This is a genomic window from Pseudoflavonifractor phocaeensis (assembly GCF_021531815.1).
Classification (GTDB): Bacteria; Bacillota; Clostridia; order Oscillospirales; family Oscillospiraceae; genus Lawsonibacter; species Lawsonibacter phocaeensis_A.
In genome coordinates this window covers 1-113,034 of record NZ_JADYUM010000008.1, presented here as the reverse complement: position 1 = coordinate 113,034, position 113,034 = coordinate 1, and the positions used below count along the sequence as shown (strand labels likewise).

113 protein-coding genes, 8 tRNA genes, 1 pseudogene and 1 riboswitch (1 of these 123 only partly in view) are annotated in these 113,034 nt (G+C 57.1%); of the genes and pseudogenes, 63 read left to right on the top strand and 59 right to left on the bottom strand.

The features are described from left to right. Positions 1-239 carry the 3' portion of a flavodoxin family protein gene (locus I6E42_RS07015; protein WP_235371204.1) on the top strand. Its footprint begins 205 nt before the window's first position, so 239 of the gene's 444 nt are visible here — the last part of the coding sequence; the start codon falls outside the window, past its left edge; its stop codon occupies positions 237-239. Positions 240-302: 63 nt separating this feature from the next. Here the strand turns inward: I6E42_RS07015 and purF are convergent, their stop codons facing one another. Beyond that, a complete protein-coding gene (purF, locus tag I6E42_RS07010) occupies positions 303-1,706 on the bottom strand; it encodes an amidophosphoribosyltransferase (RefSeq protein ID WP_235371203.1) in 1,404 nt (467 codons plus the stop codon). A gap of 319 nt (positions 1,707-2,025) precedes the next feature. On the opposite strand from purF, the gene nrdR reads away from it, so the two are divergent. The 3 genes from nrdR (at position 2,026) to I6E42_RS06995 (ending at position 4,663) form a co-directional block, all read left to right on the top strand. Then, positions 2,026-2,481, top strand: a complete 456-nt coding sequence (gene nrdR, locus I6E42_RS07005) for a transcriptional regulator NrdR (RefSeq protein ID WP_235371202.1) — start codon at positions 2,026-2,028, stop codon at positions 2,479-2,481. Between the two features lie 127 nt (positions 2,482-2,608). After that, positions 2,609-3,967 carry an alanine/glycine:cation symporter family protein gene (locus I6E42_RS07000; RefSeq protein ID WP_235371201.1) on the top strand — a complete coding sequence of 453 codons (1,359 nt, stop codon included), beginning with the start codon at positions 2,609-2,611 and terminating at the stop codon, positions 3,965-3,967. Between the two features lie 72 nt (positions 3,968-4,039). Beyond that, on the top strand, positions 4,040-4,663 hold the full coding sequence (locus I6E42_RS06995; protein WP_235371200.1) for a flavodoxin family protein: 624 nt from the start codon (positions 4,040-4,042) through the stop codon (positions 4,661-4,663). Positions 4,664-4,769: 106 nt separating this feature from the next. Here the strand turns inward: I6E42_RS06995 and alaS are convergent, their stop codons facing one another. Both alaS and I6E42_RS06985 read right to left on the bottom strand, forming a co-directional pair. Then, entirely contained in the window at positions 4,770-7,445 is a 2,676-nt protein-coding gene (gene alaS / locus I6E42_RS06990) for an alanine--tRNA ligase (protein WP_235371199.1), read from the bottom strand. A 38-nt stretch (positions 7,446-7,483) separates the two neighbouring features. Then, positions 7,484-7,891, bottom strand: a complete 408-nt coding sequence (locus tag I6E42_RS06985) for a DUF3887 domain-containing protein (RefSeq protein WP_235371198.1) — start codon at positions 7,889-7,891, stop codon at positions 7,484-7,486. Positions 7,892-8,457: 566 nt separating this feature from the next. On the opposite strand from I6E42_RS06985, the gene I6E42_RS06980 reads away from it, so the two are divergent. The 7 genes from I6E42_RS06980 (at position 8,458) to I6E42_RS06950 (ending at position 11,717) form a co-directional block, all read left to right on the top strand. Continuing rightward, positions 8,458-8,841 carry a DUF5655 domain-containing protein gene (locus tag I6E42_RS06980; protein WP_235371197.1) on the top strand — a complete coding sequence of 128 codons (384 nt, stop codon included), beginning with the start codon at positions 8,458-8,460 and terminating at the stop codon, positions 8,839-8,841. Between the two features lie 68 nt (positions 8,842-8,909). Beyond that, on the top strand, positions 8,910-9,137 hold the full coding sequence (locus I6E42_RS06975) for a hypothetical protein (protein ID WP_235371196.1): 228 nt from the start codon (positions 8,910-8,912) through the stop codon (positions 9,135-9,137). A gap of 7 nt (positions 9,138-9,144) precedes the next feature. Continuing rightward, complete coding sequence (locus tag I6E42_RS06970) at positions 9,145-9,606, top strand: metallophosphoesterase family protein (protein WP_235371195.1); 462 nt, start codon at positions 9,145-9,147, stop codon at positions 9,604-9,606. Continuing rightward, positions 9,606-10,124: a DUF6933 domain-containing protein gene (locus tag I6E42_RS06965; RefSeq protein ID WP_235371194.1), complete on the top strand. Its 519-nt coding sequence runs from the start codon at positions 9,606-9,608 to the stop codon at positions 10,122-10,124. Before I6E42_RS06970 ends, I6E42_RS06965 begins: the two co-directional genes overlap by 1 nt. A gap of 224 nt (positions 10,125-10,348) precedes the next feature. Beyond that, positions 10,349-10,528: a PH domain-containing protein gene (locus I6E42_RS06960; protein WP_235371193.1), complete on the top strand. Its 180-nt coding sequence runs from the start codon at positions 10,349-10,351 to the stop codon at positions 10,526-10,528. 12 nt (positions 10,529-10,540) lie between these two features. Beyond that, entirely contained in the window at positions 10,541-10,714 is a 174-nt protein-coding gene (locus tag I6E42_RS06955) for a hypothetical protein (RefSeq protein WP_235371192.1), read from the top strand. Between the two features lie 109 nt (positions 10,715-10,823). After that, positions 10,824-11,717, top strand: a complete 894-nt coding sequence (locus I6E42_RS06950) for a DUF2935 domain-containing protein (RefSeq protein WP_235371191.1) — start codon at positions 10,824-10,826, stop codon at positions 11,715-11,717. Positions 11,718-11,806: 89 nt separating this feature from the next. Here the strand turns inward: I6E42_RS06950 and folK are convergent, their stop codons facing one another. From folK to I6E42_RS06920, 6 genes are all read right to left on the bottom strand, one after another. Next, positions 11,807-12,640 carry a 2-amino-4-hydroxy-6-hydroxymethyldihydropteridine diphosphokinase gene (gene folK / locus I6E42_RS06945; RefSeq protein ID WP_235371190.1) on the bottom strand — a complete coding sequence of 278 codons (834 nt, stop codon included), beginning with the start codon at positions 12,638-12,640 and terminating at the stop codon, positions 11,807-11,809. Between the two features lie 6 nt (positions 12,641-12,646). Continuing rightward, complete coding sequence (gene folP / locus I6E42_RS06940; RefSeq protein ID WP_235371232.1) at positions 12,647-13,459, bottom strand: dihydropteroate synthase; 813 nt, start codon at positions 13,457-13,459, stop codon at positions 12,647-12,649. 20 nt (positions 13,460-13,479) lie between these two features. Further along, complete coding sequence (locus I6E42_RS06935; RefSeq protein WP_235371189.1) at positions 13,480-13,998, bottom strand: HD domain-containing protein; 519 nt, start codon at positions 13,996-13,998, stop codon at positions 13,480-13,482. Then, entirely contained in the window at positions 13,967-14,524 is a 558-nt protein-coding gene (gene folE, locus I6E42_RS06930) for a GTP cyclohydrolase I FolE (protein WP_235371188.1), read from the bottom strand. Before folE ends, I6E42_RS06935 begins: the two co-directional genes overlap by 32 nt. Continuing rightward, the gene (locus I6E42_RS06925) at positions 14,517-15,815 is read right to left on the bottom strand and encodes a bifunctional folylpolyglutamate synthase/dihydrofolate synthase (RefSeq protein ID WP_235371187.1); all 1,299 of its coding nucleotides are present in this window, start codon (positions 15,813-15,815) and stop codon (positions 14,517-14,519) included. The genes folE and I6E42_RS06925 overlap by 8 nt, the downstream gene beginning before the upstream one ends. A 225-nt stretch (positions 15,816-16,040) precedes the next feature. Continuing rightward, the gene (locus I6E42_RS06920) at positions 16,041-16,715 is read right to left on the bottom strand and encodes an RsiV family protein (RefSeq protein WP_235371186.1); all 675 of its coding nucleotides are present in this window, start codon (positions 16,713-16,715) and stop codon (positions 16,041-16,043) included. 197 nt (positions 16,716-16,912) lie between these two features. Between I6E42_RS06920 and I6E42_RS06915 the strand changes: the two genes are divergently transcribed. From I6E42_RS06915 to I6E42_RS06900, 4 genes are all read left to right on the top strand, one after another. Further along, positions 16,913-17,215 carry a YerC/YecD family TrpR-related protein gene (locus I6E42_RS06915; RefSeq protein WP_235371185.1) on the top strand — a complete coding sequence of 101 codons (303 nt, stop codon included), beginning with the start codon at positions 16,913-16,915 and terminating at the stop codon, positions 17,213-17,215. Next, positions 17,212-17,964, top strand: coding sequence for a class I SAM-dependent DNA methyltransferase (locus tag I6E42_RS06910; RefSeq protein ID WP_235371184.1), 753 nt, complete (start codon positions 17,212-17,214; stop codon positions 17,962-17,964). The genes I6E42_RS06915 and I6E42_RS06910 overlap by 4 nt, the downstream gene beginning before the upstream one ends. A gap of 3 nt (positions 17,965-17,967) precedes the next feature. Continuing rightward, positions 17,968-18,846 carry an Hsp33 family molecular chaperone HslO gene (gene hslO, locus I6E42_RS06905; RefSeq protein WP_235371183.1) on the top strand — a complete coding sequence of 293 codons (879 nt, stop codon included), beginning with the start codon at positions 17,968-17,970 and terminating at the stop codon, positions 18,844-18,846. Positions 18,847-18,983: 137 nt separating this feature from the next. Continuing rightward, positions 18,984-19,334, top strand: coding sequence for a cupin domain-containing protein (locus I6E42_RS06900; protein WP_235371182.1), 351 nt, complete (start codon positions 18,984-18,986; stop codon positions 19,332-19,334). Positions 19,335-19,387: 53 nt separating this feature from the next. Here I6E42_RS06900 and pfkA read toward each other — a convergent pair whose 3' ends face one another. Then, a complete protein-coding gene (gene pfkA, locus I6E42_RS06895; RefSeq protein WP_235371181.1) occupies positions 19,388-20,389 on the bottom strand; it encodes a 6-phosphofructokinase in 1,002 nt (333 codons plus the stop codon). A 258-nt stretch (positions 20,390-20,647) separates the two neighbouring features. Here pfkA and I6E42_RS06890 point away from each other — a divergent pair. The 7 genes from I6E42_RS06890 to I6E42_RS12900 all read left to right on the top strand — a co-directional run bounded on the left by I6E42_RS06890 (position 20,648) and on the right by I6E42_RS12900 (position 22,221). Then, positions 20,648-20,723: transfer RNA gene (locus I6E42_RS06890), tRNA-Val, on the top strand. Between the two features lie 29 nt (positions 20,724-20,752). Further along, a tRNA-Asp gene (locus I6E42_RS06885) sits at positions 20,753-20,829 on the top strand. Between the two features lie 35 nt (positions 20,830-20,864). Further along, positions 20,865-20,940: transfer RNA gene (locus I6E42_RS06880), tRNA-Phe, on the top strand. A 32-nt stretch (positions 20,941-20,972) separates the two neighbouring features. Further along, positions 20,973-21,048 (top strand) — tRNA-Gly (locus I6E42_RS06875). Between the two features lie 29 nt (positions 21,049-21,077). Continuing rightward, positions 21,078-21,152, top strand: a tRNA-Cys gene (locus I6E42_RS06870). A 377-nt stretch (positions 21,153-21,529) separates the two neighbouring features. Then, positions 21,530-21,802 carry a toprim domain-containing protein gene (locus I6E42_RS06865; protein ID WP_235371180.1) on the top strand — a complete coding sequence of 91 codons (273 nt, stop codon included), beginning with the start codon at positions 21,530-21,532 and terminating at the stop codon, positions 21,800-21,802. Further along, a complete protein-coding gene (locus tag I6E42_RS12900) occupies positions 21,799-22,221 on the top strand; it encodes an anthrax toxin lethal factor-related metalloendopeptidase (protein ID WP_412761289.1) in 423 nt (140 codons plus the stop codon). The genes I6E42_RS06865 and I6E42_RS12900 overlap by 4 nt, the downstream gene beginning before the upstream one ends. Before the next feature lie 128 nt (positions 22,222-22,349). Here I6E42_RS12900 and I6E42_RS06855 read toward each other — a convergent pair whose 3' ends face one another. After that, positions 22,350-23,105, bottom strand: a complete 756-nt coding sequence (locus I6E42_RS06855) for a 4Fe-4S binding protein (protein WP_235371179.1) — start codon at positions 23,103-23,105, stop codon at positions 22,350-22,352. A gap of 128 nt (positions 23,106-23,233) precedes the next feature. Between I6E42_RS06855 and I6E42_RS06850 the strand changes: the two genes are divergently transcribed. Continuing rightward, the gene (locus I6E42_RS06850; protein ID WP_235371178.1) at positions 23,234-23,674 is read left to right on the top strand and encodes an Rrf2 family transcriptional regulator; all 441 of its coding nucleotides are present in this window, start codon (positions 23,234-23,236) and stop codon (positions 23,672-23,674) included. A 500-nt stretch (positions 23,675-24,174) separates the two neighbouring features. Here I6E42_RS06850 and I6E42_RS06845 read toward each other — a convergent pair whose 3' ends face one another. From I6E42_RS06845 to I6E42_RS06835, 3 genes are read right to left on the bottom strand one after another with little or no spacing between them, the layout of a single operon-like run. After that, entirely contained in the window at positions 24,175-24,912 is a 738-nt protein-coding gene (locus I6E42_RS06845) for a response regulator (RefSeq protein ID WP_235371177.1), read from the bottom strand. Further along, positions 24,905-27,598 carry a sensor histidine kinase gene (locus I6E42_RS06840; RefSeq protein WP_235371176.1) on the bottom strand — a complete coding sequence of 898 codons (2,694 nt, stop codon included), beginning with the start codon at positions 27,596-27,598 and terminating at the stop codon, positions 24,905-24,907. The genes I6E42_RS06845 and I6E42_RS06840 overlap by 8 nt, the downstream gene beginning before the upstream one ends. A gap of 54 nt (positions 27,599-27,652) precedes the next feature. Beyond that, on the bottom strand, positions 27,653-27,835 hold the full coding sequence (locus I6E42_RS06835; RefSeq protein WP_235371175.1) for a hypothetical protein: 183 nt from the start codon (positions 27,833-27,835) through the stop codon (positions 27,653-27,655). 379 nt (positions 27,836-28,214) lie between these two features. On the opposite strand from I6E42_RS06835, the gene I6E42_RS12830 reads away from it, so the two are divergent. The 4 genes from I6E42_RS12830 to I6E42_RS06815 all read left to right on the top strand — a co-directional run bounded on the left by I6E42_RS12830 (position 28,215) and on the right by I6E42_RS06815 (position 32,027). Next, on the top strand, positions 28,215-28,634 hold the full coding sequence (locus tag I6E42_RS12830; RefSeq protein WP_328284087.1) for a potassium-transporting ATPase subunit C: 420 nt from the start codon (positions 28,215-28,217) through the stop codon (positions 28,632-28,634). A 239-nt stretch (positions 28,635-28,873) separates the two neighbouring features. Further along, the gene (locus I6E42_RS06825; protein ID WP_235371173.1) at positions 28,874-30,130 is read left to right on the top strand and encodes a TrkH family potassium uptake protein; all 1,257 of its coding nucleotides are present in this window, start codon (positions 28,874-28,876) and stop codon (positions 30,128-30,130) included. Positions 30,131-30,143: 13 nt separating this feature from the next. Further along, entirely contained in the window at positions 30,144-30,791 is a 648-nt protein-coding gene (locus I6E42_RS06820; RefSeq protein WP_235371172.1) for a potassium channel family protein, read from the top strand. A gap of 318 nt (positions 30,792-31,109) precedes the next feature. After that, a complete protein-coding gene (locus I6E42_RS06815) occupies positions 31,110-32,027 on the top strand; it encodes a magnesium transporter CorA family protein (protein ID WP_235371171.1) in 918 nt (305 codons plus the stop codon). A 123-nt stretch (positions 32,028-32,150) separates the two neighbouring features. Here the strand turns inward: I6E42_RS06815 and I6E42_RS06810 are convergent, their stop codons facing one another. The 16 genes from I6E42_RS06810 to I6E42_RS06735 all read right to left on the bottom strand — a co-directional run bounded on the left by I6E42_RS06810 (position 32,151) and on the right by I6E42_RS06735 (position 47,694). Beyond that, on the bottom strand, positions 32,151-33,437 hold the full coding sequence (locus I6E42_RS06810; RefSeq protein ID WP_412761290.1) for a cation:proton antiporter: 1,287 nt from the start codon (positions 33,435-33,437) through the stop codon (positions 32,151-32,153). A 189-nt stretch (positions 33,438-33,626) separates the two neighbouring features. Then, complete coding sequence (locus I6E42_RS06805; RefSeq protein ID WP_235371169.1) at positions 33,627-35,348, bottom strand: carbon starvation CstA family protein; 1,722 nt, start codon at positions 35,346-35,348, stop codon at positions 33,627-33,629. A gap of 623 nt (positions 35,349-35,971) precedes the next feature. Beyond that, the gene (locus I6E42_RS06800) at positions 35,972-36,517 is read right to left on the bottom strand and encodes a sugar O-acetyltransferase (RefSeq protein ID WP_235371168.1); all 546 of its coding nucleotides are present in this window, start codon (positions 36,515-36,517) and stop codon (positions 35,972-35,974) included. A 106-nt stretch (positions 36,518-36,623) separates the two neighbouring features. After that, positions 36,624-37,172 (bottom strand): flavodoxin family protein, encoded by a 549-nt coding sequence (locus tag I6E42_RS06795; protein ID WP_235371167.1) that lies wholly within the window; start codon positions 37,170-37,172, stop codon positions 36,624-36,626. 33 nt (positions 37,173-37,205) lie between these two features. Then, complete coding sequence (locus I6E42_RS06790) at positions 37,206-38,033, bottom strand: Cof-type HAD-IIB family hydrolase (RefSeq protein WP_235371166.1); 828 nt, start codon at positions 38,031-38,033, stop codon at positions 37,206-37,208. Positions 38,034-38,037: 4 nt separating this feature from the next. Next, complete coding sequence (gene ptsP, locus I6E42_RS06785; protein ID WP_235371165.1) at positions 38,038-39,690, bottom strand: phosphoenolpyruvate--protein phosphotransferase; 1,653 nt, start codon at positions 39,688-39,690, stop codon at positions 38,038-38,040. An 82-nt stretch (positions 39,691-39,772) separates the two neighbouring features. Next, complete coding sequence (locus tag I6E42_RS06780) at positions 39,773-40,033, bottom strand: HPr family phosphocarrier protein (protein ID WP_235371164.1); 261 nt, start codon at positions 40,031-40,033, stop codon at positions 39,773-39,775. Between the two features lie 53 nt (positions 40,034-40,086). Next, the gene (locus I6E42_RS06775) at positions 40,087-40,359 is read right to left on the bottom strand and encodes a hypothetical protein (protein ID WP_235371163.1); all 273 of its coding nucleotides are present in this window, start codon (positions 40,357-40,359) and stop codon (positions 40,087-40,089) included. Between the two features lie 161 nt (positions 40,360-40,520). Next, on the bottom strand, positions 40,521-41,348 hold the full coding sequence (locus I6E42_RS06770; RefSeq protein WP_235371162.1) for a PTS system mannose/fructose/sorbose family transporter subunit IID: 828 nt from the start codon (positions 41,346-41,348) through the stop codon (positions 40,521-40,523). Between the two features lies 1 nt (position 41,349). After that, complete coding sequence (locus tag I6E42_RS06765) at positions 41,350-42,195, bottom strand: PTS mannose/fructose/sorbose/N-acetylgalactosamine transporter subunit IIC (RefSeq protein WP_235371161.1); 846 nt, start codon at positions 42,193-42,195, stop codon at positions 41,350-41,352. Positions 42,196-42,231: 36 nt separating this feature from the next. Then, entirely contained in the window at positions 42,232-42,723 is a 492-nt protein-coding gene (locus tag I6E42_RS06760; RefSeq protein WP_235371160.1) for a PTS system mannose/fructose/N-acetylgalactosamine-transporter subunit IIB, read from the bottom strand. Between the two features lie 33 nt (positions 42,724-42,756). After that, complete coding sequence (locus I6E42_RS06755) at positions 42,757-43,185, bottom strand: PTS sugar transporter subunit IIA (protein ID WP_235371159.1); 429 nt, start codon at positions 43,183-43,185, stop codon at positions 42,757-42,759. Between the two features lie 240 nt (positions 43,186-43,425). Beyond that, a complete protein-coding gene (locus I6E42_RS06750) occupies positions 43,426-44,721 on the bottom strand; it encodes an ABC transporter substrate-binding protein (RefSeq protein WP_235371158.1) in 1,296 nt (431 codons plus the stop codon). Further along, positions 44,721-45,389 (bottom strand): response regulator transcription factor, encoded by a 669-nt coding sequence (locus I6E42_RS06745; RefSeq protein WP_235371157.1) that lies wholly within the window; start codon positions 45,387-45,389, stop codon positions 44,721-44,723. Before I6E42_RS06745 ends, I6E42_RS06750 begins: the two co-directional genes overlap by 1 nt. Beyond that, the gene (locus I6E42_RS06740) at positions 45,386-46,720 is read right to left on the bottom strand and encodes a sensor histidine kinase (protein WP_235371156.1); all 1,335 of its coding nucleotides are present in this window, start codon (positions 46,718-46,720) and stop codon (positions 45,386-45,388) included. The genes I6E42_RS06745 and I6E42_RS06740 overlap by 4 nt, the downstream gene beginning before the upstream one ends. Next, entirely contained in the window at positions 46,720-47,694 is a 975-nt protein-coding gene (locus I6E42_RS06735) for a sugar ABC transporter substrate-binding protein (protein ID WP_235371155.1), read from the bottom strand. The genes I6E42_RS06740 and I6E42_RS06735 overlap by 1 nt, the downstream gene beginning before the upstream one ends. Before the next feature lie 772 nt (positions 47,695-48,466). Here I6E42_RS06735 and I6E42_RS06730 point away from each other — a divergent pair. Next, positions 48,467-48,553 (top strand) — tRNA-Leu (locus I6E42_RS06730). 105 nt (positions 48,554-48,658) lie between these two features. Here I6E42_RS06730 and I6E42_RS06725 read toward each other — a convergent pair. From I6E42_RS06725 to I6E42_RS06710, 4 genes and pseudogenes are all read right to left on the bottom strand, one after another. Further along, positions 48,659-48,826 carry a hypothetical protein gene (locus I6E42_RS06725; protein WP_226812126.1) on the bottom strand — a complete coding sequence of 56 codons (168 nt, stop codon included), beginning with the start codon at positions 48,824-48,826 and terminating at the stop codon, positions 48,659-48,661. Between the two features lie 74 nt (positions 48,827-48,900). After that, the gene (gene mobV, locus I6E42_RS06720) at positions 48,901-49,842 is read right to left on the bottom strand and encodes a MobV family relaxase (protein ID WP_193484030.1); all 942 of its coding nucleotides are present in this window, start codon (positions 49,840-49,842) and stop codon (positions 48,901-48,903) included. A 187-nt stretch (positions 49,843-50,029) separates the two neighbouring features. Next, a pseudogene (locus tag I6E42_RS06715) lies at positions 50,030-50,426 on the bottom strand (replication initiator protein A). Positions 50,427-50,535: 109 nt separating this feature from the next. Then, positions 50,536-50,946: a cysteine-rich VLP domain-containing protein gene (locus I6E42_RS06710; protein WP_193484029.1), complete on the bottom strand. Its 411-nt coding sequence runs from the start codon at positions 50,944-50,946 to the stop codon at positions 50,536-50,538. A 298-nt stretch (positions 50,947-51,244) separates the two neighbouring features. On the opposite strand from I6E42_RS06710, the gene I6E42_RS06705 reads away from it, so the two are divergent. The 6 genes from I6E42_RS06705 to I6E42_RS06680 all read left to right on the top strand — a co-directional run bounded on the left by I6E42_RS06705 (position 51,245) and on the right by I6E42_RS06680 (position 57,368). Beyond that, on the top strand, positions 51,245-52,099 hold the full coding sequence (locus tag I6E42_RS06705; protein ID WP_193484028.1) for a helix-turn-helix domain-containing protein: 855 nt from the start codon (positions 51,245-51,247) through the stop codon (positions 52,097-52,099). Beyond that, positions 52,056-52,427: a nuclear transport factor 2 family protein gene (locus I6E42_RS06700; protein ID WP_459559319.1), complete on the top strand. Its 372-nt coding sequence runs from the start codon at positions 52,056-52,058 to the stop codon at positions 52,425-52,427. Before I6E42_RS06705 ends, I6E42_RS06700 begins: the two co-directional genes overlap by 44 nt. 29 nt (positions 52,428-52,456) lie before the next feature. Further along, positions 52,457-53,182 carry a class I SAM-dependent DNA methyltransferase gene (locus I6E42_RS06695; protein WP_193484027.1) on the top strand — a complete coding sequence of 242 codons (726 nt, stop codon included), beginning with the start codon at positions 52,457-52,459 and terminating at the stop codon, positions 53,180-53,182. A 343-nt stretch (positions 53,183-53,525) separates the two neighbouring features. Further along, on the top strand, positions 53,526-54,776 hold the full coding sequence (locus I6E42_RS06690) for an MFS transporter (RefSeq protein ID WP_235371154.1): 1,251 nt from the start codon (positions 53,526-53,528) through the stop codon (positions 54,774-54,776). A 688-nt stretch (positions 54,777-55,464) separates the two neighbouring features. After that, positions 55,465-55,818 carry a helix-turn-helix domain-containing protein gene (locus I6E42_RS06685; RefSeq protein WP_193484026.1) on the top strand — a complete coding sequence of 118 codons (354 nt, stop codon included), beginning with the start codon at positions 55,465-55,467 and terminating at the stop codon, positions 55,816-55,818. After that, entirely contained in the window at positions 55,815-57,368 is a 1,554-nt protein-coding gene (locus I6E42_RS06680) for a recombinase family protein (RefSeq protein ID WP_235371153.1), read from the top strand. The genes I6E42_RS06685 and I6E42_RS06680 overlap by 4 nt, the downstream gene beginning before the upstream one ends. A 327-nt stretch (positions 57,369-57,695) precedes the next feature. Here I6E42_RS06680 and I6E42_RS06675 read toward each other — a convergent pair whose 3' ends face one another. After that, positions 57,696-58,442, bottom strand: a complete 747-nt coding sequence (locus I6E42_RS06675; protein WP_235371152.1) for a GNAT family N-acetyltransferase — start codon at positions 58,440-58,442, stop codon at positions 57,696-57,698. A gap of 610 nt (positions 58,443-59,052) precedes the next feature. Between I6E42_RS06675 and I6E42_RS06665 the strand changes: the two genes are divergently transcribed. Genes I6E42_RS06665 through I6E42_RS06655 form a run of 3 tightly spaced genes read left to right on the top strand, consistent with a single transcriptional unit; the run spans position 59,053 to position 61,375 of the window. After that, on the top strand, positions 59,053-59,622 hold the full coding sequence (locus I6E42_RS06665) for a TetR/AcrR family transcriptional regulator (RefSeq protein ID WP_235371151.1): 570 nt from the start codon (positions 59,053-59,055) through the stop codon (positions 59,620-59,622). Then, positions 59,619-60,653, top strand: a complete 1,035-nt coding sequence (rsgA, locus tag I6E42_RS06660) for a ribosome small subunit-dependent GTPase A (protein ID WP_235371150.1) — start codon at positions 59,619-59,621, stop codon at positions 60,651-60,653. Before I6E42_RS06665 ends, rsgA begins: the two co-directional genes overlap by 4 nt. A 5-nt stretch (positions 60,654-60,658) precedes the next feature. Next, positions 60,659-61,375, top strand: a complete 717-nt coding sequence (locus I6E42_RS06655; RefSeq protein WP_235371149.1) for an SAM-dependent methyltransferase — start codon at positions 60,659-60,661, stop codon at positions 61,373-61,375. Between the two features lie 498 nt (positions 61,376-61,873). Here I6E42_RS06655 and I6E42_RS06650 read toward each other — a convergent pair whose 3' ends face one another. The 4 genes from I6E42_RS06650 to I6E42_RS06635 are packed head-to-tail and all read right to left on the bottom strand — an operon-like array spanning position 61,874 to position 64,096. Next, complete coding sequence (locus I6E42_RS06650) at positions 61,874-62,623, bottom strand: EFR1 family ferrodoxin (protein WP_235371148.1); 750 nt, start codon at positions 62,621-62,623, stop codon at positions 61,874-61,876. 11 nt (positions 62,624-62,634) lie between these two features. Next, a complete protein-coding gene (locus I6E42_RS06645) occupies positions 62,635-63,363 on the bottom strand; it encodes an alpha/beta hydrolase (RefSeq protein WP_235371147.1) in 729 nt (242 codons plus the stop codon). Then, positions 63,360-63,770 carry a peptide deformylase gene (locus I6E42_RS06640; protein WP_235371146.1) on the bottom strand — a complete coding sequence of 137 codons (411 nt, stop codon included), beginning with the start codon at positions 63,768-63,770 and terminating at the stop codon, positions 63,360-63,362. The genes I6E42_RS06645 and I6E42_RS06640 overlap by 4 nt, the downstream gene beginning before the upstream one ends. Before the next feature lie 11 nt (positions 63,771-63,781). Next, positions 63,782-64,096 (bottom strand): winged helix-turn-helix transcriptional regulator, encoded by a 315-nt coding sequence (locus I6E42_RS06635; RefSeq protein WP_235371231.1) that lies wholly within the window; start codon positions 64,094-64,096, stop codon positions 63,782-63,784. 134 nt (positions 64,097-64,230) lie between these two features. On the opposite strand from I6E42_RS06635, the gene I6E42_RS06630 reads away from it, so the two are divergent. The 4 genes from I6E42_RS06630 (at position 64,231) to I6E42_RS12960 (ending at position 66,751) form a co-directional block, all read left to right on the top strand. Further along, the gene (locus I6E42_RS06630; RefSeq protein ID WP_235371145.1) at positions 64,231-64,623 is read left to right on the top strand and encodes a pyridoxamine 5'-phosphate oxidase family protein; all 393 of its coding nucleotides are present in this window, start codon (positions 64,231-64,233) and stop codon (positions 64,621-64,623) included. Between the two features lie 54 nt (positions 64,624-64,677). Continuing rightward, positions 64,678-65,457 (top strand): protein-ADP-ribose hydrolase, encoded by a 780-nt coding sequence (locus I6E42_RS06625; RefSeq protein ID WP_235371144.1) that lies wholly within the window; start codon positions 64,678-64,680, stop codon positions 65,455-65,457. Then, positions 65,402-66,271, top strand: coding sequence for an SIR2 family NAD-dependent protein deacylase (locus I6E42_RS06620; RefSeq protein WP_235371143.1), 870 nt, complete (start codon positions 65,402-65,404; stop codon positions 66,269-66,271). The genes I6E42_RS06625 and I6E42_RS06620 overlap by 56 nt, the downstream gene beginning before the upstream one ends. A 348-nt stretch (positions 66,272-66,619) precedes the next feature. Continuing rightward, positions 66,620-66,751: an IS1/IS1595 family N-terminal zinc-binding domain-containing protein gene (locus I6E42_RS12960; RefSeq protein WP_459559320.1), complete on the top strand. Its 132-nt coding sequence runs from the start codon at positions 66,620-66,622 to the stop codon at positions 66,749-66,751. Positions 66,752-66,762: 11 nt separating this feature from the next. Here I6E42_RS12960 and I6E42_RS06615 read toward each other — a convergent pair whose 3' ends face one another. After that, complete coding sequence (locus tag I6E42_RS06615) at positions 66,763-67,149, bottom strand: DUF6602 domain-containing protein (protein ID WP_235371142.1); 387 nt, start codon at positions 67,147-67,149, stop codon at positions 66,763-66,765. 181 nt (positions 67,150-67,330) lie between these two features. Then, a tRNA-Pro gene (locus tag I6E42_RS06610) sits at positions 67,331-67,406 on the bottom strand. Positions 67,407-67,886: 480 nt separating this feature from the next. Between I6E42_RS06610 and trmB the strand changes: the two genes are divergently transcribed. Both trmB and I6E42_RS06600 read left to right on the top strand, forming a co-directional pair. Then, a complete protein-coding gene (trmB, locus tag I6E42_RS06605) occupies positions 67,887-68,609 on the top strand; it encodes a tRNA (guanosine(46)-N7)-methyltransferase TrmB (RefSeq protein WP_235371141.1) in 723 nt (240 codons plus the stop codon). A gap of 256 nt (positions 68,610-68,865) precedes the next feature. Continuing rightward, positions 68,866-68,950, top strand: a tRNA-Leu gene (locus I6E42_RS06600). A 204-nt stretch (positions 68,951-69,154) separates the two neighbouring features. On the opposite strand, the gene I6E42_RS06595 is transcribed toward I6E42_RS06600, so the two are convergent. From I6E42_RS06595 to I6E42_RS06570, 6 genes are all read right to left on the bottom strand, one after another. Then, on the bottom strand, positions 69,155-71,620 hold the full coding sequence (locus I6E42_RS06595) for an nSTAND3 domain-containing NTPase (protein WP_235371140.1): 2,466 nt from the start codon (positions 71,618-71,620) through the stop codon (positions 69,155-69,157). Between the two features lie 230 nt (positions 71,621-71,850). After that, a complete protein-coding gene (rbr, locus tag I6E42_RS06590) occupies positions 71,851-73,899 on the bottom strand; it encodes a rubrerythrin (RefSeq protein ID WP_235371230.1) in 2,049 nt (682 codons plus the stop codon). Between the two features lie 153 nt (positions 73,900-74,052). Beyond that, the gene (locus I6E42_RS06585; protein WP_235371139.1) at positions 74,053-75,273 is read right to left on the bottom strand and encodes a sensor histidine kinase; all 1,221 of its coding nucleotides are present in this window, start codon (positions 75,271-75,273) and stop codon (positions 74,053-74,055) included. After that, complete coding sequence (locus I6E42_RS06580; protein ID WP_235371138.1) at positions 75,263-75,943, bottom strand: response regulator transcription factor; 681 nt, start codon at positions 75,941-75,943, stop codon at positions 75,263-75,265. Before I6E42_RS06580 ends, I6E42_RS06585 begins: the two co-directional genes overlap by 11 nt. A gap of 70 nt (positions 75,944-76,013) precedes the next feature. Next, positions 76,014-76,676 carry a DUF4956 domain-containing protein gene (locus I6E42_RS06575; protein ID WP_235371137.1) on the bottom strand — a complete coding sequence of 221 codons (663 nt, stop codon included), beginning with the start codon at positions 76,674-76,676 and terminating at the stop codon, positions 76,014-76,016. Then, entirely contained in the window at positions 76,669-77,451 is a 783-nt protein-coding gene (locus tag I6E42_RS06570) for a polyphosphate polymerase domain-containing protein (RefSeq protein WP_235371136.1), read from the bottom strand. Before I6E42_RS06570 ends, I6E42_RS06575 begins: the two co-directional genes overlap by 8 nt. A 275-nt stretch (positions 77,452-77,726) precedes the next feature. On the opposite strand from I6E42_RS06570, the gene I6E42_RS06565 reads away from it, so the two are divergent. Both I6E42_RS06565 and safA read left to right on the top strand, forming a co-directional pair. Next, positions 77,727-79,673, top strand: coding sequence for a carbohydrate-binding domain-containing protein (locus I6E42_RS06565; protein WP_235371135.1), 1,947 nt, complete (start codon positions 77,727-77,729; stop codon positions 79,671-79,673). Positions 79,674-79,810: 137 nt separating this feature from the next. Beyond that, positions 79,811-80,419: a SafA/ExsA family spore coat assembly protein gene (gene safA, locus I6E42_RS06560; RefSeq protein ID WP_235371134.1), complete on the top strand. Its 609-nt coding sequence runs from the start codon at positions 79,811-79,813 to the stop codon at positions 80,417-80,419. A gap of 201 nt (positions 80,420-80,620) precedes the next feature. On the opposite strand, the gene I6E42_RS06555 is transcribed toward safA, so the two are convergent. From I6E42_RS06555 to I6E42_RS06525, 7 genes are all read right to left on the bottom strand, one after another. After that, positions 80,621-81,199, bottom strand: a complete 579-nt coding sequence (locus I6E42_RS06555) for a peptidoglycan-binding domain-containing protein (protein ID WP_235371133.1) — start codon at positions 81,197-81,199, stop codon at positions 80,621-80,623. Further along, positions 81,196-82,428, bottom strand: coding sequence for a peptidoglycan-binding domain-containing protein (locus I6E42_RS06550; protein WP_235371132.1), 1,233 nt, complete (start codon positions 82,426-82,428; stop codon positions 81,196-81,198). Before I6E42_RS06550 ends, I6E42_RS06555 begins: the two co-directional genes overlap by 4 nt. 8 nt (positions 82,429-82,436) lie before the next feature. Continuing rightward, entirely contained in the window at positions 82,437-82,835 is a 399-nt protein-coding gene (locus I6E42_RS06545; RefSeq protein WP_235371131.1) for a spore cortex-lytic protein, read from the bottom strand. A gap of 126 nt (positions 82,836-82,961) precedes the next feature. Continuing rightward, positions 82,962-83,963: an NAD(P)H-dependent glycerol-3-phosphate dehydrogenase gene (locus tag I6E42_RS06540; protein WP_235371130.1), complete on the bottom strand. Its 1,002-nt coding sequence runs from the start codon at positions 83,961-83,963 to the stop codon at positions 82,962-82,964. Between the two features lie 72 nt (positions 83,964-84,035). Continuing rightward, on the bottom strand, positions 84,036-84,698 hold the full coding sequence (locus I6E42_RS06535; RefSeq protein WP_235371129.1) for a glycerol-3-phosphate acyltransferase: 663 nt from the start codon (positions 84,696-84,698) through the stop codon (positions 84,036-84,038). 2 nt (positions 84,699-84,700) lie between these two features. Beyond that, positions 84,701-86,026, bottom strand: coding sequence for a ribosome biogenesis GTPase Der (der, locus tag I6E42_RS06530; protein WP_235371128.1), 1,326 nt, complete (start codon positions 86,024-86,026; stop codon positions 84,701-84,703). A gap of 205 nt (positions 86,027-86,231) precedes the next feature. Beyond that, positions 86,232-87,617 (bottom strand): DUF512 domain-containing protein, encoded by a 1,386-nt coding sequence (locus I6E42_RS06525; RefSeq protein ID WP_235371127.1) that lies wholly within the window; start codon positions 87,615-87,617, stop codon positions 86,232-86,234. Positions 87,618-87,823: 206 nt separating this feature from the next. Between I6E42_RS06525 and I6E42_RS06520 the strand changes: the two genes are divergently transcribed. Then, the gene (locus I6E42_RS06520) at positions 87,824-89,152 is read left to right on the top strand and encodes a sodium-dependent transporter (RefSeq protein WP_235371126.1); all 1,329 of its coding nucleotides are present in this window, start codon (positions 87,824-87,826) and stop codon (positions 89,150-89,152) included. Between the two features lie 39 nt (positions 89,153-89,191). Here the strand turns inward: I6E42_RS06520 and I6E42_RS06515 are convergent, their stop codons facing one another. Further along, complete coding sequence (locus I6E42_RS06515) at positions 89,192-89,413, bottom strand: helix-turn-helix domain-containing protein (RefSeq protein ID WP_235371125.1); 222 nt, start codon at positions 89,411-89,413, stop codon at positions 89,192-89,194. An 87-nt stretch (positions 89,414-89,500) separates the two neighbouring features. Here I6E42_RS06515 and I6E42_RS06510 point away from each other — a divergent pair, with 87 nt between their 5' ends. The 5 genes from I6E42_RS06510 to I6E42_RS06490 all read left to right on the top strand — a co-directional run bounded on the left by I6E42_RS06510 (position 89,501) and on the right by I6E42_RS06490 (position 93,239). Then, a complete protein-coding gene (locus I6E42_RS06510; RefSeq protein ID WP_235371124.1) occupies positions 89,501-89,752 on the top strand; it encodes a hypothetical protein in 252 nt (83 codons plus the stop codon). A 103-nt stretch (positions 89,753-89,855) separates the two neighbouring features. Beyond that, entirely contained in the window at positions 89,856-91,001 is a 1,146-nt protein-coding gene (locus I6E42_RS06505) for an alanyl-tRNA editing protein (RefSeq protein ID WP_235371123.1), read from the top strand. A 120-nt stretch (positions 91,002-91,121) separates the two neighbouring features. Beyond that, entirely contained in the window at positions 91,122-92,366 is a 1,245-nt protein-coding gene (locus tag I6E42_RS06500) for a helix-turn-helix domain-containing protein (protein WP_235371122.1), read from the top strand. 28 nt (positions 92,367-92,394) lie between these two features. Further along, on the top strand, positions 92,395-92,967 hold the full coding sequence (locus I6E42_RS06495) for a ribonuclease domain-containing protein (protein WP_235371121.1): 573 nt from the start codon (positions 92,395-92,397) through the stop codon (positions 92,965-92,967). Next, positions 92,967-93,239: a barstar family protein gene (locus I6E42_RS06490; RefSeq protein WP_235371120.1), complete on the top strand. Its 273-nt coding sequence runs from the start codon at positions 92,967-92,969 to the stop codon at positions 93,237-93,239. Before I6E42_RS06495 ends, I6E42_RS06490 begins: the two co-directional genes overlap by 1 nt. A 152-nt stretch (positions 93,240-93,391) precedes the next feature. Here I6E42_RS06490 and I6E42_RS06485 read toward each other — a convergent pair whose 3' ends face one another. Further along, a complete protein-coding gene (locus tag I6E42_RS06485) occupies positions 93,392-94,501 on the bottom strand; it encodes a tetratricopeptide repeat-containing glycosyltransferase (protein WP_235371119.1) in 1,110 nt (369 codons plus the stop codon). 57 nt (positions 94,502-94,558) lie between these two features. After that, positions 94,559-95,485 (bottom strand): hypothetical protein, encoded by a 927-nt coding sequence (locus I6E42_RS06480; protein ID WP_235371118.1) that lies wholly within the window; start codon positions 95,483-95,485, stop codon positions 94,559-94,561. A 164-nt stretch (positions 95,486-95,649) separates the two neighbouring features. Between I6E42_RS06480 and glpK the strand changes: the two genes are divergently transcribed. After that, entirely contained in the window at positions 95,650-97,146 is a 1,497-nt protein-coding gene (gene glpK / locus I6E42_RS06475) for a glycerol kinase GlpK (protein WP_235371117.1), read from the top strand. Between the two features lie 42 nt (positions 97,147-97,188). After that, complete coding sequence (locus I6E42_RS06470) at positions 97,189-97,473, top strand: hypothetical protein (protein ID WP_235371116.1); 285 nt, start codon at positions 97,189-97,191, stop codon at positions 97,471-97,473. 53 nt (positions 97,474-97,526) lie between these two features. Here I6E42_RS06470 and I6E42_RS06465 read toward each other — a convergent pair whose 3' ends face one another. Then, positions 97,527-98,705 (bottom strand): cation:proton antiporter, encoded by a 1,179-nt coding sequence (locus I6E42_RS06465; protein ID WP_235371115.1) that lies wholly within the window; start codon positions 98,703-98,705, stop codon positions 97,527-97,529. A 335-nt stretch (positions 98,706-99,040) separates the two neighbouring features. Between I6E42_RS06465 and I6E42_RS06460 the strand changes: the two genes are divergently transcribed. Beyond that, entirely contained in the window at positions 99,041-100,228 is a 1,188-nt protein-coding gene (locus tag I6E42_RS06460) for an iron-containing alcohol dehydrogenase (protein WP_235371114.1), read from the top strand. A 63-nt stretch (positions 100,229-100,291) separates the two neighbouring features. Here I6E42_RS06460 and I6E42_RS06455 read toward each other — a convergent pair whose 3' ends face one another. After that, on the bottom strand, positions 100,292-101,491 hold the full coding sequence (locus tag I6E42_RS06455) for a BTAD domain-containing putative transcriptional regulator (RefSeq protein WP_235371113.1): 1,200 nt from the start codon (positions 101,489-101,491) through the stop codon (positions 100,292-100,294). Between the two features lie 232 nt (positions 101,492-101,723). Between I6E42_RS06455 and I6E42_RS06450 the strand changes: the two genes are divergently transcribed. From I6E42_RS06450 to I6E42_RS06410, 9 genes are all read left to right on the top strand, one after another. Next, complete coding sequence (locus I6E42_RS06450; protein ID WP_235371112.1) at positions 101,724-102,722, top strand: transglutaminase-like domain-containing protein; 999 nt, start codon at positions 101,724-101,726, stop codon at positions 102,720-102,722. Positions 102,723-102,765: 43 nt separating this feature from the next. Then, positions 102,766-103,812, top strand: coding sequence for a type II secretion system F family protein (locus tag I6E42_RS06445; RefSeq protein WP_235371111.1), 1,047 nt, complete (start codon positions 102,766-102,768; stop codon positions 103,810-103,812). A 4-nt stretch (positions 103,813-103,816) separates the two neighbouring features. After that, positions 103,817-104,143 (top strand): hypothetical protein, encoded by a 327-nt coding sequence (locus tag I6E42_RS06440; protein WP_235371110.1) that lies wholly within the window; start codon positions 103,817-103,819, stop codon positions 104,141-104,143. Then, positions 104,133-104,630 (top strand): DUF4860 domain-containing protein, encoded by a 498-nt coding sequence (locus tag I6E42_RS06435; RefSeq protein ID WP_235371109.1) that lies wholly within the window; start codon positions 104,133-104,135, stop codon positions 104,628-104,630. The genes I6E42_RS06440 and I6E42_RS06435 overlap by 11 nt, the downstream gene beginning before the upstream one ends. Further along, entirely contained in the window at positions 104,627-105,076 is a 450-nt protein-coding gene (locus I6E42_RS06430) for a hypothetical protein (protein ID WP_235371108.1), read from the top strand. Before I6E42_RS06435 ends, I6E42_RS06430 begins: the two co-directional genes overlap by 4 nt. Further along, the gene (locus tag I6E42_RS06425; protein WP_235371107.1) at positions 105,069-105,467 is read left to right on the top strand and encodes a hypothetical protein; all 399 of its coding nucleotides are present in this window, start codon (positions 105,069-105,071) and stop codon (positions 105,465-105,467) included. The genes I6E42_RS06430 and I6E42_RS06425 overlap by 8 nt, the downstream gene beginning before the upstream one ends. Before the next feature lie 37 nt (positions 105,468-105,504). Then, positions 105,505-106,575 carry a type IV pilus twitching motility protein PilT gene (locus tag I6E42_RS06420; protein WP_235371106.1) on the top strand — a complete coding sequence of 357 codons (1,071 nt, stop codon included), beginning with the start codon at positions 105,505-105,507 and terminating at the stop codon, positions 106,573-106,575. Positions 106,576-106,972: 397 nt separating this feature from the next. Next, on the top strand, positions 106,973-107,434 hold the full coding sequence (locus I6E42_RS06415; RefSeq protein WP_235371105.1) for a hypothetical protein: 462 nt from the start codon (positions 106,973-106,975) through the stop codon (positions 107,432-107,434). A gap of 47 nt (positions 107,435-107,481) precedes the next feature. Next, positions 107,482-107,566: riboswitch (cyclic di-GMP riboswitch) on the top strand. 32 nt (positions 107,567-107,598) lie between these two features. Further along, on the top strand, positions 107,599-112,866 hold the full coding sequence (locus I6E42_RS06410; protein WP_235371104.1) for a vWA domain-containing protein: 5,268 nt from the start codon (positions 107,599-107,601) through the stop codon (positions 112,864-112,866). Positions 112,867-113,034: the final 168 nt, after the last annotated feature.

Genomic DNA, 113,034 nt, shown 5'->3' with positions numbered 1-113,034 from the left:
ATCTTCCCCACAACAAAGCGGTATTTTTCCTCTACACCTACGGCGCCAAAAAGGATGGATATACCAAGTCTATCGCGGAGGTTGTCCGGAAAAAATCCGCCCGTATTCTGGGTGAGTTCGGCTGCCCGGGTCTGGACACCTTCGGTCCCTTCAAGCTGGTGGGTGGGATCGCCAAGGGGCATCCCAGCCAGGAGGACTGCGACGGAGCTGTCCGGTTCTACGGGAGCCTCCCCTCCTGATTCGTGACTCCGGATAACAATCAAGCGGATGGAGACAGCTGTTGCCTCCATCCGCTTTTCTTTTTATTCTTCTTTCACTTCGATGGGATACTTCCCGGTGAAGCAGCCCTCGCAGAACCCGCACTTGGCGTCCGGCGCCAACTGATGCAGGCCCTCCATAGACAAATAGCCCAGGCTGTCCGCTCCAGCGATCTGACGGATCTCCTCGATGGTGTTGTGGCAGGCGATGAGCTTTTCCTTGTTGGGGATGTCGGTACCGAAATAGCAGGGGGAGATGAAGGGGGGCGAGGACACCCGCATGTGGACCTCGGTGGCCCCGGCCTCCCGGAGCAGGTTGATGATCTGGCGGCAGGTGGTGCCCCGGACGATGGAGTCATCCACCATGACTATCCGCTTGCCCGCCACCTCGCTGGCCAGGGCGGACAACTTGATCCGCACCGCCTGCTCCCGGCTCTGCTGGTCGGGGGTGATGAAGGTGCGGCCCACGTAACGGTTTTTCACAAAGCCCATGCCGTTGGGGATGCCGCTCTCCAAAGCGTAGCCCCGGGCGGCGTCCAGGCCGGAGTCGGGCACGCCCACCACCAGGTCGGCTTCCACCGGATGCTCCCGGGCCAACAGACGGCCGGCGTTCACCCGGGCCTGATGGACCGACTGGCCGCAGATCACCGAGTCGGGACGGGCAAAATAGATGTACTCAAAGATACACATGTGGGACAGGCCCCGGCAGTTATCCCGGATAGAGGTGACTTTCCCGTCCTGGACCACCACCACCTCGCCGGGGTCCAGCTCCCGCTCCACCTTGCCGCCCACCGCCTCGATGGCGCAGGACTCGGAGGCAAACAGAATGGCCTCACCCTTCCGGCCCATGCACAGGGGGCGGAAGCCCCAGGGATCCCGGCAGGCGATCATCTTTTGAGGAGACATGACCAACAGGGAAAAAGCCCCTCTCAGCTCAGCGGTGGCCCGGCAGACCGCCTCCTCCACGCTGCCGCAGTGCAGCCGCGCCTGGGCGATGGCGTAGGCGATCAGCTCCGAGTCGCTGGTAGTATGGAAAATAGCCCCCTTATACTCAAAGCTCTGGCGCAGCTTGTCCACGTCCACCAGGTTCCCATTGTGTACCACGGCCAGGGTACCCTTCACATATTTGATGGTCAGAGGCTGGGCATTTTCCCGTTCCCCCGCCCCTGTGGTGGCGTAACGCACATGGCCCACCGCCATGGTGCCGTTGAGGCGTGTCAGCGTTTTTTTGTCAAAGACGTCGCTGACCAGCCCCACATCCTTATAAAAAGACTGCTCCCGGTCATTGATGGTGGCGATGCCGCAGGCCTCCTGCCCCCGGTGCTGGAGAGCGTACAATCCATAATACGTGGTTTGAGCACAGTTCCCCGCCGGGTCGCAGATCCCAAATACACCGCACTCCTCATGGAGTCCCCAATCCATCGCCTTTTGTTCCGTCCAGTCTTCCATATGGTATCGTTCCCCTTCCTCTGCCTAAAAAGAGCGCAACGGCACCTGTGTCCAGGCGCCGTTGTCCGTACGCACTATTATACTATAAATTATTTTTTCATTTCAACCAAAACCTCCCGGTCAAACCCGCCCATATCTTGCCCGGATTTCATCCTTTTCTGGTGAAAACTTCACAATGGACCCCCCGGGCAGACGGAACGCGCTTCTTTCCCCCGTTCCGGAAGATGTTTTTCTCCGTCCGCAAGAAAAAATGCTACACAATTCAGGGAAAATATGGTACAATACTTTCACAATTTTAACATCTGGGGAGGTATCCGCCATGAAGTGTCCCTTCTGTTCTCATTTGGAAAGCAAGGTCGTCGATTCCCGTCCCGCCGACGAGGGCGCCAGCATCCGCCGCCGCCGGGAGTGCCTGGCCTGCCACAAGCGCTTCACCACCTATGAGACCATGGAGAGCCTGCCCCTGATGGTGATCAAAAAAGACGGCAGCCGCCAGAGCTTCGACCGCACCAAGGTGCTGGCCGGCCTGATCCGCGCCTGTGAGAAGCGTCCCGTCTCCTACAACACCCTGGAGAACATGGTCAACGAGATCGAGCAGGTCCTCCAGAACAAAATGGAGCGTGAGGTCAGCTCCGCCGAGATCGGCGAGCTGGTCATGGAGCGGCTGAAAAAGACCGACGAGGTGGCCTATGTCCGTTTCGCCTCGGTATACCGCCAGTTCAAGGACATCAACACCTTCATGCATGAGCTGAACAAGCTGCTGGAGGACAAGTAAGACCCCTCAATTCTTCGCGCCGCCGGAGTGTTCCGGCGGCGTTTTTGTCTCCCTTTTTGAAAAACCTTCTTCTGATCCGGACTGTTCCCGCCAAGCCAAGCATACCTCTTTTCATGAGGTGATGTGCATGACCATGCTGGCCAAGGCGGCTGACGCCCTCTGGAATCCCTGGCTGCTGGGGTTGTTCCTGCTGACAGGACTGGTCTACTCCCTGGGTTCCGGCTTTTTCCAGCTGTTTGAAGCCAGGCTCTGGCTGAGGACCACCCTGGGTTCCCTGCTCCGTCCCAAAACAAAAAACGGCGCCGGACTGTCTCCCCTCCAGGCCCTGGCCACCGCCCTGGCCTCCACCATGGGCACCGGCTCCATCGCCGGGGTGGCCGCCGCCCTCACCCTGGGCGGACCGGGCTCCATCTTTTGGATGTGGGTGTCCGCCTTTCTGGGGATGATGACGGGATGCGGAGAAAAGCTGCTGGCCGTCCAGTACCAGCGGCCCGCCCCGGAGGGCGGGCTCCAGGGGGGACCCATGTTCTACCTCCGGGACGGGGTTGGTTCTCCCCCCCTGGCCGGGTGGTTTGCTCTGGCCTGCCTCCCCGCTACCCTGGCGGGGGGCGATCTGGTTCAGTCCTCCTCCATTGCCCTCTCCCTGGAGGCGGTCTTCGGCTGTGACCGTCTGGCCGCCGGCCTGTGCACCGCCCTGCTGACCGGACTGGTGATGGTGGGCGGCATTGGCCGGATCGCCGGGGTGTCCTCCGCCCTGGTCCCCGCCATGGCCCTGCTCTATCTGGGCAGCGGAGCTGTGGTGCTGTGCTGCCGCGCCCCTGCCCTTCCGGTTGCCTTTCACGCCATCTTTTCCCACGCCCTCTCCCCCTCCGCCGCCCTGGGCGGCGGGGCGGGCTGGACTCTGGCCTCCGCCCTACGCTACGGGGTGGCACGGGGGGTGTTCACCAACGAGGCAGGGCTGGGCACCTCCGCCATGGCCCATGGTGCCGCCCGGGCGGACCACCCCGCCCGTCAGGGCATGTGGGGCATCTTTGAGGCCTTTTTATCCACCCTGGTGGTGTGCACCATGACTGCCCTGGTCATTCTTGTCAGCGGCGCATGGCAGCCAGGCGACCCCAATGGCGCCACTGGAGCCCCCCTCACCGCCGCCGCCTTCGGGTCCGTGCTGGGCCCCGCAGGCGAGGGGGTGGTGGCCCTTTCCCTGCTGCTGTTCGCCTTCTCCTCCATTCTGGGCTGGAGCTACTACGGACAGCAGAGCCTGCGCTATCTGACCGGAGGGGACCGCTTTCTCCCCCTCTACCGGGGCGTATTTCTGGCCTGCACCCTGGCCGGAGCCCTCGGGGAGCCTGCCGGGATCTGGCAGCTGGTGGACCTGTGCAACGCCCTGATGGCCCTACCCAACTTGGCGGCGCTTCTCATCCTGGCGCCGCGCGCCTTGGAAAGCTTGTCCCGCTGGAAATCGGAACAATACCGGAAACAGGATTGACAAAGGGGAAGCTCCCGGGGTATCATGCGGATAACAGAACATTGGCCGGCGACGGCTGAGAGAGGAGAAGTTATGCACGTACTGCTCATCAACGGCAGCCCCCACCGGGAGGGCTGCACCTACACCGCTCTGTCCCAAGTGGCCGCCCAACTGGAAAAGCGGGGAGTCTCCAGCGAGATCTTCTGGATCGGGAACCAGCCCATCCGGGGCTGCATCGACTGCAAATCCTGCTGGGGCAAGGGGCGCTGCGTCTTTGACGACGACGTGGTCAACCAGTGCATCCAGAAGATCCTGACCGCCGATGGCCTGGTGGTGGGGTCCCCCGTCTACTTCAGCGGCATCGCCGGAAGCCTGAAATGTGTGCTGGACCGGGTGTTTTACGACGCCAAGCGGCTGTTTTCCTACAAGCCCGCCGCCGCCGTGGTCACCTGCCGCCGGGGCGGCGCCAGCGCCACCTTCGACGCCATCAACAAATACTTCACCATCTCCTCCATGCCGGTGGTCTCCTCCCAGTATTGGAACGCCGTCCACGGCGACAAGCCCGAGGAGGTATTGGCCGACCTGGAGGGCATGCAGACCCTGCGCCTGATGGCCGACAACATGGCATGGCTGCTGAAGTGCAGGGAGGCCTCCGGTCTGGAGCCCTATGAGCGGGAGGTCCGGGTCAAGACCAACTTCTACAAGCCCGGTACCTGACCGGGACACAGCATAACATATCAAAAGCGGGACCGGTCCAACGACCGGTCCCGCTTTCCTTTCCACATCCACAGCTGTTACAGCCTGTTTTCTCCCGCCGGGCCGCTTACAGCCCCAGCTTCATGGACACCACGTTGTCCACCATGGCCAGGGCGTTGTCCACCATCAGCGGGTCCTTACCGCCGCCCATGGCGGAGTCGGGCTTGCCGCCGCCGGAGCCGCCGGCGATGGCGGACACCTGCTTGACGATGTCCCCGGCCTTGATGCCCTTGGCCACGGCCTCCTTGCCGCAGACGCACAGGAAGGTGATCTTCTCCCCGTTGACAGAGGCCAGGACGGCCACGCCGTCGGGCGCTTTGTCCCGGATCATGTCGCCCATCTGGCGCAGCTTGTTGGCATCGGCGCCGGGGACGGTGGAGGTGAGCACCCGCAGATCGCCCACCTTGTGGGTGCCGAACAGCAGCCGCTCGGTCTCGCCGGCGGCCTCACGGGCCTTGAACTTCTCCAGGGTCTGGTGGAGATTCTTGATCTCCGCCATGGCCGCCTCAGCCTTCTCCCGGAGCTCGCCGGGCTTGGCCTTCAGAGAGGCGGCGGTCTGGAACAGCATCTCCTGATTCCGGTTCATGACCTCCAGGGAGGCCTTGCCGGTGGTGGCCTCGATCCGGCGGACGCCGGAGGCCACGGAAAACTCGCTGGAGATGTGGAACACGCCCACCTTGGCGGTGTTGTCCAGGTGCGTGCCGCCGCAGAACTCCACAGAGTAGCCCTCGCCCATGTCCACCACCCGGACGGTGTCGCCGTACTTCTCGCCGAAGAGGGCGATGGCCCCCCGCTTCTTAGCCTCCTCGATGGGCAGCACATCGGTGACGATGTCGTAGCCCTCCAGAACGTCCTCGTTGACCATGGCGCTGACCTGGGCCAGCTCCTCGGCGGTCATGGCGGAGAAGTGGGTGAAGTCGAAGCGCAGGCGGTCAGGCTCCACCAGGGAGCCGGCCTGATGGACGTGGTCGCCCAGCACGGTACGCAGGGCCTTGTCCAGCAGGTGGGTGGCGGAGTGGGCCCGCTTGATGGCCTTGCGGCGGTCCACGTCGATGGCGGCGGAGACAGTGTCGCCCAGCTTCAGCACACCCTGGGTCACCTTGCCGTAGTGCATATACTTGCCGCCCTTGTTCTTCTGAACATCGGTGACCGCAAAGGTCATGCCGCCGGCGGTGATGACGCCGTGGTCGGCCACCTGGCCGCCCATCTCGGCGTAGAAGGGGGTCTTGTCCAGGACCACGATGGCCTCCACGTTGGTCATGACCTCCTCGGCCTGCTCGTTCTCCACCACCAGGGCCACCACCTTGGCGCCGTCGATAGCGGTGTGGTCATAACCCACAAACTGGGTCTCGGGCACGTCCTTGCCGAACTCCACGCCGGCCCACCCCAGGTCGCCCAGGGCCTCACGGGCCTTCCGGGCCCGCTGGCGCTGCTCGTCCATCTGCTTGTGGAACTCAGCCTCGTCCAGGGTCATGCCCTGCTCCTCCACCATCTCCAGGGTCAGGTCGATGGGGAAGCCATAGGTGTCGTACAGCTTGAAGGCGTCCGCGCCGGAGAAGGTCTTCTCCCCCTTCTCCTTGTGGCCGGCGAGCATCTCGTTAAAGATCTTCAGGCCGCCGTCGATGGTCTTGGCGAAGTTCTCCTCCTCGGTGCGGATGACCTTGGTGATATAGTCCTGGCGCTCCCGCAGCTCGGGGTAGTGGCCCTCATTCTCATGGACCACGGTGTCGCACACCTTGTACAGGAAGGGATCGTTGACCCCCAGCAGCTTTCCGTGTCGGGCAGCCCGGCGGAGCAGGCGGCGCAGGACGTAGCCCCGGCCCTCGTTGGAGGGCAGCACGCCGTCACAGATCATGAAGGTGGCGGAGCGGATGTGGTCGGTGATGACCCGGAGGGACACATCCTTGTCATGGCTCTGGCCATAGAAAGCGCCGGTGATCTCGGTGACCTTGGCGGTGATGTTCATAACGGTGTCCACGTCGAAGAGGGAAGCCACACCCTGGCAGACGCAGGCCAGACGCTCCAGGCCCATGCCGGTGTCGATGTTCTTCTGCTTCAGCTCGGTGTAGTTGCCCTCGCCGTCGTTGTCAAACTGGGAGAACACCACGTTCCAGACCTCGATATACCGGTCGCAGTCGCAGCCCACGGTGCAGCCGGGCTTGCCGCAGCCCCACTTTTCGCCCCGGTCGTAGTAGATCTCAGAGCAGGGACCGCAGGGGCCGGAGCCGTGCTCCCAGAAGTTGTCCTCCTTGCCGAACTTGAAGATCCGGTCCGCGGGGATGCCGATCTCCTCATGCCAGATGCGGAAGGCCTCGTCATCGGCGGGGGTGGTCTCGTTGCCGGCAAAGACGGAGGGGTACAGCCGGTTGGGGTCCAGACCCACCCATTCGGGGCTGGTCAGGAACTCCCAAGCCCAGTGGATGGCGTCCCGCTTGAAGTAGTCGCCGAAGGAGAAGTTGCCCAGCATCTCAAAGTAGGTGCCGTGGCGGGCGGTCTTGCCGATGTTCTCAATGTCGCCGGTTCGGATACACTTCTGGCAGGTGGTCACGCGGTGGCGGGGAGGCTCCTGCTCCCCGGTGAACCAGGGCTTCATGGGGGCCATGCCGGAGTTGATCAGCAGCAGGGACGCATCGTTCTGGGGGATCAGGGAAAAGCTGGGCAGGCGCAGGTGTCCCTTGGTCTCAAAGAAGGATAGGAACATCTCGCGCAGTTCGTTTAAGCCGAAAGGCTTGGGCTCGCTCATGGGTATTACCTCCGTTTATATCTGATTTATTTTGGTTTTTACTTTTGTTTGACCTGGAGTCCGATGACATGCAGGTTGGTATCCAGAGAGACCTCATAGATCACGTCCTTGGACTCATGCTCACAATAGACGGCTGCGGCGGCGTAGGGTTCGCCAAAGCTCTTGTTGGTGCCGCCCAGCACCAGGGTCTTGGTGGTCTTCACATAGGCCCCAGCCTCCGACGCCGCGTCCATTACGTCCCGGACGGTATCGGCGGTGACGGAATACTCCTCCCGCAGATCGGGCCGGAAGGCGTCGGCCACTCCCTGGTAATCGCCCTCTACCAGCATGGCCACGACCTCCCGGGCAGCCTCACCCACCTGTTCCTCGTCCATCCCCCCGGGGAGCGGACGGGCGCCTCTGCAGCCGGCCAGAACCAGCAGGGCCAGCAGGACCAGGGCTAACAACAGGGAACGTTTTCTTCTTATGTTACTCCCTCCCTCATCAACACAGACACGGCATGCAGCGCATCCTTGCTCTGAAACGCGCGGCCGGCAAAGGCGTCCGCGGCAGATTGCCGCATATGCGCTCCTTCCCGCGAAACAAAAAACCGCCCCTGACACCGGTCAGGGGCGGAAAAATCCGCGGTACCACCCTGGTTATCCTTCCCCTGCCGGCAGGCAGCGAAGGCATCTCAGTCATTCTGTAACGGGAATGTCCCGTCCCGGTCATCCCGGGCCGCTCCGAAGTGGCCCGCGCGGTCAATTCCGCCGAGGGCTCTCACCGTCCCCTCTCGCTCCTGGCTCTGTACCGCGCTTAGCTCCGTCAACACATTTTGCTCTGTTATTTTATCATGTTTTTGGGGCTTGTCAAGGTGTCTTCCCCACTTTTCTTCTCTCTGCAGCTGTTATCGTAAAACCCCAAGGATGAGATCGTCTTTCGTACGTTATTTTTACCCGGACCGCCCCGCCTGTTATCCCTTCCAAAACGGCCGGAAATATGGTAGGATGGGACATAGACAGGAGGCGCGTCCATGAAAACACCGGAGTATTACCAGAGTGACATTCGAATGTTCTTTGACGGCAGGCCGTCGGAGCTGCTGCTGTATGAGGCCCTGTTCCGGCGCATGGAAGCGGACTTTCCCCAGGCCTCCGTCAAGGTACAGAAAAGCCAGGTCAGCTTCTACGGCAGGCATCTGTTCGCCATGGTGTCCCTGCCCAAGCGGAAACGGGACGCCGGTATCCTGGTGTCCCTGGGCCTGCCCTGCCGGCTGGAGTCCCCCCGGGTGGCCGTGGCTGTGGAGCCCTACCCCAACCGCTGGACCCACCACATCCCGGTGACGGCGGAGGAGCAGCTGGACGAGGAGCTGCTGGGCTGGCTGCGGGAGGCCTGGGCGTTTTCGGAGCAGAAGCGGTAACGTTCCGCTCTGTTCGGGCGGCAGTGGCCGCAGGGACTTCAATACACACAGAAACTGGAGGGACCGTGATGGGTGACATCATTCCATTCGATCAATTTTGGGAAGAGCCGGACCTGGACGCCATGGGCCGGGAAGAACTGAAGGCATACCTGGCACAAGTCCGGGATGAATTGGCCCGCCTGGACGAGGAGGAACCCCAGGACATGGACAGCGAGGAGTATGAGGTCTGGGGAGACAAGCACGAAGAGCTGGAGGACCTGGCCGATGAGATCTGGGACCGGCTGGACGGGGAGTGAGGGGAACATGACGCGGATCGCCATTTTATCTGACACCCACGGTCTGCTGCGCCCGGAGGTGACCGCCCGTCTGGAGCAGGCCGATGTGATCCTCCACGCCGGGGACATCAACACCCGGGCCATCGTGGACCAACTGGAGTCCTACGCCCCCCTCTATGTTGTCCGGGGCAACAACGACAAGGAGTGGGCGGCGGACCTGCCCCACAGCCTGACCTGCACCGTGGCGGGCGTCCGCTTCTTCATGGTCCACAACAAAAAGGATGTCCCTAAAGACCTGGCCGGGGCGGATGTGGTGGTCTACGGCCACTCCCACCGGTATGCCCAGGAGGAACGGGACGGGGTTTTGTGGCTCAATCCTGGCAGCTGCGGCCGGCGGCGCTTTGACCAGGAGATCACCTTCACCATGATGGAGGCGGAAAACGGCCGCTTCCGGGTGGAAAAGGTGGTGATCCCCCAGGGGAGCAAATGATGGAACTGGGATTGACCTGGCCCCTCCAGCGCTTTGTCAAGCTGCAGGCGCCCCCCTGCGGGGCGGAGGCTGACCGCCGCTTTTGCTGGGACCTCCATGTGATCCAATTGCAGGGGCGCCCCAGCCTGCTGGCCGTCCACTGTTACAGCCGGTACACCTTTGTGCGCTTTGACCTGAATCCCTGGGCGTGGTCAGACCTGCCCGGGACCTTTGAGGCGGGCCTGCGGGAAAACCTGGCCGCCGCCGGATTTGCCCGGGAAGCGGCGGAAGACTATCTCTCTCAGGCCGGGACATCCGTTCTCACCCGAACCCATGGCCGGCGGGAGGTGGCCTTCCTCAACCGGGCCTGGGAGGATGTGCTGGCTCTGGACTTCTGCCTGGACCCCAGCTCCACCGCCCAGCCCCTGCTGGACCACGCCGTCAACGCAAAACCCAGCCGCTGCGCGTTTTTCCCGGGCCTGGCTCCGGCAGAGGCGCGGTTTCGGGATTGTCTGAACCACAAGCCGGACTTTGCATAATTTCCGGCAGAAGAGACAATCTAGGTCCGAGGTGATCAGCATGAATCCCTTGCGTAAAGACCCGAAGCAGCCCAGAGAGAAACCTGTGAAAGAGGAAAAGCCCATCTCCAAGGTCTACCCCGTGTTGGACAACGACCTGGCCCGGGACAATGTGGAAAACGACCTCCCGGCCGCGGACCTGGAGGACTTATGAGCCGTGACGGCTGGAAAATGAGGTGTATTGCATGGAAAAAGGTGATGTGCCTCTGGGTTTTGGCTTTGCCCTGGCCCAGGACCCGGGAGCCATGGAGCGGTTCGCGGCGCTGACCGAGGCGGAACGTCAGGCGTACCTGGACAAGGCCCGCGCCGTATCCTCCAAGGGAGAGATGCAGGCCCTGGTCAGCCAGCTGTCCGCCCGGAACTGAGGAGGGATTCCAATGGCAAAGAAAGGAATGGCGCGGCCGGAGTGGACCCATACGAAGCCCCATAACAGCGCTCCTTCCGTGCCCCAGCTTCAGGGCAAAGCCCGCCAGGGAAAAGAGCGGGCAAAGCCCATCGTGGCCGGGACCCAGGGGCCGGACCTCAAGGTCCACCACCGTCCGTCCCCGTGACCCGGTTCGCCCCGTAAGGGGCGTTTTTTATGCTCGCCTTCTCCGAACCAGACGCTTCCCCGTGGCATAGACTGCTTTAGCAGCCACTGTCACAAGGAGGAGTATCTTGATGGAAGCGTATATTGTAGATTCCCTGGAACAGCACCTGTTCTTCGGCCGGATCATGAAGGAGCACGCGCTGTTTTTAGAAGCGGGCTTTCTGCCCCCCAACAGCGGTCTTGCCCGGGAGAGCGAGCGCCTGATGCGAGCCTTTGAGGGGCTGCTCTCCCGGGCCATCGGGCTGAGTGACTGCGTGGTGCGCCGCCGCGTCCTGGATTCCGGGGAGCTGTTCACCCCCTTTACCGACTGCGCGGAACGCCAGACCCAGCGTCTCACCGGCATTCCCATCGACCGGACCCTGACCGCCCGTACCATGGCACTTGCCGGGAACCACAGAGGAGAAATCTGCCTGCCCCGGGGGCTGGACCGTCAGGTGCGGCAGCTGAACCGGGAGGGACTGCGGCTGGTGGACCAACTCATTGACTTAAAGGAACGGACCCTGCGGGGGGCGGACGGGTGCGCCCTGTTCACCGCCAACTACCCTTTACTCATCGAACACATTCTCCGGGAGGCGCGCCACTACCGTGGGCACCTGGCCCGGCTGGAGGGCATGGACTGCCGCTGTTGCCGGGAGCCCTGCGAGGAAGAGCTGTTCTGGGACCAGATCATGATGGAGCACGCCCTGTTCATGCGGGGGCTGCTGGACCCCACGGAGGAGGAACTGATCCGCACCGCCGACGGCTTCGCCGGGGACTACCGGCAGCTGCTGGTCGCCTCGGCGGCGGCCAACGCCAAGGTCATGGGCTGTCAGAACGCTCTGGAGCTGACCCGGAAGTTCCGGGACTTCAAACACGCGGGGGTGGAGGGCATCGAGTCCTGCAAGATCCGCGCCCTTATCCTGCCGCTGCTGGCCGACCACGTTCTGCGGGAGGCCAACCACTATATCCGCCTGTTGGAGGAATAACCCCGGCGAAACCTCTGCCAAGCGCGGCAAACCGCCCTCCGGCTGCGCCGGAGGGCGGTTTTTCTGACCGTGTAACGTTGAAAAAGGATTCACTTCCCGGAGACCTCTCCGGCCAGCTGCGCGATGGTCTTCCCCAAAATGGGGTGGCGTTTGTTGGGGGCGATCTCCGCCAAAGGCTTCAGCACAAACTCCCGCAGGTGCATCTCCACATGGGGGATCACCAGGTCCTCCGTCTCCAAAACCTCGTCGTCGTACAGGAGAATATCCAGATCCAGGGTCCGGGGTCCCCAGCGGATGGTCCGCTCCCGGTGGGCCGCCTGCTCGATCTCATGCATCCGGTCCAGCAGTTCCTGGGGAGGCAGCAGGGTTCTGAGCATAAGGCAGGCGTTCAAAAAGTCATCCTGCTCCACTCCGCCGTACGGGGCCGTCACCAGGTAAGAGGAAACCTTCTCCACCCGGCAGCCCCGGCCCTCGTCCAGCGCCTTCACCGCCTGGTCCAGATAGGCCTTTTTGTCCCCCATGTTGGAGCCCAGACCCAGATAGGCGGTATGCCAGAAGCGGGTGATCTTCACGGACACGGTCTCCAGGGGCAGGCCCACCGGCGCCCAGGGCTTTTTCAGCTCCAGGGTCACCCCCTGCAGCAGCGGGTAGCGCAGCAGCAGTTCCTCGGCCAGGTGCTCGGCGGCCGCCTCGATGAGCTGATAGGTGTGCTCCTTCATCCAGGCGGTCATGAAGGCGCTGACCTCCCCGTAGTGGACCGACCGCTCCAGACAGTCGGACAGTCCGGCGGGCCGGGCATCCACATACATGGTGAGGGAGATCAGAAATTTCTGCCCCAGCCGGGTCTCCTCGGGGAACACACCGTGGTTGGCAAAGACCTCCAAGTTTTCCACATGGATCTCGTCATAGCTTGTCCTGTTCACAGCGGCTTACTTTCCCTCTCTCAGGATGGCCTGGGTCATGCGGATGGCCCTGAGGTTCTCCTTCACATCGTGGACGCGGATGAAGGACGCGCCCTTCTCCACCCCCATGACCGTGGTCACCAGGGTGCCCTCCACCCGCTGGTCCGTGGGCAGGTCCAGGGCGGTGCCGATCACGGACTTCCGGGAGGTGGCCAACAAAACGGGATAGCCCAGCTCCACCAGGCGCTCCAGGTGGAGGATCGCGGTCAGGTTGTGCTCATAGACCTTGCCGAAGCCCACGCCGGGGTCCAGAATGATCTGGCTGTCGTCGATCCCGGCCTCCTTGGCGATGGCGAGGGAGTCCCGCATATCCTGGCACATGTCGTCCAGGAAACTGTTGTACTCCGCCTTCTCCCGGTTGTGCATCAGGCAGCAGGGGACCTGGTATTTGGCGATTAGGCCGGCCACCGTCCGGTCATACTTCAGCCCCCAGATGTCGTTGACCAGGTCGGCGCCCGCTTTCAGGGCCTCCTCCACCACCGGACCTTTATAACTGTCAATGGAGACGGGGATGTCAAAATTTTTCTTGATCATCTCGATCACGGGGACCACCCGGTCGATCTCCTCCTGAATGCTGATCTGCACATGGCCGGGGCGGGTAGACTCGCCGCCCACGTCGATGATGGCCGCGCCCTCCCGGATCATGTCCCCGGTGTGGCGGATCGCCCGGTCCATGTCGTTCCACTTTCCGCCGTCGGAGAAGGAATCAGGGGTCACATTCAGGATACCCATGATATAGCAGTCATGTTCCACATCGAACATGCGGTTTCCGATTTTCATCATCAGTCATACGCTCCTAATTATCCCTTGAGGATCATATTTTTCTTTTCCGGACTCCAGTTGCACGCCGCCTCGGCTTCGCAGAACAGGCAGTTCCGGGAGGCCTTGTCCGCCCGGTAGAGCAGTCCGGCCAAGTCCCGCCGCTCCCCTGTCTCCCGGTCCCGGTGGCCCAGGATGGCGGCGCGGACCTCCGCCCGCTCCTCCGGGGTAAAGCCGCAGTCGGCCAAAACCGTCTCCGCGATGCCGGCGCTCCCCTGGTCGTGGGGGACGCCCTCCCGGTACTGGAGGTGGCGGCCAACGTCGTGGAGCAGCGCCGCCGCGTAAATCAGCTCCTTCGGGACGGTCAGGCCCTGTTCCAGCGCCTCGATATAGGCCAGCCGGGCCACATCCAGACAGTGGGCGGTGTCGTGCCTGCAAAAGACACGGTCCCGCTCCAAATCCCAGATCTGCTCCATACTGTCCCGCCAGAGGGGATGGCGGCAGATCCGGTCGGCCCGCTCCATGGTCTTACCGCCGCTCCAGCATCCGGTAGAAGTCATTTTGGAGTTTTTCATTGTCGGTAAACACACCTCTGGTGACCACCGTCACGGTCTTGGTCCCCGGCTTTTTGATACCCCGCATGGTCATACACATGTGCTCCGCCTCGATGAGGACCATGACCCCATGGGGCGCCAGTTCCTTCATAAACACATCCGCGATCTGGGCGGTGAGCCGCTCCTGAAGCTGGAAGCGCTTGGCGTAGACTTCCAGGGTCCGGGCGATCTTGCTCAGGCCCACCACTTCCCCGTTGGGGATGTAGGCAATGGCCGCGGTGCCGTAGAAGGGCAGCATGTGGTGCTCACAGAAGGAGTAAAAATGGATGTCCTTCTCCATCACCATATCGGTATTGTCCACATGGAACCGCTTTTGCAGGTGCTTGGCCGCGTCGTCGGTGTATCCGCCGGCCAGTTCCTCATACATCCGGGCGATGCGGTCCGGCGTCTCCACCAGACCCTCCCGGGAGATGTCCTCGCCGATTCCCTCCAGGATCAGACGCACACCCTCTTTGATTTTTTCCTTATCCATGGTCCTTCCCTCCCTGCTGAACGGCCTTTTCCGCCTCGCCCAGGAAGGACAGAGAACCGAAAATAATCACCGCGTCTTCTTTGTCTGCCCGGTCCAGCGTCTTTTGCACCGCCTCCGGGATGCTCCCCGCCGCCTCCACAGAGGGGTTCACCTGCGCCACCGCGTCCCGCAGCGCTTCGGCCGGCAGCGCTCTTGGATTGTTGGGGGTCTCCACCGTGATGATATGCTCCGCCAGAGGGGCCGTCAGGCGAATGACCTGCTCATAGTCCTTGTCCTTAAACATGCCCATAATGTAGTGGAGCTTCTTTCCCGGGAAATAGAGCTCCAGGGAGCGGCGCAGCTCCTGGGCCGCTCCGGGGTTGTGGGCTCCGTCGATAATGACCGCCGGGTCCGTCCGCAGCAGCGTGAACCGCCCCCGCCAAACGGTATTGGCCAGTCCGTCGTAGACCTGCCGGTCGGACAGGGCGTAGCCGCCCTCCCGCAGCGCCTCCACGGCCTCCAGGGCCAGGGCGGCGTTGAGAAGCTGGTAGCTGCCCGCCAGATGGATGGTCACGTCCTTCCAATTTTTATAGGAGAAGCTCTGGGACACGCAGCCATAGCGGACGTCTGTGATCTGCGCGGGGTCCACCGTCCGGCAGGGACAGTGGTTGTCCCCGCAGACCTCGGCAATGACCCGGGCGGCGTCGGGCTGCTGCGCCGCGGAGGCCACCCGGGTGTTGGGCTTGATAATCCCCGCTTTCTGCCGGGCGATCTTCTCCAGGGTGTCCCCCAGGCAGTCCATGTGGTCCATGCTGATGGAGGCGATCACCTCCAACACGGGGGTGCGGATCACGTTGGTGGCGTCCAGCGCGCCCCCCATTCCCACTTCCAGGGTCACAATGTCGCAGTTTTTTTCCTGGAAATAGAGGAATGCCAGGGCCGTTTCGATCTCAAAGGCGGTGGGGCCGGCCAGCCCCTTGGCCTTCATGTCCTCTGCCGCCTCCGCGATGGCGGTCACATGCCGGGCCAGCGATTCTTTTTCGATGTACGCTCCGTCCACCTGGATCCGTTCCCGGTAGGAAAACAGGGTGGGAGAGAGATAGCGCCCCGTGCGGTATCCCGCGCCGGACAATATGGTGGAAAGGTAGGCCAGCACAGACCCCTTTCCATTGGTTCCGGAAATGTGGATGAACTTCAAGCTGTCCTGCGGGTCCCCGAGCCTGCTCAGCAGTTCCCGCATGCTCTCCAAGCCAAGTACACTTCCGTATTTGGACACTTCGTCCAAATATACTCTTGCTTCTGTATAGTTCATACGACTCCTATCTAAGACGGGCCTCCCGTCTTTTTGTGTGATACATAGGATATTATAATCTGGCTCTACAAGAAACTCAACGATTCCGGCAAAGATTCCCCGGGAATTTTTCTTCAAATGTCAATCATTGCGGCCAAAATTCCGAACGTCTGCGCGCTGGATTCAGCATCCGGAACGTGGGGCGGAGGCCGGAAACACCGCCGTGTCCGCCGCTGTTTCCCCACGTCAGCCCTCTCCTGATTCCCGGGCAATCACAAAGACCGGAGTGCCCTCGGCCGCGGGGGCGATGGTGCACTGGGGGAACGCCGCCTCCACCCCCTGCTCTGTCAGGCACAAGCCATCCGCAGGCAGAGCCCTGCGGAGCTTTTTCTCCCAATCCGGGTCGGGAAACCAGTCCCCCGCCTGCTGCCGTGCCCTGCCCTGGCCGGTTATTTGGGACAAAATCGTCCGCTTCCACCCTTTCTTCTCCCCGAACAGCTCCCCGGGCAGGCAAGGCGCCCCCTCCCGCACCTTCCACACATCTCCCCAGCGCACCCGGCTGGTCTTTCCGTCCTCCCGGACCTCCTCCCCCTCCAGGCGGAGGCTGAGCAGTCCGTCCCGGTATAGGGCCACCTCCCCCGCCACGCGGCAGGACCAGGGAGTAAACGGCCGGGAGGCGGCCCGCTTTGCCGCCCAGGCCAGACATGCTTTCCAATACAACTCCCGCTGCCACCGCAGCCTCCACGCCCCCGCCAACCGGGCGTAGTACCGGCTGATCCAGAATCCGCCCAATCCGCCTCCGTTGACCTGGGGCCAGGTCAGGCTGTACGCCAGCACAGGCTCCCCCTCCAGCGTCAACGTGCGCTCCTCCCGCTGCCAAACCACCTGCGGAACGGAATCAGCTGCTTCCACCTTCTTCACAGCGGACACCTCCTATCCTCTTTTTTCCATCTTATGTCAGGCAAGAAAGGAGGGCGACGGAGGAAAGGCCGCAGTGGTTGGAAAAATTTGCCGCGAAGAGGAAAAAGATATGATTTTCCTGTTTACTTTCATATTTTAGTTTGCTAAAATATGTGGTGGAAAAGGTTCCCGGTCTACCGGGAGAAAGGAGCATTCACATGTCGAAATTTTTGGATAAGCCCTCCAGCGGGATCCTCTATAAGGCCATCGTCGCCCTGAAGGATGAGGCGGAGTGCAGAAAATTTCTGGAAGACCTTTGCACGGTGTCTGAGATCAAGGCCATGGAACAGCGGATGGACGTGGCCATGCTGCTGGACGACGGCCTGATCTACAGCGAGATCCTGGAGCGCACCGGAGCCTCCAGCGCCACCATCAGCCGGGTCAACCGCTGTCTTCATTATGGCGCGGACGGGTACCGGACCATTATCCCCCGGCTGAAAAACAAGGAAGAACAGGAATGAGCAGCTACGAGTTTTTGGCGGGCTGCTACGACCGGTTCACCTACGATGTGGATTACGCCGCCTGGGCCGACTATATCGAAAAACACTTCCGGCGGCGGGGACTGCCCGGCAAAACGGTACTGGACCTGGCCTGCGGCACCGGCTCCCTCACCCGTGAGCTTGCCCTGCGGGGTTACGAGATGATCGGAGTGGACCTGTCCCCCGAAATGCTCGCCGAGGCGGCGGAGAAAAACAGGGACGTGGGAGAGGTCCCTCCCATGTTCCTGTGCCAGCCCATGGAAAAGCTGGACCTGTATGGCACCATCGACGCCTGCGTCTGCTGTCTGGACAGCGTGAACTATGTCACCGCCCCGAAAAAGCTCCAGAGGGCCTTTGCGCGGGTCCACCTGTTTCTGATGCCCGGCGGACTGTTTCTCTTTGACGTAAATACCCCGGAAAAGCTGGAGGGGCTGGACGGCCAAGTGTTCCTGGACGAGACGGAGGACGCCTACTGCGTGTGGCGGGCGGAATACTCCCGCCGCAGCAAAATCTGTTCCTACTTCATGGACATCTTCCAACTGGACCCGGAGACGGGCCAGTGGGAGCGGGGCGAGGAACTCCACCGGGAGCGGGCCTATACTATCTCAGAGTTGACCGGCTATTTGGAGCAGGCGGGCTTCCGAAACATTCAAGTATTTGGCGATTTGAAACTGCGCCGCCCCAAGCCTGGGGAGGGGCGGGTCTTTTTTGTGGCCAGAAAGGAAAACTGAACCATGCGCGATGAGATCGTAAGAGCAATCACAGGCGACGGCTATGTCAAGGCCGTGGCCATCACCGGCCGGGACCTGGTGGAACGGGCCCGGAACATCCACACCCTGCTGCCCATGGCCACCGCGGCCCTGGGCCGCGCCCTGCTGGGCGCCTCCATGATGGGGGACATGCTCAAGGAGCAGGCGGGCTCCCTCACCCTCCAGATCAAGGGCGGCGGACCCCTGGGCACCATTCTGGCCGTCTCCGACTGCCAGGGCAACGTCCGGGGCTACGTCCAGAACCCCCATGTGGACCTGATGGAAAAGCACCCGGGCAAACTGGACGTGGGCGCCGCCGTAGGCGAGACCGGCACCCTCACCGTGATCAAGGACATCGGCCTGAAGGAGCCCTATGTGGGTTCCATCGGCCTGTTCTCCGGGGAGATCGCCGACGACCTGGCCATGTACTTCGTGGAGAGCGAACAGATCCCCACTGCCTGCGCCCTGGGGGTGCTGGTAGGCACCGACCAGTCTGTCACCTCCGCCGGGGGCTATCTGATCCAGCTCCTCCCCGGCGCCAGCGAGGAGATCATCACCAAAATTGAGTCCGGCGTCCGGAAGCTGGGGCCGGTGAGCGCCGCCCTGGAGGGCGGACTGGACGGCGAGGGCCTGCTCCGTGCCGTTATGTCCGAGTTTGAACTGGAGATTTTGGAGAAGCACCCTGTGGAGTACCGCTGTTACTGCTCCCGGGAGCGGGTGTCCCGGGCCCTGGTCAGCATGGGCCGGGCGGAGCTGTCCTCCCTCATCGAGGAACAGGGCCAGGCAGAGCTGACCTGCCAGTTCTGCGACAAGGTGTACCACTATTCCAGGGAGGAGCTGGAGGAGCTGCTGGACAATATGTGACCCAGGCCGGTGTTTCCGCATAAAATCAGAGGGGCGGAAAAGTATGTTGTGATAACAACATACTTTTCTCCAATTTCCTCTATACTACTTTTATCCGGACCGGATAGACGGTCCAGAATACAGATGAGGTGAAGGAAATGGAGCCCTTGCAGTATATGAAGAACATTCCTGGTGAACAGGTGCTGGACCTGGCTGGTCTGGTGGAGGCCGGCCCCGGCCAGGTGGTCAGCCGCACCCTGGCCCAGAACCCGGCGGTGAGCGTCACCCTCTTTGCCTTTGACAAGGGGGAGGAGATCAGCACCCACGCTTCCGGCGGCGACGCCATGGTGACGGTGCTGGAGGGCGTAGGGAAATTTACCGTGAACGGCACGGAGCACCTCGCCCGGCAGGGCCAAGTGCTGGTGATGCCAGCCGGGAAGCCCCATGCGGTCTACGCCCAGGAGGCCTTCAAGATGCTCCTGGTAGTGGTGTTCCCGCCCGCTCCCTGATTTTTGCCGAGAAAAACCCGGAAGGCACTGCCTTCCGGGTTTGGTTTCATCGTTTAATTGCCGCTGTTGGTCAGGGCCTCCAGCACGTCGTAACGGTCCATTTCGAAGCGCTTGGTCATGGCCAGGGCCTCCTCCATGTCCAGGTCCACGATGCGGCCGTCCAGGGAGGAGATGATCCGGTTGCCCTTGTCCTGGAGCAGCACCTGGACCGCCTCGTAGCCCATGCGGCTGGCGGTCTCACGGTCCCGTGCGGTGGGCGAGCCGCCCCGCTGGATGTGCCCCAGGACGGTGACCCGGGGATCGATGCCCACCTCATCCTGGATGCGCTTGGCGATCTCAAAGGCGCTGCCGGCACCCTCCGCCACCACCACCATGTAGTGGGTTGTGCCGGCCAGCCGGGCCCGGCGGATCTTCTCCACCACGTCCTGCTCAAAATCCACGGGGCGCTCCGGGATGAGCACGGCGGTAGCGCCCACGGAGATGCCCACATAGAGGGCCAGATAACCCGCATGGCGGCCCATGACCTCCACCACGGAACAGCGCTCATGGGACTGCATAGTGTCCCGGAGCTTATCAATACACTCGATGGCGGTGTTGCAGGCGGTATCGAAGCCGATGGTGTAGTGGGAGCAGCCGATGTCGTTGTCAATGGTGGCGGGGATTCCGACCACAGACAGCTTCTGGCCACTTTCCGCCACTTGGCGGGACAGGGCCAGCGCCCCCCGGAAGGTACCGTCGCCGCCGATGGCCACGATGGCGTCCAATCCCAGCAGCTTGCAGGTGGCGATGGCCTTCTCCCGTCCCTCCGGCTGCATAAATTCCTTGCTCCGGGCGGTATAAAGGAGGGTGCCGCCCTTATTGATGATATGGCTGACGCTGGAGCTGTCCATCTTCACAAAATCGCTGTTGATCAGACCGCTCCAGCCCCGGCGGATCCCGACGCACTCAATCCCCCGGCTGGTAGCGGTACGCACCACGGCGCGCACCGCCGCATTCATGCCCGGGGCGTCGCCGCCGCTGGTCAGCACACCGATCCGTTTTACCTGTGAGTTCATAACCTGGGCCCTCCTTGCTAAACATCTGATGTTGGCGGAGACCGCCGCTTCCGGCGTCTTCAACACAGTGGAATCATTATGTCACCAACAAAATGGAATGTCAAGAAGCCGGAACCGCCTGACAAAAAGACGGTTTATTTTGACCAGAACCCGCCTTTTTTAAAAGAAAATTTTTTGCAGAAAAATTTGATTTCCCTGTTGACAACTCCCTCCTGGTTTAGTATAATAACGAAGCCGTCGCGAGAGCGGGCAACACCGGGGAGCATAGCTCAGCTGGTAGAGCACATGCCTTACAAGCATGGGGTCACAGGTTCGAGCCCTGTTGTTCCCACCAATTCGACCCACACTCCCCCGGGACTACCTGGCTCGGTAGTTCAGTTGGTTAGAACGCCGGCCTGTCACGCCGGAGGTCGAGGGTTCAAGTCCCTTCCGAGTCGCCACTTTTTATTTCTTTTGAGTGTTTCAAAAGGAATATGCCTCTGTAGCTCAGTTGGTAGAGCAGGGGACTGAAAATCCCCGTGTCGTTGGTTCGATTCCGACCGGAGGCACCATCTCCCGCAGTTTCCTCTGCGGGAGACCAAATGCGAGTGTAGCTCATCTGGTAGAGCGCCACCTTGCCAAGGTGGAGGTAGCGAGTTCGAGCCTCGTCACTCGCTCCAATTTTTTGGAGCACTCTGCTGCTCCATGCGGTGCCATAGCCAAGTGGTAAGGCAGAGCTCTGCAAAAGCTCCACTCCCCAGTTCAAATCTGGGTGGCACCTCCATAAGGTCGCAACAATCTGGATATTTTAAGCGCAAAGCTTAGAGTTCCAGGAGGTTGCGACCTCTTTTTTTCAAATTTTCGAGTTGCGGAGAATGGATATTTTCGAGCAATTCGAGTAACTGGGCAGATTTGAACTCCCCTTTTCCTGAAGTTTGCGGTGAAAACGAAAAAAACGCCCTTTTTCAAAGAGAAAAACAGGGCAAGCTTCCCTCAAAATTATATACGAAGTTTCGGGCGTCTGTTTATTGGTTAAGTCAAAGCCATCAAAGAGGCGCCCTTTTTCGTTGTACCCGATTCAAAAATGGCGCTATTGCCCATCATACGTTTACCAGCCGGAGCAATCAGGTTTGCTTCGGCTTATTTTTTTACAGGAGGATTTTGATATGGATAGCCTGCTGCGGCACGTCCATCCAGCCGGTGCTGGATCGGCTGCGGCAGAATCCGAAGCTGGACACGGTGTACCTCTGCCTCGACAACGACGACGCGGGCAACGAAGCCTGTGACCGCATGAGGGACGCGCTGGAGGATATGGGGCTGGACGTGGAGCGGCTCACACCGCGGCGCAAAGACTGGAACGATGATCTCTGCGCCAAATTCGAAAAGCACAAGGAGGATGCCACACGAACGAGAACACATGGCCGTTTATTTTGATCTGCGGCGGGCTGCTGGTGTTCCTGCTGGCAGTGTCCTTCTTCTCCCAGCGCTACTCCCTTAACAACATCAAGAGCAAGACCGTGGACGACGGCCAGCACGGAACGGCCCGCTGGGCAACGCCAAAGGAGATCCGCAGCACCTATCACGTTGTACCCTTTCGGCCACGCAGCTGGAGAAAGGGAATAGATCAGCTCTACCCCGCTGATGCCACAGCAAGTGAGATCGTCACCCGCGGAGAGGCGCAGAACTCCGGTCTCCGGGATTATGCCAAGACCAACAGTCGGGAATACTTTGCCGATTGCTTCGTCTACTGGATCACGTACAGCGGCAACGAAAAACGCTTGGAAACATTCCGGAACGCCGCACCTGAGACATACGCCTACATGGGGGAACTGTCAGCAAACAATTGGAGCTGATGAATACACTATGCTTATAGTATAAGAGGATAAAAGCCAGACAAATCAGAACTTGTGAAAAAGCAATGTATAAATTACCCCTCCCAATCTAAATAGGTTGGGAGGGGGTGGAATAATAAGAAACAGCCTTATATAAACAATTCGTTTGCTTTTTCAACGGAGCAGGCATTCTTTATTGCCGCTGCAGCAATAGAAGTCATAAGACCGCTGACCTTTCTAGCGTGAACCGGACATATGGACACGCATCGCATACAGGATATGCACTTACTCTTATCGGTCGCTCTGGGCGTGTTTGCGGAGATAGCGCTTGCGGGACATTTCTGTACGCACAGCCCACAGGAGGTACAACGGGAATCGGCTTTTGGAACCATTCCGGTTCCAGCTTTTTTGTATGGTCTGTTGCCGGGAACAGAAGGTTTGGATAATTTGTTGGAAACGGCTTTTTCAAGAATCCGGTCACCAAATTCCGCAAGTTCTTTACAATCATCCAAATTAGGCCTTCCGGCTGCATACTCGTGTATGATGGAATGTTCCGCTACTGCAGAGATGGCGGCAATCACCTGGAACCCGGCGTTTTGGGCACAATCCTCCATCTGGACGAGGGTATCCTCATAAGCACGATTTCCATAAACTGCAACAATCACGCATTTTGCTCCATTCCCTTTGATCATCGCAAGTCGATCCAAAGCAAGCTGCGGTGCAACGCCGCCAAAAGATGGCATTGCAATCACTGCAAGAGAGTCACTCTCAAAACAAATCTCTGCATACATGGTATTCGGAGCAGATAGATCAATCGTGTCGACCTGAGACCAGTTTTGCGAAATTGCTCTGGCAGCTCTTTCTGTTCCGCCAGTTGGGCTGAACACGATCTGATAGCATTTCATGTTGGTTCCTCCTTGGATGTAAAAAATAAAGCTACATCATATGGAACATTATAACTGTATTCTGATGTAGTGTCAATATTTACACCATTGAAATTATATGGTAGAATAACAAGCGGAGGATTTGTATTATGCATATCAGTAATAAATGTTCTATTGCAGTTCACTGCTTAATATTTATAAATGAATATGGTGAAGAAAACAAAGTGACAAGTGAATTGCTCTCGCTTTCAACAGGATGCAATCCGGTTACCATCAGAAACATCATCAGCGCAATGAAAAAAGATGGCATCATAGATGTGAAGTTTGGAACAGGCGGGGCAACGCTTGCCGTTCCGATGCAGGATATTTCTCTATACCGTATTTGTGAGGCGGTAGATCCGAAGGCAATTGATAAAATGATAAGTGTTCATTCCTCTCCATCTCCGTTCTGCCCAGTTGGAAGAAATATAGGGGATGTACTTGATCGAACATATGACACGCTGAAAGAAAACCTGATATCCAGCATGAAGTCTATAACGATGGAAAAAATAGTGAATGACTATCATACAATACTTGAACATGATAAATGATATTCTTTTTCAAAAGAACTTGTACAATTCCAGTTTATCAAACAGATTTGCCTTTGTTTCTCCAAGATATGATATAAAATGCGGCATCATGCAGAATAACGACCTTTACTGCGTCAAAAAGTACCTACTTCATTCAAACGGGGTGGGTACTTTTGCGAGTTCGGCAAAAACCTTAACTTAATGACATTGGGGGCATAAGATGTTGTTTTGTGTGTTTAAAAAACAGGGGCGATAAGGTTTGCCGTCCCTGTTTGTGCTATCGAATAGAATGGCGTATGTTTGTCAACGCCATCGCATTTTTTGCAGTGAAATAGCGGACGGCGTTCTTGTTTTGATACTGTTGCACCGCCGAATTGTATTGACTCTGAATGGAGTGAAACTAAAACATCCTGCATGCCTGACTCTGTGAGTGCCAGACACGCAGGATATTTAATTGATATTTTTATTACTCTAACAGCACAACCATCCTGATACATAAGTGTTGGGACTACGGAATAGAGTCACAGATTTTCCTGCGGTTCATGGTCCTTGCCGCACTGGATCATGCGGTAGCCCACGCCGATGTGAGTCTGGATGTACTGGGGATGGCTCTGGTCTACTTCCAATTTCTTTCGCAGGGTAGCCATAAAGACACGCAGGGAAGGAAGCTCAGCGGTGACATTGTCGGCCGAGCCGCCCCAAATCTCACCAATGATATAGTTGTGGGTCAGTACCTTACCGGTGTTCTTAGCCAGCAGGCACAGCAGCTTGTATTCAATGGGGGTCAAATGCAGCTCCTGACCATCCCGGTAGGCGCAGCCTGCCGCGTAGTCGATGACAAGACCGCCGTTCTGGTAGCGGGCTGCCTCCTCACTGGTCTTCTGGCTGTCATACCGCACCCGGCGCAGGGCCACCCGCAGCCGGGCCAGCAATTCGTCCACGGAGAAGGGCTTGGTCAGGTAATCATCCGCACCGGCATCCAACGCGGCAACTTTGTCACGGTCATCAGAGCGGGCAGATACCACGATGATGGGCATATTGCTCCAGGAGCGGATCTTTTTGATGATGTCGATACCGTCCACGTCCGGCAGGCCAAGATCCAGCAACATCACGTCGGGCCGGTAAGAAAGGGCATCCATCACCGCCTGGGCGCCGTTCCTGGCCCGACGGAACTGGTAATTCTGGGTCTCCAGCGTGGTGGCAATCAGATTGCCGACGGCTGTATCATCCTCTACAAACAGAATCTGTGGCTTATTCATATGTGTTTACCTCCGAAGCCCGAAGGGTAAAACGAAATACCGTTCCCTTGGGGTAGTTATTGGCAGCTTCAATTTTGCCTCCGTGGGCATTGATGATGGACTTGCACAGGGAGAGGCCAAGCCCCAGGCCCCGCCGTCCGTCACCACGTTCCTTGCCCACGGTGTAGAACATATCAAAGAGCTTTTCCTTGGACGCATCGGGGATGCCCGGGCCGTCATCGGCAATCTCCACAATCACCATCTGATTGGACTTCCGGGCGGACAAGGTAATGTTGGAGCCATCCGGCGTGTATTTGATGGCATTGTTCACAATGTTGATGACCACCTGCACCATCAGCCGGGCATCCATGTCCGCCATCAGCATATCGTCATCCAGCTTTGCCTCAATGTGGTGCTTGGAAGCGTTTCGATCCAGATGGGCCATGGCTTCCGTAAAGATGTCCGAGATCATTTCCGGCTCCATATTCATGTTGATCCGGTTGTCCTCAATGCGGGTGATGGACAGAAGATTTTCCACCAGATCAATGAGCCACATGGCGTCATCATAAATCGCGGTGAACAGGCTTTGCTTCTTTTCCGGCTCCAACTGGTTAGCGCTCTCCATCAAGATATTGGCGTTGCCGGAGATGCTGGTGAGGGGCGTACGCAGATCGTGGGAGATGGCCCGCAGCAGGTTGGCTCGCAGGTTTTCCTGATTGGCCTGGGCCTCCGCCTTTTGCTTCTCCCGCATGGTGATCTCTTTTTCCAGTGCCAGTCCGCACTCATCCAGCAGAGCCACCATCAGATTCTTTTCAAAGGAAAACAGTGGGTGATGTTCCCCCTTGACGGAGATCCCCACCACGGCCAATGCGCCGCCTGTTCCACGGATAGAAAGATACAGGCACTTGGAGTTTGGCAGGGTATTCGTTGTGGCGCCGGCGTGCTTGTTATTCTTATAGACCCATTCCGCCACGGCTTCCTCGGCAGGCACCAGGAGAGCGGACATATCGGCTTCTTCCGAGAATGGGAAGCTCATGGCTGGCAGAAGTCCGCCGTTTCCGTCCGCCCGGTAGACCACCAGGTCCCGTTCCAGCAAATGCCCCAGCTGCTGCGCGGCGATGGTGAGGATCTCCTCTGTACCTTCGGCAGTCTGGAACTTATGGCTGGATTCCAACAAAATGGCGGTGCGGTAGGCCTTGTCCGCGTTCATCTTCGCCTGGAGTTTGACTCGTGTTGTCAGAGAACTGCTCAGCAGGCCCACGATAAACATGATGCCGAAGGTGGCAATGTAGCTGGGGTCGCTCCGCAGGGTGAAGAAGGGATCGGTAAAGAAGAAGTTGAAGGCCAGCACCGAAACGACGGACGAAAGGAGGCTGTAACTGCGGCCCGTGGTGACCATGGAGATCACCAGCACGCCCAGCAGATACAGCATGATAATATTGGTATCGGTGAAGCCCAGATAACCAAACCCATAGCCGCCCAGTGTGCAAAGCGCCAGGATGCCCAGCATTTTCAGCGTATCCCTGATGGAGAACTGCTCCTGTGAAGAACGTGCTCTGGAAGGATGGCTCATATGGCGGGCGGTCTGCTGATCCGGGATGATATAGACGTCCAGATCCGGTGCCAGTTCGTTCAGCCTGTCCACCAGATTCTTGGAGCGGCGGAGACTGGCACGCCGGGGGCTGCGGCCCAGCACGATTTTGGAAATGCCGCTGATGCGGGCATACTCCGCGATCTGTACTGCCGGGTCGTCGCCGTAGGTGGTGGTGATTTTGGCGCCCAGTTCCTCGGCCAGATGCACATTGTCGCTGATCCGCTTCCAGTCTTCGTCAGACAGGGACGCAAACTCAGGCGTCTCCACAAAAAGCGCGGTAAAGGCGGCGTGGAAGGCTTTCGCCATCCGGGCGGCGGTCCGGATGACCTTGGCGTTGGAGGGGGAGGAGGAGAGGCAGATCAGGACATGTTCGCCGGCTTTGGGCTTTTCATCACCGTCCAGCCAGGGTGCGGCATCCAGACGGTCCGCTGTCCGCCGCAGGGCGATCTCCCGGAGGGAGGCCAGGTTCTTATCCGTAAAGAAGTTCCCCATGGCCTGGGTGGCCTGCCGGGGGCGGTAGATCTTGCCTTCCCTCAGCCGCTCCAGCAGGTCGGCGGGCTCCAGATCCACCAGCTCTACCTGATTTGCGGAGTCAAAGACACTGTCCGGGATACGTTCGGCAACAGAGACCCCGGTGATGGCGGCCACCTTGTCGTTGAGGCTCTCCAGATGCTGCACATTGACGGTGGTGTAAACATCAATTCCGGCGCGCAGAAGCTCCTGCACATCCTGGTAACGCTTTACATGGCGGCAGCCCTCAGCATTGGTGTGAGCAAGCTCGTCCACCAGGATCAGCTGGGGATTCCGCTCCAAAGCGGCGTCCAGGTCAAATTCCCGTAGTTCGATGCCTTTATATGGAATGTGTTTGACCGGCAGCTGCTCCAGCCCATTCAACAGAGCCATGGTTTCCGGCCGGGTGTGGGGCTCGATATACCCTGCTACCACATCCACGCCAGCAGCCTTGGCCCGCTGGGCGGCCTCCAGCATGGCGTAGGTCTTGCCAACGCCTGCGGCATAACCGAAGAATATCTTCAGCCGGCCGCCAGCCGGTTCCTCCGCTTGCTGGATGCTCCGCAGCAGACGGTCGGAATCCGGCCTTCGATCATCCTGCATGGTAGTTGCTCCTCTCTGTGAAAAAATAGGCGTCCTTTCTGGGACACGCCCAATTTAATATGTATCTTTATGAGACTGGGAGTCCGCGGCCTCCTGTTTTTTTGCGACTTCTTCCTCTTCTGCGTCCCAATAGGGCGAGATCCCGCCTCTGTCCAAAAAGCGGCCGAGGCGCCCAACCACATAATAACCGAAGACTGCAATAAAGAAAAGCCCACCGATCAAGACCAATGCTTCCACACGAACCCCTCCCAAATATGTCTGACGAAGGTGTTGCCTTTTGATAGTTCCATTATAGACGCAAAGGCATATGTGTGAGATTCGCGTTTGACGCGTGAGATAAAGATTCCATTAAACATCAATGGATTTAATTGAACTTTAATGCGGAGGGGCCAACTCAAAGGGCACATTTATGACTTCCGTGATAGAGTGAATCCACGAAAAGGAGGTTTCACTATGCAAGTCATAATCGGTGCGATCGGTGTCCTCACCGTCGCGATCCTGGGGTATCTCACCTGGGTACTTATGAAGGAGGAGTAAGAAACGCTTATGAACTCGGTATTACAGTATGTGCTGTATGTAGGTATCCTGGTGGCCTTTTCCATCCCGCTGGGATTCTATATTAGCAAAGTGGGACGGAGAGAAAACCCTCGTCTCCCGCGTCCTGGGTCCGGTGGAGCGGGGCATCTGCAAGCTCCTGCGTATTGACCCTGAGGAGGATATGGGCTGGAAGAAGTATCTGGCCGCCGCGCTCCTCTTTAATCTATTCGGCTTTATGAAACAAACAGCTTTACGCGCATTTGGACTGGTGCTGGTGATGACCGTCCTGTGCGGCTTTCTTTACACGGTGGTCTGCACCGGCATCAACCAGACGCTGTTTCCCCATCAGGCAAATGGCAGCGTCATTGAGATCGACGGCAAGACTTACGGCTCCGAACTGCTGGCCCAGCAGTTCACGAAGCCCGAGCATCTGTGGGGCCGCCCCATGAGTCTGGACCTGACCTCTTTCACGGATGAGGAGGGCAATGAAAACGCATAATTTAATGCAGTCTTAATATGGAGGTTGCAACTCTAATAGTTTCCTCATACCCGACGTGCTATAATTAAAAATACCTTTATACGCCCTTGTGATCGTCTTTATGAGGAGGAGCCTCAGACGTGTTGAAAGAGAAAATTCGGGAGATACTGGCGCCCTTTTGGAAAAGCGACCGGGCATCTCCCGCTCGTATCATTATATTTGGCTTTCTTCTGCTGATCTTGCTGGGGACGCTTCTGCTGATGCTGCCATTTTCCACCCGGGAATGGGGAGGAGCCTCCTTTACCGATGCCCTTTTCACCGCCACCTCCGCCACCTGCGTCACCGGCCTTGTGGTCCATGACACCGCCACCTATTGGTCCCAGTTTGGGCAGTTGGTCATCTTGATTCTTATTCAGGTGGGCGGCATGGGCGTGGTCACCATGGCCGTTGCCATCTTTATCTTCTCCGGCAAGCGGATCGGCCTGAAGCAGCGGTGGGTCATGCAGGAGTCTATCTCCGCGCCCCAGGTGGGCGGCATCGTCCGCATGACGGGCTTTATTCTAAAAACCGCCTTTGCTATCGAGGGCGTAGGCGTGCTGATTTTAGCGTTTCGCTTCTGCCCAGAGTTTGGCTTGGGACGCGGCCTGTGGTATGCGGTGTTCCATTCCATCTCCGCTTTCTGCAATGCAGGCTTTGATTTGATGGGCGTAAAGGCGCCGTTTTCCTCCCTGACCAGCTACGCCGGAGACCCCGTCGTAAATTTGACCGTCATGCTGCTGATCGTGGTGGGCGGCCTGGGATTTTTGACCTGGCAGGATATTTCCACCCGGCGTCTCCGGTTCAAGGAGTATCGGCTGCAAAGCAAGCTCATTTTGGTCACCACCGCGGGACTGCTGCTGTTTGGATTTCTGTTCTTCCTGCTGTACGAGTTCCGGCTCCCGCAATGGGACAGCCTGTCTCCCATGGAGAAAGTGCTGGCGGCGATGTTCCAGTCTGTCACCCCCAGGACCGCGGGCTTCAACACGGTGGATCTGGCGCAGATGTCCGAGCCCAGCCAGCTGCTGACCATTCTTCTGATGCTCACCGGCGGTTCTCCCGGTTCGACAGCCGGCGGTTTCAAAACCACCACCTTTGCGGTGCTGGTGCTGAGCGCCATCGCGGTTTTCAAAAAACGGCGCAGCGCCCAATGTTACGGGCGGCGGGTGCAGGACGACGCGCTCCAGAGCGCCTGTGCCATCTTCCTTCTGTACCTTCTGTTTTTCCTCATGGGCGGCATCCTGATCTGCTGCATCGACCAGGCCCCGCTGATGGATGCGCTGTTTGAAGCGGCATCCGCCATTGGTACAGTCGGCCTGTCCCTGGGCGGCACCGCGCGGTTTTCGCTGCCGTGCAGAATGATTCTGGTGTTTCTCATGTACTTTGGGCGGGTGGGCGGCCTGACCATGATCTACGCATTCACGGCGAACAATCGGGCCGCTTCTTCCCAATTCCCGCAGGAACCGGTAACGGTAGGTTAAAAGGAGTATCCATATGAAATCTGTACTTTTGATTGGCCTGGGGCGTTTTGGCCGCCACATGGCGGAAAAGCTGAAGGAGCTGCACCACGAGGTGCTGGCTGTGGACCGGAACGAGGATCGGGTCAATGACATTCTTCCTCTGGTTACCAACGCCCAGATCGGAGACAGCACCAATGAACAATTCATCGCGTCCCTGGGCGTCCGGAATTTTGACCTGTGCGTCGTCGCCATTGGTGATGACTTCCAAAGCTCCCTGGAGACCACCGCGCTGCTGAAAGAGAATGGCGCCCCCTTCGTGCTGTCCCGGGCAGCCCGGGATGTCCATGCCAAATTTCTGCTGCGCAACGGAGCGGACGATGTGATCTATCCGGAAAGGCAGATGGCAAATTGGTCTGCGGTGCGGTATACCGCGGATCACGTGTTTGATTACATTGAACTGACGGACGATCACTCTATTTTTGAAACCGCGGTGCCGGCATCCTGGGTGGGGAAAACCATTGTGGAGCTGGCTGTCCGACAGAAGTACCATATCAATGTGCTGGCTACAAAATATAACGGGAAACTGGAGCCATTGCCCGGCCCCACACATTGTTTCCGGGCAGATGAGACGATTTTTGTTCTCGGCAGCAACCGGGACGTGCAGCGGTTTTTGAATCTGTGAGGATGGTTAGTCATTTGAGAAAACTTGGAAAACACCGTGCGATACCATCCATGATTGGATCAACGATAGGACCGATTGTGGTAAACTACCGCTGATATTCTTACTGGGTTTGGCCGCAGGTTATAAAGAAAAGCATCCTGTATGTTTGACGCTTCTTGTGAGCGTCAGACATACAGGATGTTATCGCAGTGCGGCTTTCCATACATTTTATCGGCCGCAGGTTTTAGAGTTCTCTCGACTTCCTTTGGCTGATCCTTGCACTTAAGCCGAAATGTGATACAATGGCCCCAATCAAAATACACGTTTAAGGAGAATTCGATGTATCAATACAATCTATCCTCTGCACGGAGCCCGCTGACGGAAGCGCCGGATTCTGATAATTGTTTCTTGACCCTGTTGACCTCGGAGGAACTGGATCAGAATCCCCATCTCCCCGGTCTGGAGCAGGTCCTTTGCCATACGCCAACAGCACGGGATGCGCGTGTGTGCAAGGCGGAAACACACCGGAGCTATCTCTGCGGAACGATTGCAACTCCACGGCAGACCAAGGAACAGATCCCCATTGCGTTTGGCTACCTCTTAACAGCAGATCAAATGATCCTTTGTGACGATTCCGGCGTTGCCCATACGATGCTCCATCGGGTTCAAGAGGAGAACCCACAGATGGAAAAGGACGTCGGAGAATTCTTCTATGCGTTTTTGGAGCTTTTAATTACCAAGGATATGCACCACCTGCAAGAGCTTGAAGATAAACTGACCCACCTGGAAGACCAGGTGTTAGCCGGGATCATGAATGACTTCAACCTTCACATGACCGCTTTGCGGAAGGAGGTTGCCGGTTGGATCCATTACTACACGCAGCTGGAAGATATGGTCTGCGAATTTGAAGAAAATGAAAATAAGTATTTTGAAGAAAATAATCTGAAACTGTTCCACCTGGTAGAGAAACGGATCGACCGCTTGAAGAATCAGGCGCAAATGCTGCGGGAGTACGGAATGCAGATACGGGAACTGTTTCAGGCAGAAATCGATATTCGGCAGAATCGAATCATGAAAATTCTTACCATCGTCACCACGATCTTTCTCCCCCTGACACTTGTGACAGGCTGGTATGGCATGAATTTCGCATATATGCCAGAGCTCACCTGGAAATATGGTTACCCGGCTGTCATCGTCATCAGCGTGGCAGTAGTATTGGTTTGCCTTTGGATCATGAAGAAGAAAAAATTCTGGTGAATCCGCGATACCAGTGGAGAGATGATTAAAACAAAAGCCCCTTGCGATTTGGCATGTAAACACCCCATTCGTTAGGCAGCATGCCATACTGTCAACGAATGGGGTCATTTCATTTTCTCAGGCTCATTTTTTATTCATCAAATCATGGTCAGCCTGCAGCAGCCGCTCGGAAACACAATCCAGCTGCTCCGCCTTGTTGTAGCGGTCCACCAGCCGACCATCGCCGTTCGGTTCCCCGCTGTGACCGCGGAACGCCAGCTTCAGCAGGATTGGCGTCAGTATCGTACCGCCCACCACAGTGATAATGATGGGGGTCATCATGGTCTGACTCAAAACACCCATGGACAAGCCGCGGTTGGCCACGATCAGGGCCACCTCGCCCCGGCATACCATGCCTGCGCCCACCTGCAGGCTCTCCTTGTTGCTGAAGCCGCAGAGCTTTGCGCCAAGACCGCAGCCCGTCAGTTTTGAGATCACAGAGACCTCCAGCAGCAGGACGGAGAACAGCACCAGCCGGCCGCTCATGCCTGTCAGCTGCGCGCTGATGCCAATGCTGGCGAAGAAAACCGGCGTCAGCAGCAGATAGCACATAGAGTTGAATTTGGACTGGATATAGGCGGCCTTGGGGGTGCAGGCCACCACCAGGCCCGCCGCGTAAGCACCCGTGATATCCGCTACGCCAAAGAACGCCTCGGCGCAGTAGGACATCACCAGGCACAGCACAAAGGCCAGCACCGTGTTCCGGTGGGTGGCCCAGCCGTGCTGGCGCTCCAGCATCCAGGTGAACAGCCGATAGGCGCCATAGCCAACCACAGCGGCAAAGACAAAGAAGCCCACGATCTTTGCAAGCACCAGCAGGATGCTTTCTCCGCCGCCGGCCACGCTGCTGACTAGGGTCAGGGCGATCAAACCCAGCACATCGTCGATAAGGGCGGCGGCCAGGATGGTATTGCCCGCCTTGGTCTCCAGCTTTCCCATCTCCTTCAGTGTCTCAACAGTGATGCTGACGGAGGTGGCGGTGAGGACCGTGCCCACAAATACGTTCTCCAGGAAACCGCTGCTTTCGATCATTCCCGCTTTGGCAGCGCCCCAGGCCAGAGCTGTGCCCATGGCCAGCGGGACCAGTACACCCAGCAGGGCCACTAAAAAGCCGGCTTTTCCACTATGCTTGAGTTCCTGAATGTCCGTCCCCATTCCGGCGGAAAACATCAGAACGATGACGCCCAGTTCACTGATCTGAGACAGGAACTCTGTCTCAGAGAGGATATTCAGCCCTGCGGGGCCGAGGACCAGGCCCGCCAGCAGCGCACCTACCACTTGGGGCATCTGAAACCGCTGGGTCACAAGCCCCAGCAGTTTGGTACTCAGGAGGATCAGGGCCAGATCTATCAAATAATGATAGGACAAAATCAAAACTTCCTTTCTGATACAAAAAACGTGCAGTTCTATTCGTATCATGCTATCTTAGCCCTTTTTGCCCCATTTTCAATCAGTATTCTGCACAAATTAACAAATGAATTTTGCCGTTTTTCTTCGATTATTAGAACACCGCTCAGACATTTCGTACGTCTGAGCGGCGTTCTCCTGATAGGAAGTTCGTTATGACAGGTGAGCGGCTCCCGTCTGCTTTTCAGCCGGTTGTCCGTCATCCTTTTCCGTCAGCTTTCTGATTCCCTGAACGGCAACAATAACGCCGAGCAGTAGAAGCAGCACCGCAAAAATCAGCTGTAGAGTGTTTCCGAGATCCAAACCTGTTGTCACAAGTTGTCCACCCAGATGATAAATGGTCATTCCCAGCGCGGTAAAGGTGACCGCGATCATGAATGCCATGGGAATCCACAGCATGGCCCCCTGCCGCTTTGTCTTTTTAAGAAATACCGCGCAGGCCACCAGCGCAAGCACGGACAGCAGCTGGTTGCCGGAGCCAAACAGCGGCCAGATCTCCTTGTAGCCAACCTTTGTCAGCAGATAAGCCAGCACCAGCGTCAGGACCGTTGCAAAATATTTGTTGGTCATCAGGCTCTGCCACGGCTTCCTATTCTGATCATTTACATCATCGTCAAGGAAGAACTCCTGGAAGGACAGTCTTCCCACACGTGCCACGGAGTCCAGCGACGTCAGCGCGAACGCCGACACGGCCAGGTTAATCAGGGTAAATACCAGGTTGTACGGCAATCCGACCGCCGTCAGGAAGTTGGCGATGGCTCCGGCAAAAATCTGGGGCTGCGTGACCAAGCCCTGCGCCGCGGCCTCACCATCCGCGAAGGAAGCCACGGCGATCAGCGCGATCACCGCCAACAGGCTCTCCATCAGCATGGCGCCAAAGGACACCGGGAGCATATTCTTTTCGTTTTTGATCTGCTTGGACGCCGTTCCGGAGGAAACAAGAGAGTGGAAGCCTGATACGGCGCCGCAGGCGATCGTCACAAACAGAATGGGGAACAGATACTGCCCGTCCACGCAAAAGCCGGTAAATGCCCTCAAATTGCAGGAGGGATTGGCCACAAAGACACCGATGACGGCTGCCACGATCATGAAGATCAGCAGATAGCTGTTCAAGTAGTCCCGGGGCTGAAGCAGGGCGCTTACCGGGGCGACGCAGGCGACCAGGATGTAAACGAAGATGATGATATGCCAGGTCCCCTGGCTCAGATACACCGGGAAAGCCAGGCCTAAGGCTACCGCCGCTATCAGCATGGCAATGGCAATGGCCGTGTTGACCCATTTATTCAGATGCCCCATCCGCAGGATCATCCCCAGCACGACTGCTTCCAGAATAAACAGCATGGACGTCGTGGCCACCGAGCCGTTTGCCGCAACTTTGCTCACAATGCCGCTTTCGCTGACTGAAAATCCGTTAAACGTTCCCGCGACCACATCCGCAAAGGCTGCCACGACCAGAATGCAGAACAGCCAGCAAAACAGCAGGAACAGCTTTTTGCCCAACTTGCCGATGTACGCTTCAATGATATAGCCGATGGTGCGGCCCTTGTTTTTTACAGACGCGTACATAGACGCGAAATCCTGCACGGCGCCAAAGAATACACCGCCGATCAAAATCCAGAGCAAAACCGGGAGCCATCCGAACATGGCGGCCTGAATCGGGCCATTGATGGGGCCGGCTCCGGCAATGGATGCAAATTGATGCCCAAATACGACGTTCGTGTCTGCCGGCACGTAATCAACACCGTCCTGCATCTCGTAAGCGGGGGTTTCCTTATTGGGATCGATCCCCCACTTGTTCTGCAGATACCGGCCATACAGGAGATACGCGCCTCCCAATACGATGATGGCGATGACCATCATGAGAATTCCATTCACTGATTGTTACCTCTTTTCCGGTTTGTTCAGCTCCGCCCGCGCGCGAAAATCGGAGCTTTTGCTGTATGCATCTATAAAAAAACGCCTCTACAGTCCAATGCGGACTGCAAAGGCGGAGTTTTATCATTCCGTGGTACCACTTTGCTTGCCGCGGCTAAACCGCGGCCCCTCTGTACTGTCTTCCAAACAGCCTCTCCTGTAACGTGGAGAAAACGTCCTGGCTTACTCACCTGCCGCATCATACAAATGCCGCGGTTTTCAGATGGATGCTCCCGGGTGATGTCCCGGAAAGGCTCTCTGCCGTCTCTCACCAACCGACGGCTCTCTGCGTTCAAGTATCCTTCAGGGATGTATCCCGATCATCACATTTCTGGAGCGGTTTTTCACCGCCTCAGTACTTGTTTTATTGTCTGTATTTTAACACTCTATTCCGTGAATGCAAGCGCAATTTTATATACATCTTACAATTATTGAACATATAATTTGTATATACCAACCAATTATCCAAAGTGTTGTAAACGTTCCGGTTGATTTGCAAAGAAGACGGCTCTGCCAAAAGCAGAGCCGCGTTTGCTTCCGCAGTATACAAAGCAGGGCGGAGCCGGTTCCGCCGCAGATACCCTTCAGAGCTTTCTGATGACTTTGGCTGGGTTACCGCCTGCGATACAATGGTCGGGGATATCCTTTGTAACGACTGCTCCGGCGGCTACCACCACATCGTTTCCAATCGTGACGCCGGGCATTACCTTTACTCCTCCGCCGAACCAGACATTGTTTCCAACCTTGATGGGACGGGCATACTCCAGTCCCTTGTTTCTTTCCAGATATTCGATAGGATGCCCTGCTGTATAGAAGCCGCAGTCGGGACCCACAAACACATGATCACCAAATGTTACCTTTGCACCATCCAATATGACGCAGTTGTGATTTGCATAAAAGTTCTCCCCGACTTCGATATTGTACCCATAGTCACACCAGAAAGGTGCTTGTATCAAGAAAGAGGCTTTTGTTTTCCCAAGCAGGCTCTTCAGCAATGCCTGTTGCTCATCAAACTGCGTGGGACGCAAATGATTGTATTCATAACACAGCTCCTTGCAGTGAACCAGTTCATCCGCCAGTTCTTTCGGATCATACGGCATCCCTGCATCCCGTTTTTCCTTCTCTGTCATGCCGCACCTCCATTGGCAGTATCGTACGTTGGCATCATAACAAAAATTCCGCACTGATTGCAAGGCGCGGGCATACAGACAAGGGAGCCACGGCTAAGCGGCGTATTCACAGGGCGTCCGCCAAGGCAGCCGCTCTGGCCGGCCCGTCTGTTACCGTGATGTATCCCACATGCAGGACTCCTGGAACCAGGACCTCTCCGATGACCTCCCACTTGCTCAGCGCCGCCATGCGTTCGAAGGGAATGCGGACACCGTCCAGCACAGACGGATCATGCTCCTCACAGCAGGCGAGCAGCGCGCGCTGCTTTCCGAAATATTCCTCTTTTTCCCGCAGGCAGAAGCAGTACAGATGGTCGATCACCGCCTTGATCTGGGCCGGTATGGTATACCAGTACACAGGCATGGCGAACACCAGCACATCTGCGGAGAGAATGTCATCGGCGATGCTGTTGAACGCCTCATCCACACTGCAGGGCTTTCCGTTTTGATAGCAGGTGTCGCAGGCAAGGCACCCGCCCACATGCAGCCTTGTGCAGTCGATACGCTTCACAGTATGCCCCTTGCTTTCCGCAGCTCTCATGAAGAACTCCGCCATGATGTTGCTGTTACCGCTTTGCCGGGGACTTCCCGTCAAGATCAAAATATTTTTTGACATATAAACTACCTCTTTCGGAGAACGATCCGCAATTCACGGCCGCAGTTGGGCGGGCGGAGTAAATCTCAGATTCTTCAGGGCGATATAGACGCCCTCCTCATCGCAGGAGGTGGTGACCCTTGCCGCTGCTTCCTTGACTGCATCGGGAGCGTTGCCCATAGCAATGCCAAGTCCCGCATGGCGCAGCATCTCCAGATCCACAAAGTAATCCCCCATGGCCACCACCTGTTCCGCATCTAGCCCATAATAGGTCCGGAGCTTCTCCATGGCTGTGCATTTGGAAATGCCCTTGGCAAGCACCTCCAGATATATGGTTCCAGAGCGGGCAAATTCCAGCTCCGGGAATTCCCGGGCCGCGCTGTTTTGAAAGCGGGTGATTTCTTCCGGTGTCCCCATGCAGAGCAGCTTATGCACATGGGACACCGAATTGATCGCTGCCTCCAGCTCTCCTACCAGCGGCTCGCACTGATTCCGCTGAGCGACAAGCTGAACATTCGGGTCGCTGATACTGTCTACCAGCCAAATATCATACATATAGGTGCTGACAGTGACCTTAGGGAATTCCCGGGCAGCAAACTGTTTGAATCGCACGGCGGTATTTCCTTCGATTCCGCGGTCCTCAATGATGGCACGGTCCGCATCCATGATCAGGCTTCCTCCGTAGCAGACGATGGGGCTGTGGAGCCCAACCTGCCCCACTACTATCTCCACACCACTGGGCGAGCGGGCGGAACAGAGGACCACGGGGATCTCCTTCTTTTCCAGACGGTTCAGCAGCGATTTCGTGTTGTGAGAAATCTGGTCATTGGAATCCACCAGTGTTCCGTCAATATCCAACAGGACGATCGAGTAGGTATTCATAGCTTCACTCCAAGCGTTCCAGCGTACAGGTCTGCGCGATGCTCTTGCGGATCTCTGCGCGGAGAGGGAGCACCACAGACGGTGAGACGCTGAGTTCGTCGATACCAATGGCCAGGAAGGTAGGCAGCAGGGAAATATCGCCGGCCAGTTCTCCGCAGATGCCGATCCAGATGCCCGCCTTGTGGGCGGCGTCCGCAGCCTGCTTGATGGCGCGGAGAATAGCGGGGTGGTGTGGATCAAAGAATTTGCCCAGGTCATTGCACTGGCGGTCACATGCCAGCGTGTATTGTGTCAGATCGTTGGTACCCACAGAGAAAAAGTCTACCAGCTTGGCGAGGTCCTCCGCCATGAAAATGGAGGCCGGTGTCTCCACCATAATGCCGATCTCCGTGTCGGGATTGAAGGGGATGCCCTCGGCGGCAAGTTCACTCATCACGCTTTTGCAGGCCCGCCGGCACTCCTTAACCTCCCAGACAGAGGTGATCATGGGGAACATGATGGCCACCTTGCCGTAAGCGGAGGCCCGGTAGAGGGCCCGGAGCTGCGTACGGAACACCTCCGGTCGATTCAGGCAAATGCGGATGGCCCGCATACCCATGGCGGGGTTTTCCTCTTTGTTTAGCTTGAAATAGTCCACTTGTTTGTCCGCACCGATGTCCAGGGTACGGATGACCACCCGCTTGCCGTCCATGGCAGCGGCCACAGCCCGGTAAGCCTCGAACTGCTCGTCCTCGCTGGGGTAATCGTCAGCGGCCAGATAGAGGAACTCAGAGCGGAACAGGCCGATGCCCTGGCCATCGTTGGCCTTGACTGCCCCCAGATCATCAGGCGAGCCGATATTGCAGTAGACCATCATTTTTTTGCCGTCCAAGGTCACGTCCTCCTGCCCCTTCATCGTCAGCAAGAGCTGCTTCATCTCCTGCTGCCGCTGATATTTATCTGTCAGGGCGGCCAGCGTGATCTCGTCGGGGTCCAGCACCACCTTTCCGGTCTCTCCGTCGATGTAGGCCAGACGACCGTTGTATTCTTCTTTCAGCCCGTCTCCCAGGCCGCAGACCGCCGGAATGCCCATGGTCCGGGCCAGAATGGCGGTATGGCTGTTGCCGGAGCCACCCCGGGTGGCAAAGCCTAAAATTTTCGATTTGTCCAGCTGTAACGTCTCGGAGGGGGCCAGATCCTCCGCCGCCAGGATCACCGGCTCGTCGGAGTCGATGCCACCTTCCACAACGCCCATCAGGTTGTTGAGGATGCGCTGGGTCACGTCCTGAACGTCCGCCGCCCGAGCCTGCATATAGGCGTCGTCCATGGCGGCAAACATGGCTGCGAACTGTTCGCCAGCCGTCTTGACCGCGTATTCGGCGTTGCATCCCTCGTCCTCCAGGATCTCCGCGATCATGGCGGTGTAGTCTTCATCCTCCACGAACATGGCGTGGGTCTCAAACAGAATGGCGGAATCCTCTCCCGTCTCCTGCCTGCATTTGTCAGCCAGCGCCTCCAGCTGTTCCATGGACGCCTGCTGCGCGGCGGCCAGACGTTCCTTTTCCGCCTGAAGGTCCTCCACCGCGGTTTTGACCACGGTATTGTCCGGACGCTGATAAAAATAGAGCTTGCCCTTGATAACGCCCGCGGACACGCCCTTGCCTTGCATTAAAACCATAGTGTCTCCTCCTGATCTAAAAAAGCGGCGGGCGCCGGGCCAGCTTAAAGGCAAACGGAACAGACGCCCGCGGCGGACGAAATCAAAGGTTTTCCTCGAAGAACTTTTGGACAGCGGCGATGGCGTCGTCCTCAGCGGGGCCCTCGGTTGCGACGGTCACTTCGTCGCCCCGCTTGACGCCCAGGCTCATCAGCTTCATCAACTGGCTGGCCTTGACGGTCTGGCTGCCCTTGGTCACGGTAATGACCGTCTCTCCATAGGGCTTCGCCAGCTTTGCCAGCTGGCCGGCGGGACGGGCGTGGATGCCCAGCTCGTCCCGAATCAGAAATGTAAACTGCTTCATAATCCATGCTCCTTTACAGAATCGGCCCGCAGGCCGTATAATAATCGATCAGTTTATTGAAGGGTACTCAAAATGGCCTCTACGTTGCGGCGGCCGTTTCGGATGCTCAGATTGACCACAAGGGTGAGCAGGAAGCAGATGCCGGCCAGCACGGCGGCAGCGACGCCCAGGGCAAAGACCCATCCGCTGCTGCGCAGTCCGAACACCGCAAGAGTCAGGATGCAGGCGGTCAGAACAAACAGGTTGCGCCGCCATTTACCCAGTGCCGCAAGGGCCTGCTTTTGCCGCTTCGCCTCATCAAGTGCCTGTGTTTTGGTCAGCATCATGCTTCCTCCTTGTTGTTTTGATACTATGCTCCCATTAAAATAGGATATTTTAATGGGAGCCGCCACGCTTCGCGCGTCGGCGCGTCTCATAAGAATCCAACGCGCCGTTGGCGCTATAAAAATAAGACAAATGTCTTATTTTTGATGGATTCTAGTATGAATCAATAAGACAGCTGCGGGTCGAAGAATCCCAGCAGGACGCCCACAAAAGCGACGGCCACCAGAATGAGCATGACCACGACGGGGCTCAGGCGTTTCTTGCTGAGTAAGTACCAGCACAGGATGACGAAAACGGGGCTGAGGATCTTGGGATAGACGCTGTCCAGCGTGGACTGAAGATCCACAATGACGCCGCCCTCGCTGTTGAGCATCTGGAAAGAGGTCGTAATGTTGATCCACATGGCGGTAACGCCGCCGATAACCATGGTGCCCAGCATGATGATGGCTTCGCGGATGGCGTTCGCTTTTTCTCCCACCAGATATTCCACCGCTTTGCCGCCCAGCTCATACCCCTTGAAGTACAGGAAGCGCATGATGAAGAACATGCCGATGTTCCACACCAGGATGAAGAAGATAGGACCGAGGACAGAGCCGCCGCCGGACAGGCCCAGCGCGATACCCAGCAGGATGGGGAGCAGTGTGCCCACGACCAGGGAGTCGCCCATGCCGGCCAGAGGGCCCATCAGACCGGCGCGGATGCCGTTGATGGTCTCGTCGTCCACTTCCTCGCCGTTGGCCCGGGCCTCTTCCATACCGGCGGTAATGCCGACGACTACGGAGCCGACCTGGGGTTCGGTGTTGAAGAAGGTAGAATAGGTCAGGACCTTTTCGGTCTGTTCCTCGTTGGTGTCATAGAGTTCCTCCACAATGGGGAGCATGGCGAGCATATAGCCAAAGGTCTGCATATGCTCCTGAGAGAAGCAGGTCAGGTGGCCGTAGAACCAGTTGCGGAAGGAGCGGTTCAGAGCCTTACGAGAGAGCTTTTTCATCTTAGATGTCCTCCTCATCATCGTCATCTCCCGCGACGGCCACGGCCGCGGCAGGGCGCAGGGAGAGGGTGCGGATATTGTACTGGATCAGAGCGAAGAAGCCGCCGATGATCGCGCAGCCAATCAGGTTCAGATTCATGCAGGCGCACAGAGTAAAGCCTACGAAGAAGGTCAGGAAGTCCTTGGGCTTGGAGATCACCTGCTTGAGCAGAATGGCGACGCCGACAGCGGGAAGCAGGGAACCGACAGTGAACAAGGTCTTCATGGCCAGACCGTCCATAGGCAGATAGTCCTTGATGATCTGGACCATGTCGGCGCCGAAGTAGCAGATGATGAAGGTGGGAATGAAGGAGCAGAGCAGATGAGAGATCCAGGGCAGGACCATGTCCACCAGGTAAAGTTTTCTCAGCTTGCCCTGCTTGACCCAGGCCATGCCCATGTGCTGCCAAACCAGGTTGACGGTAGCGGTGCCATAGAAAAGGACGGTGCCCAGCGTGCCGACGGTGGCGGCCATGGAAACGGCGAAGCCGGCGGCCTCCGCGCTGGCAGGGTCAAGGCCGGTGGAACTGACGTACAGCATGGCCAAGGGAATACCGATGTAGGAGATGGCCCGGACGTCGGCGGAGACGGTGCCGCCGGGAGTGACCAGGGCGATGTACACGATCTGGATAGCAGCGCCCAGCATAATGCCCATGGGCACGTTACCCAGGATCAGGCCCACCACCAGGCCGCCGATCAGCGGGCGGCCCAGGGTGTAGTTGCCGAAAACAGTACCGCCCAAACCGGGCATGGAGGAGAGACACGCACATAAGCCAAGGAGCGCGGCTTGCACGACATTGATCGTCATAATGAAGTCATCCTTTCTTTTCTTCTTGGGAAGTGCTTAGTTATAACCGAACTGTCCCCGGAATTTTTTCCAGTTGCCGATGGCAGCCTCTTTAATGAGGGCAAATTCAATGTTGTAGCCCGCGGCCATCAGTTTTTCAAAAGCAGCAGCCTCCTCCTGGGTGATGGACTGGTTGTTGCCCAGCTTCACGGTGCCGGGACGGTCGTTGCAGGGTCCCACCACGATTTCCTTCAGGCCGGGATCAAAGGGCTGGTCCAGCAGGATCTTCGCCATATCCACGGGATTCTTGGCGATGAGGAAGTACTGGTCCGCGCTGGCCACCACTTTGTCCTTCTTCTTCTGCCAGTCCTCCAGCGTCCAGACGAAGGTCTTCTTGTCACTGGCGTTCTTGTAGGCGTTCTTCAGGACCGGGTTGGTGGCGGCCTTGTCGTTTACGGCCACCAGGCCGGTGCAGGGATATTCCAGAGCCCAGCGGGTGCAGGTCTGGCCATGGATGATGCGATCGTCGATGCGGATAAACGTGATCATAAATTCTCCTCCTATCGTTATCTTGCTTTTGTTTTAGATACCGTCGCCGTCATCAGCGTCGTCTGCGCCGGTGCTGAACTGCCGGATCTGCTCGACGGCGCATTCGATCATGGCATTCACGGTCTCGTCCAGAGGCTCATCCTCGTTCTCAATAGCGGTGACCGCCAGAGGCAGGTTCATGCCGCCGATGGCCCGGACGTTGGCCAGGTCCAACTGCTCCGCCAGGGCTTCCATAGTGGTGGTCAGGGGCGAGCCGCTGATCAGGTCGGCCATGACGATGACCTCGTCCTCGTTGGTGATGGGTTCAATGAGAGCTTTCACATTCTCCTTGAACTCGGGAAGCCCCATGCCATCCTGGAAGGCCACATGAAAGACATCATCCCGTTCCCCCACCAGCATGGCCAGAGCTGTACACATACCGGATGCCAGCTCCCCGTGGCTGACAAAGATTAAATAGCGCATATTCCCATTCCTCTCCTCTGCTGTTGTATTTTTGCGCTTGCGATGGTTGTATTTTACAAAATACACATCAACAGCACATCTGAGTTTTGTCACGATTCTCATGTGACAAATGTCATATCTTTTGCCCACTTTAGAAAGGGTTTTCCTTTTCACGCAAGTTGTGACCTTGTTTTTGGATAAAACGCCAAAAACCCTGTTCGAAGTGTAAAACTCCGAACAGGGTTTTGTTATGATTACGTATCAGGACTTGCTGAGGTAGATGTTGATCTCCCTCTGGGCCGCCAGCAGGCGGCTGTTCAAAGCGTCATTGCTGGTCATCACCTGAGTGACCGCACTCTGCGCCATGTTCAGCGCCTGCTCATAACCGTCAAATTTGGGAGCGGTGACAGCTGTTTGCATGATGCTGCTCACCACATCCCGGCTGAAGCTGCTGCCGCCCGGGATATCCCCGCGAAGCTGACTGAGCATCTGATCGTCCTCCGCCACGTCCCGCAGAGGTGAGATCCCGTGAGAATAGGCGTAGAGCTTCTGTTGGGTCGTCTCGTCAAAGGAGAGGAGCTTGGCAAACTCCCAGGCCAGTTCCTTGTTCCGGCTCCTGGAGCTGACACCCAGCAGCATCGTACGCAGCTCCGAGGTGTTGCTGCCATGGGTGCCCGCCGGCATACAAATGCAGTCCCACTCAAAGCCGGAATACTTCTTGACCCGCCAGGGATAGGGCTGATAGGCCCGGTATTCCGAAAACAGGAAGGGGCGGAAGGCCACGCCTCCCAGGTCAAAATCTTTGGAGGTCACTGTGTAGCCATCGTTCAATTCATTGAGCCGCTGCACAAAGCGGATGGCCTCCTGTACATTCTCACCGGCCAGATCACAGGAGCCGCCGTCCTCGGAGAACAACGCGGCGCCGTTAGCGTTCAATGCGTCCAGCCAGGTGTAGCCATAGACGCCAAACTGGTGCTTTTCCACGTCCGTCACCTGGGCGCAAATAGAATAGAAGTCCTCCCATGTCCAGGTGTTGTCCGGCACTGCGATACCGCATTTCTCCAGAAGCGTTTTATTCACAAACATCATGGTGGGGACGCTCTCATAGGGCAGGGCGTACTGGCTTCCGTTGAAAACGCCGGTGTGCAGACAGGGTTCGTAATAGGCAGCCGAATCGAAGGCTGGGTCCGATGCCATGGGTCCGTCCAGGTTTTCCAGTGCGCCGGAGGAGGCCAGCAGGTTAAAATCCTCCGGGAACACGAAGTACACATCCGGCTCCGTTCCCTTCAGGATCTGCTGGGCCAGCCATTCGCTGTAAGCGTCTGCGCTAATGCCGCTGACATACTCCACGTTCACGCCGGGATGTTCTGCCTCAAAGCGGGCAATGGTCTCGTCCAGGATCTGATAGCAGTCACCGGTGGGTGTCCCCCAGTAGCTGCCGGAGTAGACACCGACAGTCAAGGTGGCGTTGCCTCTCCGGCCACAGGCCGTTCCCATGCCCAAAAGCAGGACTGCCGCCAGAAACGCCATCAGCCATGTTTTGTATCTGCGCATCATCAGCCCGGCCCCCGATTCACTACGCCAGACTGCACCGCCCAAATGGCCAGCTGGGTCCGGTCCCGCAGGTCCAGTTTGAACAGGATGCTGCTGATGGCGTTGCGCACCGTACCCTCCGACAGGCAGAGTTCCTGAGCGATCTCCTTGTTGGACATGCCGCAGCCCACCGTGCGGATGATCTGCCATTCGCTTTTGCTGATGTCCCGCGCAGCGCCCTCGTCTACCTGGACTCTGGTAGAATTCTTCGCCAGATTGGAAAACTGGCTGATGACCTTGCTGGCGATATTGGGATTGATCAAGGCGCCGCCGCTGTACGCGATGTTGATGGCTTCAGCCAGTTCGGAGATGCCGCTGCCCTTCAGCAGATAGCCGCTGGCGCCGTGTTTCAAAGCGCCGAACACGTATTCGTCATCATCGAAGGTGGTCAGGACGATGACTTTCGTCTGGGGATACCGCTCTTTGATGAGTCGCGTTGCCTCTACACCATCCATTTCGGGCATACGGATATCCATCAGCACCACATCCGGCCGGTGGGCCGCCACACTTTTCAACGCCTCCGCGCCGCTGGCGGCGGTATCAACCACCTCGATCCCCGCGCTGACATTCAGCACGATCTTCAGGCTCTGGCGGATCAGCTCCTGGTCATCTACGATCAAAACTCTGATCATGTGGGCAAGCCTCCCTCTTTTTCCCGAACCGGGATATTTGCGGTGACAAAGAATCCTCTGTGGCAGTCCTCCGGGGTGTCCCAGCGGTTACCACAGGTCAAAGCGCCTCCCAGAAGTGCCAGCCGCTCCTTCATGTGCCGCAGACCGAAGCCATCCTCCACCTGCTCACAGCCAAGGCCGTTGTCCCGAACGTCCACCGTCAGCAGATTTTCCTGTCTCGTCAGCTTGATCTCAATTCTGGTGGCATGGCCGTGGCGCACGGCATTGGTCATGCCTTCCTGAATGACCCGGTAGACGGTGTCGTCCTCGTCAGGCGCAAAGGCAAGGTCGCCGGCCAGTTGCTCATATGTAATTTCAATACCGGTGGTCAGGCGGAAGTTTTCCACCAGCTTTTCCAAGGCCTCCGCCAGAGAGCGCTGCTCCAGCGCGTCCGGACGCAGGGCCTTGATGGAGCGCCGAACGTCCGTCAGGCCCTCACGGGCAGACTGGGCAATGATCTGAAGGCGTTTTTGAGACTCCTCCGGTGCCGCCGAAAACAGCGCCAGGGCAGCGTCAGCTCCCATGATGATCCCCGTCAGCGTATGGCCCAGTGTGTCATGGATCTCCCGGGCCAGCCGGTTCCGCTCCCTGATCTCGGTCATACGCTCCAGCTTGACCGCGTAGTCCTTCAGCTGGATATTGGCGTCATTGAGCTGCTGATTCAGCTTTCGGATGCGCTCTTTTTCCGCCCGCTCTCCCGTAAACAACAAAATCATGTAGAACACGAACAGCAGCACATTTCCCGATACCAAAATGCTCTCGATCCCGGTGAAAAAGCCCCGGGCAAACTGATCATAGTATCCCAGATAATCGCTGAAGGCCACAGGGGCAGATACCAAAGACACGATCTCAAACTTGGAAAAAGCGAAAATAAAAATCAGGATCACCATGAAGCAGAGCCGAACGCGGTTTCTCTGTACATAGTGGACCAGATCCGCGAGGACCAGCAGAGCGACGCCGCTGTAATAGAAGTTCAGCGATGCGATCACGCCTACGCACAGCAGGATCTCTGCGATACAGACAAGGAGTCTGTCCCGGAGCGAGTATATCTCCCGCCGGGATTTTCCGTGGATAAGCAGAGACAGCAGCAGATAGAGGCTGACGGCCTGCGCAGGCATCAGCCAGGGATACCGGGGCAGCCGCCGCACGGAGGCCAAAAAATCGTAAGCTCCGAAAGAATCACAGAGCCTGTAAGTCGTTACGACGCAGATGAGGCAGTAATAGAGGATCACCGCCAGGTTCAGCACGGCCATGACCACAGCGATGTCGTTTAATCTTTTCTCGTTCTCCATCACTGCCACCCGTCCATTCCGTATCTGCCTACATTTTCCGCAGTGAGCAATTTTACTGGGACGATGATTTCCCGCTGCTGGCAGGCACCGTCAACAGCCAGATAGGCCTGAGCCGCCGCTTCTTCCGCGATCTTACAGGGAAACTGTGCGCAAGTCGCCGTCATCAGATGGTCGTTGACCAGCACCTTTCCCTCCGGCGAGCCGTCCACACCGTAAACCAGGAAACGCTCTGCGTAGCCAGCACCCTGAATGGCGGCCAGCGCCCCCAGAGCGCTGGGGTCATTCAGCGCCATGACAGTATCCGCTTCGGGCGCCTGTTCCAGCAACTGTTCCATAATCGGCATGGCGTTTTCAATCTGGCCGTCTGATTGACCCGACGCCAGTACCTCAAAGCCGTCATGTCCCTGAATAGTATCAAGGAAGCCCTGAATGCGCTGTGTGCCGGAGCGGGCCGTGATGTGTTCCAGCAAGATGATTTTCGCGCTTTCACGCACCGACAGCAAATGCTCCGCGCACAGCACGCCTGCCTGATAGTTGTCCGACAGGATGGAACAGGTCACAAGTTCTGTGTTGAGAACCGGGGCATCCACCACGATCACCGGGATCTCTGCTTCCGCAGCGGCCTCCAGCCCCTCCTTGACCGTATCCCACTCCACAGGAGTGAGGAAAATGGCTTCCACCCCCGCGTCGATCAGGTCACGGATCTCCTCATTCTGACGCTGTTGATCCATAGCCGCATCTCTTGTCAGAAGAATATCGCCCTCTGCCTCGATTTCCGCCCGCAGTTGAGCGTCCAGCACCTGATAATAGGGGTTGTTCATGGTCATATAGGTAGCGCCAAAGACCCGCTGGCCTCCTGTGCGGTCAGCGGAGATGTCCTTGGGGCAGAAAAATAGCAGGTAGACCACTGCCAGCAGCAGCGACAGCACAATGGCGCAGCCGGCAAAAACAGAGATATCTCTTGAACGTCTCAATGCGCTCTCTCCCCCTGACTCTTTTTCCGTTATGCCGCCTCGCCACAAGTACAGCAGCGTATACACCAGCTTTTAAAGCCATCGAAAAGATGCAGGCATAATGCCTGTATCATATTCATTCCATCGTTATTATAGCACGCTTTCTTCCACTGTGGAAAGGGCAAAATTCTTTGGCTTTGTTATAGACCATCCGGTAGATGGTCCCGCTGATGAAAAAGGTATATCTATAGTTAACAGCTCGAAGAATTTGCACGATTCTCTGTTAATAACAGCACAACGATTTCATCTGCTTACTGAAAGGACAAGTGAGCGGATTCTTCGCACTTTTATCTGATACTACATAAAAGCAAATCTGATTTTATCAAGATTTAATGCCATGCCTCAATTATAAAGCGCACGCTTATGATCAAAAAGGCGGTTTCACTATGTAAATCGAAGTTAGCGTGATTGGTGTTCTCACCATTGCAGTCCAGGGTTATCTCACCTGGAACTTATGAGGGAGAAGCAAGAAACACTATGAACTCGGAATTACAGTATGTGCTCTATGTAGGTAGAGACTATTTGTTTTACTTTTATCCTACTTAAACAATAAGTATTCTATCTTTGAAGTTCACAAACAGAAGCCACCTGACAACAACCGGCAATCTTCTTCCCGAAGATTGCCGGTTTTATTTTTCCCTGTCCTCTCCGGTTTCGATGCGGCAATCAAAGAAGAAAGTTATCTTGGGGCTTGCCAAACCTCTTTTTTTCAGGTATAATATTTACCGCACCTGCCGGTGTGATGGAATTGGTAGACGTAGTGGACTCAAAATCCACCGCTGGCGACAGCGTACCGGTTCGAGTCCGGTCACCGGCACCAGACCATGATAATCCGAACCCGGTTCCAATCGGGGACGGATTCGGATTTTTAGTATATCTATGCTAAAGCAAAAGCGGCGGTATCATAACGATACCGCCGCTTTTGTTATACGCTTTTATGTTGTTCTGCTTCCTTTGCCCTCTGTGCTTTCCATTCTTCAAATTCTTTCTGCCCCTCCGGGCTGGCAAAGAATTTCTGAATTTCGGGAAGCAAGCACCGGGCAAGGGCATTTATCTCATACTGTGGGATTTTGTCCGAGTGCTTTTCTGCCATAGCTCGCCTTTCTTTATTCAGTTGTCAAGGTACAATGCCGCATAGGGGCGGCGTAAAAATCTGCTTATAATCAATCACCTTTCCTTTGTGTGTCGCTGTTGCCGTTTCAATTCCGCCAGCACCTCCGGCGGGATACGGTCAACAAGTTTCTGAATGTTCTGTAGTTCGCTTTCCAGCTTCGCCCGTTCCATACGGTCTTTCATCTTGCCGTTTTCACTGGCTCTGGCTCTTGCTTCCAGCTTTTCATTTTCAGCTAACAGGTCACTTATCGTGACCTTGTATTTTTTGAGCTGCCCGGAGAAATTCTCCATCTGGGGAAACCACTTTTTCAGCATGGAGAGGGCTTCCTCTTTCTTCTTCCCTGCATTGAACGGGGTAATGCCGTCCAGCGTGGCTTCAATAGCTCTTGCCTGTTTGGAGAGATTGACCGCCTGCTTGAACAGCCGGGTGGGAATATGCTTCCTGCCTGTCTTGCTGGCACTTTCTCCACGCTCCAAGTCTGGATATTTCTCCACCATATAGGCGTGAAAATCGTCCTGCCACTTTGTGAGGTTGGCTCTGTTCCCAATAATCTCCTTTGCACACAGCCGGTTGTCCTGCGTCAGTGGAACAAAGACCAAATGCAGATGGGGTGTTTTTTCGTCCATGTGTACCACCGCCGACACGATATTTTCTTTGCCTACCCGGTTAATGAGGAAGTCAGCCGCCCTCTGAAAAAACGCCTGTATCTCCTTTGGGGGGTTGCCCTTGAAAAACTCCGGGCTGGCGGTAATCAGCGTATCGACAAACCGAGTACTGTCCTTACGGGTACGGCAGCCTGCCTGTTCAATACGGTTCTGTATAAAGTGGTAGTACCTGCCCTCCGGCTTGACAATGTGGAAATTGTACTTGCTCCGGCTGGTGTCAATGTCGGGATTGCTGGCGTACTGTTCCTTTTGCCTTTCGTGATGGGCTTCCAGCGGTCTTGCCGGGTTGCCCTTGTGCTTTTCAAATCGCAAAATTGCGTGTTGTGCCATAAACTCCTTTCCTCGTTCCTTTCCCTTCCGTTCCCGGGGTTTTCCACAAGGAAAATCCCGCCCCAAATAGCTCTGATAGGATTGGAATGGAATCGATATAAATAAATCATTTTAATCTCTGTATTTCTATACCGTCCGATTTCGGTACTCCAAGAGGGCTGATTTTTGTACTCGTCAAGTACGGTTTTCAGCTCTCCGGCGTACCAAAATGGAAATTCAAGAAGTCAGAGATTGGAACTGCCCTCATAGGATTTTGGGTAAATGCGGTTGGGTTTTCCACAGCCCTGTTTCTTGATGTCGATCAGCTCTGCATACTGTAATTCCCGCAGGGTGTTGACTGCCTTTTGCCGCCCACAGTGAAGCAGGCCCACTACCTCACAGATGGGATAGTACAGGTAAATCCGTCCGTACTCGTCAGCCCATCCATTTTTGCGGGATAGGTCTGCCCGGCGCAGGATAAAGGCGTACAGCAGCTTTGCTTCATTGGATAATGGCTGATAGGTTGGTGCTTCAAACAGGAAATTGGGAAGCTGGGTGAAGCTCTGCGCCCGTTCCTGTTGGTAGTGATAGATAAACTTCGTCATAGTGTCTTATGGACAATTAGAAGCCCTGTTTTGAGAGTTAGCGATAAAGAATACCACCTGCCCTGGTTTGGTGTTCGGAAAGCCCCATAAATACAGGATTTTTTCGCCCCTAATTGTCCACGCACGCCCTCCTTTTCCGTTCACTTTCTGCTTTCTGCCGCCTGTGAACGCTGACGGCACAATCCGGGCAGTATTTCGCCCGATTAGAGCCGGGAACAAAAGCTCTCCGGCAGACAATACACCGTTTTGTGTCCTTATCCCGGAAAATCTCTGCTTCCAGCGTCCGATCCAGCGGCAGGACAGCCCAGCGGAAATGCTTGCAGCAGACCGAGAAAGAAATCGTCTGCGGACAGATACAGGTATCGCCATCATCCAGCACAATGCAGTTGCCGCTGTCATAGCTGCAACATTCCCGGCGAATCAAGGCGTTTGCCCGTTTCCGCTGTGCTGGGGTCATGCGGTACAGAGAGCCGTCCGGCTTGCGCTCCAACGGCGGCAGCTTTTTGAGATTGTTTTCCATGTGTGTCCTCCGCTTTGTCTGATTGCCGTTTTCCCCGAAAAGGCTTCCTGCCCCATTTCTGCGGCGTGTGTTCTCCGTTGGTACGCAAATGCGATACTTCGCCGGGAGAAATATTCCTTTTTCGGACGGTCATTCTGTTTTCAAGGTGCAGCTCATCGATGAACTACCCTAAGTCTACACGAAAAAAATGCAATCCTCGGAATTTTGCGAGAATTGCATTTCTGTGAAGTTTACACTTTTAAAATTGCATTTTTGCAATTTTGCTGTATAATAGAGTTATACGGAGGAGGTGCATACTATGGCTTTACCCGGAACACCCGGACAGAGGATTTCTGACCTATGCAACGGAAACAAAATCAAACAAAAAGAACTTGCAGAGAAGATCGGCGTTTCCGCTTCCCAGCTGAGCCGCATTGTCAGCGGCGAAACAAGGACAGTCAGCAGCGATATTCTCATTGGTGTGGCAAAGGAATTTAAGGTGTCCACCGACTATATACTGGGGCTATCCAATATCAGCGTCCGCAAAAGCTATGATATATCCGAGCTGGGCTTGTCCGAGGGAGCAGTCAAAGGGCTTGTGACGGGTGCTGTGGATGTGCAAATCCTAAATCGCTTGCTGGAACACAGGAACTTCCCGAAACTGATAGATTTGATACGGATTTATTTTCAGGACACAGCGGCAAAGGGCATTATGGCACGAAACCAGCTTATTGAAATGGCAACGGCTTCCCTGTCTGATCTGATGAAAGAACACCCGGAACACCGGGCAGAAGCAAGACAGGACTTGCAGTTCTTGAACGCACAGAAAATGGGCGACCATGAAGCAGAGATTGAGAAAATCAAGAATGTGTTCCTTGCTATCCTGCGGGACATTAAGAAAGAGATGGACAGCGGCGAGCAGCCGGGAGAAACCATTACCGCTGCCATGTTCCAAACTATGCAGGAAGCCATGAAAAACCACCAGCAGGAGCCGCTTTCTATGGATGATGTGACCGCTATGATTGCCGGACGGGTCGGGCAGCTTCTTCCGATGGACGAGGAAACTGCCGGGCAGTTCCAGCAGTTGGCGAAGAAAATGATTGAACTGGCAGGCAAGGAAACAAAGATAGATGGAGGAAATCATGATGTTACGACCAAAAGAAGTAGTATGTAAATGGGTAGATGCTTTTAACGACCACGATGTTGAGGCAATCGTGAGTCTGTACCATGATAACGCAACCAATCATCAGGTAACAAATGAACCGGTGATTGGGATAGAGGCAATCAGAGAAATGTTCACAACAGAATTTACCACAGCTGATATGACAGCCATTGTAGAAAATATATTTGAAGATGGGCAGTGGGCAATTTTAGAATGGAGAGACCCATTAGGATTAAGAGGCTGCGGATTTTTCCATGTTGTGAACGGGAAAATTTTATTTCAAAGAGGTTACTGGGATAAACTTTCCTTTTTGAAACAACATAATTTGCCTATTGAATAGATAGAAAACTTCTAATTGAAGGAGGAATTATGCGATACTCAAAAGAAGAAAGTAAAATGATATGGGATCAAAATGCTGAATTTTGGGATTATACAATGGGTGATGAATCAAATGATTTTCACAGAAACGTGGTCCGTCCAAAGGTCACAGAACTTCTAAATCCCAATTCCTCAGATTATATTTTAGATATTGCGTGTGGAAACGGAAACTATTCGGCATATCTTGCTGAAAAAGGCATTTCAGTTGTTGGCTTTGATTATGGTGAAAAAATGATTGAACTGGCAAAGAAACGAAGAAAACACAATACTGATAGAATTGAATTTTACGTAGCAGATGCCACTAATGAAATCAGTATGAAGACGTTAAAAAGAAACAGGATGTTCACAAAAGCGGTTTCAAATATGGCGGTCATGGATATTACCGATATTAAGCCGCTTTTTACCGCTGTTTACAATTTGATTGAGGATAATGGAGTTTTTGTATTTGCAACACAGCATCCGTGCTTTGTTACACTGACAGATAAATACATGACACCACACAGCTACTACGATATTGCGATTGAAGGACAACCACAAAAGCAATGTTACTATCATCGTTCTTTGCAGGATATTTTTAATATGTGTTTTGACACTGGTTTTGTAATTGATGGTTTTTATGAAGAATGCTATTTTAACAAGGAAATTCCAGATATTATAATTGTTAGGGCTAAAAAAGTAAGCGGAGCATTCCATTCCCTGCAAGTTCAAAGAAATTAGATTTTCAGTTATAAACAAACCAATCCACTTCAAAAATTTTTCAAACTGATTGACAATCTATCTGTTATATGATATTCTGACAATCAGTTTGAAGTTGAAAGGAGGCTTACGTGTGTTAATTTTTGTACGCTAATAAACAACAAAAAGTCGGTTTTTCATTCCATGTGATGGGCTTTTTTGTCGTGCGTACAGAGAAACACGTAGGTCAATCCTTTATGACAATGATTGTCATAGAGTATTTCTTGTCGTGCCTTTTGTTATGCAGGTATATGCCCATAGTGGAGCATATATCTGCTTTTTGTTGCGCAGAAAAGAGTATGTGACAAAAACAGGAGGTATTGATATGACAACAGAAACTAAATTTTGGAAAAAGAAGTATTTTACTATGCTGGCGGGACAGAGCGTTTCTCTCATTACAAGTGGGATTTTGCAAATGTCCATTATATTCTATCTCACAGCAAAAACAAATTCCGCTATGGTCTTATCCATTGCAACCTTGATGGGCTTTCTTCCTCAAGCTGTGATTGGCCCCTTTGCAGGGACTTTTGTGGATCGCCATAGCCGCAAAGGAGTGATGATCGGAGCAGACCTTATGATTGCCGCAACAGGAGGATTTCTGGCAGTCGTTTCAGTGTTTATGGAACTGCCCATATGGCTCATTATGCTGGTCTTATTTGTCAGAAGTATCGGCAACGCTTTTCATTCTCCTGCGTCCAGCGCAGTTACACCGCTTATGGTTCCGCAAGACCAGCTAACCAAATGTGCCGGTTATAATCAGACCATGCAGGCCGCCGTGTCCCTGATCAGCCCAGCCGCTGCCGCTTTCTTATATAGTGTCTGGTCATTAAGCACGATTATTCTATTGGATATTATCGGCGCAGTTCTGGCTTGCGGCGTTGTTGCGGTTCTGTCGATTCCAAATCCGCCAATATGCCCAGGCGAAAGCCAAAACAGATTTTTCCGGGATATGAAGGAGGGATATTTTGAGTTAAAGAAAAACAAGGGTTTGTTCGCATTACTTTGGATTGGAACGGCATATATGTTTTTCTTTATGCCTATCAGTGCATTGTACCCTTTAATGAGCATGGGATACTTTCGTGGAACACCTACCCATGCGTCCATAGCAGAAATTGCTTTTGCAGGCGGTATGCTTGCAGGGGGAATTTTGCTCAGCGTTTGGGGTGGATTCAAGAACCGGATTTTTTCAATCGGTCTATCGGTTCTTGTGATGGGGGTAAGCATTGCGATTTCCGGTTTGCTGCCCACCAATGCGTTTTTTATATTTGTAATTTGTTGTACAGTCATGGGATTAACTTCTCCATTTTACGGAGTACAAAACGCCTTGTTTCAAGAGCAGCTTCCACCAGAATATCTGGGACGGGTTTTCTCATTGCTCGGAAGCGTGATGTCCTTTGCCATGCCGCTGGGTTTGCTGTGTTCCGGTATTTTTGCAGAACGAATTGGTGTGGAAAAATGGTTTTTACTTTGTGGAATAGGGATTATTGCGGTTGCCGTTTTGGTTTTCGTATTGCCAGTTTTACGAAATGTTGATTGTCAATCCCAAAACAGTTTTGCTCGTAAAAGCGACGATTGAGAAGAAAACGCATTTATTAAAGTGATGGGAAATCGCAAAGCCAGCCGATCCAGTCAACGGTCAAGATGAACGGCGCATAAATGCGCCGCCGTTGACAGTTTCGCCTACCTTTGCTGATAGGCAATCAAGGCGGGAAAGCCCTTAAAATGGCTTCCCGCCCATTTCAATTTTGAGAGAAAAACCCACCCGCTTTTTCGTGAGTGTGTCCACAAGTTCGGGACATTTTGTCCCGAAGTCCGACGTGGGACGATGGACGGGGGCTTTCCTATACGCCCTGTCTGCTGCTGAAACCAGCCCTGTATTTGCGGCTTTACGCCATGCAACCACAGCCCTGTTTTCTTGCTACTTCAAATGTACTTGCCCTCCCCCGGCAACTTCATTTTCGCAGCAACGCCGACAGAGCGTATAACACACTACACTTTGCAAGCAAAGTCGTGTGCCAAAGGGATACCCTTTGGAAACCCTGTTTTGCGGTCATGTGTACCCACATTCCCCGCAAAACGCAAAAATAAGCGGTTTCAGTCTGCTGTAACATCACAGTCAGATTGACCGCTTATTTTGGTGCTGCATTCCCTGTTTCCTCTGCTCTTTATGCGAGCATTTATCATAATAATTATGCTTATTGCGGATTGAAAATAAAACGCATAAATGTTATAATAAGCACAGAGAAAACAGGGAGGTCGCAGCTATGAAAGAATTGGGAGAACGTCTGCGGATATTGCGGGAGAGCGTGAAACTGTCACAGGTAAAGATGGCGGATTTGCTGGGAGTAAAACAGTCCAGCATTAACCGCTATGAACAGGGACAATCTGCTCCGTCTTTGGAAACGCTTGTGAAGTATGCAGATTATTTTGATGTGTCTATGGATTACCTGTTTGCCCGGACGGATAAGCCCCAAGGCAAGCTGTACGAATACCGCCCTAAAATTGCAACGGGCAGTGAGGAAATGCGGCAGTTTATTGAAATGTGTTTTGACCCGCAATCGCCAATGAGTAAAAAGTTAAAGCAGACGCTTCTTCAAATGATGGAGGTGGATAAATGAAAGGTGTGATCTACGCCCGCTATTCTTCCGATAATCAACGAGAAGAAAGTATTGAGGGGCAGTTGCGAGAATGTAAGGATTATGCAGAACGAAACGGTATCACGATTTTAGGAACATACATTGACCGGGCTTTATCAGCAAAAACGGACAACCGCCCTGAATTTCAGAAGATGATTAAAGACAGCGCAAAGGGCTTGTTTGATGTTGTCCTTGTCTGGAAATTAGACCGCTTTGCACGAAACCGTTATGATAGCGCACGCTACAAAAATCTCTTGAAAAAGAACGGTGTGAAAGTCATTTCCGCAAGGGAAAATATCTCCGAGGGCAGCGAGGGAATTATTCTGGAAGCTATGCTGGAGGGCTATGCAGAATACTACTCTGCGGAACTTTCTGAAAAGGTTATTCGAGGTCTGACTGACAATGCGCTGAAATGTAAATACAATGGCGGTACTGTCCCGATGGGATATTACATTGACGAACAGCAGTTTTATCAAATCGACCCCAAGACCGCCCCGGTGGTACTGGAAATGTTTACAAAGTACAGCGAGGGTGCGACCATGCAGGAACTTGTCAATCTGTTAAACAGCCGGGGTATGCGTTCCATTCGTGGCGGGAAAATCACATTGAATATTATGAACCACCTGCTAAAGAACCGCCGTTACATGGGAGAATACAGCTATCGTGATGTAGTCAAGGAGGACGGTATTCCGGCGATTGTCCCGAAAGAGTTGTTTGAACGGGTACAGGAACGGCTGGCAAAGAACAAAAAAGCTCCTGCCCGTCACAAAGCCGAGGATGATTACCTTTTGACAACGAAGCTGTACTGTGGGAAATGCGGCTCTTTCATGGTGGGAGAAAGCGGCACAAGCCATACAATGAAAGTACACCGTTATTATCGCTGTGTGAATACTAAGAAAAAGAAGCTCTGTGACAAGAAAGCGGTCAAGAAAGACTGGATTGAAGATTTGGTTGTCAATTATACCATGAAAGCAATTATGAATGATGAAGTCATGGAGCGGCTGATTGATACGCTGATGGAGTTGCAGAAGAAAGAAAGCACCGACCTGCCACTTTTGAAAAAACAGCTTGCAGAAACGGAAAAAGGTATTAACAATATGCTCAACGCTATTCAAGCAGGGATTTTTACCCCATCCACCAAGCAAAGGCTGGACGAGTTGGAAGAAACAAAAAGCCAGCTTGAAGTCAGCATTTTGCAGGAAGAAATGCACAAACCCCTGCTTACAAGAGAACAGATAGCATTTTTCATTTACCGTTTCCGCAAGTTTGATGTGACAAAGCGGGAACAGCGGCAAAGGCTGATCGACAGCTTTGTAAATGCGGTGTATCTTTATGAGGACAAGATAATCCTTACTTTCAACTATAAGGATGGTTCCAAGACTATCACTCTGGCAGATGTTGAGGGTTCGGATTTATCCTCATTCGGTGCACCAAAATCCGCAGTCCCCCATGTGGGGGCTGCGGATTTTTCGTGCTGGTCGGACGAGAACCGGAAGTTCGATTTAGCGGGCCTTAGGCGCTTTGCGCGTTAGGCCCGCTTAATACATGCGAGCGAAGCGAGTCGCAGTCCGGTCACCGGCACCACGTCGGAGCAAGCTTTATATCGCTTGCTCCGACTTTTTTCAAAAGTCAGAGCGCGCTCATGCCGCTGCTCCTCCTCTCCAAATCGAACCCGCTTGGCTGGGCTTCGATTTGGTTTCGGTTGCTACCCTGGAAGCGGCAGCATCTATCCTGTTTCGATGTTACAAAATCCGCGGTCCCCACAGGGGGGGCTGCGTTTTTTACATATAAAACGGAGGTGTCAGCACCCACGTTCTGCCCCATCTCCCTATCACCGAGGCGCTGTCCCGCCCCCGCCTTTATCCTCTCTTTACAATCCGTTCCAGTGCGGGACCGTCGATCTGGTTTACGGTCTGAAAGCGGCCTTGATAGAACACCGCCCAGTTATTGAACGGGCAGGGCAAGTTCTTCGCCTGCTCCAGGCTGTCCACCTGGATCAGGCAAAGGGGAATTTCCCGTTCCCCGCAATAGGTTTGGAGCGTTTCGATCCGCTGCGGGATATAGGGACACTGCAGGTCATAATAGACCGTCAGTTCCCGGTTCTCAATGGTTTCCTGTTTGGCCTTCGGGCCAAAGGCAGGCTTGCTCCCGTCAAAGGACAGGGCCAACAGTTCATAGCCGCCAGGAGTAGTGTCCACCGTTTCAAAGCCGAATTTTTTTGCAAAGCTCTGGTCAGAGAGCCACGCCTTCTGCTTTTGCGCGCCCAGCATACAGACGCCGGCGCAGCCCCGGGTCTTCGCGTCCGCGATGCAGGATTCCATCAGCGCCCTGCCACTGCCGCAGCCTTTCAGTCCGCCCGTGACCCACAGGCAATAGATGTACAGGTAGCGCTCTCCTACGATGGGGACCCAGGCCGTTTCCAGCGGCGCGTATTCGATAAAGGCGCACCCCTTCACATTCAGCTTCCGAAACACATGTCCCTCCCGCAGCCGGTCTGCCAGCCATTTCCGCTTGGCCTCCACGCCGGGATGCGTTTTTTTACTGCGGATCATGCAGCACAGATGTTCTCCAGGCAGATTTTCCGGCGTTAAATCCAAAAATTCCATCCTCTACTCCCCTTTTGACCGTCTCCAGCCCGGGAAAGCTGTCCTTGACCTCTTCCTCGGCTCCATCCAGGCGTCGACGTCACACACTTCCGCAAGTTTGATTTCCCCTGTTACGGTCCTCCTCCCATCAGCCACCGCAAAATGATTGTAGAGGATAACAATGAAAAATGCAAGATTTTGTCAGAATATGAACTCACTCACGAATCAATATGGCAAAAACTGACCGCAACCAGTGCTCTGCGCAATCATACCGTATCCCCAACAGGTTCTCCATGAAATTCAGCCCATATATGATCTGAAGAGCCCTTCCATCTTGTTAAAAGGGATCACATCCAACCGTTCACAGAGGTCGGTACGCCCGCACCTGGAATGATGAGCAGCTCCTTGTTGTCGCCGGTCAGCTTTTCAAAGGCATCCTTGCTGAAACAGTGTGGCGGATCTCAAAATAGTATCATCTGCAAGCGACACTATTCCACCCGTAACAATACCGGTCGCTACATGATTAGAGTGGAAAACAACACCACCGCTTGCAGCTTTTCTGAACGGCGTATTGACAGCTAACAATTATTAGCATATAATTTAGCTAACGTTCATTAGCCACGAGGGTGTTATGAAAAACGAAACGACGAAACAAAGAATTCTGACGGAAGCAGTAAAACTGTTTTCAAAAGAGGGATATGAGGCTGTCAGTGTGGATCAGATCGCAAAAGCTGTCGGTATCAAAGCCCCTTCCCTCTATAAGCATTACAAAAATAAGCGGGATATTTTTGACAGCATCTTACAGGTCATGGAACAGCGGGATGGAGAAAACGCGATCGCCTGTTCTTTGCCGGAAGGAACGGCAGAGGCCATGCCGGAAGCCTATGAACGATCGTCCGTAAAGGATCTGATCATATTCAGCAAACAGCAATTCCGTTATTGGACGGAAGATGAGTTTGCATCTTCTTTCCGAAAGATGCTGACGGTGGAACAATACCGCAGCGAAGAAATGAGCGGTCTTTACCATCAGTATCTTGGCGCCGGCCCGCTGAACTATGTGGCAGATTTATTGGGTTCTCAGGCAGAAGCCCTGGCTTTTTACGGCCCAATGTACCTATTGTACAGTGTTTACGATGACGCAGACGATAAGGCGTCGGTATATGCCTTGCTGGACGCACATTTGGAGAGGTGGCGCAGATGAGTTTTTTGATCCCGGACCGCTGGGCGGCGCTGGCCGCTCAGTATCCCGAACGGACCGTGGGGCGGATCACGCTGCAGGAAAAGGGTATGTACAGAATCTGCACCGTCGTGGGCGAACAGAACGCTCTGGTTTCCGGTAAATTTCAATTCGATGCGCAATCCCCCTCCGATTACCCCGCCGTAGGCGACTACGTAATGGCCGACTGTGCCGATCCGGATACTGCCGTCATCCATCAGGTGCTGCCCCGTAAAAGCCTGTTTGTGCGCAAGGCGGCAGGCACTTCCAAAACGGAACAGATAGTGGCTGCCAATATCGACACCGTGTTTCTGTGCATGAGCTTGAACAACGATTTCAATCTGCGCCGGCTGGAACGCTATCTTTCCGTTGCATGGGAAAGCGGAGCGGATCCGGTGGTGGTGCTGACAAAAGCGGACCTGTGCGCGGACCTGCCCCAAAAACAAAGGGAGGTGGAGGCCATCGCCATGGGCGTAACCATTCTGACCACCTCCGCCATGGAGTCGGACGGATACCGGCAGATCATGCCTTATATCACGCAGGACAGGACCGTTGCCTTCGTGGGCTCCTCCGGTGTGGGCAAGTCCACACTGATCAACCGCCTGCTGGGGGAAGAACGCCTGGCGACAGACGGTCTGCGAAATGACGATAAGGGCCATCACACCACGACCCACCGGGAACTGCTGTTTCTGCCCAACGGGGCCATGGTCATTGATACCCCGGGCATGCGGGAGCTGGGCATGTGGGACGCCGCGTCCGGCGTTGAGCAGACCTTCGGGGATATTGAAGAACTGGCAGCCCGGTGCCGCTTCCGCAACTGTTCCCACTCGGGCGAACCGGGCTGCGCTGTCCGCGCTGCCATCCGGAGCGGTGATTTGGACGGCGGCCGCTGGCTGTCCTATCAAAAGCTGAAAAACGAGAATGCTTATGCCGCCGACAGCGAAAGCTACCTGGCCGCAAAAGAAAAGAAGTTCAAAGAGATCTCAAAAATCAATAAGTATAACAAGAAGAGGTAATATACATGAAATATCCGTTAAGTGAAAAATGCAACACGCTGGAACTCATGGAGAAAATCATGGGGCCAAATCCTATAAAATTGGAGGAAGAACTGCTGACCGGTCATCAGATTCCTGCCGGGAGCGTGGTCTGTGACCTTGGCAGCGGACAGGGGCTGACCAGCGTGTTTCTGGCAAAGGAACACGGTTTTACTGTCTATGCCGCGGACCTGTGGAGCGATCCGGAGGAAAACCGGCGTTTTTTCCGGAAAATGGGGCTGTCCGAAACGGAAATTGTTCCGGTCAAAGCAGACGCGACCGCTTTGCCGTTTGACGCAGAGTTCTTTGATGCCGTCGTCAGTACGGATTCCTATAACTATTTTGGCCGTGATCCGGAATTTCTGGATCAAAAGCTGCTGCCCTTTCTCAAGAAAGGTGGATATGTCTACATTGCTATCCCAGGTATGAAGGAAGATTGCCACGACCATTTGCCTCCGGAATTGCTGCTGTCCTGGACACCGGAGCAGCTGGACTATATGCATGATGTGGCTTACTGGCGCAGCATGGTCAGCCGGAGCAGGGATGCCGAGATCATTGAAGTCAGCCAAATGGAATCCAACGAAGAGGTATGGGCGGACTGGCTAAGGCAGGAAAATGAGTACGCTGTCGGAGATCGCAAAGCCATAGAAGCCGGTGGGGGAAAGTATTTGAACTTTATCAAAATCGTGTTAAGGAAAAAATAAGAATAAATGCAAAGGCCTGTGCTTTGAAACGGATTTGAGCGGGTATCTAATCACAATAGCCGCAGGTCATTGTCAGGGCCTGTCCCAAACTTTGTTTAAGCACCACGACAAAGTACCTGTTGACGGCACCCGTGGATCCAAACCGGCTAACTGAACTAACAGGATTCGAATCTGCAGCGTCCTGCTCCCAAACAATCTGGAAAAACTTTTTCCGGTCATTTATAGTTGTTTTTAGCCCTTTTTGTTCGTTTACCATTACTCTTTAAGCCTCTTTGAACCTGCGTTTGACCGGTGTTCCGGCGCTGTCTGTGGTCATTTATGTGGTCAAAAACGCTTCCCACCCCAAACCGGTGACTTTTTCACCGGCCCAGGACGGGAAGCGTTTCTCGTTTCAGATTGGTTGGATTGTAACTCTGACCAGGGGGTTATGCAAGTGTTTTCTGCGGAAGAAGCAACTCAAAGTTTGCGGGGCAATAAACAAAGAAAAAACTATTTTTCTCAGAGCGCCTCGAAATGATATCTGGGCTTGCCCAGGCTCCTTTTGCCGTACTCGATGGCTTCAGCAGGACAGCGGCAGATGCACGCCATGCAGTGGGTACAATCACCGCCCCAGACAGGCTTGCCGTTTTGAATCGTGATGTTGTTCGTTGGGCAGAGCCTTGCACACTGACCGCATCCGGTGCAGACATCGCTGGCCGTAAAGGCATTTGCTTTGACGAAGAAAGAATAGAAAATTGGGTTCACCGGACCGCTCATGAAGCGGTCGTAGAGGTTATTACGGGTCGGTGGGAACGCTTGATTCGCCGTGATGGCGGAGATCACACGGTCAATGTCCGGCTCCGCCTTGGCAACGATTTGCCGTGCTTCCTCCGCCTGCGGCGCGTTGAACATGGCAATGTAATTTTCAGGCATGACGATCTGCGCCGTGCCCATATAGGTGAGCTGTTTCTCCCGGCAGAGCGCCTGGTTATACCCGGCGGCATTACCGATCTCGCTGCCGCAGGTCATGACAAACCAAGTCTGCGTCCCACAGGGAAAATCCGTTTCTGTCAGCCAATCCCGCACAATGCGCGGAATACGCCAGGCGTAAGTGGGCGTGACGATGACCAGACGCTCGTCAGTCTCGACAGGCGAGTGAGCGCCCGCCTTGATGCGGTCGTTCATGCTGAGAAGCTCGTCGCCCAGGGCGACCGCGATGCGCTCTGCGATGTACCGGCTGTTCCCGGTACCGGTAAAATAGAGTATCATACTGGACCTCCTTACTGTCCGACGAAAGCCGCAATCGCTTCTACGGTCTGCCGAACCTGTTCCTCGCCCGAAATGGTGGGGATCCCATCGCCATCCTGTGGGCCATAGCTGCCAAACTGAGCGTGGCAGCCGCCGTCCAGAACCACTTCGGTGGTATCTGCAGGGAGATTTGCGCGATTCTTTTCATAGGATTCCCGATTTATCACTCCGTCCTCCGAGCCATAGACAGAGAGCACCCGCAGGGTTGTCTGGGAGAGATCTTTTGTGGAGTAGGCGGCCAACAGGATCAGCCCGTCAAAATCCTCGTAATGTGCTGTGACGTAGTTCGCAGCCATAGCACCGCCCAGAGAGTGTCCAGCTATGTACCAGGTTGTGATCTCCGGATGTTCTTGTTGGAGTCCGTCCGCAGCGTTAGCATCCAGAACAGCCAGATTGCCAGGCATCCGCACCAGAGCGCAGAGAATACCGTTTTCTGCACAGGCACGCAGCAGGGGCGCATAGGCAGTATACTCCACCTTCCCGCCGGGGTAAAAGATCAGCCCTGTGGTCGGATCCTCGGGAACGAACCAGATCACATCCCCGTCCTGCTCCGTCTGCACACTGTCCGTCTGATAGGCCATAGCTTCCAAGGCTGTTTCATCGGCATGGTAATAATCGGACAGATAGGCATAGCCGCCGATTCCGATGACAAGAAGGACCGCCAGACACGCGGACAGGATGATTCTCGTCCTTTTCTTCATACGATGATCCCTTCGCAATGGTCGATCTCGTGCTGAATGATCTCCGCCGTCCAGCCGGTGAAGGTCTTGAGCCGGGTTTGAAACTTTTCGTTTTGCCATTGCACCTTGATGGTCTGGAAACGCTTCGTGCGCCGCGTACCAGTGAGGGACAGGCAGCCCTCCTCGGCCTCATACGCCCCGGACTGCTTAACGATGACGGGATTGAACATGACCATGTATTCGCCCTCGTTGTCAAATGCGATGATGCGTTTGTTGACGCCGATCATATTCGCTGCCATGCCCACACAGCCATCCTTATGGGCGACCAATGTATCCAGCAGATCCTGCGCCGCAACCAGATCGTCTGCCGTGGCGGGCTCCGCCTTTTGGGCGAGAAACGCCTCGTCTTTGCATATTTCACGAACCATTGCTACTCTCCTTATCCGTTCTTCGCCTGATAGTCCGCACCCCAGGTCCCCATGGCGTCCAAAACTGGCTTCAGACTATAGCCGGTCTCGGTGAGAGTATACTCCACCCTTGGCGGCACCTCGGCATAGACCTTGCGGGTGAGCAGACCCTTCTCCTCCATGTCCCGGAGCTGGGCGGTCAGCACCTTCTGGGACACCGTACCGATGGACTTTTTCAGTTCGCCGAAGCGTTTGGTGCCGTCCATCAGATCCCGCAGGATCAGCACCTTCCATTTGTCCCCGATGAGCATCAGGGTAGTCTCCACCGGACATGCGGGCAGTTCCATCATAAATCCTCCAATAGTTTCTATTTGGTAACTATATAACAAAATAGTACCTACTTTACAAGGGAAACTTTTAACTGTATCATATAAGAAAAATCATGATGCGTCAAGCAATCAAATAAACGGAGGTATCTCTCATGGAAAAAGTATGTGAATTTCTGAAGTCTGCTGGTACATACTACCTGGCTACCGTGGAGGGCGACCAGCCCCGCGTCCGTCCCTTCGGCACTGCCCATATCTTCGAGGGTAAGCTGTATATTCAGACCGGCAAATCCAAGTCCGTGTCCAAACAGCTGGCCGCCAACCCCAAGTGCGAGATCTGCGCCTTCAAGGACGGCGTGTGGCTCCGCGTCGCCGCTGAACTGGTGGAGGATGACCGCGTAGAAGCCAAGAAGTCCATGTTGGACGACTACACCAACCTGCGGGCCATGTACGATGAGAATGACGGCAATACTCAGGTGCTGTACCTGAAGAATGCCATTGCCACATTCAGCTCCTTCACCGCAGCACCTGAAGTCCACAAATTCTAAAATGATTGCCCGCTCTGCGAAAGGGCGGGCAATTATCGTATGGGAGAAAAGCATATGAACCAGGCCGAAAAAAGAGTATTTCTCATCCAGCGGCTGCTGGACGAGGACAGGCGCTATCGCGGCATGGAAGTCCCGGCGGATGCCTATGAACAGAAGCGTATGCTGCGTTCTCTTATGAATGTCCGCCGCCCCCAAGCCATAGACACCGAATTTCTGACCGTGCAGGACGAATACCTGCGTCAGGAAATCGAAGACGCTGGCATCACCCGCCTGGACGATTTGGAGCTGGTTTGCGGCAATTTCTACCTCTGGCAGGGCGACATCACCCGGCTCCGGTGCGGCGCCATTGTGAACGCCGCAAACCGCGGCATGACGGGCTGTTATGTGCCGTGCCACGCCTGCATCGACAACTGCATCCATACTTTCGCAGGCGTCCAGCTTCGGCTGGACTGCGCTGAGATCATGGAGCGCCAGGGCCATGAGGAGCCCACTGGGCAGGCCAAAATCACCAAGGCCTACAATCTGCCCTGCGACTATGTCCTGCATACCGTCGGCCCCATCATTGAGGGCCGTGTAACCCCGGAGGACGAGCGCCTGCTGGCCTCCTGCTACCACTCCTGTCTGGAACTGGCCCAGCAGAATGGCGTGGAGAGCATCGCGTTCTGCTGCATCTCCACCGGCGTGTTCCACTTTCCCAATCAGCGTGCCGCCGAGATCGCCGTGGAGACTGTACGTCGGTATAAGTCCGAGACCAGCAGCAAAATGAAGGTGATTTTCAATGTTTTCAAAGACCTGGACCTCGAAATCTACAGAAGGCTACTCACAGAAAATTGAGAGGCTGAAGGTTGAGTTACAAAGCGCAGATGCCATCCTCATCGGCGCTGGCTCCGGCCTTTCCGCTTCTGCTGGTCTGACCTATGGCGGCGAGCGCTTTTTGAAATACTTCTCTGACTTCCATGAGAAGTACGGCATCACCGACATGTATTCCGGCGGATTCTATCCCTTTCCCTCTCCGGAGGAATACTGGGCCTGGTGGAGCCGACACATCTATTACAACCGTTACGATGTGACACCCGGCAAACCTTATGCCGACTTGCTGAATCTGGTCAGGGATAAGAACTACTTCGTCCTGACCACCAATGTGGACCATCAGTTTCAACTGGCTGGTTTTGATAAGGCGCGGCTGTTCTACACCCAGGGCGACTACGGTCTCTGGCAATGCAGCGAACCATGCCATCATGCCACTTATGATAACGAGGCTACTGTCCGACGAATGATTGCGGAGCAAGCGGACATGCGTATCCCTTCTGAGCTGATTCCACACTGTCCCAAGTGCGGCAAGCCCATGACTATGAACTTGCGCTGTGATGACAGCTTTGTGCAGGATGAGGGCTGGTATGCCGCAGCTCGGCGATATGAGGATTTTCTGCATAGGTATAGGAACGGTCACATCTTGTTCCTGGAACTCGGCGTCGGCAGCAATACTCCCGGCATCATCAAAGTGCCATTCCTGCACATGACGGCGCAAAATCCCAAGGCCACTTACGCCTGCATCAATCTGGGTGAGGCCATCACCATGAAAGGCCTTGAAGCACAGTCCATTCTGCTCAATTCCGATATTGGTGCGGTGCTGAATGGCCTGAGATAACCAGAGAGTATAAAACACAAAACGCTTCCCCCAAGTCGGTGATGACTCATCACTGGCCTTGCGAGGGAAGCATTTTCTTATTTCACAGCAGCTCAAACTTTGCTGGGCAATAGACAAAGAAATAGGGCCATTACCTTCATAGGAAAAGCCTCAATAGAAAAACTAAATTCCGGTTGGATGGGCAGCCAGACTGAAGTTACTCTTGCAAAAAAGCACCCGGAAGTAACTCTTACAAACAATGCAGCAACTCTTGACTCGCACCCAACGGTAACTTACAATAATAATGGATGAACTGATTATTAGGGCGCAAGCAATAAGGTCGGAACATAAAACACCAAGGAAGAAGAAATTATAGCCGCTTGCAGGCATTGTGGAAGCATTCGTATCAAGAAACATGGGACGACCAGTAAGGGTAGCATACGGATGATATGTAAAGACTGTGGAAAGGCCTTCGCTCTCTCCGAACACCCAGACACCTGACTGACCAGAAATCAAATGGCAGCTTTGTTTATGGGTATTATCGAGAACATACCTATCGGACAGCTCGCCGACAGAATGGGAGTCAGCAGATCCACAGCACACCGACACAAAATCCAGATTAGCTTGCTATCTTGATGGTGAAATACCAGATACGAATACTGTGCATCATAAATCACCAAATCGATTTGATTGCTACATCTCCCGGTAGAGTCAATGATAACAGCTTTGTCAACTGCATATCGGGAGGGCAGATATTTAGCAAACCAGTTAATCCAATTGACCTCTGTGTTGTCACCTTTAGTTCCTGGATGTGTAAATGCAGCTGCACCAGTACGAAGAGTCTGTAGCATTTCAGCTTGCATGTTAGAATACAACTCAGAAAGATTAATTTCTGACATCTACCATACCTCCTATTTTATATCATATTTGAACAATATTTTCAATCTGATATACATCGATAGCACTATATATTGTGATTTCGGTTTTAACAATTCAAGCCGACAAGTATCCTCAAATTCTGCGCCGCAATAAACAAAGAAAACCCTCTGAAATCATCAATCATCCGATTTCAGAGGGGGTTGGTCCGAGTGGCGCGACTCGAACGCGCGGCTTCCACATCCCAAATGTGGCGCCCTACCAACTGGGCTACACCCGGATATTTTGCTGTCATGATTATAGCACGAAAATCGTGCGATTGAAAGTTTTTCCTGTCTGTGGTCATTTATGTGGTCAAAGAGGTTTTTCTTCTTGCTTTGCTGCCTGGAAAAATCCCGCAAAGTCCCGTGTTTCAAGGGCTTCCGGACTTTAGCCGTTCCTATCGTGGATAGACAGGCCTATGCTCCCAAACCACCCATGCTACCATCTGCGCCCGATGAGCTAGTTCTCATCCGGCTTGGCGTATACACAATCATACTGCCAACTACGGCAGGCCCGGTTACATGTTTTCTGCTCGGCCATGGGACGCTAACTTAGGCTTCCCTGATGCATTTATCCTGATCTTCGAGCATTCTTCCCCGACCAGCCTTACAGTCAGATTCTAGATTATTGCTTAGTATAGTATATTTTGGAATCGATTGCAAGTATTCCTTTCCTGTGTTAATATACAATTTACCTGAAAGCAATGAGGTGACCTTTTATGCGGATGAGAAAAAAGCCAAACCTTGCACAAAGAATGGAAAAATGCAGCAACATTTTAATTACCTCCCCGATGGATTACCGTGGCCGTTGGCGTGACTTGAAACCGGATGCGAAAGAATTACGTCTAGAATTAGGATGCGGCAAAGGCCGTTTTACCGCAGAGACGGCACAACAAAACCCCCAAGCGCTGTATATTGCTGTAGAACGTGTACCAGATGCCATGGTTATAGCCATGGAACGTTGCCGTGAAAAGGACTTAAACAACGTCTTCTTCATTGACGGCGATGCCGCTCTCCTGCGTCAATATTTCGCTCCCGGCGAAGTAGACCTATTGTATATCAACTTCTGCGATCCGTGGCCCTCTAATCACCACGCCCGCCGGCGCCTGACCCACAAGAATTTTTTGGTTCTTTACCGCGGTATTTTACGGGATGGCGGCGAGATTCATTTTAAAACAGACAATCACGATTTATTTGAGTATTCCCTGTTTCAATTTCCGAAAGCAGGCTACACGCTTTCCCAAGTAACCCGTGATCTCCACAAGAACGGGATTCGGGGGGTCATGACCGATTACGAGGAAAAATTCCATAGTATTGGCACACCCATTAACCGCTGTGTTGCAACCAAGGAACATTTGGAGCCGGAACCGGAATTTCAACCGATTGCAGGTCCCGACTTGTCGCGGCGTAATGTCAAAGCGCAAGAATCTCCTGCAGAGTAACCGAGACCTTCCGCCAGATCACCTGTCTCAGAAGGATGCCTGCCAAGCCAGGCATCCTCTTTCATTTTGTTTCTTCAGTATCATTTCGTTTCAACCCGATCCAAGCCCACGATTCTCCCATTAAAAATTTACTGGGGCCAGCTTGGAAACCCTATCTCCTGCATTGACTTTCAAACGCAATTTGTGTATTATAACACTTAACTGATTGGGTATTTAGGCAATCAAATAGCGGCAGGTAACCCTGCCGCTCATATTTGCGGGCATGATGGAATTGGTAGACATGCGAGATTTAGGTTCTCGTGCTTTCCGGCGTTGGGGTTCGAGTCCCCATGCCCGCACCACCACGTCGGAGCAAGCTGCATATCGCTTGCTCCGACTTTTTTTTAAAGTAAGCGCGCGCTCATCCAAATCACAACCGCTTCGCTGGGTTGTAATTTGGTTTTGGGTGCAGACCTGAAAGCCTGTGTTCGAAACTGCTCACGCTTTCTTTTTCCATGCAAACGGTATACAAGATGCAAAAACAGCCCGCCACACATTTTTGAACCTCATTCCTCGAATATGGCTCGGATCTGGGCGTTGTACTGTTTCGAATTGGACTCATACCGATCAGAATTGAGGGTATTGTCCAGATAAAAACTATGCCGCTGCTCCCGTCGGCGGGCGGTATAGGAATCGTAATCTGCCTCTGACAGCACTTCGCACATGGCATTGTCGATCATGATCTCCACTTCTCCCCAAATATTTTGGTCAATCAGAACGGCATCCTCCGTTAAACTGATTTTTCCGCTGAACCAGGGCTGTCCTTCCAAAACTTCACGGACGGCGCACATTACATACGCAATAAACTGTTCTGTAAGGTCATTCTCAAGGAAGCTGGCCACCTCATTTTCCAGGTAATCTATGATATCATCCGGATGCATATGGGCATCGGTTTCCCGCACCATACGTTCGAACCCGGTGTCATCATACACATCCAATACAAACCTTTGAAAATCACCAAATTCTCCCAGCAGCAGTTCCTCTGCGCGTTCTGTTGCTTCCCGGGAAAAGGACTGCACATCATACTGATACTCCGGTTCAGACGCTGTCAGGGCAGACCAAAAAAGCGTCAATGCTTGAAACAGCTCTTCACTGGAAGAATAATAGCCATGTACCAGCGCGGATACAAATTTATGGTCGGCCAATTGACGGTTTATCTGATAATAGGTGTACAGCGGCTGCGAGAATAGCGGGCGGATATAAGCCAGGCAGCTTCTTAGAGCAAAGGGCTTGGAGCAACTTACCAGGCCCTCCCGAAGCAATTTTAAAAATTGCTCCCGGTAGATATGATCTTGGACGGGGCGCTGTATGACGCAAAAGCAGGCCAAGATGTTGCCCAGCTGTGCCTGGTTCAAAAAACGAAGGTTTAAAATCGAATGGTCCTGCACCTTCTTTGCGATCACTTCAGATAACAGCGACGGATTTTGGAAATCCGCAGATGGAGTCTGTTGGTGCAAAATCTTATCTATTTGCTCAAAGTATACGGCAGAGGCAACGATGGCCTCTTGTTCCAATGGATGATGGCAAATATACGAGTGAAGGAAATCATTGACGGATGGATTGAGAACTGAGATGTTCCGCGTCTCGCCCCAAACCTGGCGGATCATAGAGCGGTTCAGCCGTGTTAATGCATTTTCCAGATGGTTGACGGTACTGTCGATTTCAGGCATATTTTTCATGCGCGCCGCATAGCAAGTTTTCAGCAGTTCCACATCCACCTGGGTATTCGTTAGAGAATAAAGCGTAGTCAACAACACTCTGTCCTCTGGGCGAAGGTTTTCTTCGAATTCCTGTTTCCAGATCATCTCCGGATCGTCAAGCAATCTTTGAAATCGCATGCAGAATGTCTCGGGATCCCGGGTTTCCCGCAGGAGAGCGGGTATCATGCTGATGATGCGCGGATTAAAATTCCGGTGCCGGATGGTTTTCCAATATAGCTGTTCCGAAACAAAAGGCCGGAAAACATTGGGACAGTCAGCGCAGTACTTTTTGAAATGACTTCGGAGGATCCGCGCTTTTTCCAGTTCTGTCAGGTGATCGGTACTGATGCGGGTAATTCCGGAAAGGATACGGGCAAAGAGAGGGATTTTTCGCTCCGCTTCCTGGAGCACGGTAACCCGGGAGTTTAACAGCAGCCGCTTGGCTTTGTTGCGCCGCACAAAACCAAGCAGTGTTTCCAGCTCCTTGGCACGGCTCATATCCAAGGAAACGTACAATTGCCCAAGAAAATCATCAAACAGGATCAATTCCGGTGTATCGTCATTGGAGAGCACACTTTTTATGTCCCGTATATTGCCGTCCGTTGTGTAATGCACCCGGTAGCCCCGCTGTGCCAGTTCCAATGCGGCCCGTCGTGAGAGCATGGTCTTTCCTGTGCCCGGCAAGCCCTGGAGAAGAACCACGTGCCCCTGCTCCAGCTGTTCCATACATGCACAATAGCTCTCGGTCGGCACAAATTCACTGCAGGTCTGAATCCCCAGGAGCATTTCCTTGGTGTCAAAATCAACATTTTTATACAGGGCCCGATTCAGGTTCTCCATAGAAAAGTTCCAGAGCCTGGGGTACTGTTCCAAAATATCCCGATAAGATCTTTTCTGGAGCAAATCGTTGATGCGGCTCAGTGTGAAAACATGATCGAGATCAAACACAGTAAGCCCTTGAAAAAGAGCAACGGCTTCTTCCAAACGTGGAGCGGTCAAGTCTTTAGAAAGGAATAAATAGTAGGCTTCCGGCTGCAATTCCCGTATGTGCTCCTGCTCCCGCCGCAGATCGCGAAACAGCTTGTCCACCGGAGTCGTGATGTAGTGCTTGGCTTGGCCTACGGTCGCGCGCCTGCCGGGAACGTCTATGAAATCCGCTCCGCTGTCATGCGAACCATCGGTGAGAAAAAACGGCTTTCCCAGAAATCTTTGTAAAATATCCCGGGAGAGAGCCGCAAATTCATCTGACGTCAGTGCAAAAAAATTCAGCATAGCTTACCTCCGGCCCAGCTTCAGTTGATGATCTCATTATAACAACAGGCCAGGAGCTGCGCAATGTTTTCATTTGGTTTCAACCTTTGCGGTCTTTGCGGCCAGCATGGACACACTGAGAAGCAGGAAAACCACCGGTCCCCTATATGGGAACCGGTGGTTTTCTCAAATTGCATCTTCCCGGACATCAAGTTCCAAGGGAATGGGGCCGTCAGCATTTGCCCCGGAACTCAGATCTTATGTACCTCAAAATATGCCTGGCTGTACTTGCACACGGGGCACACCTCGGGAGCCTTGGTGCCCACCACGATGTGGCCGCAGACGCGGCACTCCCACATGGTCTGGCCGCTCTTCTCAAAGACTTGCTTCATCTGCACGTCGTCCAGCAGCTTGCGGTAGCGCTCCTCATGGCGCTTCTCAATGGCGCCCACCATACGGAACCGGTCCGCCAGGTCGTGGAAGCCCTCCTCATCCGCCTCACGGGCCATCCGGTCATACATGTCGGTCCACTCATAGTTCTCACCTTCAGCGGCGGCCAGCAGATTTTCAGCCGTGTCGCCGATGTGACCCAGCTCCTGGAACCAGATCCGGGCGTGCTCCTGCTCGTTGCGGGCGGTCTTCAAAAACAACTCCGCCAGTTCCTCATAGCCCTCCCGCTGGGCCACCAGCGCGAAGTAGGTGTACTTGTTTCGGGCCTGGCTCTCGCCGGCGAAGGCCTCCTCCAGGTTTTTCTCCGTCTTGGTGCCGGCGTAGGGAGAGGTACCGGCCTTGGGAGCCTCCTCCACCTTCTCAAAGGCGGATGCGGGCTGCCGGCAGACCGGGCACTTGAAGTCGGCGGGCAGCTCCTCGCCCTCATAGATGTAACCGCATACCTTGCATTTCCACTTTGCCATTTTTGTTGCTCCTCCTTGTTTTAAGTCGCCGCTCCGGTCCAGATAGGCCGTGTGCAGCATTTTTTCCGCAAGCTCGCTCAAAGGCTGGCCGTAGAAATCCTCATAAATTTGCTTGATCTCCTGGTTCTCGTGGCTCAGGCGCTGCTTCATGTCCGCATCCCGCTGGTACAGACTGCCGATGCGGGCCCTGCGGGTCTCGTCCGCGTCCGCTAGGATGTCCCGGGGTTGACCGCCGCCGCCGATGCACCCGCCGGGACAGGTCATGACCTCGATGAAATGGTACTGCTTCTCGCCGGACTTCACCCGTTCGATCATCTTCCGGGCGTTGGCCGTGCCGTAGACCACAGCCACGTTCACCGTGATGCCGTTGATGTCAAGGCTGGCCTCCCGGATGCCGTCGTAGCCCCGGACAGGCTGGAGGTCCAGCAGGGCCTCGGGAGGCTGCTGGCCGGTGATAAAGGCGTAAGCCGTCCGCAGGGCGGCCTCCATGACGCCGCCGGTGTTGCCGAAGATGACGCCCGCGCCGGAGGCCTCGCCCATCAGGCGGTCGTAGTCGCTGTCAGGCAGAGAGGCGAAGTCAATTCCCTCCTCCTTGGCCCACAGAGCCAGCTCCCGGGTGGTGATGACCTGGTCCATGTCCCGCATGGTGGGGATACCCAGCTTCTTGCCCGCCGCGTTCATCTCGGAGCGTCGAATTTCGAACTTCTTGGCCGTGCAGGGGGTCAGAGCCACATTGACGATCTTCTCCGGGTCAATGCCCATCTTCTTAGCAAAGTAGGTCTTGATGGTGGGGCCCTGCATCCCGATGGGACTCTTGGCGGTGGAGATATTGGGCAGCAGCTCCGGGTAATAGGTCTCCGCGAACTTGACCCAGGCGGGGCAGCAGCTGGTGAACTGGGGCAGAGGCTTGTCCCCGGTGGTGATGCGCCGGATCAGCTCGCTGGCCTCCTCCACGATGGTCAGGTCGGCGGAGAAGCTGGTGTCCAGCACGTAGTCGGCGCCCAGCGCCCGCAGCAGGGCCACCATTTTCCCCTGGACAAAGGAGCCCTTGGGCATCCCGAACTCCTCGCCCAGCGCCGCGCGGACGGAGGGGGAGGTGCTGACGATGACCACCTTATCTGGGTCCTTCACGGCGGCCCGGACCGCCGGGTACTCGTATACTTCTGTGATGCTGGCGGGCGGACAGACGTTGGCGCACTGCCCACAGTGGATGCAGATGGCTTTCCCGCCTGTTTCCTCCAGAGTATAGGTGCCATGCACGCCGATCTGCTGCGTGCAGACCTCCTTACACATCCCGCACTTGATACAGCGGGATTCATCCCGGCAAATGCTGGGGTTATCCGCCTCAATGGGCACACGAACTGACAATGGCAAATGCTGTGTCATCATCGACTCCTCCATTTCAAACAGCATCCGGATCGATGCGTTTTCAGTTATTCATATGATACAACTTCCAATCAATTTGTCAAGATTTTTCAGCATGGTGCACAACACATTCCATGTTTCGTGGCACCCGCGTGCTCTGCATAGGCCGGCCCGTCACCGCAGCGCAACGGAAAACCGGATGATCCCTGGAGCCGGACAGTCCGCCGTGATCGTGCCCCGATGCGCCTCCACGATGCTCCGCGCAATGGACAGGCCCACACCGAAGCCGCTGCCGGACCGCGCCCTGTCCCCGCGGTAAAAGCGGTCAAACAGCTTCTCCGTCTCCTGTTCCTCCACGGAGGCACAGGGATTCACCGTCCGCAGCAGGGTGCCTTTCTTCCGTTTCTCCAAAGACAGGAGGATCTCTCCCCCAGGGTCCGCGTACTTGATGGCATTGTCCAGCAGAATCGAAATCAATTGCCGGACCGCGTACTCATCCCCGCGGCAGCAAAGCTCCGGCTCCACCGCCGTTTTCAGCGCGTGTCCCTGAGCCGCGGCGAAATCCCGGAAGGATTCCGCCGTCTCTTCCACCGCTGTGCTGAGATTGAACTCGCTGACCTGCAGGGGCGGCTTCTCCTCATCCAGCCGCGAGAGGGTCACCAGATCGTTGACCAATCTGGTCAGCTTGTCGGTCTGGCCCTGGATCTTATCGATCCATTTGCTCCTCCCCGTCTCCATCTCCAGCACCTTCAGGCTGGTATTGATGACTGTAAGGGGCGTTTTCAGCTCATGGCTGGCATCTGTGATAAACTGCTTTTGCTTCTCGGCGTTTTGGACCACAGGGGTAATGGCCCGCCGGGACAGGACCAGCACCAGCAAAAAGACCAGTGCCACGCCGCCGGCCACCACCAGCAGAGAAATGAAGCCAAAAGTCCTCAGGGAGTGGAACTCATTGTAGCAGTCCAGAAAAACCGCCATGTACTGGTCGCCGGTATCCGCCACATAAAATTTGTAAGTTCCTGTATATCCGAATCCCTCCCCCTGCCTCCCGGCGATCTCCAGATAGGTCCCGGCGTCCTCCTCCGTGACGGCGGCGATGTGCCTCATATCCGCCCGGAGCAACTCTCCGGAGTCCGTATAGTACAGGACAAAATACCGGGTGGAGTAGGGTTTCTCCATGCTGAAGCGGTCCTCCCGCCTCGGCCCCGGCTTGCCCGGCGGCGACGGCTGGGGCATATTCCCCTCATTCTCATAGATCAGTTCCAAGGTGTGCTCCAGGTCATGGTCGGTGGACAGAAAATTGATGGCGTTGATGGAGACCGCCATCAGCAGCATGACCAGGGTCACGGAAGCCATGGCGATACAGATAAATTTCCGGCGCAGCTTATGGATCATTTCCGTCCTCCAATGAATAGCCCATCCCCCGGGTCACGCGGATCACCGCGTGGGAGCCGATCCCTTTGATCTTCTTCCGCAGGTTGGAGATGTGGACCCAGACCACGCTGATCTCCGCCTCGGAGTCCCAGCCCCAGACCCGCTCCATGATACGCTCCGCGGAAAAAATGGTCCTGGGCGCGCGCAGAAACAGCTCCATCATCTGGTACTCCCGGCCGCTGAGCTTTATGCTCCGGCTTTCGCAGCGCAGTTCTCCGGCTCCGCTATCCATCACTAGGTCCCCGAAGGCCAGAAGCGGCGGCTTGTAATCGCCGCCCCGGCGCAGCATGGCCCGGACCCGGGAGAGCAGCTCATTCGGGGCAAAGGGCTTGGGCAGATAGTCATCCGCCCCGGCGTCAAAGCCCGCGATACGGTCATCCTTCTCCCCCTTGGCCGTCAGCATCATGACGGGGGTAGAGACGCCGTTTTTCCTCAGCTTCTGTACCACCTGGATGCCGTCCATTTTCGGCATCATAATGTCCAAAATGACCGCGTCATAATTCCCTGTGCAGGCATAGTCATAGGCGGCCGCCCCGTCGTGGACGGCGTCCACGCTGAATTGGTTCTTTTCAAAGAAGACAGTCAGCGCTTCCGCCAGATCCAGTTCATCTTCCGCAAGCAGTAAACGCATATCATCACCCGAATCCATTATAGGACAGGCGGCTGTGAAACGCAATGTACGCAATCGCCTGTCCTTTAATTTAAAGTGCTTCCTTTGTCGCGGCCCTGCCGCATACGATGTTCAAATTTCCGTTCCGGCACCGCAGCGCGTCCAAAAATTCCTTGGGAATACGCTCGGTCTTCAAAACCACGCTGTAGTGCAGCTCATATAGCGTCCCCATATTGGTGGTCTTCACCCGCTCCAGGCGGGCGGACCGGGTGTACGTCTGAAAAAGATCGTCGAACAGCCCGTCATAATCCAGGTTTTCGGGGATGGTGATCTTCAGCTCCCGCTCCTGTTCGTTGCCGCCGCCAAAGCGCAGTCCGGTGAGTGCCAGCACAAAGACCGCCATAATCAGGAAAAAGAGGACCGCCAGCGCCACATAACCCATTCCGGTGGCAAGGCCGATGGCCATGGCCAGAAAGATCATGCCGATCTCCCGGGCCGTGCCCGGCGCGGAGCGGAACCGGACCAGGCTGAAGGTGCCTGCCACGGCCACACCCGCGCCGATATTGCCGTTGACCAGCATGATGACCACCTGGACCACAGCCGGGAGCATGGCCAACGTAAGGATAAAGCTCTGGGTGTAGCGGCTCTTGTACATACACAGCAGCGCGGCGCCCACTCCCAGGGCCAGAGACACGGCGGTACAGATGGCAAACACCTGGAGGGTGATCTGGGTGGTAATGATGGAATCAAGCATGGAAATAAGCCTCCTTGTCAGATGGGGATGGGCAGGATACGGGGCCGTTACTTCCGCCACACCTCAGGTTTGGGACCGCCTGTGCCAGCAGATTCTGCCGGTAGCAGACGCCGTATTTGGAGAAGGACGCGGGGAACACCCCGGCCTCGCTGAGCAGGCGCCCCAGCCACACCGGCGCCGTTCCGGGGATCTTGACCTCCATCAGGATCCGGTCTTGGGGCAGGATCAGTTTTCCGCCGTCCCCCCGGCGCAGGTCCAGGTCCTGGTCCCGCCAGCGCAGATTGGTGTCAAAGGTGACCCGCAGTTCTCCGTTTTCGATCCCGGCCAGGGCGGAGCGGTCATAGGCGATGAACACCCGGGGCTCGGGCCGGTAGCTTTTGAGAAACCAGTCGATCTCGCGGCAGATCTGATCCTCCGTCCGCGGCCTGGCGCGCCCCGCCAGGTATTCCACCGCCTCAGCGCATGGCATGACCGTCCGCCGCTTATAGACCACATGGTCGAATTTCTTCTTGATCTCCACAAACACCTTCTGATCGTCCCCGGGCACACCGTAGCTGCGCAGCCGGAGCTTCTCCTTATAGACCGGGCTCTCCAGCGAGGTGCGAATCAGCTGAAAGTTCTCCGTGTCATAGTAGATATTGCAGATGGTGTAGCGGCCGTACTGATCCGCCTTCATATAAGGCCTCATCCCATCCAACAGCGCGTCATATTGTTCGCGTGTCAGGAGATACTTCTTTTCAAAGCGCTTGAAGCTCTGCTGGATCTGTTTCGCCATGGGTCAGCCTCCTTCCGTCATCTGAGTCTGTCTTACAACCGGTCTGTTGGAAAACGCTTGCAGCGAACCTGTTCCGTCCCGCCGCGCTGACTGTATCATGGACTCCCATCCTAAAGGGAACTTAAAGATTGGACGGGCAAAGATGAACTTTTTGTAAAGTATCCTCTGTGCCCCCCTCTCTTTAATTCTGCTTTAGGTTCCCGCGTTTCAATATAGGCACAGGTCACCCCCGGCCCGGTGATCCTGTTCCATCTGACCATCAGGAGGTAATTCTTGTGAAACCATATTGCACATGGCTCTCTATTTCTCTTTCCGCGGCCCTGGCGCTGGGGCTGCTGACCGGCTGCGGGCAGACCGGCGGCGGCACATCGCCAGACATTTCTTCCCCCGAGGCTGTCCAACTCCAGGCGTCCTCCCCTTCAGACGCCGCCCAGCCCCGGACGCCCGCGGCGCTGGACCTGTCCTCCGCCACCGTGATCACCCTGTCCGGGGACGCGGCCTCTGTGACGGGGAGCGGGGCCCAGGCCGACGGCGGCGTGGTCACCATCACTGCCGGGGGCGTCTACGCCGTCCGCGGCACTCTGAATGACGGGCGGATCATCGTCAACGCCCCTGACAAGGACGTGACGGTGGCCCTGAAGGGTGCGGACATCACCTGCTCCTACGGAAGCCCCCTGTATGTGTACAAGGCCAGTGCCGCCACCGTACATCTGGTGGAGGGCACGGAAAACGCCCTGACCGACGGGGCCTCCTACACCTTCGCGGACAACCTGTCCTCCGCCGAGGAGGAGGAGCCCAACGCCTGCCTGTACAGCAAGGCCGACCTTGTTCTGGAGGGGGCGGGCAGTCTGGCGGTGACCGCAAATTATAACAACGGCATCACCTCCAAAGACACCCTGGCCATTTACGACCTGACGCTAGAGGTCACCGCTGCGAATCACGGCATCAACGGCAAGGATTCCAACACCATCGACAGCGCCTCTGTCACGGTGGCCTGCGGCGGAGACGCCATCCGCTCCACCAACGATGCGGACGCCTCTCTGGGCTGGGTCAGCGTATCCAACGCCTCTCTGAACCTCACCGCTGGGGGGGACGGCATCCAAGGGGAAACTTCGGTCACCCTCTCCAGTGGTGACTACGTCATTACCACCGGCGGCGGACACGCCACCGACCTCGGCGTGGACCAGAGCGCTAAAGGCATCAAGGCCGGTACCGCGCTGGTTCTGGACAGCGGCGCCTATTCCATGGACTGCGGCGACGACGCCTTTCACTCCAACGGGAACCTGACGGTCTCCGGTGGCGTTTACACCGTCTCTACCGGAGATGACGCCTTTCACGCGGACGAGACCCTGACCGTCAGCGGCGGCTCCATGGAGGTCCAAACCTCCTACGAAGGTCTGGAGGGTTCTGACATCGACATCTCCGGCGGGACCATTCAGATCACCGCTGCCGATGACGGAGTCAACGCCGCCAGCGGCATGGATGGCAGCGGTTTCGGCGGACGGGGCATGGGGAACGACTTCACCGTGTCCGGCGCCAGCCACGCCCTCACCATCTCCGGAGGAAACCTGTTTGTAACAGCGGGCGGCGACGGCCTGGACAGTAACGGCGCCCTTACCGTGACCGGCGGCACTGTGCAGGTCTTCAGCACCGGAAGCGGCGACGGCGCGGTGGATTGCGACAGCGGCTTCACTCTGGAGAACGGCGTCCTGCTGGCCTGCGACGCAGGCAGGATGTCGGGTTCTCCGCGGGAAGCCGCCCAGTGCGCGGTTCTCCTCAACTTCGGGACCACTCTGGAGGCCGGGACCTGCGTTCAACTGGCCGGCGAAGGCCAGAACTTCGTTTTCCGCATGGCCGCCTCCGCCGCAACGGTCCTGTTCAGTTCCCCGGAACTGGTACAGGGCGGCGCCTATACCGTGTCCTACGGGGGAGACTATACCGGCAGTGACAGCGCCGGACTCTGCTCCGGCGGCACATACAGCGGCGGGACCGAGCTGGCCTCCCTGACCCTCACCGATCTGGTGACCAGCTACGGCCAGTCCGCCATGGGCGGCGGCAAAGGCTCCATGGGCGGCGGTCAACGGCCCATGGACGGGAGCCAGGATCCCACAGATGACGGCAGAATGCCAATGGACGGCCGGGGAGGCCGGGGCACACAGCCTCCCGAGGGCGGCGGAATGTCCCGCTCGGTCCCAGATGACAAGCCCGCACCCACCGCATAAGCGGAGACCCACGTACACCGGAGCAAGCGCCGCTTGCTCCGGTGTTGCATGTCAAATATTCCCTTTGCAAAATAGTTACAAAACGGTTACAATTTTATTGTCAGCGAGGAATACTATTTTTGCGAGGTACTAACGCTATGAAAAAGACGCGCCTTTTGTTGGCCACGGCCCTTTTGACCGGAAGCCTGCTTACCATTCCCGCCTCGGCGGCCTCCCTCTCCCACACCGTGGCCGCCGGCGACACCATGTGGAAGCTGGCAGTCCGCTACCAGGTGGGCACCAGCGAGATCATCGGGGCCAATCCCCAGGTCAGCAATCCCGACCTGATCTATCCGGGTCAGGTCCTGCAGATCCCCCAGCTGGAAAGCACAGTGGCCAGCTATGAGGCCGAGGTCATCCGCCTGGTCAACCAGATCCGGCAGGAAAACGGCCTGCGGCCGCTGACCGCCAATTGGGAGCTGTCCCGGGTGGCCCGCTACAAATCCCAGGACATGCTAGACCAGGGCTACTTCGCCCACAACAGCCCTACATACGGCTCTCCTGGCCAGATGATCCGCGCCTTCGGCCTCTCCTACCGCACTGCCGGGGAGAATATCGCCAAAGGCTACACCACCCCCCAGGCGGTGGTCAACGGCTGGATGAACTCCAGCGGCCACCGGGCCAACATTCTGAACGCCTCCTATACCCAGATCGGCGTGGGTTACGTCTCCAAAGGGAACCACTGGACCCAGATGTTCCTGGGGTGACCGGTCAACGTTTTCCCTTTTGCACGGGACGGTATGCTGCCGGCAATCCCATCAGAGCGCGGTAAATTGAGCCGCGGGGGGCGACCTTGTCACACAAAGCTCCGTAGGCCACGGCGCAACAGGCTCCATGGCCAGTCCCCTCCCTATGAAAAACCTTCGGGCTCCCGGAAATTCCGGGAGTCCGAAGGTCTTCTGTTCCTTTTATCCCCAACCGCCCAGGAAGGCCCGGCGGCTCCGGTCCAGTTCCCGGATCACAAAGATCTCGTATAGCCGGACCAGCATCTCCCAGGTCCGGCGGTCCATAACGCCGTCCTCTTTCAGCCCCGCCGCGTGCTGGAGCCAGTGAACATTGTCCACGGAAGCTCGGTCATGGATGCCCAGCACCGGTCCCTCCGTGATCCCGTTCAGGTGGCGGCCCAGGACCTGAAACATGGTCTGGGGCAGGATCATATACTCCGCCTCCGCCCCGGGCTCCACCCGGGTCTCTTCCGAAGGGAAGGCCCGCAGGGCGTTGGCGCCGGAGACCTCCCGCTCCACCTGGCCCCACAGGGTCCGGATGGCCTCCCAGGTCCCCCGGTCCACCACCCCGGTCACCGGGGGATGGAGTTCCCGCTGGAACAGCATCACCGCCTCCAGGGTCCGCTCTCCGAAGATCCCGTCCGTCACCAGGCGGGGCAGAAAATCATACACCATGGACAGCCGCCGCAGCATATACTGGAGGCTTCTCACCGGCTGGGCCAGCATTTCCCGCTCCAAAACCTCTCTCCTCACGTGATTCATACCATCACCCCCTTCTGGTGGTCATTCTGTCCTAAGCCCACATCCTGCCCCGGGAACTGTCCCAGCCGGGGCGTGTCGGCAAACCGTTCTCCCTGGCCAGTGGAGGTCGGCGTGATGGACTGCCGGAAGGCCTGGGCCCGCACCGTGTCACGGCTCAGGGCGAAGTAGGCCTGGGAGGCGTGGCTGTACAGGGAGTTCCAGGTGGCCTCCCCCACGATCCCGTCGGGGATCAAGCCCACCAGGCTCTGGTACTGCCGCACCGCCTGGGCGGTCTGGGGGCCAAAGACGCTGTCCACGGTGATGGGCAGCAGGGCGTCCTCAAACTCCGCCAGCAGGGCCAGCATATACTGGAGGATACGGACCGCGTCCCCCGTGTCCCCCTCCCGCACCACACCGGGATACTGAAATTCAAAGCCGTAAAAGGTCTGGCCCTGGCTCACCAGCTCGGACAGCCGCAGCACACCCGTATAGAGGAAGACCATCTGGTACCAGGTGGCCTTCCCCACTACCCCGTCCGGAGTCAGGTTGAAGATGCGCTGGAACTCCTTGACCGCGGCCTCGGTGGGTTCTCCAAAGGTTCCGGTGACGGGAGAAATTTTGGGGATGGCCGGGTAATTCTGGGAAATCCGGTTCAGCATGACCTGGATCCGCAGCACATCGTCCCCCACCGCCCCCAGCCGCAGGGGGACGCCGGGATAGGAGGCGGTGATGTCCTGGATGGGGGCGTCCACCACCAGCTCAATGTCGTCCCCATAGTAGGTGCGCAGGATCTCCATGGAGTTGTAGCCCTGCTTTGCCAGGTCCTGGCTCCCCCACTGGGACAGTCCGTCGCAGGTGGTGGTGGTGCCGTTGCAGAATTTGGCGGACAGGGGCTCCACAAAGCCCTGGCGGCGGATATAGTTGTTGAAGATCTCATCCACCATCTGACTGATGTTCTCAAAGATATTCCGCCCCCGGATGAATTTCTGGTCGTAGGCGGTGGAGGCGGTGATCTGAAAATCATAGCCCCGGCTGGGATAAAACTCCGTGTAGACCCGGTTCAGGGCAAAGGAGATGATGGCCAGGATATTGGCCCGGATGGCCGCCGGTTCCCAGGTGGGATAGATCTCGCTGGAGGCCACGTTTTTTACATAATCCGGAAAAGAGACTGTGACATTCTCCGCCCACTGGTCTGGCGGTCCCATGTGTACCGTGATAGTCTTGGGAATATAGGGGAAAATATCCGCCATGGCTCACCTCACAGGTTCTGGGAGGGGAACTCCCGGACCTCCCGCTGCTGGAGGCTGCTCTCCCCCTCCCCCAGAGGGACCAGCTCCACATCCTGCACCGTCTCGATCTTGGGGAAGACCTGGACCCCGTCCATTTGAAGCATGGCAAAGCCCGAATGTTCCACCCACACGTTGACCAATGTAAAGGGCAGACCGCCGTTCATCCCGTCGGGACTGGTGCTCTCCCCTGAGGCCGGTGTCCGGATGGCCACGGGTTGGATCAGCCCGCTCCGGTCTGTGATCTGGACGGAGATCAGGTTCTGCTTCCCGTTTTCTCCCGTTCCCGTGATGACCACTGTGGCGCCCTCCACCGGGATCTGGGCATTGGATGTAAAAACCCGGACCCGCAACGTTCCTAACCCTGACATAATTGCCTCCTGTTCCGCGGGCCTGGGCCCGCCCTGTTTCCCCATGCTATGCGGAAAACGGGCCACCCGTGCGAGGGACAGAAAAAACCGCCTGCTTCTGCAGGCGGTTTTTACCATTCATTGCTTTCAGCTCCAGCTTTCCTCCAGCTCAGAGCGCTTTTCCCGGCCCATCAGGTGGGACACCACCCCGCGGACCTCCCGGCCCTCGTACAGCACCTCGTAAGCGGCCTGGGAAATGGGCATCTCCACCCCCGCCTTTTGGGCCAGTGTCCGGGCATTGGCGGCGGCGTAGTAGCCCTCCACCACGGCGCCGATTTCCTCCAGCGCCACCTGAATTGGCTTCCCCTGGCCGATGAGGATGCCGCAGCGGCGGTTCCGGGAGTGCATGGAGCAGCAGGTGACGATGAGATCCCCCATCCCGGCCAGCCCGGTGAAGGTCTCCTTCCGCCCGCCCAGGGCCACGCCCAGCCGGGCGATCTCCGCCATGCCCCGTGTCATGAGCAAAGCCTTGGTATTGTCCCCACAGCCCAGGCCGTCACAGCAGCCGGCGCACAGGGCGATGACGTTTTTCATGGCGGCGCAGATCTCGGTCCCCACCCGGTCATCACTGGTGTACACCCGGAAACGGGGATTCATGAACAGGTCCTGGACCTGCCCTGCCATCGCCAGATCATCGGCAGCGGCCACCACGCCGGTGGGGATATGGCGGCCCACCTCCTCCGCGTGGGAGGGGCCGGACAGCACCACCACGGGGCATTTGCCCCCCAGTTCCTCCTCAATGACCTGGCTCAGACGCAGAGAGCTGTCCTTCTCGATGCCCTTGGAGGCGGAGATGACGATGGTGCCAGGCGTCAGATAGGCTCCCAGCTGCCGAGTGGTCTCCCGGACAGCGTAGGAGGGAGTGGCCATCAGCACGGCGCCGCTGTCCGCCGCCCCGGCCAGGTCGCTGGTGTAGTTCATCGCCTCAGGCAGCGGAACACCGGGCAGCATGGGATTCTCCCTCCGCTCCCGCAGGAGGGCGGTCTTTTCCGGCCGGTGGGACCAGATGGTCACCTCATGTCCGTTCTCCAACAGCAGCAGCGCCAGAGCCGTGCCCCAGCCGCCGCTGCCCACCACTGTGATCTTCATGGAAAAATTCTCCTTTTGATGATTCATTTCCAAAAGACAGGGTGGCCACAGGCCACCCTGTCTTTCACAATTTCATTTCTTTTTATGTAGGGTGAACTTGCTCTCTGTCCCGGTGAGCAGGCGCTTGATATTGCCCCGGTGCTTATACAGCACCAGACCGCCAATGAAAAAAGCCATGACGGTCAACACCGTGTTCTGATAGACGAACCAGGTGGCAAAGGGGAAGGAAGCGGCCGCCCAGCAGGAACCCAGGGACACATACCGGGTGAGCACCGCCAGGATCAGGAAGCCGCCCCACACCACCAGGGCGATGCGCCAGTCGATCATCAGGGCGATGGTTCCCCCGGACAGGATGCCCTTGCCCCCCTTGAAGTGGAACATGCAGGGGAACATGTGGCCCAGGAGGCAGAACAGTCCGGCCCAGTATTTGGCCACAACGGGGGTATAGAACGGGAGACAAAACCACTGGCTGATGGCCACGCCGATGAGGATGGCGGCCACAGCCTTCAACACGTCGCAAAGAATGACCACAAAGGTGAGCAGGCCGCCGAAGGTGCGGTGAAAATTGGTCAGGCCCGCGTTGCCGCTGCCGTGGTTACGCACATCGTCGTGGAGGATATACTTGGACACGATGACCGCCCCGTTAAAGCAGCCCCAGAAGTATGCCTGTACTGCCGTTATCAGCAGAGGGAGCCACAGAGCTCCCGCCAGGGCGGGCCAGTTCACATAGGACATTCTTACCCCTCCTTATCGCCCTTCTGCCGGATGGTCATACGGATGGGAGTCCCCTCCAGACCGAAGGTACTGCGAATTTGGTTTTCCAGATACCGCTGGTAGGAGAAATGGAACAGCCGCGCGTCGTTGCAGAAACAGACGAAATGGGGCGGGCGGATGCCCGTCTGGGTCATATAATAGATCTTCAGGCGGCGGCCCTTGTCCGTGGGGGGCTGGACCCGGGCAGTGGCGTCGGCCAGGACGGTGTTCAGCATGCCGGTAGAGATGCGGGTGGCAGCCTGGTTATTCACATAGTTGATCAGGTCAAAGAGCCGGTCCACCCGCTGGCCCGTCAGGGCGGAGATGAACACGATGGGGGCGTAGGTCATGTAGCTCAGGTCCCGCATCACGTCCTGGCGCATCTTGTCCATGGTCTTGCCGTCCTTCTCGATGGCGTCCCACTTGTTGACCACGATGATACAGGCCTTTCCCGCCTCATGGGCCAGACCGGCCACCTTGGTGTCCTGCTCCGTGACCCCGTCCTCGGCGTTGATCATGATGAGGCAGACGTCCGCCCGCTCGATGGCCATGGTGGCCCGGAGGACGGAGAACTTCTCAATGCGGTCGTCCACCTTGGACTTCTTCCGCATCCCGGCGGTGTCGATGAACAGGTACTTGCCCTTCTCGTTTTCAAAGGGGCTGTCCACCGCGTCCCGGGTGGTGCCCGCCACGTTGGAGACGATGACCCGCTCCTCCCCCAAAATCCGGTTGACCAGGGAGGACTTGCCCACGTTGGGCTTTCCGATGACGGCCACCTTGATGACGTCATCCTCCTCCTCTTCCTCCTCCTCGGGGGGGAAGTAGGCAAAGCAGGCGTCCAGCAGGTCGCCAGTGCCGTGGCCGTGGAGGGCGGAGACGGAGATGGGGTCCCCCAGGCCCAGGTTATAGAACTCATAGACGTCCGGGTTCTCCCGTCCGGTCTGATCGGCCTTGTTCACCGCCAGCACCACCGGCTTCCGGGACCGGAGGAGCATGTTGGCCACCTCCTGGTCGGCGGCAGTCATCCCCGTCTTGATGTCGCAGACAAAGACGATGACGGTGGCGGTGGAAATGGCGATCTCCGCCTGCTCCCGCATGAAGGACAGGATCTGGTCATCGGTCCCCGGCTCGATACCGCCGGTGTCCACGATGTCGAACACCCGGTTTCTCCACTCGCACTGGGCGTACAGCCGGTCCCGGGTGACGCCGGGGGTGTCCTCCACGATGGACAGCCGCTGGCCGCAGAGCTTGTTGAACAGCATGGACTTGCCCACGTTGGGCCGGCCCACGATGGCTACTAATGGCTTCATATCATTCCTCACACTTCTCAAAGATAGATACCACGATCCATATTAAAAACGGACGCCGGAATTATACCGGTAATACTCGTCCTCCGGTTCGTCGTCGCAAAGTCCGCGCTCGGCGGAATTTGTCAGACAAATGCCGCAAGATCGCTTCCTTGCTCCTCCTCTCCAAAACGAACCCGCTCCGCTGGGCTTCGTTTTGGTTTTCCCTCTACCGGACGCCGGGGTTATACCGGTAATACTCGTCCTCCGGTAAGTTAGGCATGGAGGCGGCGGGGACGGGGATCACGCCGCAGATGGCGTCCAGCAGCTCATAGCCGTCCTGGGCCACCGGGATGGCGGGGACTCCCAGTTCCCGCTCCACATCGTCCAGGGACACGTCGTCCAAAAAGACCCGTTCCCCGGCCCGAAGCATGTTGGCGGGGATGAGCAGCCGCTCCCCCAGGTCCTTCCCCCGCAGCTGCGCGATCAAATCGCCGCCGGTGACCAGCCCGGCCACCGTAATGGTCTCCCCAAAAAAGCGGTTGACGATGGGATATACGTTCCCTTTTATTGTACCACATTTCTCCCGGGCCATGTCAACCAATTGGGATAAATAAGGGGCCGCGGACACGCCGGTGGCGACGGAAAAGGGTCTCGCCCCCTCCATTTCCCCAGGTTCCATCAGATCCAGGGCCCGGCGGAACTCCTGGGCCAGCAGGGTGAGCATGCCCACTCCGTTGTCCAGCTGGGTAAATTCCTCGAAATAGTCCTCCGGGGGCAGGTCCCGGCCTGCCAGGAGGTAGAACTCGTCGGAGCACCACACCAGACGGGTCCCCTGCTTTTCCAGGTGACGGGCGGCAAAGGCCTCCACCTGGTCCACCAGGGCGGCGGCCTGCTCCCGGGTGTAGGGCTTCAGGGGGTACAGCCCCTCCCGGAATTTGGTCACCCCCACGGGCACCACCGAGATGCTGTTCACCGCCGGGTACATCTCCGCCAGATCGTTCAGGGTCCTGTCCAGAGCCGGACCGTCGTTGATGCCGGGGCAGGAGACGATCTGGCAGTTCATGGTGATATGGTTTTTGGCGAAGCGGCGCATGGTGTCGATGGCCTCCCCCGCCCGCTTGTTTTTCAGCATCTCGCACCGCAGGACCGGGTCGGTGGTGTGGACGGACACGTTGATGGGGGAGATGCGCAGGTCGATGATCCGCTGGACCTCCCGTTGGGACAGGTTGGTCAGAGTCAGGTAATTGCCCATAAGGAAGCTGAGCCGGGCGTCATCGTCCTTGAAGTACAGGCTCTTCCGCATCCCCGGAGGCATCTGGTCCACGAAGCAGAAGATGCAGTTGTTGGCGCAGGAGCGGGCCCGGTCCATGAGATAAGTCTCAAACTCCAGTCCCAGGTCCTCCCCCTCCATCTTCCGTACCCGCAGGGTGCGGGTGGAACCGTCCGCCCCGTTCAGGGTCAGCTCCAGCTTGGGGTCGTAGCTGTAAAACTTATAGTCCAGCACATCCACGATCTGGTGGCCGTTGATATGGGTCAGGGTCTCCCCCGCCCGGACGCCCGCCCGCCGGGCCGGGCTGCGGGGGTCTACCGACTTGATGACCGTCATGCTCATGGATGCTCACCGTCCTTTTCTCCATATGCCTTGTGGCGTTCTTTTTGATTGTACAATAGGATGGCCCGGATTGCAAGCAAGAGTGCGTGGGGGCGGAACTTTTTTACCCAGAAGGGGTTTAAAAAGCATCTTTGCAATTTGGGGTTTCTATGGTATGATGAAATAACACCCGGCGCTGGGCCGCATCACACAAAGGGGTGTGACATATGACACACAGTACCAAACGCGACTCCTGGGGCTCCAAGTGGGGCTTTATTCTGGCCTGTATCGGCTCGGCGGTGGGCATGGGCAACATCTGGCTCTTCCCCGCCCGGGTCTCCAAATACGGCGGGGCTACCTTTCTCATCCCCTATCTGATCTTCGTGGTCATCATCGGCTCTACCGGCGTCATCGGGGAGATGGCCTTCGGCCGGGCCACCCGGTCCGGTCCGGTGGATGCCTTCGGCACCGCCACCAGGCTGCGCTTCGGCACCGACAAGCCCGGGCGGCTGCTGGGCCTGATCCCGGTGCTGGGCTCCCTGGCCATGGCCATCGGCTACTCGGTGGTCACCGGCTGGATCTTCAAGTACACCGCCAGCGCCCTCTCCGGCTCCCTGTCCGCCCTGGCGGACCTGGACGCCTTTGCCGCCCAGTTCGGCGCCACCGCCACCAGCAACACCTTCTGGCAGGTGGCGGGCATGGCGGTGACCATTGTCATCATGGCCTTCGGCATCGGAAAGGGCATCGAGAAGGCCAACAAGGTAATGACCCCCCTGTTTTTCCTGCTGTTCGTGGGTTTGGCCGTCTATCTGGCCACCCTGCCCGGCGCGGCGGAGGGCTACCGGTACATTTTCGTCCTCAAGCCCGAGGGACTGCTGGACCCCATGGTGTGGGTCTTCGCCCTGGGCCAGGCCTTCTTCTCCCTGTCCATTGCGGGCAACGGCACCCTGATCTACGGCTCCTACCTGAGTGATGACTCCGACGTCCCCGCCGACGCCAAGATGGTGGCTCTGTTCGACACCTGCGCCGCCCTGCTGGCCGCCCTGGTCATCATCCCCGCCATGGCGGTGGCCGGACAGCAGCTGAACAACAGCGGCCCGGGCCTGATGTTCATTTTCCTGCCCAATGTGCTCAAGGACATCCCCGGCGGCGGAATCATTCTCATCATCTTCTTCGTGGCCGTCACCTTCGCCGCCCTGACCTCCCTCATCAACCTGTTCGAGGCCCCCACCGCCACCCTTCAGGAGCTGTTCCACCTGAAGCGGCCCGTGGCTGTGGCCATCATCGGCGCCCTGGGCCTGGTGGTGGGGCTGTCCATCGCCCCCATCGTCTCCGACTGGATGGACGTATGCTCTATCTACATCTGCCCCATCGGCGCCCTCCTGGCCGCGGTCATGTTCTTCTGGGTGTGCGGCAAGGACTACGTGCTGGAGCAGGTCAACCTGGCCCGGTCCAAGCCTCTGGGTCCCTGGTTCTACCCCATGGCCAAGTACCTGTTCTGCGGCGTCACCCTGCTGGTGCTGGTGCTGGGCGCTCTGTGCGGCGGGATCGGTTAAACTGCGCAAGTAAAAATGGCAGCCGCGCGGCGGCTGCCATTATTTTTTCCGATATGGTTTTGGATCATCCGTTCGCCCCAAAATGTAATCGGTACTGGTATGATAAAACTCGGCCAATACAATTAGCGCCCATACAGGAATCTCGCGGATGCCTTTTTCGTACCTACGGTAAACCTCCCGCTTGCAATGAAGTAATTCCGCTATTTCCTGCTGTGTTTTATCGTTATCGATTCTTAAATCTTCCAATCTCTGAAAGAACATAGCATCTCCCCCAAAGAGATGCTACCATTTTGTTGCATCTTCCTTTTTGATATGCTATCATATGGTAGCAAAAGGAGGAAAACTATTATGAATGACCCCACTCAAAAAATACTCACCTACGCATTCCGGAATTCCTACGCTGAGCTTCGTTTTCCCGAAATGCAATTCAACCTAAATCAGGTGATTGAAGGGACTTGCTATCAAGCTATCTTGGAAATCAAAAAAGTTCTTGCGGACCCTTCCTTGCAGGACAACGACTGTTTTTGTGCCATTGAACAAATTGTTCGCATTCTGGAATCTCATGGTATTAGCGGCGAAGGCCGCCATGATTTTGGATAATACACATCAATAAGTGGACCGCCCGGCGGTCCTCTTTTCTTTTCCTTGGAAATATGGTATGCTGTTGAGTATCGTAACATTGATGCGCTTGAGGTGAAATACCATGGAAAAACTATATGAAGAAAACCCCTATCTCACCCAGTTTTCCGCCGTGGTCCAGTCCTGTACCCAGGCCAAAAAGGGCTGGGACGTGGTGCTGGACCAGACCGCCTTTTACCCCGAGGGAGGCGGCCAGCCCTATGACCTGGGGGTCCTGGGGGGCGTGCGGGTGCTGGAGGTCCATGAGCGGGAGGGCCATGTGGTCCACACCTGTGAAAAGCCCCTGGAGGCGGGCTCCCGGGTGGAGGGGACCATCGACTGGGACCGCCGCTTCGACCTGATGCAGCACCACTCCGGGGAGCACATTGTCTCCGGCATCGCCCACGCCAAGTGGGGCTGCGACAACGTGGGCTTCCACATGGGAGCCGACGTCATCACCATCGATTTAAATGTTCTGTTGGACGAAACCCAGCTCCGGGAGCTGGAGGCGGAGGCCAACCGCTACATCTGGGAGGACCACCCCATCTCCATCACCTTCCCCTCCCCCCAGGAGCTGGCGGCCCTGGAGTACCGGAGCAAAAAGGAGCTGTCCGGCCGGGTGCGCATAGTCTCTTTCCCCGGGGCGGACACCTGCGCCTGCTGCGGCACCCATGTGGCCACCTCCGGACAGGTGGGCTTCGTCAAGCTCCTGTCCGTCCAGAAGTTCCGGGAGGGTGTGCGCATCGAGCTGGTGTGCGGAGGCCGGGCGCTGCGTTATGTCAATCAAATCGCAGACCAGAACCACCAGGTGTCCAACCTGCTGTCCGCCAAGGTCTTTGAAACGGGGGCCGCCGTTCAGAGGCTGCTGGAGGAGAACGCCGCGCTGAAATCCCGCATTCTCACCATGGAGGACCAGCGCTTCGCCGCCCTGGCGGAGCAGTACGCCGGAGCCGGGGACGTGCTTCTCTTTGAGGGGGGGCTCTCTCCCGACGGACTGCGGCGGCTGTGTGACGGGGTGCTTCACGCCTGCGGCGGACGGTGCGCCGTCTTTTCCGGGGCCGACGGCCAGGGCTACAAGTACGCCGTGGGTCAGGCCGGCGGCGACCTGCGCGCCTTCGCCAAGGAGATGAATCAGGCCCTCAACGGCCGGGGCGGCGGCAAGCCTGAGTTTGTCCAGGGCTCGGTCCAGGCCGGCCGGGCGGAGATCGAGCTCTTCTTCGCCTCCCGCTGAATCCCTTGGGGCCCAAGGCATCCCGGCCCATGTAAACCGCTGGTTAGCAGAAAATCAACCGCCGGGCGGTGGCCCTTTTCCGCCGCCGCTGATACCCTTGGGGCCAAGGAGGTCGAGCCTATGACGACAGGTCAGCGCATCGCGGCCAAACGGAAAGAATTGGAGCTGTCCCAGGAGAACCTCGGCGAAGCCCTGGGGGTGTCCCGGCAGTCCATCTATAAATGGGAGTCGGATACGTCTTTGCCCGACATCGACAAACTGGTGGCCCTGAGCCGCCTGTTTCACGTCTCCGTGGGCTGGCTGCTGGGGGTGGAGGAGGAACAGCCGGCGGCTCCCTCCCCCGAAGCCGCCTCCGGCGAGCTGTCCGATGCCCAGCTGCGCATGGTGGAGGAGATTGTGGACCGCTATCTGGCCGCCCAGCCCAAGCCGAAAAAGCGCAGACGCTGGCCCTATGTACTGGCCGCTCTGGCAGTCCTCTGGGGCGGCTGGCGGCTGATGGAGCGTCTGGACCGGATGGACAACCAGTACAACAACCTGTCCAACTCCATCAACAACATCAGCTATTCCGTGGACCACCAGATCAACACCATCACCAACCGGGTGGAGGAGATCTTAAAATCCCAGAACGACCTGACCGCCGACTACGGTACGGAAATGACCGGCTGGGACCTGTCCCGAAACACCGTCACCTTCTCCCTGCGGGCGGTCCCCAAGACCTACGTGGAGGGGATGGAGGTGGTGTTCCTGGCTGACAGCGGCGACGGCCCGGCGGAGTTCCCTGCCCAGGAGAGCCCCGGCCGGGCGTTTACCGGTGAGGTCACCTGCGAACTCACCGACTCCATCACCCTGTCCGCCGTCTTTGTCAATGGAGACACCCGGCAGACCCAGCTGCTGGACAATTACAGCGGCTTGTACCAGGACAGTCTGCCCCAACTGGATATTTACGGTCTGGAGAGCTGCTTTCTTCACGAGGAGCGCGGGAAAGACGGGCTGTTCCACCTCGCTGAGGGCTACGGCTGGCTACGGGACCAGGAACTGAATCTGGACACCAAATTCGGCGCCGTGGATGTGCGGGACCTGAAGGTAGGCCTGTTCAAAAACTTTCGGCTGGTCACCTGGCTGGAGCCCTGTGAACAGCCACAGAACTGGGACGTGGACGCAGAGCAGTTTTTCCGCTTTGACGCCATGGACATGGACCTGGAGCGTGGGGACATTCTTCACTTCGCCGCCATATACACGGACCAGTACGGCCGACGGGGCGTCGCCCCCAGTATTCCCTATTTTGAGTGCTTCGGGGACGAGATCAGCTGGTCGGACAGTTCTGACGGCACCCCCTATTATGTTCTTTCCAATTACGTCTTTTGACCAATCAAACAGAAATGAGTGATCTTTGATGAAACGAATGACTTCCCTGCTGTTGTCCCTGCTCCTGCTGTTCAGCCTGACGGGCTGCGCCAACGACTTCGCCCCCGTGGTCATCACCACCACCGGCGGCGATTCCCAGAGTCAGCCGGCAATTCTGCCCGAAAGTTCTTCCGGCTCCAGCGCTGCCGTTCTCCCCGATGGCGGCTCGTCCAGCTCGGAGGCCGACACCGGCTTTGTCCCCGTTCAGGGCGAATACTATTATGATTTGGAGAGCGTGGTCCTCTATCTGGAGTACTACGGGATGCTCCCCGACAACTACATCACCAAGAAGGAGGCCCAGGACCTGGGCTGGTCCGGGGGCAGCGTGGAGCGCTACCTGGAGGGGGCCGCCATCGGAGGCGACCGCTTCGGCAACCGGGAGGGCCTGCTGCCCAAGGAGTCCGGCCGCAGCTACACGGAATGCGACCTGAACACCAACGGTGCCGACAGCCGGGGAGCCGAGCGGTTGGTCTTCTCCAACGACGGGCTGTATTTCCACACTGAGGACCACTATGAGACCTTTACCGAGGTCTGGGTGGAGAACGGCGAGGTGGTCTGGTGATGAGGACCGTTGTGCTGGACTGCGCCCAAATGACCAGCCGGGAAGCTGCCCACGACTACCTGGCCCGGGAACTGTCCTTCCCGGACTGGTATGGCCGGAACCTGGACGCCCTGTACGACCTGCTCACCGGATATGTGGGACCCATCCGCCTGGAGCTGGTCCATCTCCTGGCCCTGGACGCCCTGGGCGGCTATGGCCGCGCCCTCTTGGGCACCATGGAGGAGGCGGCCGGAGAGACCCCCGGCTTGGAGCTGGTCATCCGGGAAGAATGACAGAGCCGGGAAAAGCGCCGGCCCCTGCGGTGATGTGCCCATCCACGGGGCACGCCCCCATGCTCCGTCCTTTTTTGACACGGAGGCGCGCAGTGTGCGCCTGCAACTTGGGCCGCCCAGTTCGGGCGGCCCTTTTATGTGTTCTTCCGATTTCAGGCGGGGGATGGTGTTTCTCCGGCGGCTTCCCGCTCCAGCAGGGCCACGTTGCCCCGGAGCCTCTCATTCTCCGGCTCCAGCTTCAGCGCTGCCCTCGCCGCCTCCAGTGCCTCTTGCATCCGCCCCGTCCGGTAAAAGGCGATGGACCGCAGGTCATAGGGCAGGCTCCCCCAGGGAGCCGCCTCACAGATATAGGTCCGGGGCCGGTGGGTGATGGCCAGGGCCTGCCCGGTGAAGTAGAGCACCCCCTCCCACTCCTCCAGCTCGTAGAGGAGCATAGCCAGGTCGGTCCAGGGTTCCCGCAGGTGAGACGCTTCGGCCACTGCCCGGAGATACCAGTTCCGGGCCTCCGCCGTCTCCCCTTTTTCCCGGTATGCCCGGGCGATATACCGCATGGAGGCCGCCCGCTCGTCCCGCCAGGTGGCCCTTGGCATAGCCAGATGGCCCTTTAGTGTCCGGATGCAGTCGTCCCAGCGCCCCCGGAACAGGTATTCCCGCCCCAGATAGTGGACGTTCCGGTCATCCTCCGGGTCCTCCGCCACCGACAGTTCCAGCAGGGGCAGATACTGCCCCCGGGACTTGGAGGGGTCCGGGTGGTGGTCCAGCTGGACTCCGTCGGCCACCACCGTGGGGCCGGGCCTCCCCTCCCCCGTCCAGGCCAGCACCTCATGGACCGGGTGGACCCACCGGTAGCCCCGGCGGGCGTGGATCTTCTCATACCAGAACACCACCCCCTCGGAGCTGTCGGGGTTGAAGGACCAGGTATAGCGGTAGGTGGCCTGACCAGCGCCGGGGACCCAGGCCTCCTCCAGCAGCTCCCGCCAGCCTGGCCGGAGCACCTCGTCCAGATCGGTACAGACACAGATGTCCATGCTCTCCGGCACCAGCTCCATGGAGCGGTTCCGGGCCGTGTCAAACCGCCAGGGTGAGATGACCTCCACCGTCACCTCCGCCCCCCGGGCCCGCAGCTTCTCCACCGTGGCGTCGGTGGAGCCGGTGTCCAGCACCACCACCCGGTCCGCCTCGGACATGGAATCCATCCAGCGGTCCACAAACTGCTCCTCATTTTTACAGATGGCGTAGACACAGACTTGATACCGTCCCACGCTGTCCCTCCTTTCAAAAATAAGAGCGCCGCCCATAGGCAGCGCTCCTTGTGGTCCTCAGTTCACAGCAAAGGACACGTCATCCAGGTCCATGGACTGGCCGCCCTCGGCCGATACCACGAAACGCAGCCGCGCCGTGGTGGCCCCGGCGGGCGCCTGGCCCGTGATGTTCCGGTAGTAAGCAAACTCCCGGTTGTCATTGGGCATATCCTGCCGCCGGACAAGGATGGTCAGGCCGTTTTGGTTCAGCCCCTGGTCGTTCCGGAAGGTGACCGTTGCCTCCACGGACACTTGAGCCCCTTGGCCCCGGGCGAAGAAGGAGAAGTCGAACCAGCAGCCGCCGGTGATTCGGATATCCTGAAATAGGTCGCCGCCGTCCGACAGATTGACGGCAGAGTTTCCGGTGTGCACTCTCCCCTGGGCAGTGGACTGCTCCACCTTCGCGGGGTCGGCGGTGCTCCAACCCACGGGGACTCCGTTCTGGAACTGCTCCATCCCGCCGTTGGTGACCATTTCGCCAATGGAACGGCAGGAACAGACGCAGGTCCCAGTGGGGCCGGTAGCGCCCGTGTCGCCCTTGGGCCCGGTGGGGCCGGTGGGGCCGGTAGGTCCGGTGGCTCCGGTGTTGCCGGTGTCGCCCTTGGGCCCAGTAGGTCCAGTGGGCCCGGTGGGTCCGGTGGCTCCGGTGTTGCCCGTGTCACCCTTGGGCCCGGTGGGGCCAGTGGGGCCGGTGGGTCCGGTGGCTCCGGTGTTGCCGGTGTCGCCCTTCGGCCCGGTGGGACCAGTGGGGCCAGTGGGGTCGGTGGGACCCACGATCACGGGACAGCAGCACCGGAAGTCGCAGCGGCAGTCATCCCGGCAGTCACAGCGGTGATGACAGCAGGAAGCCTCTGACTGGCGGCAGCTATCCTCCCCATGATTGAGGTAGGCTACCACCCCATCTTCCCGGTCGGGTTCCCAACCGGGAGCAAAATATCGTTTCATAGGCACTCCTTTGACAAAGCAATAAAATCATTGTAGCGATGCCACGTTCCATCCTATGCCACCGCCTCCCGGAGGTGCCTGTCCGCCCAAACCTCTCCTTACATCTCTTTACATCGCCCCTGTTTTCTGGCATAATACAAGGGGACAAAAGGGAGGGACCACCTGTGAAACAGTATGTCATCGCCCTGGACCAGGGTACCACCAGCAGCCGCTGCATCCTCTTTGACCGGGAACAGAACATCATCGGCGTGGCCCAGCGGGAATTTACCCAGCACTACCCCCAACCCGGCTGGGTGGAGCACGACCCCATGGAGATCTGGTCCAGCCAATACTCCGTTCTCACCGAAGTGCTGGCCCAGTCCGGCGTATCCCCGGAAGAGATCGCCGCCATCGGCATCACAAACCAGCGGGAGACCACCATCGTCTGGGACAAACACACCGGGCGGCCCATCTACAACGCCATTGTCTGGCAGTGCCGCCGTACCGCGCCCCTGTGTGAACAGCTGAAACAGGACCCGGAACTGACGCAATACATTCAGGATCACACCGGGCTGCTCATCGACGCCTATTTCTCCGCCACCAAGATCAAGTGGATCCTGGACCATGTGGAGGGAGCGAGGGAGCAGGCGGAGGCGGGGGACCTGCTTTTCGGCACGGTGGACAGCTGGCTCGTCTGGAAGCTCACCGGCGGCAAGGTCCATGTCACCGACCGGACCAACGCCAGCCGCACCATGCTCTATGACATCCAAAACCTGTGCTGGGACCGGCGCATCTGCGGCACCCTAGACATCCCCATGTCCATGCTGCCCCAGGTCCGGGATTCCAGCGCCGTATACGGCACCACCAACCTCCAGGGCGTGGAGGTGCCCATCGCCGGCATTGCCGGAGACCAGCAGGCCGCCCTCTTCGGCCAGACCTGTTTTGAACCGGGGGAGGCCAAGAATACATACGGCACCGGCTGCTTCCTGCTGATGAACACCGGAGACCGCCTGTACCGCAGCCAAAACGGCCTGCTGTCCACCATCGCCATCGGCCTGGAGGGGCAGGTCCAGTACGCCCTGGAGGGCTCCGTCTTTGTGGGCGGAGCGGTCATCCAGTGGATCCGGGACGAGCTGCGCCTGATCTCCGACGCCCGGGACGCGGAGTATTATGCCTCCAAGGTCCCGGACACCGGGGGAGTCTATCTGGTCCCCGCTTTTACCGGGCTGGGCGCCCCCCACTGGGACATGTATGCCCGGGGCGCGCTGGTGGGCCTGACCCGGGGCACCCGGCGGGAACACATCATCCGTGCGGCTCAGGAGTCCATCGCCTACCAGGTCTATGACCTGGTGGAAGCCATGGAGAAGGACACCGGCATCTCCCTGTCCGCCCTCAACGCCGACGGCGGCGCCAGCCGGGACCGCTTCCTGATGCAATTCCAGGCCGACATTCTGAACAAGCCCGTCTGCCGGCCCGCTATCCGTGAGACCACCGCCCTGGGGGCCGCCTATTTGGCCGGACTGGCCGTGGGGCTGTGGAAGGACCGGGACGAGATCCGGGCCATGCGGTCCCTGTCCCAGCAGTACCAGCCTCAAATGGAGGAAACTCCCCGCCGGCGGCTGCTCAGCGGCTGGCACAAAGCCGTGGGGCGCAGCCTGGACTGGGCGGAGCACGACCTCTGATCCCGGGGGCGACCCAAATCCCACCACAAGGAGCGACTGATCTTGAACGAGATTTTTATCCCTACCATGCTGTTTTGGGAAAACGGCAACACCTGGTATGGCAGCAAGGGCCAGGCCCGGTTTTTTATCCAGCCCGTCAAGCATGAGCCACCGGAAAACGACCCGGAGGCCGAGGCCTACACCACCTTGGACGCGGAACTCTGGAAAGGCCCCCTGACCAAGGCTCTCAGCGAGATCCTCGCCACCGCCTCCTTCCCCCTCTCGGAGGAGGGGCTGGTCCAGACCACCCAGTGGCTGGAGGAGCGGGCTGCGGAACTGGAGCAATAAAAAATGTCCGGATCTCCTTTGGGAGATCCGGACATTCTTCACTCTTTCAGAGGTCAGGTCAGTTCCGGGCCTTTGGCAATGGACAGCTTCAACAGGATGGGGGTGAGCAGAGCGGAGGCGATGACGCTCAACACGATGGCAGGCAGGATCACCGGGTCGATCATTCCGGCGTTGATTCCCTTCTGGGCCACCATCAGGGCCACCTCGCTCCGGGCCACCATGCCGATGCCAACCACCAGCGACTGGTGGTTGCTCATGCCGCACAGCTTGCCGCCCAGGCCGCAGCCGATGATCTTGGACAGCACCGCCGCCGCCACCAGCACCAGGGCGAAAAGCAGAATTTCGGAATTCATGGTCTTCAAATCGGTCTTCATGCCCACGCTGGCAAAGAACACCGGAGTGAACACCATGTAGGCGGCCACCGTCATCTTCTTGGCCACGAACTTCCGGGACTTGGTCACGTTACACAGGATCAAGCCGGCAAAGTAGGCGCCGGTGATATCGGCCACGCCGAACAGCTCCTCGGCGCAGTAGGCCATGATCAAGCAGAAGGCCAGGGCCCAGATGGCCACCCGGCGGCTGTGCCAGTGCTCCTCGGAAATAAAGCCGAAGAGGCGGCGCACCACCAGTCCCACCACCAGGGTAAACAGGAAAAACAGGGCGATCCGGCCCAGCACCAACAGGGGGCTGGAGCCGCCGGAACTCAGGCCGCTGAGGACGGACAGGACGATAATGCCCAGAATGTCATCGATCAGGGCGGCGCTGAGCAGGGTGGTCCCCGTCCGGGTCTTCAGCTTGCCCATCTCATTCAGGGTCTCCACCGTGATGGACACGGAGGTGGCGGAGAAGACAGAGCCTACAAAGGCCGCCTTCAACACATTCATAAAGGTAAGCTCTCCGCCGAAGAACAGGAAGTACAGACCGCCGCACAGCAGCAGCGGCACTGTCACGCCCATGACGGCGATGACAAAGGCCTGGGGGCCGGTCTTTTTCAGTTCCTGCATGTCGGTATCGATACCGGCGGTGAACATCAGCATAATAACGCCGATCTCCGCCGTCTTCACCAAGAAGTCCGTGCTTTGCAGCACGCCAAAACCGCTGGGACCCAGAATAATGCCGGCCAGCAGGGCGCCCACCACCTGGGGCATATGGATCTTCTCCGTAGCCAGGCCCAGCACTTTGGTGGACAGCAGAATGATGGCTAACAGTAACAAATAGGTATAGGATTCCATTTCAACACACCTTACTTCCTCACCGTGGATATAAAATCCGGCGTGAATCATTGTTCCGCCCATCGGGCAGTTCCTGTATTATAGCATTTGCCCGAAGGTTGTCAAGCAACAAACTACACAATCTCTGCTTCATTACTGATTGGGGGGTTTTTGCTTTTTTTCGCAACAGAGGCCCTGTTTTTTCCTTGTTTTGTCAAGCCGGGGCCCACCCTCCCGCTCCTTTCCGCCCGCCACTTTCCAAGCGGCACGTCCCTCTTTTTTCCCTCCCGCGTTGACGGGTCCCGCCCCGGTGTGGTACCATGGTACCATCCGACCAACACAAGGAGGCTTGTACTATGCAGGCATTTGAATTTCATTCCCCCACCAAAATCGTCTTCGGCCGCGGGACCGCCGGCCGGGCCGGCCAACTGACCGCCCAGTGGGGCGGTTCCCGGGTCCTGGTGGTCTACGGTGGTCAAAGCGCCGTCAAAAGCGGTCTGCTGGACCGGATCAAGGCTTCTCTGGAGGAGGCCGGCCTGACCTACGAGACCCTGGGCGGGGTCAAGCCCAACCCCCGCCTGGGCTTTGCCCGGGACGGCGTAAAGCAGGCTCTGGCCTTTGGGGCCGATTTTATTCTGGCTGTGGGCGGCGGCAGCGTCATCGATACCGCCAAGGCCATCTCCGCGGGCGCCGCCAATCCGGATTTGGATCTCTGGGACATCTGGACCCGCAAGGTCCCCCTGTCCAAAAACCTCCCCACCGGCGTGGTCCTCACCATCCCCGCCGCCGGCAGCGAAAGCAGCGACTCCGCTGTTCTCACCAACGACGAAACCAAAGTAAAACGCGGCCTGAGCACCCCGCTCAACCGCCCCCGCTTCGCCATTATGGACCCGGAGCTCACTTTCACCCTGCCCCCCTACCAGGTGGCCTGCGGCGTAGTGGACATCATGATGCACACCATGGACCGCTACTTCAATCCCATCACCACCAACGAGCTCACCGACGAGATCGCCCAGGGCCTGCTGCGCTGTGTCATCCGGAACGGCCGCCGTGCCCTGGACTGCCCCGGCGATTACCAGGCCATGAGCGAACTGATGTGGGCGGGTTCCCTGTCCCACAACGGCCTCACCGGCCTGGGCGGAGTCATGGACTTCGCCCCCCATCAGCTGGGCCATGAGCTCAGCGCCATGTTCGACGCCGCCCACGGGGCTACCCTCTCCGCCGTGTGGGACAGCTGGGCCCGCTACTGCTGCAAGACCAATCCCGCCCGGTTCGCCCAGTTCGGCACGCAGGTGTGGGGTCTGGACCCCGCTGGAAAGGATGATGAGGCCCTGGCCCGGGAGGCCATCGAGGCCACGGCCAACTACTTCCGCTCCCTGAACATGCCCACCTGCTTCTCCGAATTGGGCTGCGGCGTGCTGCCGGAGGAAACGCTCCAGGAGCTGGCCCACCGCTGCACCTTCTTTGATACCCGGACCATCGGGTCTTTCCAGGTCCTGGGATACGAAGACATTCTGGCCATCTACCGCATGGCCAACCACTGATCATCCCGGCATGACAAAGCCGGCGGCTCCCAAGGGAGCCGCCGGCTTATTATGATGAAAGAGTCACAGATTGGGTTCCAAAGGCTGGACTGAGTAGTGGATCTCCGCCGGGGAGTGGGGATACTGCCGGTAAAACGCCTTTAAGACCCGCTCGCACACCATACAGCTGTTCTCATAATTGGCCTGGGGCAGCATCAGAATGAACTGGGACACGCTGCACCGGGCTGCGATATCGCCCCGGCGCAAATTCAGCCTGATCTGTTCCTCCAGATTTTCCATGGCGCGGTCCAGGCTGCGCTTGGGCAATTCCTTGCCCTCCTCTCCCAACACGGACAAAAGGCCAATATGTACCGCGTCGCCGCTTCTGGCCACCATCCGGGCCTCGGCGCGGTAGAGCACCTTGAAAAAGTCGTACTCGCAGACCATGGCTCCGGCCAGAGGGTCCTGTTCCCGCAGCTGTTCCCGGACCACGCCGATGGGGACCGCCCGGTCATTGACGCTGCGGATGGCCTCCCGGTACATGGCCCGAATATCTTCCGCCGGCATGACCCCAAAGTTGGAGAAGAACAGCTCGCTCATCTCCTCATAGACCGCGATGGCCCCCCGCTGATCCCCCGTATCCAACAGGTCCCGAATCAGACGCCGGTACAGCTCCTCGCTGTACGGCTCGATGTCCAGGGCCCGCCGGCACAGGTCCACAGCCTCCGCCTTTCGCCCCTGTCCCTCCAGAATGATCAGGGCCTCCTGGGTCACCTGGGTATAGAGGTTATGGAAATAAGCGGCGATAGGCACCACCCAGGGTTCGGAGGACAGCTTGCTCAAAAAGTCCCCCTGGTACAGGGACAGGGCCTGAAGGTAGTGCTCCAGCCGCTGTTCCTCCTCTTGTTCCATTCCTCCCGCGCGGCACAGTTCGTCGAACCGCTCCACATCAAACCAAATGGGGATCTCCGTATTCCATGCGTAGCTGCCGTCCCGGCGGACGATCAGGTCGTGCCCCGCACTGCTCCCCAACTGATTGAGCATGGTACGCGCGCGGTGAAACATGGTCTTCAGCGCATTCAGGGGATTGGAGCTGTTCTCCTCTTCTCCCCAAAGCAAACTAGTCAGTTCCTCCTGAGAGACCGGACGATTGCGGCAATAGATCATATAAGCCAGCAGCAGCCAGACCTTTTTGGACCGGTTTCCGCTGTCATCCATCCGCTTTCCATCCAGTTCGATGGAAAAAGCGCCCAGCATACATACCCGCAGCCGACTTTCCTCCATCGCACACACCTCCCTCAACCGCCAGGCTGCTTGTGGAATATTCCCCCAAGACACCTGCCTAATCAAAGCAATGATAACACAAAGTTTTCTTAATTTCAATTAGCTCGCCAGCGTAGTTACAAATTTTTTTATTTTTTGTAAGTAAATCAAAAATTCTTTACTTTTCTGAAAGGGTGTGCTATACTCACCGTAAGAATGGTTTTTTATATCCTTTTCAAACGAGGAATCACCTATGAACAAACGACTTTTCCGGAGCGCTATGCTTCTGTTGGCCCTTCTCGGCCTGGCGGGATGCGGCCTCTCCGCCCCCGCCGGCGGCTCCAGCCGGGCAGACTCCTCCGCTGGCGCCTATGTGGACGCCGTTCCGTTGGACGAAGTGGACCTGACAGAGGAGATGGTAGCGCTCTCCGAAGCTCCCGCCGCGCTGCCCACGGAGCTGACCGTCTCCGCCCCGGGCACCCTGGAAAAAAGGAATGAAAAAGCCGTCATCGACTACTCCAACACCAGGGACGGCTATGTGATGGTCCAATATACCGCCTCTACCACCAAACGGCTGAAAGCCCAGGTCAAGGGGCCCGCCATCACCTATACATATGACCTGGCCGCCGGACAATGGGCCGCTTTCCCCCTTTCCGACGGCAACGGTGCCTACCAGTTCGTGGTCTACGAGAATATCGAGGGGACCAAATACGCCTGTGTACTGTCCCAGTCCTGTACCGTCACCCTTTCTGACGAGTTCGCCCCGTTTCTCCGCCCCAACCAGTATGTAAACTACGCTGACGCCGCTGACACCGTGGCCAAAGCCCAGGAATTGACCGCGGACCTCACCGATCCCCTGAAAAAAGTGGAATCCATCTACAACTTCGTGGTGCAGAACCTGACCTATGACCGGCAGCTGGCCGTCACCGTCCAGAGCGGTTATCTCCCTGTGCTGGACACGGTGCTGGCAAAAAAGAGCGGGATCTGCTTTGATTACGCCGCCCTGATGACGGGAATGCTCCGCAGTCAGGGGGTCCCCTGCAAACTGGTGATCGGCTATGCCGGGTCCGCCTACCACGCCTGGATCAGCGTCTGGTCCCAGGAGACAGGCTGGGTCGACGGAGCCATCTACTTTGACGGAAACTCCTGGAAGCGGATGGACCCCACCTTCGCCTCCACGGGAAATCAAAGCAGCTACATCATGGAGTATATTGGAAACGGCTCCAACTATACCCCAAAATACTTTTATTAAACCCGGACGTTTCTCACAACCTGTATGTACATGTGGAGTCCTTATGAAAGCACGTAGATTATCCTCTGATGAGATCAGCAATCTGTGCCGCGCCCTGTCCCTGCTCCTGCACGCCGGCACGTCCGCGGGCGACGCCCTGTCCCTGCTGGCCGACGGAGAGGCCTCCCCCTTCCTCCGCGCCCTGCTGGACCACATGTCCCGGCAGACCGACGCGGGAGGGGCTCTGTCTGAAGCCGTCCGGGAGACCGGCTGTTTCCCGGACTATGTCTGCGGCCTGTTAGCTGTGGGAGAGCGGTCCGGACGCACAGAAGAGGCGCTGAATGCGCTGGCCGACTACTATGAGGAGCGTTTCCGGCTGGACCGCCGGATGCGCTCTCTTCTGCTCTATCCCGCCGTTTTGCTCCTTGTCATGCTGGCGGTACTGGTGGTGCTGCTGACCCGGGTGCTCCCCATCTTCAACGATGTCTATGCCGGCTTGGGCAGCCAACTCACCGGACTTGCGGGGGGGCTGCTGGCCCTGGGACGGCTCCTGGACCGGGCCATGCCTCTCCTGTGCCTCCTGCTGGCCCTGTTCGTGGGGCTGCTGGCCCTGTTTGCCGCCTCTCCCGCCTTCCGTGAAACACTTTCCGCATGGTGGCGGAAGCGCTGGGGGGACCGGGGCGTCTCCCAGCAATTAAATACCGCCCGCTTCGCCCAATCCCTGGCCATGGGGCTGAACAGCGGCCTGCCCCTGGAAGAGTCCCTCTCCCTGTCCGCCAACCTTCTGGAGGATGTACCCGCCGCCCGGCAGCGCTGCGCCAGCTGTCTGGCCCGGCTGGAACAGGGCGAGCCTCTGACCCGGGCGATGACCGACTCCGCCCTTCTCCCCCAGCATGAGTGCCGCCTGCTGGAGCTTGGCCTGCGCAGCGGGAACGGCGATTCCGCCATGTCCCAGATCGCCCGCCGGCTGTCCGAGGACAGTGAGTCCGCCCTGAATGAGGCCGTTTCACGGGTAGAACCCGCTTTGGTTCTGGTCACCTCCTCCCTTGTCGGCATGGTGCTTCTCTCCGTCATGCTGCCGCTGATGAACATCATGTCGGCCATCGGGTGACGCTATGGGGAAACACGTTTCTTTCCGGACCGCCCTGCGGTCCCTTCTTTTCCCCGCCGCGCTCCTTCTGGTCCTGCTCGGTTTCCTGGCTGCCCTGACCAATCTGAACGAGGACCGGGGCGAAGACGCCCGCCAGCGTCTGGAGGCCTCCATCCGCCGGGCCGCCGTGGCCTGTTACGCCGACGAGGGGATCTATCCTCCCAGCCTGGATTATCTGGAAGAACACTACGGGCTCCAAATCGACCGGGAACGCTACACCGTATTTTACCAAATCTTTGCCTCCAATCTGATGCCCGACATCACCGTTTTGGAACTTGCCGATGAGAGATAACAGACAACACAGCCACAGGATCGACGGTCTGAGCGTTCTGTTTTTGTTCGCCGCCTTCACGGTCTGCATCCTTCTGGTCCTCCTGCTGGGCGCCGACGCCTACCGCCGGGTCACCAGCCGGGACCAGGCCGCCTATGACCGGCGCACCGCCGTCCAGTATCTGTCCACCAAGGTGCGGCAGACGAAAAACGGCGGCGCCGTCTCCCTGCTCCCGGACGCCACCGCGGGAGACGTGCTGGTCCTCGCGGAGGAGGCCGGCGGTGAAGCATATGTCACTTTGATCTACTGTTATGACGGCTGGCTCCGGGAGCTGTTCACCGCCGCCGGAGCGGACTTCTCCCCTGACGCGGGGGAAAAGCTGTTCCCGGCCCAGGGGCTGTCCCTGGAGCAGGAGGACGGCGCGCTCTCCTGCGCGCTGACCGGGGAAACCGGCGGCGTTCTCCGGTTCACCCTGTCCCTTCGCGGCGGAAAGGAGGGGGCGTCATGAGCAGCAAAGCTCCTTTGGCTCTGATCGAGCAGGCTGTCATGGTGCTGGTTTTCGCCCTGGCTGCCGCCCTGTGTCTCCGGGTTTTTCTCTGGTCTGATGCGCTTTCCCGCAGAGACGCAGCCTGTGACCGCGCTCTGCTGGAGGCGCAGACAGCAGCCGAGACACTAAAGCACGCCGGCGGCGAAGAGGACCATGCTCTGGAAGCGGCCTCCCGCGCCCTGGGCGGCCAGGTCTCTCACCGCGTCTGGTCCCTGTATTATGACGAAACCTGGGCCGTCTCCGGCCGGGAAGAGGCTGCCTACCACTTGGAGGCACGGGCTGAACCCTCCGGTCTGGCTGGGCTGCAGCAGGTCCGGATCGAAATCACGGAAGCGAATGGTGCCGGTTCCTCCCCTCTGGCGGAGCTGACGGTGGCCTGGCAGGGGGAGGTGGAGCCCCATGGCTGACAAAGAGCGCTTCTCACCCCCCGTGGTGGGCGGCACCTCCCTGCTGGTCATCTTCGCCGTCCTCACCCTGACCGTCTTCGCCCTCCTCTCCCTATCCACTGTCCAGGCCGGACACCGGCTGGGTTCCGCCGCCGCGCAGAACGTACACGGCTATTATCAGGCGGACTGTCAGGCCGAAACCATCCTGGCCCGGCTCCGCCAGGGGGAAGTGCCCCGTGGGGTGACCCGGGATGGCGACTGCTTTTCCTATGTCTGCCCCATCTCTGACACCCTGGAACTGTGGGTAGAGGTGGAAGTCCGGGGGAGCGATTACAACATTCTGCGCTGGCAGGCGATCTCCACCGTCCCATGGCAGCCCGACGACAGCCTCACCGTCTGGGACGGCGGCTGAACAATACCACTACATATAAAAGGAAGGAGACCCTCTCATGGCAGCGCTGATGGAATATCTGAACCGGGCGGTAACGGATGGAGCGTCCGACCTGTTCATCGTGGCAGGCGGCCCGGTAAGCGAAAAGCTGGACGGACAGATCTGCCCCATCAGTCCGGAGAAGGTCTTTCCGCCCCAGACCCAGGAGCTGATCTCCGCCCTTTACACCCTGGCGGACCGCCCCATGGAGGACTACCTGCGCCGGGGGGACGACGATTTCTCCTTCGCCGTACCCGGTACGGCCCGGTTCCGGGTCAACGCCTACCGCCAGCGGGGCTCGCTGGCCGCGGTGGTCCGGGTGGTGGCCTTTGAGATCCCCGACTGGCAGACCCTCCACATCCCCCCGCAGGTCATGGAACTGGCCGGCGTGGTCCACGGCATGGTTTTGGTCACCGGGACCGCCGGCAGCGGCAAATCCACCACCCAGGCCTGCGTCATCGACCGGATCAACCGGACCCGCAACTGCCACATCATTACCCTGGAGGACCCCATTGAATTTCTCCACCGGGACCAGAAAAGCATCGTCAGCCAGCGGGAGATCGCCATCGACACCGCGGACTATCCCTCAGCCCTCCGCGCCTGTCTGCGCCAGGCCCCGGACGTTATTCTTCTGGGGGAGATGCGGGACCATGAGACGATCCGCACCGCCATGACCGCCGCCGAGACCGGCCACCTGGTCATCGCCACCCTCCACACCAGAGGCGCCGCCAACACCATCGACCGGATCATCGACACCTTCCCTCCCGCCCAGCAGCAGCAGATCCGGGTCCAGCTCAGCGTGGTACTCCACACAGTGGTATCCCAGCAGCTCCTCCCTGACCGGGACGGCTGCCTCATCCCCGCCTACGAGGTCATGCGCGTGAACAGCGCCATCCGCAGCATGATCCGCGACAGCAAGACCTACCAGATCGACAACGCCATCTCCTCCGGGGCCGCCGAGGGGATGCTGTCCATGGACCAATCCATTCTGTCCCTGTACCGGGGCGGCCAGATCACACTGGAGACCGCTCTGGACCACGCCGACCACCCGGAACGGCTGCGCCGCCGCCTGGGTTTGGACGCTGTTTAAGATTCGGATGCGCCGAACCGGTCCAGGCCTGTTTGGCGTACCCCGGGTCTGATATGAGTTCCATCCCCGAATAATCCCCGGAGCAGATCTCCGGTCCTGGTAAAAATCCCCGTTTTTGGGCATTTCAGCAACGATTCAGGCTTACTTTGATGTTTTCCCCTCTCCGCCGGGAGTTTTTGGACCATTCCAGAAGCTCCCGGCTTTCTTATTCCCTCTCTGTAATATTTTCCAGTTTTTCGTTCCATTTTCACTTTTTCGTGTGATTCATACAAAAATAAGCCGGGTTTTTTGGGCACATTTTTTTGATTCTTTGAATGTGAAACATCGAAATGTAACCGGTTTTGTAACCGCCGCATGGTATACTCCTAACTGTAGTAAGCAGAAGGGAGGTTCCCGAATGGAACATAGGATACGGGGCAACGAGTACCGGACCACCATCGTCTGCGTGGATTCCTACGACAACGACGTTCTGGCCGGCCGGTTCTACAACCCGTCCCTGAGCGAGGGCGAGACCTTTCAGAGCCTGACCCAGTTTCTGGTGAAGATGAACCAGGCTCTGGACGTGATCAACCTCCCCCAGGCATTTAGCGCGGCACGTGCATTCGCCCCACCGTCCAGAGGAAAAACGGGAAGCTCTCCCCAGACCGAAGCGCAAGAGGGCGCGCTGGCAACCTTTGCGGTGCGCGTCATCTTCCGGCAAAACGCCAGCTGGCAGGGCTCTGTCACCTGGCTGGAGGAAGGGAGGGAACAGAGCTTCCGAAGTGTCCTGGAGCTAATCCTGATGATGGACAGCGCTCTGAGAGGCACGGAAGACAACTCCGGAGGCGGACGACCACTTCTCCGCCATGCCCAGGCATGACAAACCAACCGTAGTAAGGACGGCGCGGAACACCGCGCGCATGAAATACCTGAAAACGGCAAACCGCCCGAAAGGACGGGACGCAAAGCCAGGGGGCTAAAGCCAAAGCGCCACGCTCGCCCAGCCGCCAGTATTTCGATCTTCAAATGTGAAAGGAGAACGAAATGATGGCTAACAAACATCTTGCCAAGAGAAAACGCAGTCTGAAGACCATGGGCCGCCGGGGCCTGTCCCTGTTCCTGTCCCTGGTCATGACCCTGAGCCTGGTCCAGATCGGGGCCTTTGCCGCTGGAGGCAACGGCGCCGACCAGATTGGATCTTATATCGAGTATGATGACGACGGGAACACCACCGGCGAAAAATTGGATTCCTCTCTGAAGAGCATTGAGGGCGACAGCATCACCATGCAGAAGAATATCACTGCCGTGGCCAAGGACACCTTTGACATCAACCTGATCGTCACCACCAAGGAAAAGCTGGAGGACATCAAGCTGTCCCCCGACGCTGCGGTCGTGCTGGTCCTGGATGCTTCCAACAGCATGATCTGGAACGGGAACCAAGAGAACAACAATGTTCCTCTGGCAGACCAGCGTTTGACCAAAGCCAAGACTGCCGCCCAGCAGTTCGTGGATAACTTTGTTAAGGACGCCGACGGTGCCAAGCGCATGATCTCCGTTGTCAGCTTCTACGGTACCGCAACGTGCAACATCGGCTGGACTGACGCTGCCGAGAGCACAGCGAAGGCCGATGAGGTCAAGTCCGCGATTTCCGGGATTCAAGCGGGCCCCAGCACAAATATTGACGGCGGACTTTTGCTGGCCTATAACCTGCTGGGTTCCAGCCAGGTCGAGGACATCTCCAGCCGCTTCGTCGTTCTGCTGACCGACGGTTCTCCCAATTACAAAGCCATTGCATCGGAAAGCACAGAGACCATCAGCGGTACTAACGGGAACCTTTGGAATCAGTTGACCACGAAAGAGTGCGCCGACGCAGCTGCTGCAACTGCTTCCAGCATCAAGAGTGACCGCAAAGCAGCGATCTACACCCTGGCGTTTGCCGCAGCCAACGACACCTGCTATACTTCTTGGGAAGATGTTACCGTCCATTGTACAGAACAAAGTTTGCATTTTCATGGTCTTGCTCCTTATTATGGCGAGCACGATTATACCGAACAGCGGCAGGTTTCCGTCACCATCGGCGATTGGCTGGCCAACAGCGTCGCCAGCACCGGCTGCGCCAGAAACGCCACCACCGGCGACCAGGTGAGCATCGGCTTTGATCAGATCGTGGAGCAGATCAAGAAGCTGCTCCAGGCCTGGCAGGTCACCGACCCCATGGCCCAGTACATCAATTATGTAGGCCTAGTGCATCCCGCCAGCGGAAAGACCGCCACCAACCCGAACGTCACCTATGACGAGGCTCAAAAGACTCTGACCTGGAACCTCTGGCAGGAGAAGCCCACCTCCGACGGCCAGACCCCCGCCACCTACACCTACTCCCTGACCTACCGCATCAAGCTGGACACTTCCGCTGTTGGCTTCAAGGAGGAGAACTGGTATCCCACCAACAACGTCACCTCCCTGACTTACGCCGTTGATCTGCTGGATTCCGACGGCAACCTGAACCCCAACGCCAGCGTGAATACCAACTACTTCAACGTTCCCTCCGTGAAGGGCGACATCCCCGAATACGCTTACACGATCGAATACTATCTGGAGGACAGGAATAACTCCGGCACTTACAATCTCGACAAGACCGAAACCGGCCCCGAGACCAACCTCCACAAAGATGTTACCATCTTGGACCAAGACGGCGAGGTCCCCACTGAGATTGTAAACAAGTACAACAGCCGCAACTATCACTTCTCCGAGGCCAACCCCGCCTCCATCCCCATCACGGCTGACGTAAGTAAAAACGTGATCAAGGTCTACTATCAGTGCGATACCGTTTCCATCACCGTCAACCACTATTACCGCACCGACACCATGAACGCGGACGGTACGGTCACCAAGGGCACTTACGGCACTCCCGACACCGATCATCCCACCGCTGTTGTGGGCGGCGAGTATGAGGCCAGCCCCAAGACTCAGAACGGCGTGTATACGCTTGTCACAACGGCAAATGACGCCGTTGACGGTGAGACCAGCACCCTCAAGATCAATCCTGTCAAATCGGACGGAAGCGATGTTCTGAACCTCTATTACTTCACGGTAGAGACCGAGGCCGAGGTCACCCTCCAGGAGAACTATGAGACCTGGGAGTGGAAGATCAATCCCGAGTCCGGCCGCTATGAGCTGGAGCTGACCAACGAGAGCAAGGGCACCGCCTCCCCCATCGCCAGGGACCTCACCGCCCCCCAGCTTTATACCAAGAATATCGATCAGGACAAGAAGGATGGCACCGGAAATGTCCTCTATAAGCTGGACAGTGTCACCGCCAACGGCGACAAGGTGATGTGTGACAGCAACGGAAACATCTCCTTTAACCTCCACACCGGCGTCAACCCCATCGTGGCCACCTATAAGCAGATCATTGATCGCCGCGGCGCCCTGATCGATGTGACCATCAACCACATCTACACCCTGAACACCTACACCGCCGACGGTGCCGACCTCTCTCTCACCACCGATCCCAACGCTGAGATCGGCACCAGCGCCACCGTCCGTCGGTATGCCGGCGAGACCTACGACTTCAGTTCTGATCCCGAGCACGGTTACGAGCTGACCTACAAAGACCACACCTATCCCACGCCCAGCGCTCCCAGCGCCATCACCGTGGTCGCGAACCCCACCGCGGGTCAAAATGAGGTCAACATCTATTACAACGACTCGGACTATCCCGACACCGCCACCTATGAAGTGGTCCACCACTTCCGCACCTGGACCAGCGAGATCGATGCCACTTCCGGCGAAGTGACCTGGAGCTATGAGGAAGACGATTTTACCGATTCCGCCTCCTATCCCGCAGCGGGCACCACTTATTACGCGGGTCAGGTATTCCCCGTCGTCTCCACCAACCCCGAGGGCCGCGAAGGCTACACCCCGGACCTGATGTATGACGAGGGCGAATTCGAAACTCCTTCTGACGCCTCCATCACCCTGGTGGCCGGCAACAACAACAAGGCCCACGTCTACCTGGACAAGAAGGCCGGCGATCCTCCCAAGGTCGGCAAGATCACGGTCAAACATGAATACTTTGAGGACGTCCTCTGCGTACGCAACGGCGTTGTGACCACCGAGCGCCGGGCTGTGGATTCCGCAAATTGGCCCGCGCCTGTCAACTACTTTGGCGAGATCGGCGACACCAAGACCATCTCTCCTGTGACCTCTTTTGGAGACGAAGAGTATACGCGCGTTGATACCTCCTCCCTCAACCAGACCTACAGCGCCACCGGCATCACTGTGGTTCTCCAGTACGTTCGGGAGGGCGAGAGCGAATTGGTCGAGACCGACCTGAGCGTCACCCACAATTATCACGTGAAGAACATGACCGTCCAGGACGGCAAAGCCGATTACTATGACGCTCCCGTTTTCGAAGGCTCCGACACCACCTACACTTTGACCGACAAAAACGGAAAACCTGTTACCACTCTCTACGTGGGTATGGAAGTCACCGTCGCCACCGACACCACCTATGAAGTCACCAACGCGGATGAGAGCAAAACCGAATACACCTACGTGCTGCGCGGCACGCCCAACCTCACCCTGACACTGGGCGCCACCGGTACCAACAGCCTGGAGCTGAACTATGACCGCGAGAATCCTCTGGACAAGGTGACGGTCACTGTCAACCACAAGTACACCATCTACAACTACACCTATGAGGATGGCGTACAGAACATCACTCCCACGGCCGGCCCCACCAAGGCCCCCGTTACCGCCGAACTGTACGTGGGCGAAACCTACGAGGCGGTCCCCCAGCCTGACGATTACACCCTGGACACCGCCAAGCACGGCGACATTGACTTGGTCGCTGTCGATAACAAATACCCGATCACCGTCGGCGAGACCGGCAACGTTGTGAACTTTGAGTACAGCAAGAAGTCCGGCAACCGCGACTCCGCTACCGTGTACGTCTACCACTACTACACAGAGGTCAACTGGGACGGTACCAAGACCGGCTATCCCAACGAAGGCTATGAGCCCGAAGAGCAGCACGCCACCAGCTATGTGGGCCTGTCCTTCACCGCCACTCCCAACCTGAAGGCTGACGAAAACGACGAGAATGGTTACCGTCTGATCAGCAAGGACGCCACCAGCGACTTCATCTCCGGTACCACCATCGAGGTCCAGCCCGGCACCAACGAGATCCACCTGTACTACAGCAAAAACGTCGATACCCGCCACGACTCCGGTGTCTCCGTCCGGGTCACCCACAAGTATTACGCCCGCGACACCTATACCGTAGACGAGTCCCTGAGCGACGCTGAGTACATCGCTTCCGAGGGTGTTACTCCCGAGTACGCTACCGTTACCGACGTCACCGGCAAGGAGAACGGCGTTTGGATCGGCGCCACTTACACCGCTACCAAGCAGCCGGTCTACACCACCGCGACTGACACCATCGCGTACACCTTCGTAAACGGCACTCCCTCCTCCCTGTCTGTGGAACTGAGCAGCGACGGACGGTATGACATCACCATCAACTATATCCGCAACTACAGCACCGATCCCGGCGATGCCAATTACACTGTGGTCCATAAGTACTACACCGACAACAGCCTCGACGGCAGCTCTTCCATCACCGCCAGCGGCAAGGTCGGCTCCAGCATCGACGCCGCCAACATCACCAAGGTGACCACCTATAACGGCAAGGCCTACTCCTACTCCAGCGCTTCCCCCGCCTCCGTCACCGTGACCGCCGACGGCACCGCCACCATCACCCTGCGCTATGACTACACCACTCCCACTAACCCCGGCAACGGGAATGGTTCCACCTACTACACTGTCACTGTGAAGTATCTGGACAAGGAAACCGACAAAGAGATCCACCAGCTTGAGCAGAAGCTCGTCAAGAAGAACACCTCTTACGACATGACCCAGTATGATGCCATCGAGATCGACGGCTACACCTACGACAGCACCACCGGCGATCCTGTGAAGGGTATTGCCAACAGCAACAAGACCATCACCGTGTACTACGTGGAGGCCGCCGACATCCCTGACATCGAGATCCCCAACACCGACAAGCCCGATACTGAGCCCACCAATCCTGAGGTCGAGCCCACTGAGCCCACTGAGCCCACTGAGCCCACCGAGCCCACCGAGCCCTCCGAGCCCGACATCGACATCGGCGAGCCGGATGTCCCCAAGGCCGAGGTCCCTGCCACCGGCGATAACCTGATGCTCTGGATCATGGCCGCTGCCGTGTCCGGCATGGGTCTGGCTTGGCTGGCCATCACCGGCAGAAAGCGCAAGGAAGAGGAGATGTGATCCGCTTCTCCCCAAACAGCCCCTTGATGATTCCCCGCACCCCTCAAGAGCCCGGACGTACCGTCCGGGCTCTTGCTTTTGTCTTTTAAAACCAGTATAATAATGTTTACTGAATAAACCGCAAAGCGGTTTATTCGCGCGGCAAGCGCCGCGCAATTTCGCAAAAAC

Bases quoted from the DNA above. Each gene is read 5' to 3' on its own strand.
- trmB (WP_235371141.1), top strand. From the start codon at position 67,887: ATGCGGATGAGAAAAAAGCCAAACCTTGCACAAAGAATGGAAAAATGC.
- I6E42_RS06710 (WP_193484029.1), bottom strand. From the start codon at position 50,946: ATGGAAAACAATCTCAAAAAGCTGCCGCCGTTGGAGCGCAAGCCGGAC.
- I6E42_RS06480 (WP_235371118.1), bottom strand. From the start codon at position 95,485: ATGAAACGATATTTTGCTCCCGGTTGGGAACCCGACCGGGAAGATGGG.
- I6E42_RS06580 (WP_235371138.1), bottom strand. From the start codon at position 75,943: ATGCGTTTACTGCTTGCGGAAGATGAACTGGATCTGGCGGAAGCGCTG.
- I6E42_RS06850 (WP_235371178.1), top strand. From the start codon at position 23,234: ATGCATATCAGTAATAAATGTTCTATTGCAGTTCACTGCTTAATATTT.
- I6E42_RS06570 (WP_235371136.1), bottom strand. From the start codon at position 77,451: ATGGCGAAACAGATCCAGCAGAGCTTCAAGCGCTTTGAAAAGAAGTAT.
- I6E42_RS06925 (WP_235371187.1), bottom strand. From the start codon at position 15,815: ATGAACTATACAGAAGCAAGAGTATATTTGGACGAAGTGTCCAAATAC.
- I6E42_RS06435 (WP_235371109.1), top strand. From the start codon at position 104,133: ATGAGAGATAACAGACAACACAGCCACAGGATCGACGGTCTGAGCGTT.
- I6E42_RS06410 (WP_235371104.1), top strand. From the start codon at position 107,599: ATGATGGCTAACAAACATCTTGCCAAGAGAAAACGCAGTCTGAAGACC.
- I6E42_RS06450 (WP_235371112.1), top strand. From the start codon at position 101,724: ATGAACAAACGACTTTTCCGGAGCGCTATGCTTCTGTTGGCCCTTCTC.
- pfkA (WP_235371181.1), bottom strand. From the start codon at position 20,389: ATGAACTCACAGGTAAAACGGATCGGTGTGCTGACCAGCGGCGGCGAC.
- I6E42_RS06765 (WP_235371161.1), bottom strand. From the start codon at position 42,195: ATGACGATCAATGTCGTGCAAGCCGCGCTCCTTGGCTTATGTGCGTGT.
- I6E42_RS06515 (WP_235371125.1), bottom strand. From the start codon at position 89,413: ATGTTCTTTCAGAGATTGGAAGATTTAAGAATCGATAACGATAAAACA.
- folP (WP_235371232.1), bottom strand. From the start codon at position 13,459: ATGAAAATCGGAAACCGCATGTTCGATGTGGAACATGACTGCTATATC.
- I6E42_RS06815 (WP_235371171.1), top strand. From the start codon at position 31,110: ATGTATCAATACAATCTATCCTCTGCACGGAGCCCGCTGACGGAAGCG.
- I6E42_RS06650 (WP_235371148.1), bottom strand. From the start codon at position 62,623: ATGATACTCTATTTTACCGGTACCGGGAACAGCCGGTACATCGCAGAG.
- I6E42_RS06540 (WP_235371130.1), bottom strand. From the start codon at position 83,963: ATGAAGATCACAGTGGTGGGCAGCGGCGGCTGGGGCACGGCTCTGGCG.
- I6E42_RS06820 (WP_235371172.1), top strand. From the start codon at position 30,144: ATGAAATCTGTACTTTTGATTGGCCTGGGGCGTTTTGGCCGCCACATG.
- I6E42_RS06975 (WP_235371196.1), top strand. From the start codon at position 8,910: ATGGGTGACATCATTCCATTCGATCAATTTTGGGAAGAGCCGGACCTG.
- I6E42_RS06555 (WP_235371133.1), bottom strand. From the start codon at position 81,199: ATGAATCACGTGAGGAGAGAGGTTTTGGAGCGGGAAATGCTGGCCCAG.
- I6E42_RS06970 (WP_235371195.1), top strand. From the start codon at position 9,145: ATGACGCGGATCGCCATTTTATCTGACACCCACGGTCTGCTGCGCCCG.
- I6E42_RS06505 (WP_235371123.1), top strand. From the start codon at position 89,856: ATGGAAAAACTATATGAAGAAAACCCCTATCTCACCCAGTTTTCCGCC.
- mobV (WP_193484030.1), bottom strand. From the start codon at position 49,842: ATGGCACAACACGCAATTTTGCGATTTGAAAAGCACAAGGGCAACCCG.
- I6E42_RS06630 (WP_235371145.1), top strand. From the start codon at position 64,231: ATGGAAAAAGTATGTGAATTTCTGAAGTCTGCTGGTACATACTACCTG.
- I6E42_RS06980 (WP_235371197.1), top strand. From the start codon at position 8,458: ATGAAAACACCGGAGTATTACCAGAGTGACATTCGAATGTTCTTTGAC.
- I6E42_RS06615 (WP_235371142.1), bottom strand. From the start codon at position 67,149: ATGTCAGAAATTAATCTTTCTGAGTTGTATTCTAACATGCAAGCTGAA.
- I6E42_RS06995 (WP_235371200.1), top strand. From the start codon at position 4,040: ATGCACGTACTGCTCATCAACGGCAGCCCCCACCGGGAGGGCTGCACC.
- I6E42_RS06520 (WP_235371126.1), top strand. From the start codon at position 87,824: ATGACACACAGTACCAAACGCGACTCCTGGGGCTCCAAGTGGGGCTTT.
- I6E42_RS06595 (WP_235371140.1), bottom strand. From the start codon at position 71,620: ATGCTGAATTTTTTTGCACTGACGTCAGATGAATTTGCGGCTCTCTCC.
- I6E42_RS06525 (WP_235371127.1), bottom strand. From the start codon at position 87,617: ATGAGCATGACGGTCATCAAGTCGGTAGACCCCCGCAGCCCGGCCCGG.
- I6E42_RS06825 (WP_235371173.1), top strand. From the start codon at position 28,874: ATGCTGCCATTTTCCACCCGGGAATGGGGAGGAGCCTCCTTTACCGAT.
- rbr (WP_235371230.1), bottom strand. From the start codon at position 73,899: ATGACACAGCATTTGCCATTGTCAGTTCGTGTGCCCATTGAGGCGGAT.
- I6E42_RS06675 (WP_235371152.1), bottom strand. From the start codon at position 58,442: ATGGAATTTTTGGATTTAACGCCGGAAAATCTGCCTGGAGAACATCTG.
- I6E42_RS06440 (WP_235371110.1), top strand. From the start codon at position 103,817: ATGGGGAAACACGTTTCTTTCCGGACCGCCCTGCGGTCCCTTCTTTTC.
- I6E42_RS06705 (WP_193484028.1), top strand. From the start codon at position 51,245: ATGGCTTTACCCGGAACACCCGGACAGAGGATTTCTGACCTATGCAAC.
- I6E42_RS06695 (WP_193484027.1), top strand. From the start codon at position 52,457: ATGCGATACTCAAAAGAAGAAAGTAAAATGATATGGGATCAAAATGCT.
- I6E42_RS06490 (WP_235371120.1), top strand. From the start codon at position 92,967: ATGAGGACCGTTGTGCTGGACTGCGCCCAAATGACCAGCCGGGAAGCT.
- I6E42_RS06755 (WP_235371159.1), bottom strand. From the start codon at position 43,185: ATGCGCTATTTAATCTTTGTCAGCCACGGGGAGCTGGCATCCGGTATG.
- I6E42_RS06460 (WP_235371114.1), top strand. From the start codon at position 99,041: ATGCAGGCATTTGAATTTCATTCCCCCACCAAAATCGTCTTCGGCCGC.
- I6E42_RS06725 (WP_226812126.1), bottom strand. From the start codon at position 48,826: ATGGCAGAAAAGCACTCGGACAAAATCCCACAGTATGAGATAAATGCC.
- I6E42_RS06465 (WP_235371115.1), bottom strand. From the start codon at position 98,705: ATGGAATCCTATACCTATTTGTTACTGTTAGCCATCATTCTGCTGTCC.
- I6E42_RS06500 (WP_235371122.1), top strand. From the start codon at position 91,122: ATGACGACAGGTCAGCGCATCGCGGCCAAACGGAAAGAATTGGAGCTG.
- I6E42_RS06535 (WP_235371129.1), bottom strand. From the start codon at position 84,698: ATGTCCTATGTGAACTGGCCCGCCCTGGCGGGAGCTCTGTGGCTCCCT.
- I6E42_RS06635 (WP_235371231.1), bottom strand. From the start codon at position 64,096: ATGGAACTGCCCGCATGTCCGGTGGAGACTACCCTGATGCTCATCGGG.
- I6E42_RS06415 (WP_235371105.1), top strand. From the start codon at position 106,973: ATGGAACATAGGATACGGGGCAACGAGTACCGGACCACCATCGTCTGC.
- I6E42_RS06665 (WP_235371151.1), top strand. From the start codon at position 59,053: ATGAAAAACGAAACGACGAAACAAAGAATTCTGACGGAAGCAGTAAAA.
- ptsP (WP_235371165.1), bottom strand. From the start codon at position 39,690: ATGGTTTTAATGCAAGGCAAGGGCGTGTCCGCGGGCGTTATCAAGGGC.
- I6E42_RS06495 (WP_235371121.1), top strand. From the start codon at position 92,395: ATGAAACGAATGACTTCCCTGCTGTTGTCCCTGCTCCTGCTGTTCAGC.
- I6E42_RS06700 (WP_459559319.1), top strand. From the start codon at position 52,056: ATGGAGGAAATCATGATGTTACGACCAAAAGAAGTAGTATGTAAATGG.
- I6E42_RS06775 (WP_235371163.1), bottom strand. From the start codon at position 40,359: ATGATGCTGACCAAAACACAGGCACTTGATGAGGCGAAGCGGCAAAAG.
- I6E42_RS06770 (WP_235371162.1), bottom strand. From the start codon at position 41,348: ATGAAAAAGCTCTCTCGTAAGGCTCTGAACCGCTCCTTCCGCAACTGG.
- I6E42_RS06680 (WP_235371153.1), top strand. From the start codon at position 55,815: ATGAAAGGTGTGATCTACGCCCGCTATTCTTCCGATAATCAACGAGAA.
- I6E42_RS06620 (WP_235371143.1), top strand. From the start codon at position 65,402: ATGTTTTCAAAGACCTGGACCTCGAAATCTACAGAAGGCTACTCACAG.
- I6E42_RS06915 (WP_235371185.1), top strand. From the start codon at position 16,913: ATGTCGAAATTTTTGGATAAGCCCTCCAGCGGGATCCTCTATAAGGCC.
- I6E42_RS06545 (WP_235371131.1), bottom strand. From the start codon at position 82,835: ATGTCAGGGTTAGGAACGTTGCGGGTCCGGGTTTTTACATCCAATGCC.
- I6E42_RS06625 (WP_235371144.1), top strand. From the start codon at position 64,678: ATGAACCAGGCCGAAAAAAGAGTATTTCTCATCCAGCGGCTGCTGGAC.
- I6E42_RS06960 (WP_235371193.1), top strand. From the start codon at position 10,349: ATGGAAAAAGGTGATGTGCCTCTGGGTTTTGGCTTTGCCCTGGCCCAG.
- I6E42_RS06425 (WP_235371107.1), top strand. From the start codon at position 105,069: ATGGCTGACAAAGAGCGCTTCTCACCCCCCGTGGTGGGCGGCACCTCC.
- I6E42_RS06950 (WP_235371191.1), top strand. From the start codon at position 10,824: ATGGAAGCGTATATTGTAGATTCCCTGGAACAGCACCTGTTCTTCGGC.
- purF (WP_235371203.1), bottom strand. From the start codon at position 1,706: ATGGAAGACTGGACGGAACAAAAGGCGATGGATTGGGGACTCCATGAG.
- I6E42_RS06740 (WP_235371156.1), bottom strand. From the start codon at position 46,720: ATGGAGAACGAGAAAAGATTAAACGACATCGCTGTGGTCATGGCCGTG.
- I6E42_RS06550 (WP_235371132.1), bottom strand. From the start codon at position 82,428: ATGGCGGATATTTTCCCCTATATTCCCAAGACTATCACGGTACACATG.
- I6E42_RS06690 (WP_235371154.1), top strand. From the start codon at position 53,526: ATGACAACAGAAACTAAATTTTGGAAAAAGAAGTATTTTACTATGCTG.
- I6E42_RS06420 (WP_235371106.1), top strand. From the start codon at position 105,505: ATGGCAGCGCTGATGGAATATCTGAACCGGGCGGTAACGGATGGAGCG.
- I6E42_RS06640 (WP_235371146.1), bottom strand. From the start codon at position 63,770: ATGGTTCGTGAAATATGCAAAGACGAGGCGTTTCTCGCCCAAAAGGCG.
- I6E42_RS06780 (WP_235371164.1), bottom strand. From the start codon at position 40,033: ATGAAGCAGTTTACATTTCTGATTCGGGACGAGCTGGGCATCCACGCC.
- I6E42_RS06645 (WP_235371147.1), bottom strand. From the start codon at position 63,363: ATGAAGAAAAGGACGAGAATCATCCTGTCCGCGTGTCTGGCGGTCCTT.
- I6E42_RS06575 (WP_235371137.1), bottom strand. From the start codon at position 76,676: ATGCTTGATTCCATCATTACCACCCAGATCACCCTCCAGGTGTTTGCC.
- I6E42_RS07000 (WP_235371201.1), top strand. From the start codon at position 2,609: ATGACCATGCTGGCCAAGGCGGCTGACGCCCTCTGGAATCCCTGGCTG.
- I6E42_RS06935 (WP_235371189.1), bottom strand. From the start codon at position 13,998: ATGACTTCTACCGGATGCTGGAGCGGCGGTAAGACCATGGAGCGGGCC.
- I6E42_RS06685 (WP_193484026.1), top strand. From the start codon at position 55,465: ATGAAAGAATTGGGAGAACGTCTGCGGATATTGCGGGAGAGCGTGAAA.
- I6E42_RS06455 (WP_235371113.1), bottom strand. From the start codon at position 101,491: ATGGAGGAAAGTCGGCTGCGGGTATGTATGCTGGGCGCTTTTTCCATC.
- I6E42_RS06750 (WP_235371158.1), bottom strand. From the start codon at position 44,721: ATGATGCGCAGATACAAAACATGGCTGATGGCGTTTCTGGCGGCAGTC.
- folE (WP_235371188.1), bottom strand. From the start codon at position 14,524: ATGGATAAGGAAAAAATCAAAGAGGGTGTGCGTCTGATCCTGGAGGGA.
- I6E42_RS06965 (WP_235371194.1), top strand. From the start codon at position 9,606: ATGGAACTGGGATTGACCTGGCCCCTCCAGCGCTTTGTCAAGCTGCAG.
- I6E42_RS06510 (WP_235371124.1), top strand. From the start codon at position 89,501: ATGAATGACCCCACTCAAAAAATACTCACCTACGCATTCCGGAATTCC.
- I6E42_RS06840 (WP_235371176.1), bottom strand. From the start codon at position 27,598: ATGCAGGATGATCGAAGGCCGGATTCCGACCGTCTGCTGCGGAGCATC.
- der (WP_235371128.1), bottom strand. From the start codon at position 86,026: ATGAAGCCATTAGTAGCCATCGTGGGCCGGCCCAACGTGGGCAAGTCC.
- I6E42_RS06655 (WP_235371149.1), top strand. From the start codon at position 60,659: ATGAAATATCCGTTAAGTGAAAAATGCAACACGCTGGAACTCATGGAG.
- I6E42_RS06745 (WP_235371157.1), bottom strand. From the start codon at position 45,389: ATGATCAGAGTTTTGATCGTAGATGACCAGGAGCTGATCCGCCAGAGC.
- I6E42_RS06760 (WP_235371160.1), bottom strand. From the start codon at position 42,723: ATGATCACGTTTATCCGCATCGACGATCGCATCATCCATGGCCAGACC.
- I6E42_RS06955 (WP_235371192.1), top strand. From the start codon at position 10,541: ATGGCAAAGAAAGGAATGGCGCGGCCGGAGTGGACCCATACGAAGCCC.
- I6E42_RS06430 (WP_235371108.1), top strand. From the start codon at position 104,627: ATGAGCAGCAAAGCTCCTTTGGCTCTGATCGAGCAGGCTGTCATGGTG.
- I6E42_RS06790 (WP_235371166.1), bottom strand. From the start codon at position 38,033: ATGAATACCTACTCGATCGTCCTGTTGGATATTGACGGAACACTGGTG.
- I6E42_RS06910 (WP_235371184.1), top strand. From the start codon at position 17,212: ATGAGCAGCTACGAGTTTTTGGCGGGCTGCTACGACCGGTTCACCTAC.
- I6E42_RS06795 (WP_235371167.1), bottom strand. From the start codon at position 37,172: ATGTCAAAAAATATTTTGATCTTGACGGGAAGTCCCCGGCAAAGCGGT.
- I6E42_RS06845 (WP_235371177.1), bottom strand. From the start codon at position 24,912: ATGAATAAGCCACAGATTCTGTTTGTAGAGGATGATACAGCCGTCGGC.
- I6E42_RS06585 (WP_235371139.1), bottom strand. From the start codon at position 75,273: ATGATCCATAAGCTGCGCCGGAAATTTATCTGTATCGCCATGGCTTCC.
- safA (WP_235371134.1), top strand. From the start codon at position 79,811: ATGAAAAAGACGCGCCTTTTGTTGGCCACGGCCCTTTTGACCGGAAGC.
- alaS (WP_235371199.1), bottom strand. From the start codon at position 7,445: ATGAGCGAGCCCAAGCCTTTCGGCTTAAACGAACTGCGCGAGATGTTC.
- I6E42_RS06800 (WP_235371168.1), bottom strand. From the start codon at position 36,517: ATGACAGAGAAGGAAAAACGGGATGCAGGGATGCCGTATGATCCGAAA.
- rsgA (WP_235371150.1), top strand. From the start codon at position 59,619: ATGAGTTTTTTGATCCCGGACCGCTGGGCGGCGCTGGCCGCTCAGTAT.
- I6E42_RS06445 (WP_235371111.1), top strand. From the start codon at position 102,766: ATGAAAGCACGTAGATTATCCTCTGATGAGATCAGCAATCTGTGCCGC.
- hslO (WP_235371183.1), top strand. From the start codon at position 17,968: ATGCGCGATGAGATCGTAAGAGCAATCACAGGCGACGGCTATGTCAAG.
- nrdR (WP_235371202.1), top strand. From the start codon at position 2,026: ATGAAGTGTCCCTTCTGTTCTCATTTGGAAAGCAAGGTCGTCGATTCC.
- I6E42_RS06855 (WP_235371179.1), bottom strand. From the start codon at position 23,105: ATGAAATGCTATCAGATCGTGTTCAGCCCAACTGGCGGAACAGAAAGA.
- I6E42_RS06900 (WP_235371182.1), top strand. From the start codon at position 18,984: ATGGAGCCCTTGCAGTATATGAAGAACATTCCTGGTGAACAGGTGCTG.